This is a genomic window from Spirosoma sp. 209, assembly GCF_002006735.1.
In the GTDB taxonomy this organism is placed as follows: domain Bacteria; phylum Bacteroidota; class Bacteroidia; order Cytophagales; family Spirosomataceae; genus Spirosoma; species Spirosoma sordidisoli.
Genome location: NZ_MVEC01000007.1, coordinates 115344 through 212009 on the forward strand (window position 1 = coordinate 115344; position 96666 = coordinate 212009).

Below are 96666 nucleotides of genomic sequence, written 5' to 3' on the forward strand. Positions count from 1 at the left end.
GGACGCAGGTGATGAAGCGGTGGGGGTTGTGGTCTGGGCTGATGCCGATAAGGCAGCGGCCATCCACATGGCAAGTACTAAAACGTGTTTCATGAAGGCGAAAAAAAAATGAAAGGCTAACCTCCTCAAAAATAGGAGTAAAACGGTCAGGAAGCGGTTTTTTGAAAAAATTTTGCCCCATACTATTGCATTTTAAGATCGCTGCCGTACTTTTGCACCACGATTCGACAACGCAGCGGCTAAAAACTTAAGCGTTGGGTCTTTCACAAAGACGGCCGATTCGTCTAGCGGTTAGGACATCGCCCTTTCACGGCGGTAACACGGGTTCGATTCCCGTATCGGTCACTAACATTTACAATGATTATTGTAAGCAAAAAAGCCTGAGCAATCAGGCTTTTTTTGTTTCCTCAGTCTGTGTTCACTACATGACTTATTAGCATATACTACGTATAGTAGATGAATCGCCCTACTGGTTAAACTGTTTTTACATTTTGTGATCACATCGGCTCATCTGCATATAACAAAAAGCCTCCCTGGTTTACCTCCAGTGCGGCTTTTTGGTACTCCGTATTTTCCCCCATTTAAGTCAGGTAGTTTGTAAAACCCATCGTAGAAAGTGACTTAACGTTTGCCTGGAACGTATTTACCAGTGATTCGTTGCGCCTGGCGGTCTGATTCTGATGGGGGTGAAGCAAATCTATCTGCGTCGGCCGGGCTTGTCGGAGCGGAGCAACCAGCCGCCCGTGATCACCAGCACAAACAGCAACACCGTTTTCAGGACGTATAGCGTGGTCAGTATAGGGAGCCGATGGGAAGAATTGTTTTGCGTCATGACAAAAGGCTGACTCACTCCCTGACCAGAAAAGCTCCGATATAAAAGGCCTGTTTCTCATAGAGCTGAGGGCTGGTGATTTTGTTGTTCCGTTTTGCTAAAATGGACGCTTTGTCCAGTTTAGTTGGCGACACCCGAATGGAAGCGGTGTGTTTGCCGTCGGATAGGCCCGAAATGAGTGTGTAACTCATGCGGTAATAGGTACAATACTCATCAAACCGATTGATGTAGCGGGGCGGGTCGTTGTCAACCCGGACAACAATCTGTCCGGTTCCCGGCCCGATCACATCTACCAGGCCCAGTGTATTACCCCGGAAAGAGATAGTGATATAATCGGCCGTATCGGCTGATGCATACACAGGAGGCATTAATGAGGCATAGGGTTTGCCAGTCACGACCGAATCGACCAGATGCCAGCCTTTGCTTTTTTCAAGCTTGTCGACTGTCAGTAGCGCTACGTTCTGCAAATTATCGCTGATCAGGCTTTTCGGCAACGGATGCTTTTGCACCTTGCTGTTCGGCTCCATCCGCAGCAAATGCCGTTCAACGGTTTCGGCGTAAAGTTTATGCCCTGTTTCAACGTAGGGGTGAACGCCGTCGCCCGAAAACACGATCTTGTCAGGCTGTTCGCTGGCCTTTCCCTGAATTACCATTTTACCGGCCTCAATCAATTGTATAGCTGGCAAGGCCATGCAAATGGATGGAATCTGGTACTGATCGGCAATCGTTTCCATGGCCGAAGCAGAAACCGGAAACGTCTTGTTCTGATAAAAGGGCAATTGAACTTTCTGAAACGTATATACAAAGCAGATATCTGTGTGGCGATCAGCCTTCCAGATTTGTCGCACAATACCTTCCATAGAGGCTTTCACCTGCTGCGCTGTTTTGCCGTGGTCGTTCACGGCAAACTCGACAAAGACAAGATCGGGCTTGTGCTGAAGTACGTGCTGCCGAAGGCGATAGGCCCCAAAGTCGGAACCTGTGCCGCCAATGGCCGCCATGATTTGTTCGAATTTAGCGTGGGGGTACTGGTCTTTTAGCCAGCTAACTGTCTGATCGCGCCAACCCTGGTCGGCACGGGTAATACTGCCCCCCAAATAGGCCACCTTACTGGTTTGCCCGCTCTGAATCTTATGGAAAAAATTAGGCAATCCGGCCCGATAGGTCGCTTCTACCACCGGGGTCAGACTGTCTGTTTGGGCGGTTGCCGACAACGTGAGCAACAAGCTTACGAGTACTGATAACGAGCGTTCAATCATGATTTTTGCGTGACTACTTCGTCCCCTTAATAAAAGCCAGGAAATCAGCCATGTCGGGTAGCGAGATGCCGCTTTCCAGCCCTTCGGGCATGGAGGAAGCAGGCCGTGTTTTTAGGTTTTTCACTTTCTTTTTTACGATAATCTGAATAAAATTCGTGTCATCAAACGATCTTAAGTAACGTAACTACTTATACCAGCTTGAATCAGATGGCTACTCATAAATGGTCTATTCAGTTGCTAAGCCGGTGAATGTCTGCACATTTACCCAGATATCTACATCTTATAGATATACGGGCTGAAACTGACTATGTTTATCGTGTCTCAAGACCAGGTTACCATCTGATCGGCATAGCGATTGGAAAGGTAAATGACTCTGTACTCACTGGCGTAAAATTCACTATATTTAATAGATAGCATTGGTAGCGTTTTCTTTTTATGAACGGCCACAACAGCAGCAACGGCTCGAACGTTTGTGGATTCTGTTTCAGGCAACCGCCTGGTGCATTTACATTACCCTGCCTTTTTTGTTGCTGACGGTGCCGGGGTCGATTCCTATAACTGATATAGTAAAAATATTCGGCCTCAAGATCATCAATGACCTGCTGAGTATTGCTTTCTTTTACACGAATCTGTACATACTTACCCCCGACATTCTCGTTAACCAACGGCTTATGCGGTTTGGTCTGGCATTAGTTGGGCTGATGGGGCTCATGCTTGTTACCGACTGGCTCTACGCGAATAACTACCTGTTGAATGAACTATCGATGCTGTCCAGGCATAATCAATTTGCCCGATCGTTACTGGCTCAAACCGATGCCTGGTTCGCTATCCCGACCCCGATCCTGCTTGTTTCGTTTCTGTCGCTGTTACTGCTAACCAGCGTGAGCAGTGGGTTGGCCATTTATAACGACCGCAATCAGTACAAGGCTACCGGACAGCAGATGGTTATTGAAAAACAGGAAGCCGAACTGACCTCCCTCAAACTCCAGATTAGTCCGCATTTTCTGTTCAATACACTCAACAATTTGCGGTGGCTGGCCCGTCAAAAATCAGATGACACGGAAGACGCCATTCTGCGGCTGTCAGACATGATGCGTTACATGATCTACCAGGTAGATAACGGACCGGTGACGCTGGCCAGGGAGATCGATTATCTACAGCATTATGTAGAGCTTCAGGCCATGCGCCTGACCGCGAATAACCAACTGACATTTGTGGTTGAGACCACCGACCGGAACGTACTTATTGAACCGTTGCTGTTTATTCACCTGGTCGAAAATGCGTTCAAACACGGCGTGCACCCCGAAGAGGAATCGCCCGTGACTATCAGGTTGACCTTTCAGAACGACCTGCTGACATTTGAGACGCGCAACCGAATCCTGACCAACGAACTTTCTTCTACCGATTCTGGCATTGGCATTCAAAATGTTGAAAGGCGACTGGCTCTGCATTATCCCGACCAGCACGAACTGAGGATTTATTCGCAAAACGGCCTGTTTTGTGTGGATCTAACTATCCACTTCCCAGCTTAACTACTCATAAATCCCGCGCCCATGGCACTGCATACGATTGCCATCGATGACGAACCTTTAGGACTGAATATTCTGGCCGACGACCTCCGGAAAATTCCCACCCTGGATCTGGTAGGTACGTTCACCAATCCCATTAAAGCCGTTGATCTGATTCAGCAGGGCCTCGTTGATCTCCTGTTCCTGGACATTCAGATGCCGACGTTGTTAGGCACCCAGTTTTTACGCACACTTTCCAATCCTCCGCTGGTGATCTTCACCACTGCCTATGAGCAGTACGCCCTGGAAGGTTACGAACTCGATGTAGTTGATTACCTGATGAAGCCTATCCGGTTCGAGCGGTTGTTTAAAGCCTGTAATAAGGCTGTTGACACCTTTCAGCAACGCCGTAAAGCCGACACCATACCTGCCGATACGTACTTTTTCATTTATTCAGAATACAAGGAAATTAAGGTTTACCACCATGATATTCTGTATATCGAAGGGTTGAAGGACTACGTTAAGCTTTTTCTCGCTTCTCAGCCCAACCGGCCAATTCTGACCCGGCTCAACATGAAAGCGATTGAGAGTAGACTGGATCCGACGCAATTCTGCCGAGTGCATCAGTCTTATATTGTGCCGTTGACCCGCATCAGTTCATTTCATAAATCCAAACTAGTGCTGAATTCCTCAGCCACTGGTAAACCGTCAGGTACGCTGGAAATTCCGATCGGCAGCCGCTACGCTGATGACTTTCTGGCTCGCTACCGGGGCGAGTAAGAACAGCTATCTGTTGGCCTTGGCTGACCCTTTATGTAAAAAGCGATGTCCGAACTCAGGACGGGGAAGGGCGCAATCCAACGGTTCATGATCCTGGTACCCATCTTCCAGTTCGTTGGTGTCGCTCCATCCACTGACGGACCAGAAGTAACCGGGCTGAACGTCTACACTCCCGGCCTGAATCTCTACACATATCCATATGCTTCGACACACTCATTTCAGGGGATAAAATCGCTGAAAATCAGTCGTTTTATTTGTGCCATTCAAGGTGAAAAACACAAATGAAATGCGGATAATGAGCCACAGAAGTATCTTTATTCTAAGCCTGATGGCTTTGCTCTGCTGTCTGACAGACGGAGCGTTAGGGCAAGTTAAATTTACCCTTAGCGGTACCATCCGCGATGCGCAGAACGGCGAATCGCTGATTGGCGTAACCGTCTATGCCAAAGGCGCAGCCGGTACTGTCGGCGTAACCACCAACGCCTATGGTTTCTATTCGCTTAGCTTACCACCCGGCCCGGTAACGGTCACCATCAGTTATGTGGGGTACAGCCCCCAGATCATGTCCCTGACTGTTTCGGCCAGCCAAAAGCTCGACGTTCAGTTGCGCGACGAGTCGAAAGAGCTCCAGGAAGTGGTAGTTTCCCAGACTCGCGCGCAGGACAACGTGCAACAGGTGGGCATGAGCGTGAACCGGCTCGACATCAAGACCATTAAATCCATTCCGGCGCTGCTCGGTGAGGTAGACGTGGTGCGCAGCCTGATGTCGCTGCCTGGTGTGGCATCAGTGGGCGAAGGGGGTGTGGGTTTCAACGTGCGGGGCGGAGCGGCCGATCAGAACCTGATTATTCAGGACGAAGCCAATGTCTACAACGCTTCGCATCTGTTCGGCTTCTATTCAGTCTTTAACCCCGATGCCGTTAAGGATGTAAAACTGTTCAAAGGGGGGATTCCGGCCCAGTATGGCGGTCGACTATCGTCGGTGCTTGATGTTCGGCTCAAGGAAGGCAACGCCAAAAAATTCTCGGTCAACGGCGGCATCGGGCTGGTATCGAGTCGGCTGACGCTGGAGGGCCCCATTGTTAAGGACAAAAGTTCGTTTATCATTTCCGGCCGGCGAAGTTACGCCGATCTGTTCCTGAAGGCGTCCCCCACGCTAAGAGAAAATAGCCTGTACTTCTACGACTTAACTGCCAAATGGAACTACACCATCAATCAGAATAATACCCTTTACGCGTCGGGTTATTTCGGGAAAGACAACTTCGGTTTTGGCAGCGTGTTCGGCCTGAACTGGGGTAATGCCACAGGTACGTTACGCTGGAACCACGTGTACACGCCGAAGCTATTTGCCAACTACACCTTCGCCTACAGCAAGTACACCTACAACCTGAATTTCAGCAACGGGGGCGAGTTCAACTGGGCCTACGACATCAAGAATTACAACCTCAAGGCTGACCACACGTATTACCTCAACGCCAAAAACACGATCTCGTTTGGGGCGGCAGCCACCAGCTATCAGTTCAGTCCGGGCGAAGTGTCGGGCAGCGGGTCGTCGCCGTTGGGTAGTGGTAACTCGCTCGCTGATCAGAACGCCATCGAGTACGCAGCGTACCTGGATAACGAGCAGACGATCAGCCCAAAACTGACCGCACAGTATGGCTTTAGGCTATCGGCATGGAATTTTCTGGGGCCGTATACCACCTATCAGTACACCGGCACCAACGGGCAGCGCAAACAGCCCATGAACGAGCAGTCGTATGGCGATGACCAGACCATTTCGACCTACGCTAACCTGGAACCCCGTTTATCGCTCCGCTACCAACTCAACGCCAACAGTTCGATCAAGGCTAGCTACAACCGCACGGCCCAGTATGTTCACCTGATCTCGAACACCACCGCCGGCAGCCCGCTCGATATCTGGTGGCCCACCACCAACAACACCAAACCCGAACTGGCCGATCAGGTGGCGCTGGGTTACTTCAAAAACTTCGGCGACAACCGCTACGAAGCTTCCGTTGAAGGGTATTACAAGACGCTCACCAATCAGGTCGACTACATCGACGGGGCCAATACCCGGCTCAACAAACACCTCGAAGGGGATTTGCTCTACGGGCAGGGCCGGGCCTATGGCATGGAGGTATATGTCAAGAAAAACGCCGGGCGCATCAATGGCTGGCTGAGTTACACGCTCTCCCGAACGGAAAGGCAGATCGACGGAATCAACAACAACGAATGGTATCGGGCCAAATACGACCGCACCCATAACCTGTCGATCGTGGGTATCTACGAAGCCTCGAAAAAGTGGACGCTCTCGGCCAACTTTACCTACCAGACGGGCGTGGCCACCACTTTTCCGAGCAGCAAGTACTACGTGCAGGATATTGCGGTTCCGCAGCGCAGCGACAATGCCCGCAACAATTACCGCGTACCGGCCTATCACCGGCTCGACCTCTCGGCCACGCTCCACCCAAACCCACGCGCCGACGGACGGCCCCGACGTGGCGACTGGACGTTCTCGCTCTACAATGCGTATAACCGCCGGAATGCGTTCTCGGTGTATTTCCAGCAAGACGAAGACAACCCCAGCCAAACCAACGCCACGCGGCTATCCATCTTCGGCTCCGTCATCCCATCAGCTACTTACAACTTCCATTTTTAACTGGCGATTGGAACACAGATCATTATGATTTTTATGATGAATCATGATCATCATACGAATCAGCGTTCTGATTGGCACGCAGATCATTACGATTAATCATGATCGATCATAAGAATCATAAAAATCAGCGTTCAATAAGACCTAAAAAGATGAAAAAACTACTGCTATTCAGTGCATTACTCCTCTCTCTAACCGCCTGCACCGACACTATCGACGTGGATGTAGAGGGGGGCGAAACACAACTGGCTGTCGATGGCGAGATCACCGATCAACCCGGCCCGTATACCATAAAGCTCACCGAAACAGTCTACGCCTTCGGTTCCGATGCGCCACCCGCCGTTCGCGGAGCTACGGTGTTGCTGGCCGACAGTCAGGGAAAGGTAGATACCCTCCGCGAGACATCGCCAGGTACGTATCAGACCCGCAACCTTCGGGGCCGGGTAGGCAACAGCTACACGCTGACCATCGGAAATACCCGATTCGGGACCTATAAGGCGACGACTGAAATCAGACGTCCTACACCCATCGATTCGGTGTATGCCGAGTATCGGGACATTGTGCCGGGCACGACCAGCAGCGGCTACCTCATTCGCTATAACTACACCGATCCGAAGGGCGTAGGCGATAATTTCCGGGCCAAACTGTATCAGGGCACCGGTAGCGAAGCAGCCAAACTGCTGAATAAACCCTTCAACCTGAGCTTCGTGCAGGATATCTACAACGACGGCCAAACGGTGAAGGATGTACTGACCACGCCCGAAAAGTTCGAGAAAGGCGACCGGGCGGTGCTGGTGCTGGCTTCGCTGACCAACGATGCCTATCTGTTTCTGAACGAACTGCAACAGCAAACCAACAACGGCGGCCTGTTTGCTAACCCACCCGCCAACGTCCGCACGAACATCGTCAATACCGACGCCAACGGCAAAAAGGCGGTCGGGTACTTCTTTGGGTCGGCCATCACAACCCGCACCACGACGGTAAACTGACCCAGCCAAAACGACCCCGACGTATGATTGCCGAACTGAAAGAAGCCAACAAAATTTACGAGACCCCAGCGGGTGTGTTTACGGCGCTGGACAAAACTACGCTGGTCATCAACGAGGCTGAACTGCTCTTGATTATAGGACCATCAGGTTCGGGAAAGACAACCCTACTCTCGCTGATTGGTTGCCTGATCGATCCAACCGAAGGTGACGTCTGGCTGCAAGGGCAATCGGTCCGCGAGATGTCGGCGAAGCAAATGGCCGACGCCCGCCTGAATCTGGTTGGATTCGTGTTTCAGCAGTTCAACCTGTTGGCTCCGCTGACAGCCGAGGAAAACGTGGCGTTTCCACTTCAGATGCAACGGCTACCGAGCGTTGACATCAAACGCCGAACGGCCGAGGCACTCGCCAAAGTGAACATGACCGACCACCGCCGAAAATCCCCCAAACAGCTTTCGGGTGGGCAGCAGCAGCGCATCGCCATTGCGCGGGCACTGGTTACCAACCCGAAACTGGTGCTGTGCGACGAGCCCACGGCCTCGCTCGACAAAGAGAGCGTCGACATTGTGATGGATGAACTACGGTTACTATCCCGGGCGGGTAAGGCGGTGGCCGTTGTGACGCACGACCCACGCCTGAGCGCCTATGCCGACCGCGTTATCGAAGTTAACAACGGCATTGCCAGGCCCATAACCCTGGAACGCTGATGTATGGGGCCATTCCGATTTATGTTCCGCTAATCGACCACGAAAAAACATGAAGACGTTCCCCTATTTGCTCTTGAGTTTTGCTGTTTTCGCCAGTTGTACCAAAAAGGAGACGCCGAACGTAGCCTCGGTCAAACCCATTAGTCAGGTGGTTGGCATTGCCCGGATCGAACCTGAGCAGGGCCTGATCGAGGTGAGCGCCGGTGCGTCGGGGCGCATAACTAGCCTGCCCGTGGCCGAAAATGCGCTGGCAACGAAAGGAGAGCCGATACTGATCATCGACTCCTCGACAGATCAGGCGCAGGTGACGCAAGCCAGAGCCAAAATCGGTACGCAGCGGGCGGCCATTGCGGCACAGGAAGCCAGTATTGCTGGCCTGAAAATTCTGGCCGACAAAGCACAGGCCGATTATGAGTTGAACCAGAAACTGCTGGCCGTAAAAGGAGTTACCGGGCAGACCCTGCGCGAAAGTGAAGTGAACGCAGCCAAAGCCCAACAGGATTATCAGAAGGGATTGACTGACCTGAAACAGACCACCGCTAAAATCACCGAGCTAAACGCCGACGTTGCTTATTACGCCACCGTGGCTGTCCAGAAAACGGTAAAATCGCCCTACACCGGCAAGCTGCTCGAATGGAAAGTGGCTGTTGGCGACTATGTGACGGCTGCTACCGCTGTGGCCCAACTAGCCCCCGCCGGTAGGTTGATCGCCCGCACCGAGGTAGACGAACTCTTTGCCGAACGGGTCAAAATTGGGCAAAAAGCCGATGTTTTCTCGCAGGCAACGGGGAAGCGCATCGGGTCGGGCGTGGTCTACTTCACCGCCGATTTTCTGAAGAGAAAGTCGCTCTTCGCCGATGAAACCTCGCAGGAAGACCGGCGGGTACGTGAGGTACGTATCCGTCTCAACCCCGATGCGTCGGTGCTCATCAATGGCCGTGTCGATTGTACTATCTATCTAAGTCAATAGAACGCTGATTCTTATGATTAATCATGATCGATCATAAAAATCACAATGATCTGTGTGCCAACTGGAACGCTGATTCTTATGATCGTTATGATCTGTTATGATTAATTATAAAAATCATAATGATCTGTGTTCCATAAAATCATCATCATGCTACAGACAGCTTACAGATTCATCACTTACGATACCAGCAAAATGTTGGGTATTCTGGCGGGAATCATCATGTCGGTTGTGCTGATCGGGATGCAGTTAGGCATCTTCACCAACATGACCGAAAACGTGCAGGGACTTGCCCTCAAATATAGCGACTATGTGTGGGTGATCAGCCAAAAAACGCAGTCGGCGATGCAGCTACAGGCCATCGACGTGCGCGTGGGCCGGCAATTACAGTCCATTCCGGGAGTGCAGCGGGTTTATCCGTTGGTGTTGGCATCGGGTTCGGCCAAATCGCCCAACGGGTCTAAATCAGCCCTTACGTTTCAGCTTATTGGCGTACAGCCACCCAGGTACGTTGGCGCAGCCACCCGATACGCACCCGGCACCAACCTCGACGACCTGATGAATGAAGGCGCCGTCATTCTGGATCGCAGTGCTATTCCTACCATGGACAGCATTCAGGTAGGCGACCATTTCACGATCAACGACCAGCGCGTTTACGTCAGTGGGTTGTCAATTGGCATGACAGGGTTTGGCTCGTCGTATGCCATTACCACCCTCGAACGAGCCCGTAAGCTGAGCGGCCAAAGCACCGATTTTGTCAATGCCTACCTCGTTGCAGTTGATACCACTCAGGCCACACGTCAGGAGGTGGCTACCCGGATTATGACTGAAATGGGCACTATACGGGCGGTATTGGGTCGGGAGCTAGGGGGCGATACACTCCGGTTTATGCTGGCCACCAGCAACGTAGCCGTCAGTTTCGGCATGATGGTCATGTTTGCGCTGGTAGCCGGGTTCATCATTGTGGGGCTTACCCTCTATGCCTCAGTCAACGACCGCATCCGGGATTACGGCACCATAAAGGCGATCGGCGGCAGCAACGGCCTGATCCGACGGCTCATTCTGACACAGGCGGTGCTTTATGCTGTGCTGGGGTTCGGCATCGCCTATGGCCTGCTGATGCTTACTCGGCAGGCAATGGCGGGGGGCGTCATGGAAGTGAATTACCCCGGTTGGCTCATCGGGGCGCTGGTGGGTGTTACGCTATTGATCAGCGTAGTCAGCAGCCTGATCGCGCTCCGGAAAATCACCCGACTCGAACCCGTGCAGATCTTCAGGATGTAGCTAGCTTGATGGAACGCTGATTTTTATGATCGTTATGATCTATCATAATTAATCATAAGAATCATAAAAATCAGCGTTCCATAAAATCACTTCCTGTTGTTGCTAAACACTTTACGCTTATGCTGGGGCGTACGGCCGAAATTGAGCAATAACCCCACTTCGATATTGGTTGCCCGGAGGTAGTTGGTGAGTTGCGCTTCATGTTCAGGCACCAGACCTTCGGCCGCTTTCAATTCAACAATAACGAACCCGTTGATCACTAGATCGGCGTAGTACAGCCCCACTTTCTGCCCATCGTAAAACACGTCGATCGGTTGCTGCCTCACGCACGACATACCCATTTTGGTCAACTCGATATGCATGGCGTTTTCATAGACTTTCTCAAGAAAACCGTAGCCCAGGGTATTGTAGACTTTGTAAAACGATTTAAGAATCTGGTCGGTGAGGTCTGAATGCTGGTAGTTGCTGTTCATGTCAGTTACGGATGAAAATCATACGAATCATAAAATCAGCGTTCCAGTTGGCACACAGATCATTATGATTTTTATGATCGATCATGATTAATCATAAGAATCATAAAAATCAGCGTTCAATATGGCACTGAAAACCAAAAAATGGATCATCATAGCCAGTAGCCTCCTTGCAACTATCAGTCACGCCCAAACCCGGCTACGTTTACAGGATGCCCTCACCATTGGGCTAACCAACCGCTACGATGCGCAAGCGAATCGAACGAACATCAGCCTGGCCGAAAACACGGTGCAACAACGGCGTCTCGACTGGATGCCGGAGCTTAATTTGTCGGGTAATGTGCGCTACAACACCCAGTTGCAAACGACCGTCATACCGGCGGGGGCGTTTCCGGGCGTAACCGAATCGCAGCGGCTGGCTTTCGGCACACGCAACAACACGTTTTTCGCCCTCGACCTGACCCAGCCGATTTATAAACCAGAACTGAAAACCGACGCGAAACTGGCTCTGAATAGTCTGGCGATTAAGAAAGAGCAGCATAACCAGCAACAAACCAGCCTGAGAGTACAGATTGCCGAAACGTACCTGAACGTGTTGCTCAAGGAACTACAGTGCGACCTGGCCCAGGCCGATCAGCAGCGATATACCGCTTATTTGGCCATCGCCGAAGGACGATACAAAGCGGGTACGTTGCTTGAATCGGACTATCTACAGGCTAAACTCGACGCCCAGAACGCCGACATTGACGCCCGGAAGGCAACGCAGAATTACCAGTTGGCACTCGACAATCTGCGTTACCGCCTTAACCTGCCCGGCGACACGGCTCTGGAACTGACCGACCGGCTTGACCCTGATGCTTTAACCGATTACCAGCTTCCGGCACTGAGCAGTTACGGGCAACGCTCTGAAATTCGGCAGTTATATCTTCAGCAGGAACAATACGGGCTAAACAGCCAGAAAATCCGCGATGGGCTAAAGCCGGGGTTGTCATTCTACGCTAACTATTCGACGCAGTTTCAGGATAACAGCCTTAACTATACCCGCGATGCCTGGAGCAATTTTAACTACGTGGGCCTGAAACTGAACGTACCGCTATCGGCGCAATTCAGGAAACGGACCAGCCTGCTTGACTATCAGCTCCGGTTGCAGCAAACGGCCTTGACCCTGCGGCAAACCGAAGCCGACATTACCTACGAAATCCGTAAAAACCAGACCGATCTGACCAACGCTACCCAGAACCTACGCGCCACTAAAGCCAGTTTGGCGTTGTCGAAACAGCTATACCAAATCCAGCAGGATAAGTACCGGCTTGGGGTAACGCTGTACAGCACGATACTGGATACCGAACGATCGTTGCGAGCGGCCGAGCAAAACCACATCGAAGCGGCTTATGCCTATTTGGTAGCGAAACTAAACTATGAAAAAGCAACAGGCCTTTACTGATCTTTTCTTTGTAGCTGACGTTGTTACTAACCGGCACCGGGTTGACTCGTTCAGATTTTGTGTGGACCATTTTGCTACTATCAATGCTGAGCGAGAACCTTGGAGATGAGTCGGTTAAACAGACGTCATGTCCTGGTTTGGCAGTCAACCTTTTTTATACAGTCAGGCCAACTTCAACATCTTTTTCAGGAAGTATTGTACATACATCGGGTTCTGAATGCGGGCCAATTGGTCATCGTCTTCAGATCTGCCGCCGTTCCCTGCTGGGGCTTTCTTCTAATTATGGCTCAGCTTGCTCTCCTGGCTAAACCTTATTCCGGTCCATTTAGCCAGTATTTGCTCTCTTTTCAGGAAGTGCATGAAACAACGGCGTACAACACCCTGCTTACTGCAAACAAAGGGAAACGACTACCCGATTATTCGTGTAAATCACGTCGGTCCGTAGCGTTTGAATCGGATTCGTTAAGGCTGCTTTTATGCTTTGTGAAACTGTTTACAAGGCTACCGCAATTGCCAGTAGACCCGCCAGCCTGGTCTGAAGAGCCCAAACCTGACCGCTTCAGACCAGGCTGGGACAGGTCGGGAGTCAATTGATTACCAGGCGGGCTGGTACGTATTCAGGGCAAAACTCAGCTGAACGACGGATAAAAAACAAGTAGAGGCAAGAGATTCATCGTCATATCTACCTCTATTTTTTGAGTCCCGTTAGATCGGAATCTATTATTATTTGCCCGTTCCCTGCATTCACTTTTGCCGAAAACTTGTCGCTTAATTCAGTGTTTCCAAAAGTCTTGACATGAATTTTCTTTCCGGCAACCCCATTAGTTATCAGTTCAAACTCACCATCGTTATGGAACGAGCATCCGTAGATAGTAATACTCGTTTTGAGGTAGTCGGTCATGGCTTTGTTGCTCACAAATTTGATGGTGTTGTTTCGGATGCTCGAATTACTGATGGTGACCAGATCGACGGGTGTGGCTATCGATAAAAAGGGGATCGGTTTGTTGTGCAGCACCCGCACGTTATCGAAGCTCAGTTGCTCTTGCAGTGGTATGGCTGCGCCCGGATAGTACGAGCGGCTGTATTTATCGTTATCGAAGTGAATAGAAAGCCCGATACGAGGTTTTTCTAAAAAAATGTTCCTGAACATCACATTGCGAACACCTGCGGTGTAGGTGATGTCGTTCTGCACCACCCCCCAATTTATGCCATCGAGCACTTGACTCCCTTTCTCGTGAGTAGGTCGTGTTTTCGAGGTATATATTGTGCCGTCCGGTTTCGCCTGTACGCGGTACAGTTTTCCGTTAGAAACGACCGCATCCGATTGTTGAACGGCCATTCCTTCTTTCCAGTCTGTCCAGGCTCCTGCCAGGATCCGGCAAAAATACCCGGTGGTGTTTTCGGCGTTCAGGTCATGGCAATTTTCAATTACCCCGTTTTCGATCCAGCCCAGTTCGGGGTTTCCCGTGGCATAATCGTGGGCATTGAGGGCAATGGCATCGTCGAAGGTTTGGAAAACCCCATTCCGGACGGTAAACCGTTTCCCCCGACCGAAGTGCACACCATCTTTTTCACCTTTGATAATCACGTCGTCGATAATGACATCTTCGAACGTGCAGATGTGAATGCCATATTGCGCTTTGCCCAGGTCGAGGCACCGAAACCGATTGATGCGGAGGTCTTTTACATAAAAGAAGGCCAACTGCCCGTGCAGGCCGTAGGCTTCGTTGAACTTCCGGACATCCATTCCGTTGACAATGATCTGTAATCCGTCGACGGTGATGTGCTCGTTGTAGGTTTTGGTCGCGGCCCCTTTGTTGATAAAAACGTGCGAAAAATCTTCCTTCTCGTTTACCTTCTTGATAAATACCCCATCGCCAAACACCAGCGAGGTATGGCTGCCCAGATAAACCGTACCACCCAGTTTATACGTACCTGGCTGGCTCACGATAATGGTGCCGCCCAGATCGACGGCTTTTTGCAAGGCCAGGGCGTTTTCCAAACCTGTGGCGGATGGCGAAAAACCGAACGAAGCGGCATCGGTAAAACCAACCCGGTCAGCCGTACTGGTTTTTTTAGATTGCGCCGACAACGAACAAATCGACATCACAAACAAAAGAAGAAAAATGGGGAGAGGGCTGATTTTCATTACGGTTGCTATGTGGGTACGGATTATTTAACCAGCATCAATGATCGAATTATGAAATGTTTCCTAACTAATCTGTTAGTTTCATATAGCCAATTGCTTTAACTCTCTCTCGCTCAGCGCCCGGTCGAACACGGCCAGACCACCAATTTGCCCCTTGAAAAAGTTACCCATTCCGCTTTTTAACAGAACCGCTCCCACCGTGAAATCCGAACCATTATTGCCCATGCCGTCAGGATAGGCGTAAGGATTTTTGGATTGGGTAAGTCCATCGGGGTATCCCGCAAAGCCTTTGGTGTTGTTGATCAATTCGGGGGCTCGCTGCTCAAACACCCCATTCAAATACGAGCGAATCTCGTTTCCGTCGTAGGTGAAGGCCACACAAACCCACTCGTTAGTCGGGACTTCCTGCTTACTGGCCGAGTAGTCGATGGAATAGGGGAAGGGGGGCGTGGGTTTGCCCGTCCGGGAGATATGGCCACACACCTGATTGCGGCCGTTGTAATACGGCAGAGAGACGAATAAGCCGTACTGGCGTTTGCCGCCGTTCTGATATTCGTTCCACATGCCGCCCACAAAACCGGTTTGTTCACCCGTCCACTTGACCCAGGCCAGCACCGTTACGCCCTGCTTCTTGCCGTGGATGTTGAGTTTTCCGGTTTCGGTATGGGGCAGCGAGAGGTAGGCTTTGTTGCCAAACCGGGTCGAGTAGCCCGACAGTGGCCCCTCGGGCAGGCGGGGTAGTGTTCCGTTTTGTTCAGTCAGGGCAAATGCTGGCTGCCCAAGGGCTTTTCTGGGTTGGCCTTCGGGCTCGTTGAAGTCCCAGAGGGCTACCAGGTTTTTGGTGGCGTTGAGTTGGTTCAGCCGCCGGGTTCTTGCATCGTGTGCGTCTAGTTCGGCAACCAGTTGCGCCATCATGCCCATGCCAAACTGGAGGATGGTGCCTTTCGTTTTTCGCTGGAACGTCTCTCCGCCCTCTTTCATGTTGGAGTGGGCCACGGCGGTCAGAAAGCCGTCGGGCGTGAGTCGCCCATAGAGGGCGTTGAGTGCTTTTCGGGCCGCCCGGTCGGCATCGGCTCCCAGCCAGCCCCGGCGTACCCCGATGGCTAGCGCGGCCCCGATACCCGCCGTGCCAGAGGTTTCGGGGGCGGTTTGCGGATCGTCGGCAAAGACCCGCCAAAGTCCCTCTTCGGTTTGGTAAGGCAGTAAAAATCGGGCGGTACGTTGTAATTCGGTAATCAAATCGGCTGGTGGGCTGGGTAAGGCATCCAGGCTTTTGGCGAGCCCTAACACATACCAGGCCACACCCCGCGACCATAGTTTGTAGGTACGTTGCGGGCTGCCGTTTTTGTAATGCCGAAGCCAGATGGCACCCTGTTCATCAACCAGTCGGTCACGGCGCAAACGCAGTTGGGTGATCGATTTTTCGGCCAGGTCCGGGCGGTTGAGTTGGTTGGCGAGTACGGCCAGGGGCCAGCCTACGGTATAATTTCCTTCGGCGGCTGTCTGACTTCCATCAATAATACCGCCTTCGGGGTCTTCTTTTTTCGTCCAGAACGCCAGTGCCTTCTCTATTTCGGGGTGCCGTGGGTTGCTCAGGGCCAATTGAGCAATACAAAGCGTAGCCTCGATACTGCCATCCATCTCGGGTGCTTGTCCTTTCTCGAAAATGAGTTTAAGGTGGTCGTTCAGGGCTTGCCGACAGGCGTTGTTGGGCGGCAAATTCGCGGATAAAGCCGCCAGACCGTCCAGCACGCAGCCTTCCTGCCAGCCATAATTGGTCAGACTGCTGCGGGAGGCCATCTGCCGGATGAATTCGTCTTTGGCGGGTACTTGACCCGGTACGAGCAGGTGTGGGTAAAAAGCCGGTGGAATGTCGGCCGAGGGAATAAAGAAGGTGACGGGATTTCCTTTGCCCCGGCAACGGATTTTCAGGCCACTGTCTAAAACGGTTTTCAGTTTCTCTTTTGGAATCAGGAATTCGATCAGTTGAAAGGACGCCGAAATAGACAAATCCATGGTGCCGATGGGTCGATTGTCGGCGCTCAGCACCTCAAGGTACTGGAACGTCCGCTGCCCCGACACCAGACAGAGTCTGAAACGGGGCGTGTTGTCCAAGGTGTTGGCCCGTACACCTTTCCAGCGCAACAGGATGTAGCTTGCCGTATCGTCGGTTTGGAGCGTAATGCCTTTACCCGACATATGAATGCTGCTCAGGCGATTAAACTCATTGACTACCCCCGTGCCGCTAATGGTCGGGATGAGGTATTGAGCCGGTTGAGTTTGTGAAACAGATTGCCCGGCTACTATCCGCGTAGCAAAAAATAGTAGTAGACCGTAAATGGTTGCCCGTTGCTTGAAAATCCGGCTCATTGTGAAACGCCAATCGAGGTTTAGTTTTTAATGACCAAAGGTCGTCGATTCGGTTTAAACCGTTCGCCGAAGCCTGAATTATTGGGTTCATAGGGCTCTACAAAGGTGGCATTCACGCCATTTTTGGGGATTCGCTTTTCGAGACCCAGTGCCCAATAGATGCCGTTCAGGGCCAGTTTTCGCATAGAGACGTCTTTGAAATCGTACGGATGGCCAAGCGTTGTAAAGAACACCCGCGCGGTTTTCCCCCGTTTCCCCGTGTAACTTTTGGTCCAGGCAACGGGCTGGGTAATCGGGAATTTGTCTAGTTTCCCCTCCATTTCATGTTTCGACTTCAGCGATTTCCCTTCCAGGAAAGGTACGCAGTCGCCGTTCAGTTTCCAGTCGCCACCGTCAACATGATAGAGCCACGAATAGGCCTGAAAGGGTTGAAATCCGTTCAGTATGGGCGTACTGCTGCCGGGTTTTACGTACACCGATGTCAGCGGGTTTTTCCCATCGTCGAAATGCCCGTGATGCACAATCCACTGTTGGCCAAAGACGCTAGCTGGCCAATAGTTATTGAGATAAGCCATCGAGGAGTCGGTTTTGTACATAAACGTGTGGGTTGCCGTCCGAAAGCCAACCATAGGCTTGCCACTTTCGGCGTAGTCCGTTATCCACTTTGCCTGCTCTTTCGGGAGTTCGCGCCAGCGGGCAAAAATCACCATCAAATCAGCCGTTTTCAAGGCTTCCAGCCCCCCAATATTGTTGTTAATATTGGGGTTGATCACACCCTTGTCGTCCAGTGGGTAGCAAAGGCTTATCCGGGCTCCCAGCTCGCGGTGTACTAGTTGCCCCAGCATGGGCATCGACTCTTCGGAGCGATATTCTTCGTCGCCAATGACAAAGACAATATGCGGTTTTTTGGACTGTGCAACGGTAGCGATGACGCCTAACAGCAGCAGGGTCACAGTCAGTAAGGTTACTCGTATCATGGTCATATGGCTCATTTCAGCAGGTTATCCTTCGTTTGGGTGTTGGTTCAGCAACTCCTGGGGAGTGTAAAAGCCCTTCCTGGTTTTGGTTTCTTCGCGTATCGTTTTCACTTTTTCGGGGGTGATTAAGTTAGGGGCAACATTGCCAAACGAATTGCGGACGTAATTCAGTACCGCAGCCAGTTCTTCATCCGTCATCATCCCGCCGTAAGGGGTCATGGGTACGTTGCCGGGGTACTTTTTCCCGTTGACATCTATGGGGCCATACAGTCCGTGCATGACCAGTTTTATCAGCCGGTCGGTGTTGCCGGTCACCCAGCTGCTCCTGGCAAGCGGGGGAAACCCGGACGATTCGAGGCCCGCCCCATCGGGCTGATGACAGGTTACGCAGTAGCCCTCCCGGTTATAAAGGGCTTCGCCTTTCGCGAACAGCGGGCTGGTTTTGTCGACCTTTTTCTGGAGGTTAGAATCCTTGATGTCTTTCGACGGCTTTTTGATGTAGTTGTAGGTGATTCTCAGCCAGTCGTCCATGGGCCGTTTTGCTACATGCTGCTGGATTACAGCGGCTGTGGCTTTATCCAGCCAGGTACTTGCGGCCAGGGCTTCCATGCGTACCCGGCCATTTTTATCGGTAGACGCCTGAACAAACACCTGCGGCTGATTGGGGAGCTGCGACCCCGTAAACCGAGCCACATGCACAGCGGCCGCCCGTACCCGCGCATCGGGCGACTGTAGCAAGGCACGCAGTAAGGTTGCATCCAGTTTATTGATGCCCCAGCTCACCCAAAGGGCTTCCAGCCGATGATGCTCGTAGGCTTTATCGGCCGGGTTAAGCTGCCTTACCCACCGCTGAAGTTTGCTGTAGACCTCGTTTTTATCCAGGCTTCTCAGTGCCCGTTTAGACCGGTAGCGGGTTCGGTATTCGGGCAGTTTCAGGTTATCCAGCAACTCCTCGATGCGGGCTCCCGCTACGTGTGCGGGGGTTACCAACGGTCTGGATGGGTAGGTAATCCGGTAAATTCGGCCATGAACGTGGTCGCGGAGCGGGTCACGGGCGTTATGCTGCATGTGGCCGATCAAGACGTTGTGCCAGTCGGCCAGATACAGCGACCCATCGGGAGCAAATTCCATGTCGACCGGCCGGAAGTTGGGATCGCTGGAACGCAGCAGGTCCATCCGGTGCTTTGCCTTGAAACCGGTGCCATCGTCCACAATTTGGTGCATTTTGGTCCCCAAAAAACCAATCGTATTGTTGAGGAGCAAATCGCCCTGAATCTCGTCGGGAAAGTGGCGACTTGAGACGAACTCCAGGCCGGAGGTTGGCCGAACCCGGTGCTGTTCCTCAATCAGGTTTTTGCCGGGTGGGGACGAGTACCCATAAATGGGCTTCAACGTACCTGGATTCAGCCAGTAGACGTTGGGGTTGGAGGTGGCCTCGACAAACCCCTGCCCCCAGGCATCGAAAGCCGTTCCCCAGGGGTTTGTGACGGGAATCTGGGCGATGCGCTCCAGTTTCTTCTGGTTTGGGTTGTAGCGCATAAATCCGCCATGCGTGGCCCGCACCGTGCCGTAGGGAGTTTCGACATTCGAGTGGAGGAAGATACCTTCCCCCATATAAATTGCCCCCGACGGGTCGGCACAGAAAGCGTGAATGACATGGTGCGAATCGTGATCATCGAATCCGCTCAGCAGTATTTCCACCTTATCCGCCCTGTCGTCGCCGTTGGTGTCGGTATATAGTTTGAGGTTCGTTCCCTGGGCTATATATACGCCTTCGGGAGCCAGTTCAAACCCGGTGGGCAGGTGCAGTTTATCGGCAAAAACGGTTTGCTTATCGGCTTTAAAATCGCCGTCGGTATCTTCCAGAATCAGCAACTTGTCGTTGGGCAGCGGGTCGCCGGGTCGGTAATGCGGGTAGGTCGGCATCACGGCCACCCAAAGTCGCCCCTTGTCATCGAAGGCCAGCTGCGAGGGGTTGGCCAAATCGGGGAACTCTTTTTCGGAGGCAAACAGGTCGATGTTGAAACCGGGTGCTATGGTAAACTTGTCGAGGGCCTCTTGTCCATAGAGGTAGCGCATGGACTCGCCCAGTTTATAATTGGTCTCTATCGGTTTCAAAACCTTTGTCCGGGCATCGGCTTTGGCCAGATCATAGGGTTTGCCGTTAGCAACAGACCAAATGAGCGTATCCCGATTGGCGGTCATTTGCCGCAGCTTTTCCAGTTCGTCGGGGTAATTGTCGGGGCCGAATGGTTTGTAACGGCGCCCGTAAATGTGTACGCCATTCGGGATTTTATAATCGTTGTGCCAGCAGTAATCCTTTTCCAGAACGGCCTGCCGCAACGGCTGTCGGCGGCTTTCATCAACAGGAGCAGCAGGGGCGGCAAACAGGCCATCCACCAGCAGGGGCGTCAGTTTCTGGTATCCTTTTTCCGTCAGCTGACACCCGTCGATGGTGAGTTCTTCGCCGGTAGCGAACCATTGCTTTGTCGGTGTGAAAACATCCAGAAAGAGCACCTTATGTTTGGCGGCAATGTCGGCCATGGCCTGGGTATAGAGGGCCAGGTTGCGGTTTTCATTGATCCCGTTGGGCAGGTCGTATTTTTTGGATAGATCCTGAAATGCAATAGGCGATACCAGGGCCAGTTGGGGGGCACTTTTCCCGTTGTATTGCTGAGCCAGGGTATGCACCACAAAGGCCTCCAGCTCGGCCTTGAACGCCGGAAGACCTTTTACGCCCGCAAACGACTCGCTATACCCAAAGAACGCAATGACAACATCGGTTTTCAGATTCGTCAGCCATTCGTCCGGTTTGGGGAAATTCCCTTCACTGTCGGATGGTTCGGCGTATTCCTTTTGAAATTTCTCGGCCCCGGCAAACGCCCAGGGGTCATTGCGGGCCGAATGAGGCCGGAAACCCGGTGTATCGCCCCCGTCACACAGGTTCCGGATAAAGAGTTGCTGTTTAGGAAAGCGGAGGTGTAGTTCGGTGTCGAACGTCCCATAGTTCATCAGGCGGGACCCAAGATTATTGCCAATCAGGGCAATGTGGGCGTCTTTCGTTAGCTCAATTTTTCGCTCCAGAACCGGTTGAAACGAACTGCTGATGAACGCAACAAATGCCCCAATAATGACCGCCTGGGCCAGTGATCGGTTTAGTATTATTTTCTTCATGGTCTATTTCGTCAGGTGCTGCTTATCCGTCGACGGTAATTTTATCAATGTGTACTGATGCGCCACGGGCACAGCCGCCCGATACGCTTTTTCTCTCAACTCGTCCAGCGCCTTTTTATAGGTTTCTTCCAGCGGCTTCAGTAACAGATACTTGTCGAATTGAGTCTGGTAATACGTGCTGTTGGAGGCTGTTTGGTATTTCTGAGCGTAACGGGCGGTCAGAAAGGCCTTAACGGCCTGTAAATCTTCTCTATTTTTGCATTCCTTCAGATGCCCGATTTCGACCCATTTTATCGTTCTCAAATTGGCTTCGTTTCGCCACAGATCAGCCAGTATCGCTCTGACTGACAACGCCTGTTTGTACTGCGGGCTGTGGCTGTATTCGGCTAGATTGATGCCTTTTTTGAGCTGCTCAGCCGTAAGTGTGTCCACAACGGTTGTATCGATCAAGACCTGATACGCACCTGCCGGGAGATTTGTGACGGCCAATTCTTCCCGGTTCAACTCGCGGGTAAACGGCACCAACGCCAGAGCTTGTTTCTGGTTTTCTACGGTCGCGAAAGGCAGGGCGTTTTCCTTTACCACAAAACGCAGGCTTTTTTCATCTTTTTTCACGCTAAGCACCACACAGTTTTGACCCGTTTGCTGAGCGTTTCCACGGTCTCGATCAATCAGTATCCTGCTCACGTACCCAGGAGACTGCATGGACGTCAAAAACTGATAAGCCATGATCAAATGCCCGGCCGATGCCGGATGAACTCTGTCCGGCCCAATGATCGTGGCCGTTGGGTCTTTTTTCTGCAGGTCCGTGTTGATAGCATTCAGAATAGTCCAGTAATCAACGATGGGTAGCCGGTATTTTCGAGCCAGTTCTTCGGTGTAGTCCGCGCATTGTTTCAGGGCATCGTTTACCCCGAGATTAGTCGCCGTTTTCAACCGCGCTGTTTGGTCATAAATAGTTGGTTTTTGTAAAATGACCTTTATGTTCCTGCCAGAAAATACCCGCACTAGGCTGTCGAGATTGGCTTTGTAAACCCGGATGGCTTCCCGCCGTTGGGTCAGCGTGTCGGTATCCGTAGTGGGTTTTGGCCCGTAAAGCGACCGTTTCACGTCATTCATCCCGATCATCAGGACCACATGGGTGGGCTTATGCACCAGAATGTCGTCGTCCATCCGACTAAGGATGCCGCCCGTTACATCACCCGAAATACCACAGTTGAAAAAGGTCACCGGCTTTTCGGGAAACCGGGTTACGTAATACTGAAAGATGTTATGATGAAATTCGCCGTTGTTGGTAATGCTGTTCCCCACAAAAGCGACCCGATCCCCTTTCTGGAAAATCGTTGGCTGAGCCAGGCCGACAAAATGGAGGAGACAGCAAAAACAGATAATGCTGATTTTCATAGGCAGAAGTTAAAGATGTTCTTTCAGGGTCTGCATCGTTTCCCGTTGCCGGGCTAGTACTACTTTTCGGGCTTCCTGTGCTTTGTTTCTGGCGGTTTTGGGTTGGGTAGCCAGGGCCAACACCGCTGGCACGATGCCTTCGATCTCTTTGTCGACATCCAAATCAAATAGCCAGTCGCTCAGGCCAATATCTTTCCACATAATTCCTTTGCTGGTTTGTTCGGCATAGCGGCACACAATGGCGGGAATGCCGTTGGCAATGCACATGATGGGCGAATGCTGCTCATTGCAGAATAAGCCTGCCGATCGGATGTACACGCTCAGAGCCTCATCGGTAAGCCAGAAGGTGTCGCGCCAAACCACCTTTTGCTTCACATCGTCGGGCAGGGGGTCGTAGAGGATTTCTTTGCCCAACGCGATTTGGGTTACGTCTTCGGGGCAAATCAGTACCTTCATGGGTGTTTCCCGAATAATCCGGGTTATGGCCTCCCTGAAGGCCCGATGATCGTGCTCTTTCATGGCTTCATTCCGGGCGTTGATCTGTTCGTCAAATGCGGCCTTCTGATTCGTTGAAGTCCCAGAGGCTACCAGCCAGGTTTTTGGTGGCTTTGAGTTTGGTGATTCGGTTGCTGCTCAAACTCTTTACACCGTTGATTTTCTCCCTTCGGTTGGTTTTGTTGATTTGTTCTGTCAGAAGCTTTTGTTGACATAATATATGAAAACTACATAACAGGATAAAACAGAATACTGCTGACGTGGTGAATTTCATTTTGGCCACTTTTATCAATGAGTACTAAGCGCTATTTTTCGAGTCTAAACGATTCCATGTAAAGGGGAGAAGTTGCTGTTGTTTTATACACTACGTATATATCATGGGTGCCGGTTACGCCTTTAATAGTGATTGGGATGATGTTTTCTTTCACCATATTTTCGGTATTAACCGGATACATCAACCCCAGTAACTCCCCCTGAGCACTACCTAAGCGAAATTCAAGAACCGATTCGTTTGAAGAAAGGCTTATGCCTTCTTTGTATTTTTCAAAAAATAGGGAGTGGAATTGACCAATCTCTTTGCCATCACCGCCTTTAAATAGAAAATATACATCGTGTACACCATTCAACTCTTTTGGTAAAACATTTTTTACTTCTATGAATGGATACAGACCATCGTGCGTTTGGGCCGAACCGGAATATGTTAGCGGAATGGTATGAACAGTTTTGCCATTGAGGCTATCCAATTTTATATCAATCCATTTATGTTGGGGGTTATCACTCGCGAATAAAAATCGCAATTGCTGATAGCTAGCCCCAAAATCTACTTTTTTTAATTTGATAAAATGACCGTCAATAATTCCTTTTATTCGGCTGTGTTTGTCGGTAATTTTAGTTGACGACCGCTCAATATCCGCTTTATTGTTGCCCACGTTGTAGTAAGTATAACCTTTGGTAGGGTTTACAACCTTATTTCCAAAACTTTTCGATAACCATTTATTGACTTTGGAATCATCCAACGAAAACCGCAAGACTAGTGATTTGACGGAACTATCAAATGGGATTTTTTCCATTTTCCCCGTAGCACTTCCAATTAGTGTTTTGTTTAGTTCTTTATTGTAAACGACTTTATTGTCCCATTCTGGAATGTCAGGTTTATTGACGGTATTATGACCAAATTCAAAAGGTTTGTCCTCGGGGAAATCGCTATTTTTTAATGTTTGAGCCGAGCCCTCATAGTTCTTCAAATAGCGGTTATTAGTTTCCCAAGTTACATTAACGGCGGGGGCGTTGAACAAGTAAGGAATATCAACCGTCCCTGGTTTTGACCAAATTAAGTTATGGTGGTTTACTAAATTTTGTGTGTTATTATCCCAATACACCAGGCCAAGTTTCCATTTGTATTTAATGACCATCATGTCATAACAATCATGCACTACATTATAGGAGAATACCGTTGGTTTACCATACGCTCCAACATTCACCGAAAATGAACTCAATAACCCCCCGTCCCGAGCTTGAATCATACCGTTGTAAAAGTGATTATGGGTAATTAACGAACCCGCCAAGGCAATGGGGTCGCCTGTTTTTGCTTCTCTATCACCCGCAAACCACAAACAGAATCGCCCCGTATTACTTATTGTATTGTAGGAAATAACGTGGTTGCCGGAATACAATTCGTTAGTCCCTCTAATAAAAATACCCGATGAATACGAACCCGCATAACCTGTTTCATTGATGTTATTATTGTGAATCGTGTGTGAATTTCCATAAAGATAAATTCCTGCACCCGCACTGAAACTGATATCTGAGTTTAAGATACTGTTGTGGTCACCGCTTATGTACAAGCCTTTTTCGGGTTTTTCAGCTGCATTTCCTCCTAAGCCGCCACCCCCGTCCGTGATGATTGTATAATGGCTTATATAGCTCATTTTGGAGTCATCAATGGTGCAATAGGACGAATTGTTCATCAGTACAGAGGCTGCTTTGACATCAATACCTCTGACGGTTATGTAGCTCTGGTTAGAAAAATCGAAAGCAACCTGTCTTCTTTTAAATTCTGTTATCTTGTCAGGGATTATACCCGCTGGAGGGATAAATAGTAGTTTTGTACCATCGAGTACCCATTCGTTAGCTACATCTAATGCTGCTTTCACCCCAACCAACATTCCCCTTCCATCCTCATTTTTAACAGTTTGCCTCGGGTAAAACCACCAGGTTTTTGTCTTTTCAGTCAAGGATATGGTTGAGCTATCCGATTGGGTAACGATGGCGGATTGGGCCGACCAACCGGAATTATGGAACCCATAATAAATGGCCCCTTTCCAGGCATCCTTCGGAAATGGTTTAATGGATTCGCTAACTAAATGGTCGGCATCCATTAAGCTAAATGGGTTGAAAGTTGGCTGTAATTTACTCAACCCCCCAACGGGCAATTGGAGCGATTGGGCAGGTACGTTGGGGAATCGGGCTTCAATCATAACCTCTTGATTGCAAAACAATTGGTTTTTACCCAAACCCATGTTCCAATCTACTTTTGTTTGCCACGTTCCATCATCATTCTTTTTCCAGCTTTTGAGTAAATCTAAGCCCGATACAACCACCTTCTGCCCTTGATAGTTGGTTATCAATAGGGGTTGCTCAGGTTTGCCTGATTGGTGAAAAGTAACTGTTTCCCGATAGACACCTTCCATTACATAACACACATCCCCTGCCTGCATTTTGTCAACGGCAAATTGCAGTGTACGAAATGGTTTATTCATTTGTGTACCCGCATTTCTGTCTGAACCCGATACCGAGACATAATAGTCGGTGGCAAAGGATTTTAGGGAGAAAAAAAATAAAATTATAAGTGAATATTTGCTCATTTTTAATTCAATTTAAAGCCCTTTCAGATAATTTAAACTCAAAGGCACCTGTTGTTTTGCATTTGGGTTTTCATCTTCGATATAATAGTATTTTATGGCAGTCTTACGAGCAGCTTTCAGGATTTCGGGCAAATTGAGTTGTCCTGTACCGAGTGTTATGTCATTTTCGGGCGGGGTTGGTCCTGTTAAATCACCTTTTATGCCTTGTTTCAAATCTTTGACGTGCATCAATTTAAACCGTTTGGGGTATTTTTTTAGTAATTTGGCGGGGTCTTGACCCGGATGAAATACCCAAAGAATATCAATTTCAAATGACACAAATTTGGGGTTGGTATTTTTAACGATATAGTCAAAATACGTCCCGTTTTCATAAGGGGCAAACTCATATCCGTGGTTGTGATAGCAAAAAGTAAGATTATTTTCCTTCAATTTCTGCCCATATTTATTGAAATCTATAACTGCTTTCTGAGCTGCCTCAAAGGAAAACGGGGCTTTGTGCGGTATCCAGGCAACTCGGACAAACGTTGCTCCTAAAATTTTGGCATCTTTTATTACCTCATCCGTTTTATTAGCTAAAACATCATAACCAATGCCATAACTGGTACAAACCATCCCTCGGGCATCCAAAAGCGTCCGTATTTCAGTAGCCGTTTTACCAAATAAATTGGAAAACTCAATATTCGTAACACCCAAAGCTTTTATATTGTCTAAAGCTTGGGGCATATCCTTGGCAAATTCGTTGCGGAAAGTGTATGACACGATTCCTGGGGTATTTTTCATCAACTTCCCGAATCTTTCCTGAGCAGTAGTATTTATCCACATACTCAAAAAAGCGAGAAGTATTCCAATTTTATTCTTCATTTTCGATTTTTAGATTTTAACCTCCCAACCTTTGGCATACTCTCTCGACCATAACTTCATGGCCTCTTTATCGTTTAGGATGTGTCCATTCTTTGGGTCACAGGTAAGCACCCGACCCACACGGTAGGCTATATTCCCTAATTGTGGGAGTAGGGTAGATTTATGTCCTTCCAGAATCGGTGCATTGATTTTTTCTTTTCCCCGAATAGCTTCGCAAAAATTTTTCAGATGCAATCCATCTAAAACTTCGGTAGGACTAACCGCATTTTTGGGGTCGAAAGGCGTACTATCTTTCACTTCGGATACTAATTTATTGTCCACGTCAAAAACTTTGTAACTGTTTGCTCCGCTATAAACAACCGTACCTTTGTCGCCATAGAAAACCACACCTCGACCACTACCTTCTGAGTTGTATCCATTACAACTTCTGCCTTCCCACGTGCAGGCAGTATTGTTCGGAAAATTAAACGTAATGGTTTGGGTATCGGGGGTTTCCCAGTCATCCTGGAAGTGAAAACGACCACCCGCTGAAACGACCTGATTTGGAAAGTCAACCCCCAAGCCCCATCGAATCACATCTAACTCGTGTGTACCATTGTTTAAGGCTTCGCCTGTTCCCCAATGCCAGTTCCAGTGCCAATTGTAATGCACCAAATTGTCCTTGTATTCACGACGGGGGGCTGGGCCTTGCCAAAGGTCAAAATTGAGGTGTGCAGGTGTGGCAATAATCTTCCCTTTTCCAATTGACTTGCGGTTGTTCACGTACCACCCCCTGGCGAAATACACTCGTCCAATGACGCCATTATGTAGTTTGGTAATCATATCGTTCACGTTGTCAAACGTGCGACGTTGACTGCCCATTTGTACCAATTTTTTGTATTTATTGGTGGCTTCCACCAGCAACTCGCCCTCACGAGGATTGTGGCTGCACGGCTTTTCGACATAGACATTTTTCCCCGCTTGTAAAGCCATAATTGATGCGAGTGTATGCCAATGGTCAGGTGCAGCTACGGCTAATCCATCGAGGTCTTTTTGTTCCAACAGTTTTCTTATATCGCTGAACCCCTGTGGCTTTTTGCCCGTTTGCTTTTCAATATCCGCAATGGTTTTTGCCAGTACGTTGGCATCGGGGTCGCAGATAAAACCGACTTCTACGTTCGGTAATTTGGCAAATGACTTGGCTAAAAATGCACCACGGCTATTGGTTCCCATCAAACCAATGATGACTTTTTCGTTGGGTGAGCCATTGAAGGCAAAAACAGAAGGCATAAATGCAAACCCAGCTCCTGCCATAGCAGTCTTTTTGATAAATTCTCGTCGATTGTTCATGAGGTTGAAAATAAAGTACAATTCGGGCAAAAACGCAGTATTCAGAAACGCTGCTCAGGTTTCTGAATACTGCCCGAAAAGCTTGAATCCATTAATACCCGGGGTTCTGCGTTACATTTGGATTGGCCGCAAGTTCACTGAAAGGGATAGGCCACAAGAGCAACTTGGCATTGTAGGGAACAATGCTGGTGTTTTCGGTACGGCCACCTGCCCACGTATTGGTAGCCGTCGTAAACGTGGGTAAACCAGCCTTTAGAGTTGGCAAAAATGTACCAAATTGGTATTCATACATAGATTTTCCGTTGGGCCCTTTCATACGTACCAAATCAAACCATCGTTGTCCTTCACCCACAAATTCTAAGGCCCGTTCATCCACAATTTTCTGGCGAAATTCGTCCTTTGTCAGACCTGTTGTTAAATTGGCAGGAGTAGTACGTTGTACGCCATTGGCATTTCTTGCTCTTGCCCGTAATTTATTAAATTCTGCATAGGCAGTTGGGGTCGGGCCGTTCAGTTCATTCTCGGCCTCAGCTTTGATCAAAAACACTTCCGATAGTCTGATAATCGCCATGTCATTTTCCGCATTTCTTGCATCAAGGGCTTTGCCATCTACGTATTTGAAAAGGTAGGGCTGGGTTTCTGTCAGCTCGTTACTGGTGGGCGAGGCTTTAACTTTTGGAAAGCACACCACCGTTCGGCTCGGATTAGACGTATTGTTAGAGGAGGTTAGAATGGATACGTCAAAGCGATAATCATTTAAAAAATCGCCTGTACTGTATTTTTCAGCCCACCACGGTTGAACCCTAAAATTGCCACCACCGGTTTTTAATGTACCGTTACCACCAACGTTGGCCATATTTGAAGGCAGGTTAAAAAGTCCATGTTCCGAACCTACACCCGACGCATTGGCCACTTGGGCATCTCTAGTAAACTGGATGCCAAAAATAACTTCCTGGTACGATGCCGCTTCTTTGTCAACATCCCACAAGTCTTTGTACGACGGAATTAAGCTGTATTGCCCGGATGTAATTACACTATCGGCATAATTTTCTGCCAGTTGATAATACTTGACTGACTCCGAGCCTTTTCCATTCAGATCTAAATAATTACCGTATGTCAAATAGGCTTTTGATAGTAATGCCTGTGCAGCTCCCTTAGTGGCATGACCAAATTCGGCAGCAGGAAGGCTTGTTCTTCTCAGTAATCGCTTATTGGCTTCTTCAAAATCAGCAAAAATTTGGGCATAGACCTGATCAATCGAACTTCTAGGCAGTTTTAAGTCGTCGTCAAGACTTGTTGGCTTTGTTTTTAACGGCACCCCACCCCACATTCTAACCAAATAAAAATAACTGAATGCCCTCAAGAAATACATTTCACCTTTCACCCGATTTTTATAAGCAGCATCGGCCGTGACAGGATCAATGTTATCGATCAGATAGTTTGACGCATTAATTGTTTGATAAAGAGTGCTCCAAAAATTGGAAACTTCAGTTGAGAAGGCGTCTTGTGTTTTACTACTGTAACGACTTGCAGAAGCGGCACCGGGACGGGTATTCAAATCGTCAGCAGCAAACCAATACGTGTAGTAACCTGTCTTAAACCCATTAAAGCCCGAAAAACGTGCATAAGCCCCGTTGACAAAAGTGGTAATGTTGCCTTGGTTTTTTAAGCTATTTTCTGTCGTTAAAGTATCGAAAATTTCCTGCTCAATACTACACGCTGCCATACCAGAAAGGATACAGGCAAAAAGAATTATTTTAAATCTCATTTTCTTGAAATTTTTATGATTTCACCAATTCATACCTACTTAAAACCCAATAGTGACTCCTGTCGAATAGGTACGATATTGGGGAATTGTTCCATTGTCGATGCCGGGTGTCAGGGCACTGTTGGCATTGGCACTCACTTCGGGATCATAGCCCTTGTAATTTGTGAATGTGAGCAAATTAGTTGCTGACACAAATACCTTGGCGTTACGCAGCCATTTCAGTTTGACGGTCTGAAAATTATAGGCTAATGATACATTTTTTAGCCGTACAAACGACCCATCTTCAATCAGAAAACTACTCAGGTTTTGAAAACTTGCTGTTTGAATACCCCTTGGTGCCGGGTAATAGTTACTTGTTCCTTCACCCGTCCAGCGATTTTCATACGCTTCTCTTCTTATATTATTGAACCCCAAATAATTCATGTTATCAATCTGAAAGCGGTTAAGATTAGCTATATTCTGGCCAATATTTCCCATGATAAATACATTCAGATTGAAATTCTTGTAAGAAAAATCGTTGGTCCAGCCAAAGACAAAATCTGGATATGGGTTACCAATAATAGTTCTGTCGGCAGTCGTAATAGCGCCATCGCCGTTTACATCTTTAAACTTGATGTCGCCTGCTCTGGGAGTCCCAAGTGGTCTAGGGCCCTTGGTTATTTCTTCAGCCGTTTGGTAAACCCCATCATGCACGTACCCAAAGAAAGCCCCAATCGGGAAACCCGCCAACGCCGTAGAAATGGGCTGGTTAATCGCATTTACACCCCCGAAATAGTTGGGACCAAATAGCTGAACACCCCCACCAAGGTTTTCGACGTTATTGATGTTTCGGCTATAGTTCCCCGACATATTCCACGTAAGCTCTCTATCCAGAATGGCTGCCGAAAAATCAAGTTCTATCCCTTTGTTGGAAACTTTTCCGAAGTTGGTTGCATAATTGTTGTAACCCGTAGAGGTGGGTAACGCCAGGTTTATAAGCAGATCGTCGGTTGTTTTTATATAGGCTTCCACCCCAAACTTCAGACGATTCTTCAGTAGGGCTACATCTACACCAATGTTCCATTGGGTGGTGGTTTCCCAGCCGAGGTTTTTGTTGCCCAAAGCTCCCGGTACTAAACCCGTTACGATGGTTGTACCGATGGGTACTCGTTGGGTAAATATTCGGTCTAAATCTGAGCCAATACCGATACTTTGGTTGCCCGATACCCCATAACTGGCTCTTAATTTGAGCTCATTAATCAGCTTGTTATTTTTAAGGAATGACTCATTGTGCAGGTTCCATCCCAAAGCTGCCGAAGGGAAAAATGCCCATTTGTTACCGGGAGCTAAACGAGTAGCCCCATCGGCTCTTCCGGTGAGGGTAGCTAAGAAACGATTATCAAAAACATAGTTAGCTCTTCCGATAAAAGACGAAAGTCCCCATTTTTGATAACTGTTTGAGGGTACAACCGAGCTATTGGCAAGGCCAAAATTGTAGAAACTCAGCGTTTGTGTCGAAAAGTTGCTGGCCTGAACACCAAAGCTTTTGGCTGTCCATTCCTGCCAGGCATATCCTCCAACCGCATTCAATCGGTGTTTTTTACCAAATGATTTATTATATGAAAGCGTGTTTTCAATCAGGTAATTGATATTTTTGTTTTCACCGTGATAGGCCACACCGTTTTGCTGATCTCCCTGAAACGTACCTGATGGTAAAAAAGCATCTCTTTCAGACAGCGTGGCATTTGCGCCCCCATTTACAGTAAAGGTCAGGTATTTGTTGATTTTATAATCTCCCCTCAAATTAGCCAGATATACCTGTGAACGAGCGTGATTGAGAGCCAGTTGAATAACCGTCAGCGGATTCCCGGCAGCGGCTGTATTAGGTTCAGATTCATCGGCATCGGCAAAGGGAGCTACGAAGGGGCGAAAGGTTAAGGCTCCGTTTACAACCGCCCCCTGTGGGTTGCCATTGTTGTTATTTTGTTGAGCCGATTTATTGACATTCAAGGAAGCACTGAAATTGGTGCTGAGTTTAAACTTTGATGAGATTTGTCGCTCAACGTTTGCTCTGAATGCCCCTCGGGTAAACGATGAATTTTTAACGATACCGATTTGGTTGGCATAATTGGCAGAAACCAAATATTTGGTCCGTTCATCTCCCCCTGATGCCGACAATTGATGCTCGGTAGAAACAGCTTCCTGATAAATTAACGCCTGCCAATTGTTGTCAAAGGGTAGCGTAGATGCAATGGCCGGTGCGCGAAATGCCGAATCAAGACCACTATTTAAACGAGCTTCGTTGGCATACTTAATGAAATCTTCCGTATTCAACATGGCTATCTGTCGTGGCAACCGACTGACATCTCTTCGAAAGGTATATGTAATCTGGTCTTTCTTTAACTTACCTTTTTTGGTCGTGATAATGACCACGCCGTTTGCCCCGCGAGAACCGTAAATGGCCGTTGACGAGGCATCTTTCAAAATTTCAATGGATTCTATATCGTTCGGGTTGATGGATGCCAAAGGGTTTGCAGGCGGAGCAGAAGAAGACCAACCATCCGAACCGGTTGTTGCTCCCAAGGCATTTTGCCCTGTTTCGACGGGAAAACCGTCTAAAATAATCAGGGGTTGATTTGAGCCTGTAACCGAAGCCGCACCACGAATCATAAAGGTCATGCCGGAACCGGGTGCCCCTGAGTTTTGCGTGATTTGTACCCCTGACACACGCCCCTGAATCAATTGGTCAATTGACGTAATAGGTTTGTCTTCGTTGCCCTCAGTTTTTAATTTAGATACCGCACCCGTCAGATCACTTTTTCGGACAGTACCATATCCAACCACGACTACTTCGTTGAGGGTTTTGTCATCAACCTTCAGATTTACAGTAATGATTACACGGGCCCCAACTGATACTTCCTGTTTTTCATAGCCAACGAAACTGAAAACTAGCACGGCTTTGGTGTCAGGTACACTGATCCGGTATTTCCCCTGATTATCGGTAGTTACCCCTCGGGAGGTTCCTTTCACTACGATACTCACACCCGGCAAAATCTCGCCTTTTTCATCAGTAACCGTACCTGTGATCGTTAGATCCGCAGCGGCTTCCGTCTGCGTCTGTTCGGGCGCGGGGGATGCACTACTGACGGTTTCCGAAGGCTGGATCACGATATTTTCCCCGGAGACCTCATAGCTTAAGCCTAACGGTTTCAGTAGCTTATCCAGAACGGTGGCTACCGGCTGATCGGTGATCTGCAGAGACACCTTTCGGTCAGACTGAATGAGCCGGGAGCTGAACACAAACCGAATCCCGGCCTGCTGCCCAAGCTGCTGAAGAACGTACTTCACTTGTTTTTGCTGCACCTGCATCGACACCTTTCGAGTCAGGGCTTCCTGCGCATGAACGTCAAAGGCAATGGATGTACTGACAACCGACAAGGCTAAAACGATCTGGAGAATACTGATTCGCATGATTAGCTGTAGTTGACGTTTGACTGGAAAGCGTTTCTTCATACTTTTGACCTGTTTTGTTAATCGTGAAACAATTGGCAAAATGAACCCCGTATCCTGTCATAGACGGATAATCAGGTCGGCAAACCTTCGGGGCAAACACGGGTCAATCATGTTCGAGCATGATTGACCTCTTTTTAGGGGGCTACGCTACAGCCCTTACCTTCAATAATGATTCGGCCTTCGATGACAACGTACCTGGCCTGTACGGCTTTACAGATCAGGTCGAGTTTTTCGTAGAGCGGCAGGTCCGTCAGATTGGCCGATACCGGGCAATCGCGGAACAGGGTCGGATCATAAACGAGATCGATTTCGTAGGCTTTTTCGAGGGTTTCGAACACCTGTGCAACGGGCGTTTCATCGAAATTGAACGCCTGCAGTTTATGTTCCTGCTGCCCCGTCATGAGTGGTTGCTCAATAAGCCCTTTTTCCATCTTTTCGGTGGCGCGGGTGTACACGATTCGCTGATTTGGGTCGAGCACAACGCCATCCAGTGCGGGAGCTTTCAACTTGGCGGATAGTTGAGGATCGGCCTGCGAGAAAACGGCCACCCGACCGGTTTTGACCGTCACCTGAACCTGCTCATCCTGTTGCCGGGCACGTACCCAGAAACTAGTGCCCAGTACCTTGGTGACCAGCTCATTGGCGTACACCACAAACGGTTTAGCCGGGTTTTTGGCTATGGAGAAAAAGGCCTCTCCCTGCAAAACGACCTCGCGCTGATTACCCCTAAACGAGACAGGATAGCTGATTCGGGACCCTGGCTGGAGAGTAACCGTACTGCCATCGCTCAGTAAAACCGTACGCGGCTGCTGCGTGTCGTTGGTTTGTTCGACCCGCGTTTGACCAAGCTGGGCAACCAGTTCAGCGTAATCAATTCGATTCGGTCGTTGTATAAACCACCAGCCCGCCCCCGTGATGAGGAGAATGGCAGCGGCCACCCGAAGCCAGGATTGCCAGTGAATCTGACGGACAATGCGCCGGGGTTGACCTGAATCAACTGTGTCCGGTAACCGGGCCATCATCTGCTGAACGGCGGCCGCTTTCTCTGTGGCTGACAGGGGAGTGTTAGCTGGGCGAATGGCTAATACCAGCGATTTAGCACTGGCCATATCAGCGGCCTTTTCGGGATGAAGGGCTACCCAGTCTGCCCAATGTATATTCGCAGGGTCGTCGGGAAACAACACCCATCGCCGGAAAGAGGGGTCCAGAACAAACTGCTTTACGGTATACTGCTGGTATTTTTCCACGTCACTTAGTGCTTTCAAACACCATTAGACATGACCTAATACCGGATACTGTATTTTTTCTAGTTTTTTTTAAATTATCTGACCCCAAATAAGAAAAAGGCCATGGATGTCAAGCGAGGAGTTCAACAGATCAACCCTGGTACCAAAATCGCAGACATAGCATCAAGCCAACTTTCCAGTGAATTTTGAGCCATTTGAAAGCAGTCTGTAGAAGATTGGAGACCGACTGCGGATGAATATCCATTATTTCGGCGATCTCATCACGGCTTAAGTCGTGGAAAAAGCGGAGGTAAACGGCCTCTTTCTGGCGTTTGGGGAGTTCATTGAGCCAATAGGATAACTCAGTCGCCAGGCGTTGGTCTGATTCTAGTTGAATGAACTGCTGTTCGACGCTGAATTCACTCTCAAAATCAAGCTCTATTTTGTCGTAATCGCCAAACGTGCTCATTCGGTTGTACTGAACAACGCGGTGCAAACGGCGACGCAGAGATGCCAGAAAGTAAGGCCTGGGTGGAATGTTGGCGTTTAACAGCTGCCGCTTTTCCCAGACCTCCAGAAACACATCCTGAATACAGTCTTTTACCAGATCACGATCGCGGCAGAACTTACACCCGTACTGAAACAGTAGATCGTAGGTTTGATCAACAAGGTTCTCAAACAGTTGGGCATCACCCGCCAGAGATCCCCGCCAGAGAATGGCTTCCTCCTGATCGTCAAACGGTTTACCTCTGTTTTCCATGGATGATTTTTCGGTTGTTGTAGTGCCCGAAATACATGTTGCTGCCGTAGGATGTCTACAAACGGAAGGCTATTTGTCGCAAAAAAACAATTTTTTTTCTAAGATTTATTATGTCGTCCGGTATTACTGATTTCAACAAATCCGTTTTTGGTACCAATCATAAATAACCTGCTATCGAAAAATCTACCCAAAAGAGAATAAGCGATCTTATAAGTCAGGGTGATCTCATGCAGGGTCAAAGCACTCATCATTGTTGGATACATGTCGCCATATGTATTGTTGGGGGAAACTCGATGCCCCACTGCCTTAGCCGGCAGTTATGTACTGAAGGCTAGGCTGTAGGGTGGTTTGGCGGGTTTGGCGACATAAGTGAGCACAAGAAATAATCTCCTGTTGTCTGAAAACAGGCGTCAGCATACAACGGGAGATAAGGCTGGTAAGGAGGCCAGACCTGGGATAACTGGGCTTAAGTCAGCCAATCAATCCTCGGGTATTCTCAGACAAATTTGTCCATCAAATGAAAAGCAGGCTATCCCAGTTGGGATAGCCTGCAGGGTTAACGTTGACTAATTCGTTGCAGCAGGGCCGCGGTTTCAGCAGGCTGGCTGAGCATAGCGTCGTGGCCCGTGGCCAGCTCATAATAGCTCCAGTTGGGGTTGTGCTTTGTACGCTCGGCGAATACCTTCAGTACTGATAAGGCAGGCTGAGTGCAGGCGATGTAACTCGTTGGCAAACCGTTACCGTAGGGGTTCCGCAATACGATGGGCTGGCTAAAGCAGCGATAGGGCTGGGGCGTTAGTCGGGCATCCGCCCAGCGACTCAGGGCCACATCGTTGACCCCGAAGCTTGCAGAGGGGCGAATCGGCAGGCTGAGCCCACGGCTGGGGGCTGCGGCTGCGGCAAAGGCCGCTTGTATGTCCTTCGGATGTACGTCGAGCAGACTCTGCCCATTTTCGACCAGAACGGCATCCAGAAACACCAGCTGGCGCAATCGCTCAGGTATGCGGTCGGCCACGCCGGTAATGACGGCCCCGGCATAACTATGGCCCACCAGCACCACATCGTGCAAGTCCTCCATCACCAGTAAATTCACGATATCCGTGATATGCGTGTCCAGGTTGATGGCAGGGGTGAGCGTATGTTGATGCTCTCCCATACCGCTGAGAGTAGGTGTGTAGACGGTAGCTCCTGTAGCGCGCAATTGAGCGCTGACCTGCTGCCAGCACCAGCCACCATGCCAGGCCCCGTGGACCAACACATAAACCGGGTGTTTTACGGAAGTCGGCTTCCCCGCCCAGGCTCCCTGCCAATCCAGTACGATGATGAAAACGAACCAGACTGTAATCTTTCCAAAAAATAACTGTTTCATTGGGCAAAGGTCCCCGTTATCCCAGGTGGTCACAATAACTCACCCTAAAATGAGCCAGGTGAATCTCATATGTCCAGTACCATAAAAGAAAGCTCCACGAATGCGCACAACGCCAGATTACTGTCTGAGTGGTGTGGCGTGAACGACATACTGCGTGACATCAGCCCTCGCTGGAAGATGGTGTTGTTGCACCAGATTGCTCATGGGGTTGCCCAGTACAGTCTGCTCAAACAGTCTTTCCCTACTTTATCGGACCATGTACTCAGTCAGCGTCTGGCGGAGTTGGTAACCGAAAAACTTGTTAAAAAAAGCTTCGTACCCGAAACGGTACCCCCGCAAACCCGGTATTCGCCTACACCCAAAGGACTCGCCTTGCTGGCTATTGTGGCGAAATTGAATCAGTGGGGTAATCGGATCTGGGTGGAAGAGCAGGATGCCTGAGACCTTCGGTCATGAGCCCAGGGCAGCCGTGACTAGTTGTGCGGACTCGGGCATGATTGCCGAAGTTGTTACCGACGCTGCGCTGTGAAGGCCCTGACGGGTTGTGGTTGAACCTGAAGATTTGTGCCGACGCTGCGCTGTGAAGGCCCTGACGGGCCAGGGTTGAACCTGATCGATTGCTGCTACCGACGCTACGCTGTGAAGGCCCTGACGGGCCAGGGTTGCTCCTGATCGATTGTTTCTACCGACGCTGCGCTGTGAAGGCCTTGACGGGTTGTGGTTGAACCTGAAGATTTGTGCCGACGCTGCGCTGTGGAGACCCTGACGGATTAAACGCAGGCTTTTCCTGGATTCATTTGAACCAACTCAGCTGACCTGAATCATGGCAGCAGCTGAGCTGTTGATGGTGGGTCTTCGCGGATACTAAGCCATACTAAGCCGGCGCGCCGGGCGTTGACAGGATAACCGGCTGGCCGCTCAGACCGCCACTGGCGTAGGGGGCTTGCAGGAATCGTGACAGGCCTATGACTTTTTCTCTATTAGCAGGCTTAAAGAATAACCTGGCGTATACACAGTTTTTTTATGCCCAGACCCGCCTGCTGTATCCAACCCTGGAGCTGGTCTTTGTCAGCTTCAACAGCACCGACGGCACGCACCAGTGGCTCGACTCCCTGCAGGATGAACACGTTCGGTATTATTACGAAGAGCGGGAACGCACGCTGTCCGACACGTACAACAAATGCATCGAACTGGCCACGTCGGCCTACGTGATCTTCGCCCATAACGACATGGTGCTGGCGCCGGGCTTTGTAGAAGAGCTGGCACTGCTGCAAACCGACCGGCGAGTGATATTTTACACGACGGTTGAGCCGCCTGTCTTTGCGGACGACCCCCGGCCCGGCAAACTGGTTCAGGATTTTGGGGCCGACCTGGTTACGTTTCAACAAACCGTCTTTTTTCAGTTTGTGCAGGATGAGCAGCAACGAAATCGGGAGGCCGGTCAAACGGCCATTCCGACCCATCGGGGTGTTTTCTTTCTGGCTGCGTCGCGGAAGCGGCTGCTGGACATGGGCGGATTGGACCCGCTCTTCGATCCTATGTTCTGCGAAGATGACGACCTGCTGCTGCGACTCGGGCTGAGCGGTGTCGAGATGATCATCGCCCCGAATGCGCTGTGTTACCACTTCGTCAGTAAAACCTCCCGGTTTTCGGAAGAGTATATTCACCGAACCCGGCAGATCGAGCGGCAGTCGAACCGGAATTTTGTTCGGAAGTGGGGGTTTGGAAATACGTCGGCTAACCGGTGCCGGTACGACATTGGTCTGATTCTGACCGGTGGCGACCTGTCGGTGCTTCGGGAGCTGGAGCCCTGGGTACAGACGATCTATACCGACCTTGACCCGGCACCGTACATCCGGGACGAGCAGCCCCTGACCCACATCGACCTGCCGAAGAAACTAAAAAAACTGTCGGCCACTCGGACCAACGGGATTCTGGTTACGCTGGATGCGCGTAAAGCGGACTCAGCCCAGCTGGAGCAGATTGCACACTTATCGGACATGATCCACGCCCGGCTCAACGAGCCGGTATCGCCGTGGAAACGCTTCTGGCGACGGCTGGTTCCGGTCACTACCTGGCACGGGTATCGCATCCGGATTATTGATCCGACAACATCCGAATCCGCCCTGATTTATAAAAAACTTACCTATGCTTGATCGGTTACTGGCCCGGCGGATCCGGCTGTCATACGGTATTACCGTTTGCAACGAAGCGGTGGAGTTGGAACGGCTGATTCTGTTTTTGCTGCTTCATAAAGATGCGCACGATCAAATCGTCGTGTTGCAGGATACTACCGAGCCTGACTCGTGGGTTACGGACGTACTCGACCGATACCAGAATCAGATCAGTGTCCTGACCGCGCGGCTCGGCGGGGACTTCGCGACCTTTAAGAATACCCTGATTTCGATGGCGTCGGGCGATTATCTGTTTCAGATCGATGCAGACGAACTGCCCGGTAAACCCCTGCTTCGTTCGCTGAAAGGCATACTGCGAAAGCATCCGCAGGCCGACTGCCTGGCTGTTCCCCGGATCAACCTGGTCAGGGGACTGACGCCCGAGTGGATAGCGGCCTGGCAGTGGCAGGTGGATGAGCAGGGGCGGATCAACTACCCCGATTACCAGCTGCGGATCTTCCGGCTGAACCAGATAATACGGTGGAAAAATAAAGTACATGAAGAACTCGCCGGGTACCAGCACTGCCATTTCCTGCCTGCCGACACCGATGCGTACTGTCTGCTACACCGGAAAGACATCGATCGGCAGAAAAAGCAGAACGACTTTTACCAGTCGCTCGGATGAGCCGGGGTTAACTCATGAACTCTGGCGGTAGCCGGGGTTATCGCTTAGCTTTGTCATATGAAAAAAATAGCGTTTGTTGTGCAGCGTTACGGCGTGGAGGTCAACGGAGGAGCCGAGTACTACTGCCGGATTATGGCCGAACGACTGGCAAATACCTATGAAGTGGATGTGCTGACAAGCTGTGCGCTGGAGTACGTCACCTGGGCCAACTGGTACCCCGCCGAGACGGTGATGATCAATGGAGTACGGGTACACCGGTTTGCGACCAAACACGAACGGCTGGTTAAACAGGCCGCCCGGGCAGAACACAAACTCAAAAAATGGTCAAGGCCGGAAGAGTGGCAGGGGCTGGCCCGGCTCCGGATGTGGGCCCGGGCGCTGGTGGGTAAGAGCCTCCGCCGATACAGCCGCCTGTGGGCCGAATACCAGGGTCCTTATACGCCCGACCTGATCGATTACCTGAAGCGCAACCATCAGCAGTACGACGCGCTGATCTTCATCACCTACCTGTATTACCCCACCATTGCCGGGCTGAACGTTGCCCCCCGGAAGTCTATTTTTATTCCCACGGCCCACGACGAGGTGCCGATTTACCTGCCGGTGTTCGGGCCGCTCTTCCAGAAACCCCGCGCCATCCTGTTTTTGACGCCCGCCGAGCGGAGCTTCGTGCATCAGCTGTTCCGGAACGAGTCGATCCGGAATGATGTGGTCGGGGTGGGGATCGAACCTGCCCGCGCCCTGTCGGACAAGTCGGTAAGTGAGATACTCAACCTCGGCGAACCGGGCTCTCCAGCGGCCCAGGACGGTGTCGATTACCTGCTTTACATTGGGCGAATCGACACGGCAAAAGGGTGCGATACGATGTTTGAGTTTTTCAGGCAGTATAAAGAGGCACATCCGTCTCCGCTGAAGCTCGTGCTGGTTGGGCAGGCGTTCATGCCTATACCGGATCACCCCGACATACGGCCCGTTGGCTTCGTTGATGAACCGACCAAAGCCACATTGCTCCAGCACGCCAAAGCACTCGTGATGCCGTCGCCCTACGAAAGTCTGTCGATGGTAACCCTGGAAAGTTTTGCCGTCGGTATTCCTGTCATTGCCACGGCCGAATGCGCCGTGCTGCGTGATCATATCGTGGGCAGCCGGGCGGGCCTGTTGTTCCGCAGTTACGAGGAGTTCGGCCAGGCGGTTGACCAGATTCTGACGCAGGATACCGCAGAGATGGCCAACAATGGGCGGGCCTATGTCAACCAGTACTACACCTGGAAAAACGTACTGGCCACGTTTGACGAAGCTGTCAATTACGTGGCCAGCTGAACCCGCTGGTTTCGGAGACGCAACGGGGTACTCCAGTAGCAGCGCTGCTACTGGAGTACCTCCTGCAGGGTGTTCAGACGTTTATAGACACTGTCGGTGCGGCTGATCAGGTCGTAGTGGTTGCCGCGTTCCACGATCTCGCCGTCTTCCATGATCAGAATCTCGTCGGCTTCCCGGATCGTGCTGAGCCGGTGGGCAATGACCAGTGTAGTGCGGCCTTCCATGAGGTTGTCCAGCGCTTCCTGCACCGATTTTTCCGACTCGACATCCAGGGCCGAGGTGGCTTCGTCCAGGATGAGGATCGACGGTTTTTTGAACACCGCCCGGGCAATACTAAGCCGCTGGCGCTGCCCCCCGCTCAGCCGTACCCCCCGGTCTCCGATGTTGGTGTTGTAGCCGTCTTCGGTTTCCATAATAAAGGCGTGGGCGTTAGCCACCTTGGCCGCGGCAATAACATCTTCCAGGCGGGCGTCGGGCTGACCGAGGGCAATGTTATTGAAGATCGTGTCATTGAAGAGGATAATCTCCTGGGTTACGAAACTCATCTGCCGGCGCAGCGAATCCATGGTGTAGTCGCTGACCTCTACGCCATCGATGGTAACGCTGCCCTGGGTAGGTTCGTAGAAGCGGGGAATCAGGTCAGCGATGGTCGACTTGCCAACGCCCGATGGCCCTACTAGCGCGATTTTCCGGCCTTTCTCCATCCGGAAGCTGATGTTTTTCAGCACGGGCTTGTCGCCATACTGAAAGCTGACATTCTCGAAGACAACGTCGCGCCGGAACTGATCCAGGGTCAGGGCGTTCGGTTTGTCTTCAATCTCGATTGGTTTGTCGAGCAGTTCCAGAATGCGCTCGCCAGCCGCCTGTCCCTGCTGAATGTTCGTCAGGGCAACGACGATGGCTTTGGCGGGCCGAATGATCTGCGAGAAAATAGCGATGAACGCAATGAATGAGCTGGCCTGCAGGTTACTCGTGCTGTTGAGTACCAGACTGCCTCCGTATACCAGGATACACGCCACCACGAATACCCCCGACGCTTCGGAAAAAGCCGGCGCCAGCTCCCGACGCTTGAACCCTTCCAGACTGGCTTTCCGGTAAAAATCATTTTCGACACTGAACCGCCGGAGAATGAACGGTGTCGCGTTGAAGGAGCGAATGATGCGCATCCCCATCAGCGTTTCGTCCATCAGCGTGAGCATCCGGCCCATCGACGACTGAACGTCCTGCGCTTCTTTCTTGAGTCGTTTGGTAACGGCGGCAATCCCGACTGCCGACACCGGAATGATAACGAGCGTGAACAGCATCAGCTTGGCCGAAATCATGAACAGCGCCACAAAATAGCCGATCAACATGTACGGCTCCTTGAAAACGACCTCGATTGAACTGCCGGCTACGCTTTCAATGGCGTAGACATCGCCGTTGAGCCGCGACAGCAGATCGCCTTTGTGTTCTTTGGTGAAATAACCCAGGTGCAGGTGGTTGATTTTCTCGAACAACGCTTCGCGCAGGCGTTTGACCAGCAGGGTTCGGGCACCCAGCAGACACTGTTGGGCCAGAAACCGGAAAAAGTTGGTCATGACCACGGCTACCACGATCATTCCCGCCAGGAAATAAAGCGCGTGGACCGGATTTGTGGTCTTGAACTGATAAATCAGGTGGTAAAAAATATCCTTGAAGTAATTGCCGGAGATATGAAAGTCCGGCATCGACGCGTACTTGGCCGCGTCGGCCGTGTTGATCGGGTCGAACAGAAAATTAAGCAGCGGGATAATCAACGCAAACTGAAAGACGTTGAAAAACACACTGATAATGGTGAAGAAGAAGAAGGGGATGATGAATTTTCCATAAGGCCTGGCGTAGGCCATCAGCCGTTTATAAACTTTCATTCGTTGATCGTAACGTGTTAACTGCCTCTATGCTGTGGCAGCCTGGAGAAATCTGGCTGGACCGCAGGTTGTATTTTATCCGAGCAAAGACCGGTAAACGTCCAGATACTTCCGGGCCGCGTCTTCCCAATTGAACGTAGCGCTGTAGGCTTTCATTGCTTCCTGGATGCGGCTGCCGGCCTTTCGGTAGTGCAGCATACCGGACTGAAAATCATCGTGCATGTTGTCGAAATCCTGAAAGTAGAAGGCCAGATCTTTGCCAATTTCCGTCATGGCGGTGTGTTTCGACAGAAAAACGGGCTTGCCTACGGACATCGCTTCGGTGATGGGCAAGCCGAATCCTTCGGCCAGCGACGGCATCACCAGCGCCTGGCAATTATGATAATACCAGGACTTCTCACCTTCCGTCACCTCGTTGATCAGGTGCGTACGGTCGTCGACGTTTAGTTCAGACGCCTGCTGCCGGATGTAATTCGCGTAGGATTTATCCTCGTGCCGACCTGCCAGTACCAGCTCCATGGACGGATTGCTTTGCAGCAGGGGTAAAATCTGATGCTGGTTTTTTTTGCGGGCAATGGCGCCGATATTGAACAGAAACGGAACGGCGGGGCGGTATGACTTTTCTTCCAGAACCGGCTTGGTCAGGCCATTGGTGCCGTTATAGATCACGTGTACTGCCCGGTTGCCGACGTCGCAGTGGGTCAGCACGTCGTTGCGCGTGAATTCGGAAATGCAGACAATGGCGTCGCTCCGGTTGATGTTCTCCTGCAGATGACTGAGGCAGCGGGCTTTTTTACTGGCCGACTTGTCTTCGTAGAGAAAATTCAGGTCGTGGATGGTCAGCAGTACTTTGATCTTCCGGTTCCGGCGCGGCAGGTAGTTCGAGTTCTGATAGGTGCAGTGCCACAACTGATACTGGCTGACCGATGGCATGAAAAACTTCTGCAACGATTGCTGCGGCAGGATGGGTACCGACGGGCCAAAGCTGGCGGCTACCCGGTTAGGAATGAAGACGGCTATTTTTTCACGGTTACTATTTTGCAAAAGGGCCTTCCCCAGATTGAGACAAAAGTAGTACAGTCCGGTGTTGATGTACTTCATTCGCTCGCAGTCGAAGATGATTTGGTTCATAACGGAATCGCTTTTCAACGTTGATAAGCTGGACAGAAAAGTTTGGAACGGGCGTCATGACGAAAAATAAACGTGTACCTGTAGGAGTTCATCAAGCATGACGCATCGTTCAGAAGTGATGAGTCTTAAAGCTGGTAGAAGGGTTGGAAGACAGCCGAAGGAAAAAAGGCCGCACTAGAATAGCGGCCTAACCTCCATAATGTTGCATTTTTTACGAAAATCTGATTGTAAGCACCCTGCACCCCCGCAGATCGACCGTATGTCTCGAATTATATTGGATTGCGACCTGATGAAGTATTCACATTCCGGGTTGTATCAGTACTGCCAGCAACTTGGCGATCACGTTAATCAGTTGCCAGCCGTTGATGGCTCGCCATCCCTGTACATGTATCTGCCGCCCCGCCGGAAACTTGAACTCAGTCCCAAACCGTATCACCTCATTGAGCAACGATGGCACAGGCTGGTTCAGCCGTTTCTGAAAGACTGTCGGGTGTGGCATGCTCCGTTTCAGTCCGGTCGGATTTTACCCGGTAAAGCGCGTTATCCGGCTATCAGGGTGCTGCTGACCATCCATGACCTGAACGTACTCCACGAGGGCAAGCCCCAGGCTGTACAGCAGAAGAGCCTGGCGCATACGCAGTCGCTGATTGACCGCAGCGATGCTATTGTCTGTATTTCTGAATTTACCCGGACCGACGTGCTGACTCACTGTAACGTCGGTGACAAGCCCATTCACGTGATCTATAACGGCGTTGACCCGATAACGGAGCCGGTACAGGCGCCCGTGGCGTACCGACCTGCCCGCCCGTTTCTGCTGGGCATCGGGTACCAGAACCGGAAAAAAAACTACCATGTGCTGCTGCCTTTACTCCAGTCGAACCCGGAGCTGGAGTTGCTGCTGGTTGGTCATCACGACGATCCGGCTTATGTCGGTCAGATGCGGCAGCTGGCCCAAAACCTGGGGGTTAGCGATCGGCTGCACCTGCCGGGAACGGTCTCCGAAGCCGATAAAGCCTGGTATCTGAGGCACTGCCAGGCGTTTCTGCACCCCTCACTGGCCGAAGGATTTGGGCTGCCCGTTATCGAGGCCATGCGGTTCGGGAAGCCGGTGTTTCTCTCAACGGCTACCTCGCTGCCCGAGATCGGTGGGGAAGCGGCCTTCTATTTTCCCAGCTTTGAGGCCACAGTGGTGCAGGCGGTGTTTGAACAGGGCATGCATACCTACACCCATACGCCGATGGCCGACGCTATTGTCCGGCATGCCGAACGATTTACCTGGCAAGAAAGCGCCCGCCAGTACGTAGCCGTATATCAGTCGCTGATGAACTGAAAAGCCGGATGGTGTTAAATTTCGCCCGAGCCGACCTGTACGTAGCGCGTAGTCGCTAACTTGTCATTACAAGACTTCGAAGTGTATGCTGGAAACGGAGCGGTTAAATCTGGGTGAGCTGTCGACAGACGACGCGCCCTTTATCGTTGAACTCCTCAACACGCCTGCCTGGCTGGAATTCATTGGGGATCGGGGTGTCAGAACGGTTGCCGATGCCGAAGCATACATTCAGAACGGTCCGGTGGCCAGTTATCGGCGGCTGGGTTTTGGGCTGTATCTGGTTCGGCTAAAGGAAAGCCGGCAACCCATCGGCCTGTGTGGACTGCTGAAGCGGGAAACCCTGGACGATGTAGACATCGGGTTTGCATATCTGCCGACCTATACCCGACAGGGATACGGCTTCGAAGCGGCATCGGCCGTTATTACCTATGCCCGCACGACGCTAAAGTTTACCCGGATCGTGGCCATTACGGCGCCCCACAACCAGCCCTCGATCAACCTGCTCAGTCGATTGGGATTCCGCTACGAAGCGACCCGCACGCTGCCCGGCCAAACCGGACCCTCGATGCTATTTGGTCTCAGCTAACGAAACCCTTTTCTCCTATGAACGCTCAACGAGTAATCAGCCTCGCCCTGGTCGGACTGACTGTCTGGCTGAACCCGGGTTGTCAGAAAAATCCCGTGCCCCCCGGCGGTATCGGAACTTACCTGGTCGGCCAGTGGCTGCTCACCAAAAAGGTTACCCCAGCGGATACGACCGCCTTTGGAAGTCTGGGTGGACAGGTGCTCGAAGTGGGCAACGATACCCGGCGTAATTTTCTGTCCATCAGTCAGGGCGGCAGTGAGCAGCTACGCCTTTTTGAAACTCGCCGGGTCACAAACGAGAATGCCTATACCGTGGATCTCTATTACGGCAACGGGCAAATGCTGCGGTTCTTTCTGAGACAAACCTATCAGAACGGCGTTCCGCAGGGCGTACACAACATTCAGGTAACGCCGTTCATAAAAGGATATGCGGCCGTTTTCGATACCGTCCGCTACCACTACGAGCGGCTCCGGTAGGTCGGCTGGTTGCCGCGTCGTCGTTATGGTGGTGCTTCACGAGACGGGTAGGGTGGTCGATTGGGCGCAGGCTGCCGGAGGGGGCGCTTCGTTTGTGAGGGGGACCATTGTGGCTGAACGAGGGGACAAACTACCGAAAACAGACGCATACCTCGTATGTTTGGCTCATGAACTCACGCATACGGCCTGAGTCACTTGACTCATCACCCTATAAAGAACTGATTCAGACCCTGGCGTATCGATGGGTCAGTGCCGACCGTCCCGCCGAAGGGCTGGTCTATCAGGATTATACGAATACCCTCCGCACGTTGCTGCTGACCACCCAGAGCCCCGAGCAGACCACCGCCATCGTTACGGCGGTGCTAAACCAGGCCGTGGCGCTCAACAAAACATCGGCCTGGATCGAGCAGGAGCTGAAATTTGAGGGCATGCTCAGCGGGGTCGACCGGGCCGACTTCCTGCGGCTCGACCTGCAACAGGCGGGCGACGTCGACGACAGGCTGCTCGATATGTATAACGAACGAATCAATCGGTTTTCTGCCGACGGGGTGTAGCGCAGCAGCCGCCGTTGTTCAGGAGATGGCGCGGTAGGCTTTCGGGAGCGTAATTCGGAAGGTAGTGCCGACGCCTTCGGTACTGTCCAGATCGATCTGTCCGTTGAGGAGGGTGATGTATTCGTGGCAGATGGCCAGCCCAAGACCCGTTCCCTGAAAGGCAATGGCGTTACTGGCTCTGAAAAATTTCCCGAACAGATTTGGTATGTCTTTTTTGGGAATTCCGATGCCCTTGTCGCTAACTTTCAGCGTGACCATATTGTCTCTAAACCGGATGGTCAGCGTCGGGTTGCCGGTCGAAAATTTGAAGGCATTGGACAACAGATTTACGAGCACATGCGCGATCAGTTTCCTGTCGGTTTCGATCGGTACGACCTCGCCGATAACGATCAATTCAACGAAGCGTTTATCCCCTCTGTCGCTGAAATACAGTTTCAGCGTCTGCGCACAAAGGTCAAATAAATCAACCGGCTCAATGTCAATCATAACCTTGCCCTCGTCGAGTTTGCTGACGGTAAGGGTGTCGGAAATCAAATCGTTGAGCGAAAATATTTTCTTGTGAATATTGTCGAGATGCCGGTTGATGGGGCTGGTATCGAAGGGAGCCGAGCCGCTGTTGACATAATGTTTTACGAGTTCAAGGCTGGAGCTGATGCCCGCCAGCGGTGTTCTGAACTCGTGGGAGGCTGTTGATATAAACCTCGATTTAAGCGCATTCAGCGCCCGCTCCCGCTGGAGAGAATCCTGCAAAATCAATTCTTTTTCGTGGGCTGACGTGATGTCGGATGCAACACCAACCCGGCGCGTAATGACACCGGCCTCGTCTTTTACCGTGAAAATACGGACGCTCAGATAACGAACACTGCCGTCCTGATGATTGGCCCGGAACTCAAACGACGGTTCCTGCTCATTGTGCATGAAAAAGCTCAGCACGTTCGGGCGGTCTTCTTCGATGATAAAGTCTAAAAACGTTAGCGGATTTCGGTACAGGTTCGTAACCGGCTGACCCGTAAATCGTTCGTAGGCGGCATTCATGTAGGTAAACCGGGGCTCTTCCAGATCCCGTATCCAGAAAATTTCGTCTACGTTTTCGGCAATATCCCGGAATCGCTGTTCGCTTTCGATGATCGCTTCTTCCGCTTTTTTTCGGTCGGTGATGTCGGTCAGGGTTCCGGTAAAGCCGGTAATCTCGGCCTGTTCGTTGAGCGTAGCCTGCGCAAACACATCGATCCATCGGTAACCGCCTTCTTTGTGGCGATACCGTACCACCAGTTTGACATGCCCGGCATCGCAGTCCCTGATCTGGGAAAAGAGCGCCAGGGTATGGGCCTGGTCGTCGGGAAGAATGTACTCCAGGAACCGATGGCCCAGGGCTTCCTCGACGGTGAATCCGGTCACTTCTTCCCAGGCAGCATTCAGAAACAGCCAGCAACCCGTTGCGTCGGCCTGGAAAACAACGGCTTTGAGGTGATCGACCAGCGACCGGTACCGGTACTCGCTGTCCCGCATGGCCTGTTCGGCCTGGCGTTTCGTGGTCCGGTCCCGAATGACGCCGATCATGCGGTTGGTGCCGTTGGGATCATCCTGACGCACCAGGCCATCGGCTTTCATGTAGTGAACCGACTGGTGAGTAGGCGAGAAGAGCCGGAACTCGGCATTAAACGGCTTTCTGCTTTGCTGGATGTCGGCTACGTATTGCTTAAAGAAGGGCAGATCATCCGGATGGACCATGCGGGCCACCTCGTCGAGGTGGCGGATGGGCTTATCACGGGGCATGTCGAAGAGGCTGGCGAAGCTGCCGTCCAGAATCAGCTCGTTGGTATCCAGATTCCATTCCCACACGCCCAGTTTGCCGGCGCGGGTAGCCAGTTGACTCCGCTGGTTAGCCTGTACCAGCTCCTGCTCGATGGTTTTGAGGTACGAAATGTCGATAGCCGTGTCGACGTAGCCGATCAGCTCCTGCTCATCGTTGTAGAGGCCGGTTACGGTAGAGATAACCGGAATCAGCTGCCCGTCTTTGGTCAGCAGCGTATTTTCCCGGCGCAGGTAGTCGTGCTTTTGCAGATAGGCCCTGATCAGCGCTTCGCCCGTAATCGACGGGTCGGCTACAGCCGCCCTGAGCTGGTCGATCTGCTGCTGAAAAACCGCGGGTGCGCGCAGCGCTCCGGGCGTAACCTTGCCAATCAGCTCGTCGGCCCGGTAACCGGTCATGGTTTCGAGTGCCGGATTGACCAGCTGAATAATGCCCTCGGGGTCGGTAGCGGCAATAGCCAGCCCTGTGTATTTGAAGATGGCCTGCTGAATGGCGTACAGTTGCTGAATCTGCCCGGTGCGTTCAGCGACGCGCGTTTCCAGCTCCGCATTCGTTTGCTGCAGCTGCGCTTTGGCCGTTGTCAGGCTGGTAATGTCGTTGACCGTCAACAGCACATTGCCCCCCACCCGGGCCAGCAGGTAATCGCCCCAGAACTCGCCCACTGGCAGGTCGTCCCGTATCTGAATCCGTTGGGAAGCGCCCGTCGTGGCCACGCTGACTAAACAATCGAAAAGCCCGTTGGTGCGCACATGCGGGAGCATGGTAAGCAGACGCTGCCCGGGCATGGTTTCCTGCGTCTGGCCTGTGATATGGGCTGCCACCGGATTGACCAGCAGATACGTAAAATCAACGAGCTTGCCAGCGGCCCAGACCGGCTCCAGAAGCGCCAGGCCCGTGGGGCTGGTGTCGACGACCACCTGCAGGAGCTGGTGATTGTTAAACAGGGTAGTGGCCTGACTCGTCAGCTGCTGGTTGATTTCCTCCTGCAACAGCAGCACCGAGAGCTGCCCGGCCACTTCTTTGGCGATAAGGACATGTTCGGCGGTGAAGAACTGCGGGCTAGGGTCTAACAGGACCAGTAACCCAATGTATTGCTCACGGGCCTGCAGGGGAACGCACATAAAAGAGCGATGGCCCCAGGCGTAGGGGTTGAAATCAGCGGGAAAGCCGCTGCTGCCGGGGCGTAGCTGATTCACCAGAATCTCCTGCCCCTGCGCCAGCGGGTTGTTATACAGGTACTGCACGGGTATAGACACCCCCGGCCAGTCTTCGCGCTGCCCGTGTCTGAACCGGCTTTCGGTACGGGCATACTGTCCGTCTTCATCAATCCGGAACACAATTCCGATTTCGCAGGGAATCGTCTCGTACAGGTGGTGCAAGGCCGTAAGGTCAGGCTGTCCGTCGTGGAGACTGCTGGTCAGTAACGCTTTGGTGATGTGACTCAAGCCGGTGAGCCGTTTGTTGACCCGCTGCAGCTGTTGTTCGCGGCTGGCCCGGCTGGTGGCGGTCACGACCAGCGCCGAAAACGTTTTGAGCAGATCGGCATCGTTGGTATCCCACTGCCTGGCGTCCCGAACGGCATCGAATCCGACAAAACCGACCAGACCATGGTCTGCCACCAGGGGCATGACCAGCAACGACTTAATGTTGTGATCCAGCAGGGTCGCTTTCTCGCTGGTCGCGTGGGGGGGGAGTTCATCCAGTGAGGTCAGCCGGATGGTTTGCTGACTGCTCATTTGCTCCTGCCACCAGGGGAACGACCGGGTCGGTAGATCCTGCAGGTTAGACCGGTGGGAGGCAATGCCTTCTGCGCACCACTCGTGGGTGCAGGACATGCGCTGGTTGTCGGGGGTGTATTCGAAGATAGACACCCGGTCGGCCTTGTCATAAGCCCCTATCTTGGCCAGCGATTCGTGGATGAATGCGTTCAAGCCATCGGAAGGCATAGTCAGCAGGCTACCCGATATGTCGGAGATAATCGATTCGAGCTCGAGCCGGCGCTGCAGGTTGGTTCTGTATTTCTCCGGGCTTTTATTCTGGACATAAATCAGGCTGGTCTGCTGGTGGCGGCTGATCGTAAAGTCGAGCCAGCGATCGGTATCCGGGTCGTATCGTTCCAGGGTAACTGGCGTTCCGGTGGCCAGTGCCGTCCGGATGGAGTCGGCGAGGTGGCGCAGGCAGGGATTGGTAGCCAGCGGCAGCGGACGAACCGGCTGAGGCAGGTCACCGACGAGCGAGGAAGCCTGGTTGTTCCAGTAGGTGACGGTCAGCGTAGGGGCAAAAGGGGTCGGACCCGGCTCACAGATCAGTACGCCGATCGGAAGATTTGCCCACTGACCGGGTTGGTTCCCGGTTTCAGAAGGGTTGACTTCCCTGCTGGAAAAGAGCCTTTTTAGCCGATTAAAAAGCACCATGAATAACTGACTCGTACGAAGGGTAAACAACTGATATCAATGTGTTGAGCTTAGGCCCGGCCGGTATGGACAGGAAGCCGGACCACCACCACTGTTAGTCCGGGTGCGGGGCTATCGATAGTGAAGCTGCCCTGGTTCAGATCAAGCATTCGCTGGGTGATCGACAGGCCAATACCAAAGCCCTGTTGCTCGTACTGATACCGGTCAAACTGGGTGTAAGCGCCGATCCGGGCCAGGCCCCCGGCCGGAAACGGCTGCCCCTGATTGGTTATGGTCAGGCTGTACTGATTGGCCTGCACGCTCCCCTGCACCGTAACGCACTGGTCCGGAGCCGAAAACTTACAGGCGTTGTCGAGCAGTTCGGTCAGGCAGGTTGACAGGCTTTCGGCCGACAGGTCAAGCGGGGCGTCTTCGATCTCGAGCCGGTAGTCGATGCGTCGGTCCTGTCGCAGGGCGATGGCTTCCATACAGCTATTGACCATCGACTGGGTAATCTGGCAGGTGCCGCTGGTATAAAACAGGTACGTGGGGTTAGCGGGCTCCATATGCTGGAGCGAATCCATCAGCTGAATGTTGTCCAGCGAGCGTTTGAGCCGGAGTCCGCACACCTTGATCATGTGGGCCATAGTGGCTATTTCATCGCCCGTAAAGTGCTGGTGCTGGTCAACGAGCAGTGACGAAAAACCCAGAATGCCGGTCAGGGCGGTGTTTGACTCGTGTACCGATACCGAGGCCAGGTTATGGCGGTAGTTGTCAAGCTGCGCTTTCAGCTCTGCTTTGCGCAGGGCTTCGCGCTGCAGCCGGCTGTTGATGCTGCTCAGCAGATTATCGAGGGTGAAGGGCTTGGTCAGGTAATCATCGGCTCCCTGGGCCATACCCCGGCGCAGGTCGGCGTTTTCGGTCTTTGCCGTCAGAAAAATAAAGGGTGTCGTGGCGGTAAGCTGATTGTTGCGTATGACATCCAGCACCTGGTAGCCGTCTACTTCCGGCATCATGATATCGCACAGGATCAGCTGGGGGGGGCGTAACATGGCCTGGCTGATGCCCTCGCGCCCATTGATGGCGGTATCGACCTCGTAGCCATGCAGGCTCAGCATTTCGGCCAGGTTTTCCCGAATTTGTGCATCGTCTTCTATAACAAGTACTTGTGTTGACATGGTGGCCGGAGCGGTTAGTTGAGGCTGGTGCCCGAAAAAGGTTGTCTGATGGAGGAGTGGATGGTTTCGGCGCAGGCAATGGGTAAGGTAATGGTACAGGTAGTGCCTTTGTGTTCTTCACTGCTGAGGGTCAGCTGACCATCGTGCAGCTCGACAAACTGCCGCGAGATGACTAGTCCCAGCCCGGTACCGGGGATGCCGGCGGTGTTGCTGGCCCGGAAAAAAGCCTGAAAAACGGTGGCCTGCTCAGCGGCTGGTATCCCAATTCCCTCGTCGATGATCTGTATGACCAGGGTCGTATCGGTGAAGCAGAGGTGCAGCTGCGGATGGCTGGACGAGAACTTAAACGCATTCGAGAGCAGGTTAACCACCACATGACTGATCAGCTTGGCGTCCAGATAGACGGGGCGGGGAGAAGCCGCTACCACCAGCTGAACCCTGCGCTGATCGGGCCGGGCGTTAAAATGCGTGGCTATGATTTCTTCACATAGAGCCACGACATCGACCCAGCGCGGTTTAAAGCTTACTTTTCCCGATTCGATCGCGCCAATGGTCAGCATGTCAGAGAGCAGCGTGTTGAACTGGTCGATCTCTTTTTCGATAACGGACAGGTGGCGCTGAACCGAGGCCCGGGCGTTATCCAGCGGAAGCTCCATATACAGCTTGATCAGGTCGACGCTGGACTGAATCGTAGCCAGGGGCGTACGGAACTCGTGCGATGCCGTAGAGACGAACTGCGATTTTAGCTCGTTCAGGGCCTGTTCCTGTTGCAGCGCCTGCTGCAAAACCCGTTCTCTTTCCTTCTGGCTGGTTACGTCGTTGGCAATGCCGATATGACGAATGGCGGCCCCCGTTGCGTCGCGTATGATAAAGGTCCGGACGTGGATCCAGCGGATGGCGCCGGCCGTTTCCTGAAGCCGGAAATAAAGCTCGCCCTCCTGACCGGCTCTGTACTGTTTCATGAAGGCCAGAACGGCGGGTTTGTCTTCGTTCAGGACCGGATTGAGGAAGGAAAACGGTCGGCGGAGCGAATGGTTCGAGTGGGTACCCCAGACCCGCTCATAGGCCGGGTTGAGATACAGCAGCTGGAATGGACTGGCCGAATGAATCCAGTACACCTCGTCTACGTTTTCGGCAATTTCGCGGAAGCGCTGTTCGCTCTCGAGCAGGGCCTGTTCGGCTTCTTCCTGCTCCGTTACGTCCCAGAGAACGCCGATCTGCCGGACAACGGTGCCCTGATGGTCCCGGATCAGCTTGCCGATAGACCGTACCCAGCGAATGACACCGTCGGGGCGAATTACCCGGGTTATGTTCTGGAAGGTATTCCCGTGCATGTCCCGGTGATAGCGCTCCATAAAGGCCGGCAGGTCTTCGGGGTGAATCAAATTCAGGAAGGTCTGGAAGTTCAAAGATTCGGAGTGGGGCGACAGCCCGTATATTTCCCAGACCCGATCGTCCCAGAACATGCGGTTTTCGACCATATCGATCTCCCAGATGCCTTGTTCAGCGGCCTCAGTAGCCAGCTGAAGCCGCTGGTTCAGGCTGCGCAGCTGACTTTCGTTCTGTTGCCGTTCGGTTATGTCGCGGGCCGATGCACAGATGAGGTGATCGATCTTGACGGCGTTCCATTCCAGCACGCAGAACGTGCCGTCTTTTTTGCGAAACTGGTTGATCTGGTTCCGCAGCGGCTGGCCGTCAACGACGCTCAGAAAGGCCTGCCGAACGGTTTCCTGCTCGCTTGGGTCAACCGATGCCCAGAACGGTACGGCTCCCGGTTCGCTGGCCGAAAAGCCGAGGGTAAGTGCCCAGGACCGGTTAATAGTAAGCAGGTTGCCGACCAGATCGGTTGTACAGTGCAGGTCGATCGATTCGTCGAAGATGGCTTTTACGGCCTGATTGGTTCGTTTCAGTTCGGCCTCAACGGCTTTCTGCACCGATATATCCGTAGAGATACTGACGAAACCGATCAGCGTGCCCGCTTCATCCTGCAGGGTGCTGATCGTTGCCAGGATGGGTACCTGCCTGCCGTTTTTACCCACCACCACACACTCCCCATAGTAATACCCCTGCGAGGCAAAGGCATCGTTGAAGATATCGGATGTTGGGAAGACGGAATCAGGTGGATAATGGGCAATGTGCGGAACGGGATTGTCGGGCGGCCCCGGCACGATACGGGCTACCAGACCGACGAGTTCACCGGGTTCGTAGCCGAGCAGGTGGGTGGTAGCCTGGTTAGCCGTCAGAATAACCCCGTTCACATCGGTTGAGATAATGGCATGACCGGCATGTTTGAGTATGGCTTCGTGCAGGGTCGAGAGCTGCCGGATCTCCTGTGTGCGTTCCTGAACGCGCTGCTCCAGCTGTTCGGTATGGTGCCTGAGCTGGTCGTCCAGCTGTTGCTGGTAGAGGACCAGCGCGACCGGACTGGCCAGCTCCTGCGCAATGGTCCGGTACTCTTCGTTAAAAAAGCCGGGTTTTGTCGACGTCAGCGTAAAGGCACCGATGCACTTGTTCCGGCAGTACAGCGGGATGATGAGCAGCGAGCGGAACCCCCGCTCATACACGTTCAGCGCGGGCGGAAGCTCGTCGGAATCGGGCTGAAGGTCTGGAATATGGATCGTTTGCCGGATGGCGAGGAACTGCTCGTAGAAGGTGCCGGGCGGTATGTCGGTGTCGGGGTTCAGGATCAGATCACCGTCAACGATGCGGCATCGGGCGGTAACCTGGCGGGTGTCGTCGTGAAGCTGAAAGACCGATATGCGTTCGCAGGGCACCATGAAATGCAGGTACTTCATGGCAATCAGCAAGGGCGACTGATCGTTCAGCCGGTAGCCGAGCAGCGCCTGGTCGATGTCGTGCAGCCCTTCCAGCCGCTGGTAGGTACGCCTGAGGGCTGACTCATGCTGCAGGCGCTGCCGCACATTGGCCACCTGGGTAGCAAACGTTTTCAGCAAAGACAGATCGTGCTGCTCCCAGCTGGGTTGGGTGGTGATGGTATAAAAGCCAACGAACCCCCGAACCCGCTGGTCCTGCAGGAACGGAACGGCCAGTATGGATTTCACCGAGAGAAACGAGAAAAATGCTCTTTCGGCAACGGCTTCTTCCGGTAGTTCATCGGCGCGTAGCCGGATGATCTGGCCGTTCTCCAGCTGGGGCCGGGTCCAGTCGAAACAGCTGGCCGGTCTGATGTTGACCCGCTCTTTTCGGGGCGCTATGTGGGGGGCGCACCATTCGTACAGGCAGCTGCCCTGCTGAAAATCGTCTGAGAAGAGAAATACCGAGGCTCGCTCAGCGCCAATGTGCGTACCAATCAGGCCCAGCGCTTCGGTCATGCAGGCGTCGACGGTGTCGGCCTGTACGGTAATAAACCGGCTCGAAATGGTAGACAGGATCGACTCCATAGCCAGCCGATGCTGCAGGGCAGCCGCCGATTGCTGCTGGGCACTGACGTCGGTGAGGCTGATCATAAGCCGATCGTCGAGCCGGGCCAGGCTGATGTCATACCAGACCGACTGACCCTGTAAGGTGTATTCCTGAATCAGTTGCTGCGGCTCGCCCGTTTGCGTTACGGTGACCATGCGGGCGAACAGCTCAGGCAGTACCGGACAGGGCACCTGGTTAACAAACTGCTCGGTAAGCGACTCGGTGGTTTGCCCCAGCAGCCGGGCGAAGGCTGGATTGACCAGCCGGTATCGGAAATCGCATAGTTCTTTTTGTCGGTTTCGGACCGGAATCAGAAAAGCTACCCCCTGTACTGATGTATTGAACCAGGTCTGGAAAAATTGCTCCATTATAAATCAAGTGAAGTGGATAGATGAACGCATGGATACCCGTTGGACTACGGCGTTTCTCCGCTACGGTTAGGTGGACAGCCAGTTTCTGAATGCGCTGTAACGGGCCTTGGGTAAGATTACCTGGTGTTGCTGGCCGTTGATCGTCAGGTAGAGGCAGTATTTGCCTTTTTCCCAGTAGGCGTATTGCTGAATGGTTTTTCGATGCAGGATAACGTGGCGGTTAACCCGAAAAAACTCGTGTGGATCGAGGGCGGCCGTCAGCATGTCCAGCGTTTTATTGAGCTGGAAAAGGCCGGCCTTGTGCCAGACGTAGGTACTCCGGAGCTGCACGTAGAAATACAGGCAGTCGGGCACCGTCAGCATTATGTTGCCTTTGGCATCGTGACCCGAGAGGCTGGTAAGATAGCCCGATTTCGGGGGGCGGCTTACCCGTTGCTGCTGACACCGTTTGAGCCGACTGGCAATCGCCGTCAGCAGGTCGCTGCTCAGGAAGGGTTTGGTCAGGTAATCATCGGCTCCCAGCCCCATGCCCTGGCGAAGGTCTACCATATCGGCTTTGGCCGTCAGGAAAATAAACGGAACATGGGCCAGGTCGGGGTAGTTGCGAATGGTGGTCAACACCTGATGGCCATCCATGTCGGGCATCATAATATCGCACAGAATCAGATCTGGCTTTACTTCCCGGGCTTTATGAAGGCCGTTTATGCCATCGGGGGCTGTCTGCACGTTATAGCCACTGAGCTGAAGGAGTTCGACCAGATTCTCCCGGATCTGGGCTGCGTCTTCAATAACTAATATTTCGGTTGGCATAGGGATGGATAGTTGGGTACACAATGAAAAAACGTTCAGCCTGCCTGGCTATGCAAGGCCTACAGGTATACAGCCAGAGCCCTGATGGGACTGACCTGCTGGTCGGCAAGAAATACGTTGAGTAAGGCACCTGGTCTGCGTACAGACTAAGGCGAACGATTAAGCGGCAAAAGCACCGGGAGCGGGAGAGGCTGTATATATAAGCTCCAACAGTAATCTAGCCGGACAGATGGATTGAGCGCCGAATTTGATGGTGACCTGACAGATATACATAATGTATATATTGAATGGTCTGATGTTAATTAATGTCGACGTTGAGTTAGCCAGGTTTCGGGTCAAATTTATAGGAAGTATATAATAAAAGAAAGTAATAACCGCAAGAATGATTAGTTATACGTTAACATTTGTCAGGATATGGTAGAGTAACTTTAGGTTGATGTATATAATTGATTTAGAGTTGCTTACTCCACATTCATTGAAATTATTAGTCAGGGTGAATGCAGGGTTTAAGCCACTAAATCAAATTGGCCAATTCTGACCTATATGTAATAATATAACTTTTATGTAAGTAAAGTAATTTAAAAAAAACAGATCAAAAAATCCAACGGTTTGTGGTTTTTTATAAACCATCAGTCAATTTTATAAACATTTAATAAATGGTTGATTTTGTCTTGTTTGACACAGAATTAGGCTGCTTTGCCGCTTTGTCGGGCAAAAATTTATGGACTTACCAGAAGCTGAACATGATAAAAGTCACCCGTAAATTCTGTCTCTTTTATACGTTACGGGTGACTTTTTACGTGTATAATCCGCTGTTTTCAGAGTCAGGGCCAACGATTACGGCCGGTAGCTGACCCGGTATAAAACCCCGTTGGTATCGTCCGTGAACAGCAGGGAGCCATCGGGCATAGTCGCAATGCCTACCGGCCGACCAAACTGGGCGCGGTTATTGTCGACCAGAAAGCCCGTTACGAAGTCGTCGATACGGGTCGGTTTGCCATTTTCGAAATGAGCCCGAACCACCTTGTAGCCCGAAGGTTGAGTGCGGTTCCAGGAGCCGCGCATGGTTACGAACGCATCATACTGATAATCGGCCGGGAACGCGCTGGCCGCACCGGTGCCACTGGTGTAAAAGACCATCCCCAGCGGAGCTGCGTGAGCGTCGTACGACAAAGCGGGCAGGGTTGTTTTAGCCAGGATCTGAGCATAGGTCGTATCGCCCATAGGCCGGGGGTGTGGGTTGTAATTCCCATCGCCGTAGATGTAAGGCCAGCCGTAAAAGGCGCCCTCTACGATCTGGTTCAGCTCCTCTTTCTGCTGTTCATCGCCCAGCCAGTCGATGCCGTGGTCGAACCCGAACAGGGCTTTCGTTTGTGGATGCCAGCCAAAGCCGATGGTATTGCGAAGGCCACTGGCGTAGATCCGGCGGTTCGTGCCGTCGGGGTTGGCCCGCAGGATGGTAGCGTGTTCGGCGTTGGGCTCGGCGCAGGCATTACAGGTGCTGCCGACGGTCAGGTACATAAACCCGTCGGGACCGAAGCCAATGGTACGGTTGGGGTGTTGCCCGGCGTCGGGCAGGTTATTGATCAGCACCTGCGCCTGACCCAGGGTACCGTCGCCGTTGATCGGGATGGAGTAAACCTCTTTGATCGCCACGGCATACAGTCTATTGTCGAGGATGGTAAGGCCGTGAATACTTTTCAGAGTAGCCACGACCTGTTTCTGGTCGGCCCGGCCGTCAGCGTTGGTGTCTTTCAGCAGGGTGATCGTCCCCGCCGTACGGTCCGACACATAGACATTTCCCGAGCTGCTCACGGCCAGCATGCGCGGCTTCCCGAGCGAATCGGCGAATTTGGCGATGCTGAACCCGGCCGGTACTTTCAATTGGGCAACCCGTTCGTCGGTGGCGCTGACCAGTGCTGGCTCGAACACGTTCCCGTTTACCTGCGCTGAAGTGGGCTGTTCATTGGTCTCCGGAATCGACGCGTCATACACGTCGTCTTTGTTACAGGCGATCAACCCAGCCATCAGCGTTGCACACACTAATGCTGAAATGTGAAAATTACGTTTCATGTGATGTTGGTAACGTTGAGAAATTAATAGAATATAATCTACAGGATAACTAGTAATAGAACTACAAGTTGTGAACGGATCGGGTATACGATCAAACGGACCCGGTCGGTCAGGCCCTGCTTCCTGGCCGGGCCTTACAGCGTTTGCTGCCGGTTTGTGCCGATCTGGGAAGCCTATTTGGCGGGTGGGGAGGGGATATGTTCGATTACTCTACAATAATTGTAGAAAATAATAAACACAACTTATTCGCGGAAATGTGTAAAACGCACAGTATCAGCAGATGGCACAGTTTTGGTAACCAGAGCAGCAACACAAACTAACTAACCTCAAACTGTTTTACGCTATGGCAACGTTTGGAGAACGCATCGCAAATTTTTTCAGTGGTAATGACACGGAAACCCAGGAGGGCCTGCATGGCTTGTTCGTAACCGAGCTCAGGAATATTTACTATGCTGAGAAACAGGCCGTCGACGCCCTCGGTGAACAGGCCGATGCGGCTACGACCGACGAAGTGCGGAACGCTTTTCTGCAACACCAGCAGGAAAGCCGTAACCAGATCGCCCGGCTGGAGCAGGTATTTCAAAGCCTCAACGTCGACGTAGAAGAAGGATCGTGCGCGGCTATCGACGGACTGGCCGAAGACGCCCGGATGGTGGTGTCAAATACCCATTCAGGCTCGCTCACCCGCGACGCCGGTTTGATCATGGCCGCTCAGAAAGTAGAGCATCACGAAATCGCATCGTACGGCTCCGTTGTAACCCTGGCCCAGATTATGGGGCATTCGCAGGCAGCTCAGCTGTTACAGGAAACCCTCGATGAAGAAAAAAACACGGACAAAAAACTGACCCAGCTGGCCGAATCGTTCATCAACGACCGCGCTAATTCCGAGTCGGGCGACATGGGTTCGCCGGATCGGGATCAATACAGCGGCAGCGTGGTAAATCCGGACGGTACGCGCTACAGCGACAGTTCCAGCCAGACCTACCAGTCGGGCGAGTCGTACAGCGGCACGCAGTCGGGTAGCTCGACCGGGTCGACAGGCACGTACCGGTCTGGCAACGATGCCACTCTGGGCGGTACAATGGGCATATAATCCCGACTATTCCTAACAGCAGCGGGCTTCCTGATCAGGAAGCCCGCTGCTGTTTTGTGACCCTTCGTGGTTCAGCTTCAAACTTGCCTCGCCTATACTGAAGTGTTTGTTTGGGGATGGTACTTGCTGACTTTAGTCGGCTCAAAGGGAGGGCCTTTTTCACCCCCAGCTTCCTGAACGGGGAGTTGGTATCGCCGAATACCCGTTCAGGGAGCGGGAGGGGTGTAAAATACGGTCTATTCAAGAGACTTTACCTTCTTGACCACCCTTTCCTGAATAAGCTCTCAGGGTGAAGGGAAAAGCTAGCTGATGAAAGCTATAAAACGCTTTCCTGATTAATCACTACCGAGTACTTACCGGCTGGGTAGCTCCGGGTCGGGCTCGGTGCCGTCGTTGTTGCCCATCGTATCGCCATTCCCGAAGTTGCTGCTGCGGTCAGGCTCCATGTTAGGGCTGCCCGAGGCCATGCCGGACCCGTCGTTTATCGTGGCGGCATCCTGCTCATCGGTGGGCGTTGTGGGCGCGTGATGGGCATCGCCCGACAGATCGGTCGGGTTGTACTCTTCATTCATCATCTCGCTCTGGTCGGGGGTCTGCATGAGACCGCCGGTGTCGGGCGTGTAGGTCTTGGACTGCTCGTTGAGCATGGCGTCCTGATTTACGTTTTCCATGGGTGTTGAGTTTAGTGGTTAACCGCGCGTAAATACCTCCCACAAACGGTTGTACAGTTTACGCGAATACGTCCGGACGTCGAGGTGCGACGCGTGGATGGTAAACGGCGTAAACCGGTGTGCCGAGTTAGGCAACGGTTCGATCCGAATGGTTCGGCCCGACGTCCAGCGACCAGCTACCCGACGTACCGAACCTGTGAGCTGAATACCGGCATCGACCAGGGTGGTTGCTACCGTATCGGGGTACTCTGCCGCAGCCAGCTCCTGCGAAAAACGCTGTAGCTGGCTGGCATCGAACCACGACAAAGGAGGCATTTTCAGGTGGTTATCCTGCAATCCCCGGCGACACAGAAGTCGAACGAGCAGCGAGGAGCGCCCGGCTACCGGTCGTGTCGTCACCTCCAGGTCGAGCACTTCGAGGGGCGCTGTTTCCGAGAGGGTAGTAAGTTCGATGTTCATGAGTGATGAAAATATGACGTTTTATCTCTTAAAACCGGACAAATGCATCTGATGTTTACCCATGGATTAGATGTAGATCATCTTTTTGGTCATACCACCATCGACCGTAAAGTTTTGTCCGGTAATGAAACTGTTTTCCGGCGCGATCAGGAACAGGATCATGCGGGCAATATCGTCGGCCTGCCCTACACGCCCGGCCGGGTGCTGGGCATGATCTTCGGGCCGCAGATCGTCGGCTTTCGCTTTGGCTTTCTTGCGCAGGTTGGATACGTCGATCCAGCCGGGGCTGATGGCATTGACCCGGATGTCGGGGCCGAGGCTAACCGCCAGCGAATGGGTCAGCGACAGAATACCGCCTTTGCTGGCCGAGTAGGCAAACGTGTCGGGTTCCGACTGGAAAGCCCGGGTCGAGCCGATGTTGATAATACAGCCTTTCTGGGCCGCAATGTAGGGAGCCGTATGTTTGGTACACAGAAAAGCGCCGGTCAGGTTGGTGCCGATCACGCGGTTCCACTCGTCGAGGGTTAGCTTATCGATTGGTTTTTCGATCATCTGCGCGGCATTGTTGATCAGCGCATCGATCTGGCCAAAGTGACTGATGGTCTGGTCGGCCGCTTTCTTGACGTTGATTTCGCTGGAGACGTCGCAGGAGACGAACAGGATCTGGCTGGTAGAGGCTTTGAACGCTTCGCGGAGTTCGGCAAGTGCGTCAGTGTCAGCTTCCCAGATAGCAACGCGGTAGCCGTGTGTGAGGAGGTATTGGGTTGTTACCCGGCCTATGCCCTGGCCCCCGCCGGTGATGATGGCAGTTTTCATGATTGAGAATAAAGCGTATGAACAGGCAAACTACACGTTAACCGAACACAAGCCATCACCCGCGGGTTAACTTGAGCGTATCCTTATCGAACGGGCCAGCTACAGGCCGCCCCCCAATGCTTCAGATTGCGTTCTCTCCGGTGTATCGGCTCCGGTTGCCCGAAGGCCATCGGTTCCCGATGCTCAAGTACGAATTGATTCACGAACAGCTGCTCTACGAAGGCACCTGTACCGAGGCTAATTTCTTCGGCCCGGAGCCCGTTGACAACCGCTGGGTGCTGGGCGTACACACGCCCGACTACGTGCAGGCGCTGCAGTCGCTGACCGTCGATCCGCGCATGGTACGTCGGATCGGATTCCCGCTTACGCCCGAGCTCATCCACCGCGAATGGATCATTACCCAGGGCACCATCGACTGTACCCAGCGGGCCAGACAGGACGGGGTGGCCATGAACGTAGCGGGCGGAACCCATCATGCCTACCCCGACCGGGGCGAAGGCTTCTGTATGCTCAACGATGTGGGGGTGGCGGCCCACTACCTGCTCGAGACCGGTCAGGCCCGGCAGATCCTGGTAATTGATCTGGACGTTCACCAGGGTAACGGCACGGCGGTTATGTTTCGGCAGGAGCCGCGCGTGTTTACCTTCAGCATGCACGGCAAGGACAATTACCCCCTTCGCAAGGAGCAGTCAGATCTGGACATTGAGCTGCCCACCGGTACCGCCGATGAACTGTATCTGAACACGCTCTACGATACCCTGCCCGGCCTACTGAAGCGCGTTCAGCCCGATTTTCTGTTTTTCGTGTCGGGAGTCGACATCCTGGAGTCAGACCGGCTGGGCAAGCTGGGGGTAAGCCGGGAGGGGTGTCGGCAGCGCGACCGGTTCGTATTCGAGCAGGCGATTCAGCACGGTCTGCCCATCGTAGCGTCGATGGGGGGAGGGTATTCGCCCCGCCTGACCGACATTGTCGAGGCTCACTGCAACACCTTCCGCACGGCCAGCGACCTGTTTTTCTAACACTTTACCGGAGCCGGTTCAGGGTATAGCACACCAGCCGGTTGGCCACTTTTTTTGTGCCGTTACCCGCGCGCAGGTCGCCGAGGGTAAACTCATACATGTAACCCGGCACGAGCTTGTCGACCGTCAGCGACACGGTTCGGCGGTCGGGCGAGAGCCGGGCGGCTGTAATGGCCACGGGCTGTTTGTCGGTCTCGGGCGAGCCGTATTCGCGGTGGTATTTGTAGTAATAACGGCGGCAGGCGTAGTTGGTCAGGCTGCGGGCCGTGGCGTCGTCGAGGGGCTGGGTGAAGGTCAGGTCGAAGCCGGTGGCGGTCAGGTGCATGGCTGTTACATCCAGCGGAGTGCCGCCTTTGTAGCGGACGACCTGCAGGCCCCGGTCGCCGACCCAGCCGTGGTCTGTCATGCCGAGCCAGAGCGAACCGTCGGGCGCAAATGCCATGCGGTTGTTGCCGATCTTCAGCCCCGCTTTGTCGAAAAACGGGATGCAGGCTCCCTGTAACTGACCGCCAACGGTATCGAACATAACCCGCAGCAGGCGCGAAAAATCCATCTCGCCGATGAACAGCTGGCCTCCAAAGGGACCAAACTTTCCGCGGGTCAGGTCGGGTACGATCTGGGTGGGCGAATGCGCCATGCGCTGATGCGGAAACGCAACCACCTCTTTCGTCCGCATACTGTCGAGGGTCTGGGCCGGAAGGGTCAGCGGGTCGATGTCGGGAAAGTCTTTTTTCCAGACCAGGCTGGACGGATGGCCGTAGAACTTGCCGGGCTCAACGTGGTAGAGTTTGCTGGTACCCAGCCAGTCGCCCTGGTTGTCGGTGACGAAGAGTCGTCCGGCCCCGTCGAAGCCAATGCCGTTGGGCGACCGGAAACCAAGGGCGTACGGAATAACCTGCCCGGCTGGCGTCTGCTTCAGTACCCAGCCCCGGTAGGGCACACAGGCATACATGCGCCCGGGCCGACCCAGCGGGTCATACGTACCCCGCACCTCGTCGCGGATACCGGCCCCGTTGGAGGCTGCGTTGAGGCTGATGTAGAGGTTGCCCTGCCGGTCGCGCACGGGCCCGAAGGCGTACTCGTGGTAATTGCCCGACATGCCGAACTGATCGATAACGGTTTCGTACACGTCAGCTACACCGTCGTTGTTGGTGTCTTTGATCCGGGTCAGCTCGGGCCGATGTACGATCAGCAGTTCGGTATTGCTGACGGCTATGACCCCCAGCGGATCGTGCAGTCCTTCGGCAAATAATTTCCACTGTTTGGTTTTGGGGTTGTACAGCATCACCTCGCCCCGGTGGAAACAAACCGCCAGCCGACCGTCGGGCATAAACGCCAGTCCGCCCGTTTCGGCCACCAGACCCGGCGGGGTCGGCACCGTTTCGACGCTGTAATAATCGGTAATTGTGTCGGCCGTAGCCAGCCCGCGGGTTTTGATTTTCGCGGTTCGTCTACTCTTAATCACCGTGGTCCGTTCGGTCGGCGCTCCGATCCCGGTCACCGTGGTCCGTGTCCCCACGGACCACGGTGACCGCACGGACCATGGTGACCACACGGACCAGGGTGACCAGAGGAGTAGCCCCATCGTGGTGGCCAGTGCGGAGAGGAGGTATAGGAGAGAAAAGCGCATTACTGAACGGTCATGAAAATGGTGAACTGGCGGGTACCGGCGGGCAGAAGCAGCTGGCCGTTGCGTAGGGCAGCGGTCTTCCCGGCCCGGGTAGCGCGATAAGCCAGGCCCGGTTGCTCGTCGGCCAGGAAGGTGACGGGCTGTTTGGCACTGTCGATGGAGAACTGCCGGACCAGTCCCCGCCCGCCGGGGAGCGGTTTGATCAGCTCGCGTACGGTAACCCCGTCAACGACGTACTGAAACTCCGGGTATCGGTTGATAAGCCGGTAGCCCCGAAACTGAACCACCGGCGAGTGACCGGCCGGTTTGTTCCCGATCCGAAGCGGGAAAACCAATCCGGCCGGGCTGGGCGCGGGTGCCGATCCTGGCTTAGTAGTAGTGCTCACGGTCAGGCCCGCGGTAGAGGCCCGCCCGGGCGAGCTGGCTACGTAATAGATATCCCCGACGAGTTTGGTAAGCTTCTGCCCCTTGCCATCCCACTGATCGGCATTGTCGACGAAACCGCCCGACCAGGCGTAGCGCAGCTGGCAAATGCCGGCGTCGAAGCAGTAAGACTGAACGGGTCCACCGGCCAGGCCGGGCATGCCGACCGCAATAGCCGCCGGGCCACAGTCGGGCATGAACGTGCGATAAACGGCCGGTAGGGTGACCTCGTAGGGGTGGCCCGAGGGTTGGTGATGACCGGCATGGTCGGCAGTGCTACCCCGTTTGGGTAAGTACGGGTCGGCTTCGGGCGGGGGAAGCCGTTTGGGATCGCGGGTGCCGTACAGGATGCCGTACATCACATAGCCGTGGCCGGGATAGGTACACACGTAGGGGAAAGCGCCCTCGTCGACCGTTAGTAACAAGGTATCGGCCCGGCCCGGCTCTACCTCGCGGGTATGGGCCAGCACCTCCGGCATGTCGGGAACGTAATGGCGACTGGCACCCTCGGCCCCCATACGCAGGGCCGCGTCGACCACCCGGACCCGGGCGTTGGGGCGGGTGACAACGAGGTTGTGGGCCATGTCATCGTAGTTTTCCAGCACGAGCCGAAGCCGGGTTTTGGGCTTCAGTACCAGCCGGGGCTGATCGTATTGCAGGCCCGCAATGGACTTGAGCGTAATGGTGGTATCTACCTTCTGCTGAGCCAGTACCGGACTGATGCCGAGAGGTAGCCATGCCAGCAGAGAAGCCCGTAGCCGGGAAAGAATGAGGTGCATAAACTCGTAACGCATACGGGCCTAAAAGCGGTTCACCGCCTTCGGCCTACTTCTGGTTACTTCGTTCACTCCCTGAAATAAATGACACCGGCTGTACTCCACCGGGAGTAGCGCCCTGGCTTACCGGGCGCCCCTGACCTGCATCTGAAGCGTATAGACCGACTCCGACGCGGTGATGAAGAGCATGTCGTTGTTCTTACCGGCGAAGCAGATGTTGCCGACCCAGCCGGCCGGTACCGGAATGGTCATCAGTTTCGATCGGTCAGGACCGTATACTGTCACGCCTTTGCCCGTCAGGTACAGATTCCCTTTGTTATCCAGCGTCATGCCGTCCGAGCCCTGGCTGACGTAGAGCTGTCGGTTTTTGAGCATGCCATCGGCCTGGATGTCGTACCGGTAGGTTTTATTATCACGGATGTCGGCCACGTACAGGACTTTCCCGTCGGGCGTGCCTATGATACCATTGGGCTGTTTGAGGTCACTGTCTACCAGAATAGCCTGCCGGGCCCCTTTGGGCAGGTAATACACTTTTTCACCGTCCAGCTCCGGCTTTTTCCGCTCCCAGTAGTCGCGCTGGTAGTAGGGGTCGGTAAAATAAATGCCGCCTTTCGGGTCGATCCACAGGTCGTTGGGGCCGTTGAAGCGATGGCCGTTGAAGTCGGCCAGCAGGACCGTAACTTTTTTGTCGGGGCCGATCGACCACAACTCGTTTTTTTCGTCGGCGCAGGTGATCAGGTTGCCCTGCCGGTCGAAGTACATCCCGTTCGAGCGCCCCGTCTTATCCATGAAGAGAGAAAACGTTCCGTCTGGGTTGTAGGTCCATATTTTATCATTAGGCTGGTCGGTAAAGTAAACCACCCCTGCCTGGTTTACGGCGGGGCCTTCGGTAAACTTGAACTGGCTCGATAGCTTCTGAAGGGTGGCATTGGGTGCCACAATTGAGCTGGCTTCGGTCTGGGTCATAGGCGTCGACTGGCTAAATAAAGGCCCTGATGTGGTCAGAGACAATGCTAGTATAAATCCGGGCCAGAGGGAATTGTTCATGGAAGAAAGGGAATTGATGTTTGTAAAAACTTACCGGATTGGCGAATCGCGGTTGTCGGCATACGCTTTGCTGAAGTCGATTCGAGTCACCTGACCTGCCACATAACGGATGCCCTGGAAGATGTGTTTGATGAACAGTTCATCGGTCAGGTAATCCGTTTTGGCGTGGCCGAGGGTCGTACACCAGGTGTACCCGCCGTCGAAATGGTAGTACCAGGCCGACGGATAAAGCTGGGTATAGGAGCCGCCGAAGGTCTTTATCTTTTCGGGTTCGTCCGGCTTCAGCGTGGTCATATCGCTCGCCATAATCACCGTGGGGCCGGGCGACATCTCTTTGGTGAAATAAAATTCATCTTCCTTCTGCCACCGTTTGGGCAGGCCCTGCATGGACGGGTGCCGGGTGTCGAGAACCTCGACCGTAAACGGCTGAAACCGCGGATGCCAGGCAAACGTGCCGCCAATCATTCGCTTGAACCAGCTCCAGTTCCGCTCGGTGCCCATCACGGAATGAATACCGACAAAGCCCCCACCGGCTTCGATGTAGCGTCGGAACGTCAGGCGTTGCTGGTCGGTATCGAACACGTCGTTGTTGGTGCTGGCAAAAAGAAGCAGGGTGTATTGTTTCAGATTCGCTTCCGTAAACACGTCGGGCTGGTCGGCGACGTCGACCGCAAACCCGTGTTGCTGGCCGAGTGTCCGGATGCAGGCAACGGCGTTGGGGATGTTGTCGTGTACGTATCCCTTGCCGTTTTTGGTGTAAACCAGGACCCTGACTTTTTTCCAGGTAACGGACTGGCACCAGACCGGCCCCAGGCTGAGTACGCCTAGCAGGAGGAGTATACCGCCTGTTCTGCAGATTCGATTCATCGGTGAGATGGGTTGATGAACCTATAAGGACCGGGGGTAGGGTTATCTACGCGTGTAGGGGAGGGCCTGGCTGACTGGAAGCCGAAAAAAGAAAGCCGCCCCGTCCGTAACGGTCGTGTCGAGGCCGATCTGCCCGTTCATGCTTCGGATAAATTCGCTCGATATCGCCAGCCCGAGACCAGTGCCGCCGGTGGTTTTGCTATCGGTCCCGGCTCGGCTGGTGCCAGCGAGACCCGGCGCCTTGAAGTACCGGTCAAATACCCGGCTCTGGTGCTCGGGCCGGATTCCGGTTCCGTAATCCCGAACCCGAACATCAACGAAGGTGTCCGCTTGGCGGGCTGCGATCTCGATCGAACTCTCCGACGGGCTGTGCCGGATGGCGTTCGACAGAAAGTTGATCAGTACCCACGACGCCTTGTCCGGATCGGCCAGCACGGCCGGGAGCGGGTCGGGCAGCGACACGTTCAGCGAAATCTGCTTGTCGTCGGCGGCTACCCGCAGGGCATTCACCGCATACTGGATAATATCGGCCGGAGCTACCGGTTGCAGATTCAGCTGAATCTGCCCTGATTCGACCTGGGCCATGTTCAGCAGTTCGCCGGTCAGGTTCAGCAGCCGGTCGGCGTCGGCCCGGACGTTGCCGATCAGGTCGCGCTGTTCGTCGTTGAGCGGACCAATACGGGTGTCGTCCAGTAGCTTCAGGCTCATCTTGATGCTGGACAGCGGGGTTTTCAGTTCGTGCGAAACCGTAGCGATGAAGTTGGTTTTGGCCAGATCGAGTTCTTTGTAGGAGGTAATATTTTCGAGCACAATGACGTAGCCGGCCAGTTGCGACTGCTCTTCGCCGGTGCGCGTCACCGAAACGGTATGGGTGCGTTTGTTGAAGTAGCTCTCCTTGCCGTTGTCATAGATCTTCAGCAGCGCTGGCCGGTCCGGGTCGGCTGGTTCGGCGGTCGGTTCGGGTACCGGCGGGTCCATGACATCCCGGATCAGCGTACGCATGAGGTCGTTCGAGGTGGCTACATCGGGGGCGTAGCGGCCTTTCAGCTGCGCTTCGGTCAGGCCCAGCAGGCGACAGGCAACGGGGTTGGTAAAAAGAATACGCCGGTTTTCGTCAAGGCCAATAATGCCTTCGTTCATAATCTGAATAAGCGTGTCGATGCGTCGCTTTTCGAACAGCACCCGCGCCAGGTTCGAGTGTTCGTATTCGTCCAGCTTATGCGCCATCGAGTTGAACGACCGGGCCAGTTCGCCAAACTCATCGCTGGACTTGAAATGGAGCCGTTCTTCAAAGTTACGGCTGGCAATCTGCCGGATACCGTGCGTCAGCTCGCGCAGGGGGTTGGCGATATAGCCGGGGAAGTTGATGATGAACGAAAAAACAATCAGGAAACAGAACGTACCCACGGCTGCCATCCAGAGCAGGGCGTCTTTAGCCGTTTGCTTCGCGATTTCATTCTTGCGCACGATGGCCTGCCGGTTGACCTCATCGACCCGGAACAAGGCCTGCTCCATCCGCCGGATCACGTCGGCGCTGGTGGGGTCGCGCCGGAGCCGGTCGAACTCACGGCGCAACGCACTCGTTGGCGACTGTTCGCCGGCTTCGGTCACGTTGGCTTCCTGCAGGCGTAGGTTCATCTCAAACTCTTTCAGCGCGTTGGCGGGCTGGGCGGTTCGTTCGCTGGCGGGTACGCTGGCCTGCTCCCGAAGATCGGCCAGCGCCCGCTGCATATCGCCTACGTATTCGAGCGAGATGTAGTTGTCCTGCAAAATGGCCTGCGAATCGTCAGACAGCTGGTTGAGGTAATAGGCTCCCAACCCGCCCATGAGCAGGATAATGGCGAAGAGGAACGCCAGCGCAGCCGATATTTTTGCTTTGATGGTCATGCTCGTTTCAGGACAGGATAACCAGATCGGTGTCGGATTCGGACAGCTTGTTCAGTAATTGATTAAACACGAAGGTGCGCAAAATAATCTGCGTCAGGCTGAAATGGGGCTTGCCGATGCAAACGGTGGTAACCTGTCGTTTCTCGACTTCGGTCATGATGCAGTTGACAACGTTGGTGCCTTTGGCCTGGATAACTTCGGCCCCCAGCTCGGTTGCCAGTTTCAGGTTATTGATGAGGTGCCGCTGCAGATCGAGCCGGATGCGGTCGGGGGCTTCGGCGGGCGTCTGCACGTACAATACATACCAGCGCGACTGGTAGTAACTGGCGAGCCGGGCCGTTTTGCGGATCACTCGGCGGGCGGTGTCGGGGTTGCTGCTGATGCTGGCCAACAGCCGTTCGGCCCGGATCGTGCCGTTCAGCGGCTGGCTGAGTTCGATCTTCCGTTCTACGGCCGAGGCCACTTCGCGCAGGGCCAGTTCGCGCAGCTGCAGAATCCGGTCGGGCTGAAAAAAGTTAGCCAGAGCCGTCTGTACCTTGGCGGGGTCGTAAATTTTGCCTTCGCGGAGCCGGGCTATCAGCTCATCGGCGGTCAGGTCGATGTTCACCACCTCATCGGCGAGCTGTACCACCCGGTCCGGCACGCGCTCCGTTACGTCGATGCCGGTAATGGCCCGTACTTCGTCGTATAAACTTTCGATATGCTGGATATTGACCGCGCTGATGACGTTGATGCCGGCGTCGAGAATGTCGAGCACGTCCTGCCAGCGTTTTTCGTTCTTCGACCCGGGAATGTTGGTATGGGCCAGCTCGTCGACGATCACCAGTTCGGGATGGGCGTTCAGAATAGCCTGCACATCCATTTCGTCGAGCGCACGCCCTTTATAGAACAGGCTCCGCCGACCAATAACGGGTAAACCCACAACCAGCGCGGCCGTTTCGGCCCGGTTGTGGGTTTCAATGAACCCGATGCGGGCGTCGACGCCGTTGCGCCGGAGGGCGTGCGCGTCCTGCAGCATCCGGTACGACTTGCCGACGCCCGCGCTCATGCCAATGTAAATCTTGAACTTACCCCGCCTTGATTCGCGGATCAGGTTCAGAAAACGTTCGGCAGTCTGATCGTTCGGGTTCATGATACAGCTTAAAACGAAACGGCTAAACTGGTGGTCAGGGATGCGTTGCTACGGCCTGTACCGCTCTGCGTAGCGAAGATAGACGTCTGGCTGTTGTAAACCTTTCCTTCGATCCGGAACAGGGCCGTGGGCAGGATGGCATAGTCATACCCCAGCGAATAACCCCAGGTCTGGAAGTCGGGCGTGCCGATAATAACGCCGTTCCGGTCGTCGTAATACTCGACCCGTCCGTTCAGGTAACTCGTGGCTGAGGTTTTCAGCCGGGCAATCACTACCGGCGAGTACCAGACGTAAGAGCCGCTGCCGGCCCGCTGGCCGCTGTCGATGACCGGCTTCCGATCGGCCCCGATGTCGAAGCCCAGTATCAGGCCTACTCTGCCAGCGGGGTTGATGATGGCGTACAAGTTGTTGAAGAAACGTCCCTGACGCAGTGAGTCGGGCCGGTCAGACCCCAGGAAGCTGCTCCAGTTCAGCGTCAGCCGGGGCGAGGGCCGGAACTGCACCTGCGTACTGAAGGAAGGCCCCCGGTATCCCTCCACTTTTTTGATCCGCTGCCAGCCATTCAGGGCCGAGCCCAGCAGAGTCCATTTTCCGTTTGGGCTGGCGTAGGTCAGTTTGGCACCCGCGAGGTAGTAAGGCGAGTTTTCGGCCAGGATGCTCCGCGTCAGGGTCCAGCAGTCTTTGGAGATGGCACTTTCGAAGCCGATATGCGACGGAAATATGCCGGCATCGAGCCAGAGATCCCGTTGGCGCGACAGTTTAACCCCGGCGTTGGCCTCAAAGATCGGTTTTACCAGCCCCTGTTCGGCCGCGTAGTTGTACTGTCCGTAGGTACCGACCTGAAGCGCCAGATTACCCCGTACCCGATCGGTGGCGTAGGCCAGCCGGGCATAGGCCAGGTTGATATTCAGCTCCCGGTTTCGCTTGTGGTTGTAGAGAAAGCCGGGCCGTTCCTGGCTGGTTTTGGGCGCGGTGAAATCGTGGGTGTAATACGCTTCAACGTAGCCGGTCAGGGTGAGCGGTGATGATGGCTGAACGGTAGTAACCGACGGGCTGGTCGTTGAGTCGATGGTTTGTGCGGTCAGCGAGGCAGGAAGCGCCGTAGCAGCCAGTAGAAGGGAAAAATAAGCCGATTTATTCATGGGTATGGGTTCTGAACGAACCCTGGTTTGTTGTACTCTTTTTGTTAACAGTTGTCTCTTTTTTTACAGATAACACGCTTCTGGCCAGGTCCTGACTGGTCAGGCCGGTACCGGCGTATCAAAAATGATACTGGGTAAGATATTCGGCTATCGGGCCAAGGGTGGCTGCCGGGAAGATACTAAGCGCCCCGCTGATGATGATGACCGCTGCCAGCAGCAGCCCGAACGTCCATGATTCAGCGGGTAACACCCCGACAGTCGGCGGCACGTACTGCTTTTGGAGCAGCAGCCCTCCAATGGCTAGAGGGCCAATAAGCGGAATGAAGCGCCCCAGCAGCATAACTACGGCCGTAGACAGGTTCCAGAAAGGGGTATTGTCGCCGAGCCCTTCGAACCCCGACCCGTTGCCAGCCGCCGACGAAACAAATTCGTAGAGCATAGTGGTAAAGCCGTGGTAGCCCGGGTTGCTGAGCCAGCCCACGTCAGGGTGCCCGTTATGAATAGCTACAGCCAGCCCGGTAGCGCCCAGATAGAGCAAGGGCAGCGCCACCAGAATAACCGACGCTATCTGCATTTCGGGAATCCCTACTTTTTTGCCCAGCAGCTCTGGGGTGCGGCCAATCATCAGGCTACCGATGAACATGGCGATGATAAGGTACAGAAACATATACAGGAAACCGGACCCCACTCCGCCATAAAACGCATCCAGCTGCATGCCCAGCAACATGAACAGACCCGATAGCGGGGTGAAGCTGTCATGCATGCCGGTGAGCGTACCGGCCGGAATAACGACATTGACACCGCACCAGACCGCCGAGGCCAGCGTACCAAACCGCATCTCCTTGCCTTCCAGACTGCCCGACGCCTGGCTGATACCCAGCGACTGAATGGCCGGATTTCCGCGTAACTCCTGGGTAACGATCGGGATTGTCAGGGCCAGAAAATACCCGGTCATGATCGTGAACAGGATTACCGCCAGCTTTCGCCGGTTCAGAAAATCCCCGACGAAGCAGATAAACGCCATTGGCAGCAGCAGTACGTTGAGCAGGTTGATCAGGTAGCTGAAAGCGTTGGGGTTCTCGAACGGATGCGCCGTGTTGGCGCCGAAGAAACCGCCCCCGTTCGAACCCAGGTGCTTGATGGGCAGCATCGCTGCTACCGGACCTGATGCAATCGTTTGTGAAACGCCCTCGATGGTCTCAATGACCGAGTAGGATGAGAATGTCATGGGTACCCCCGTCAGAACCAGTGCTATAGCCCCGATTAGCGACAGTGGCATAAACACGCGGGTGATCGACAGAACCAGATCCTGGTAGAGATTACCGACGTTGCGGGACGTGTGCGGTTGTAACGACCGGACCACGGCGACGCCTACCGACAGACTGGTAGCCGCTGAAGCGAACTGGAGAAACATGAGCACACCCATCTGGCTGAAATAGGTGACACCACTCTCGCCTGAATAATGCTGCAGGTTGGTGCTGGTCAGAAAACTGATGGCGGTGTTGAGGGCCAGCATCCAGTCCATATCCGGAATCTGCTGCTGGTTCCAGACGGGTATAACCGACTGAACCAGCAACATTCCGAAGGCATAAACGAGCCAGACGCCATTCAGGGTGCCAAGGGCCAGCGCATATTGCTGCCAGGTCATGGGCTCGTTCGGGTCTACACCGATCAGCCGGTAAAGCTGCCGCTCAAGGGGCCCCAGCCAGTCCAGCCAGGTGCTATTCCCTCGAAAAACCCGGCCTATGTACCGGCCCGTCAGGATGGCCAGCCCCATCGACGCTGTAAAAAACAGGGTCAGGCCTATCAGGTCAAAACGCATAGCAAGCCGTAATAGCTATCGCAGCTGATCGAGCGCTACGTTCAGTTTCAGTACGTTAACTGTTTCGGGGCCAAACAGGCCGAGTAGTGGTTTCTCGGTATGCTCGCCGATGAGTTGGGTCAGCCGGTTGGCAGGTAGGTTCCGTACCCGCGCAATCCGGGCCACCTGAATGGTGGCAGCGGCCGGCGACAGGTGTGGGTCGAGGCCCGAACCCGATGCCGTGACCAGCTCGGCCGGTATATCGGCCTTCCGAATGCCGGGATTGTGGACCAGAAACGTATCGATGCGGGCCTGAACCGTTTTCAGATAATCGGGGTTGCTCGGGCCTTTGTTGGACCCCGCCGACCCGGCTGCGTTATAGTCAACGGCCGACGGGCGCGAGTTGAAATACCGGTCTTCGGTAAACGATTGACCAACGTTGGCGTACCCGACAACCTTGCCGTTTATCGATACGGTTTCGCCATCTCCCCCGCCGGGAGCCAGTTTGGCCACGCCCGCAATAACGAGCGGATAAATAACGGATACAAGAACCAGCAGGACCAGCGAAAGTCGGATAGCTGGGGACAGGTGTTTACTCATGAGATTAATGCCGGTTTCACCCGGCTGTTTATGGGGCAGCGTCGGGCCGGATACCCGACGCTGCGTGAATCAGTTAATCAGACGAACAGTCCTACAAGCAGATCGAGCAGTTTGATGCCGACGAAGGGGGCTACCAGACCGCCAAATCCGTAGATGAAGAGGTTCCGGCGCAGCAGCGCACTGGCTCCGATCGGTTTGTAGGCTACGCCCCGCAGAGCCAGCGGAATCAGCACCGGTATGATGATGGCGTTGAAGATCACCGCCGACAGAATAGCCGACTCCGGCGAGTGGAGCTGCATCAGGTTCATGCGTTGCAGCGCCGGTATGCTGGCCACAAACAGCGCCGGTACGATGGCGAAGTACTTGGCTACGTCGTTGGCGATGCTGAAGGTAGTCAGCGTACCCCGCGTAATCAGCAGCTGCTTTCCAATCTCAACTACCTCGATTAGCTTGGTGGGGTCATTGTCGAGGTCGACCATATTGCCCGCTTCTTTGGCAGCCTGCGTTCCTGAGTTCATTGCCACACCCACGTCGGCCTGGGCCAGGGCGGGCGCGTCGTTGGTGCCATCGCCCATCATGGCTACAAGTTTGCCGCCGGTCTGTTCGTGGCGTATGTACTGCATCTTGTCTTCGGGCTTGGCTTCGGCAATGAAATCATCGACGCCCGCTTTCTGGGCGATGAACCGGGCCGTAAGGGGGTTATCGCCGGTTACCATAACGGTCTTGACGCCCATCTTGCGGAGCCGGTCGAACCGTTCGGCAATGCCCGGCTTGATGATATCCTGCAACTCGATGACGCCCATGACCCGTTCATTTTCGGTCACGACAAGGGGGGTGCCGCCATTGGCTGCAATGTCGTTGGCTTTGTCGGTCGTTTCGGTCGGGAAGGGCTGACCGGCTTTTTCAACCAGTGCCCGAATGGAGTCAACGGCCCCTTTTCGGATACGAAGTACGTCAGTTGCATTGCCTTTTCCTGGTTGCGGCAGGTCGATACCCGACGAGCGCGTTTCGGCGGTAAACTTGATCAGGGTAGCACCGGTCGTGCTGAGCGAGCGGGTCACATCGGTACCGGCCAGCTCGACAATCGACTTACCTTCGGGCGTTTCGTCGGCCAGCGAACTCAGCGCCGACGCCCGGATCATGTCGGCCTGGTCGATACCTGGCGCGGCATAAAAGTGAGTGGCTTTCCGGTTGCCGATGGTGATGGTACCGGTTTTGTCGAGCAGCAGCGTGTCGATATCCCCCGCTGTTTCTACGGCCCGACCCGACTTGGCAATGACGTTGGCGCGCAGGGCCCGGTCCATACCCGCAATCCCGATGGCCGACAGCAACCCGCCAATGGTGGTCGGAATCAGACAGACGAAGAGCGAGATCAGGGCCGCAATGGTAATGGGCGTGTTGGCGTAGACGGCAAAGGGCTGCAGCGTTACGCAGACGATGATGAACACCAGCGTAAAGCCCGCCAGCAGGATGGTGAGCGCAATTTCGTTCGGTGTTTTCTGCCGCGAGGCTCCTTCCACCAGCGCAATCATCTTGTCGAGAAACGACTCGCCCGGCTGGGTCGTCACGATGACCTTGATCCGGTCCGACAGAACTTTGGTACCACCCGTCACTGACGATTTGTCGCCACCGGCTTCGCGGATCACCGGCGCCGACTCGCCCGTAATGGCCGATTCGTCGATGGTAGCCAGCCCTTCGATGATGTCGCCGTCGGACGGGATGATATCGCCCGGCTCGCAGAGAAACACATCGCCTTTACGGAGTTGGGCCGACGAGATCGTTTCTACTTCGTCCAGTTGGTAGGCGCCCACCGGCCGGATCACCTTGGCGGGTGTCTCCTGGCGGGTTTTGCGGAGCGACTCAGCCTGGGCTTTTCCCCGTGCTTCGGCAATGGCTTCGGCAAAGTTGGCGAACAGGATGGTGAGTAGCAGCACGGCCGTAATAACGATATTGTAGGCCAGTGAGCCCTGGGTCGTATCGCCCGAGAGCGCAATGTAGATCGTGACGGCCAGCATCACGAAGGTGCCGATTTCGACCGTAAACATAACCGGGTTCTTGATTAGGAGCGCCGGGTTTAGTTTAACGAACGATTCTTTTAGGGCGGTTCCCACCAGGTCGCGCTGGAACAGTGATGGGGAGGCTTGTTTTGCCATTTTTGTTAACTTTGATAAAACGACATGTAACTATGACAGTTGAGCAGACTTCGGTTGAAAGCATCTTCCACGAAATGGGATATGCTTCCAGTACGGATTACGCCATCAAAAAGGCCAGAGAAGAACTATTGCAGGAACTTAAGGTCAGCCTGGGTCGTATTGACGCGTTCGAGAAAAAGTACGAAATGACGTATGCTGAATTTGATAAGCAGTTTCATTTGCTTACCCAGTTCAGCCTGTTCGAGCGCGACGATGACAGCATGGACTGGCGGGCAGAGCTTACGGTGCTGCGGAGCATTGAAAAGCGGTTGGCCACATTGACACTATGATTCATGATTTGCAGCCTTTGCCCGTTTTATCACAGAGGCTTCTTCCCTTAAACCTGTTTACAGGCCAGGTATTATGCAGATTCGAGGGCGCCTTACCCTGATCGATCAGTCCGTTGTTCATATTCGTGAGAATCATGTGTTAGCTACTGGCTGGATCGACTACGCCTACCAGTGGCAGACTGCCAATCATACTCTTATCGTTCGTTGGGACAATGCCCATGATATGCCTGGGATTGATACGTCGCCCTACCACCAGCATGTAAATACGGAAGAAAACGTGCTCCCCTCGGAACCGATGACGCTCGAAAAAGTCCTTGCTTTCATTGCCGTACAAGGGTCAGTGTAGAGAGAAAAACTCGGCTAGCGGACCCAGCGCCAGGGCCGGAAAGAACGACAGGGCCGCAATGATGGCGATGACGGCAAACGTCATCAGTCCGAACGTGCCGGTATCGGTCGGGAGGGTGCCGGCGCTTTCGGGTACGTACTTCTTCTGCGCCAGTAGCCCGGCAATAGCCAGCGGTCCGATGATGGGCAGGAACCGACCCAGAATCAGTACAAAGCCCGTCGATATATTCCAGAACACATTGTTATCGCCCAGACCTTCGAAGCCCGAACCGTTGTTGGCGGCCGATGAGGTGAATTCGTAAAGCATCTCCGAAAAACCATGAAAACCGGGGTTGTTGAGCCAGTTGGCGGGCTTAACGGCCCAGTCGGCGTCGGGGCTATGGATCAGCACGTACGACGACAGAGCCGTACCCGCCAGGATGAGGAACGGGTGCAGGATGGCGATCAGCGAGGCAATCTTCATTTCGCGGGCTTCGACTTTGCGGCCGAAAAACTCGGGAGTCCGCCCAACCATCAGCCCGGAGATAAAGACCGCTACGATCAGGAAGATGTAGTAGTTCAGAAAGCCTACTCCGCAGCCCCCATAGAAAGCGTTGGTCATCATGCCCAGCAGCTGCATAGCGCCCGACAAAGGCATGGCCGAATCGTGCATGCTGTTGACCGAACCCGTCGAGATAATCGTCGTCACAATACTCCAGTAAGCCGAAGCCAGCGGGCCGAAACGAACTTCTTTGCCTTCCATGGCGCCGGTCGGCTGGGCAATGCCCAGCTGCGTCAGGGCCGGATTCCCGTTCAGCTCCGACCAGATGGTGGGTAGTAGTAACAGCAGCATGCCGGTAGTCATGACACCAAAGACGATCCAGGCAAACTTGCGCCGGTTAATGAAAAAGCCCAGAGCAAACACCATGGCCATCGGGATCAGTACCTGCGCAATCATCTCGACCATGTTGGTCAGGTAATTGGGGTTTTCGAATGGGTGGGCCGAGTTGGCACCGAACCAGCCGCCCCCGTTGGTACCCAGGTGTTTGATGGCAATCATACCGGCGGCCGGGCCGCGCGAAACGCCTACGGTATCGCCCTCCATCGTAATCAGGGTGTCTTTACCGGCAAAGCTGGCCGGTGTACCGTTGAAGGCCAGCACCAGTGCCACCACGAGCGAGAGAGGGAGCAGCAGGCGGGTGATCGACCGGACAAAAAAAGTATAAAAGTTACCCGACCGGTCGGTCGTCTGCGGCAGAAAATGCCGGAAAAGCAGCACCAGCGCGGCAATGCCCGTGGCCGCCGATACAAATTGCAGAAAGGTGATTACCCCCAGCTGCGTCAGATACGTCAGCCCCGACTCGCCCGAATAGTGCTGCAGATCGCAGTTGACGAGAAAGCTGATGGCCGTATTGAACGCCAGATCGGGCGACATGGACGGGTTGCCGTCGGGGTTCAGCGGGAGCGAGCCCTGGGTGAGCAGCAGAACGAAAGCGAGCAGAAACCAGACCAGATTGATGGTCAGCAGCGCCACCAGATTCTCTTTCCAGTGCATGTCGCGGGTGTCGTCGATACCGCCGATCCGGTAGATCAGCCGTTCGACGGGCGCCATAAAGTCGAGTGCGCTGGGCTTATTGGCAAACACGCTGGCGAGGTACTTGCCCAGTGGAATCGCCAGCAGGACGGTCAGGCCGTACATGGCCACCACGCCTAATAATTCAGTTGTCATGGGTTAACGTATAAATCGAAGCCTGGGGGCTGGTTTAGAACCGTTCGGGCCGGATGAGCACATACAGCATGTAGGCAAAAGCCAGGAGAGAAATGATAAACAGGATCGTCAGCATGATCGTGTGTGTGAAGCCGCAAGCACCCGGCGAGCCAGCCGCTGCGTCTGTTTTAGCCAGTGAATGGCGGTTGTTGATGATAGCAGGTTTAGATTCGTTCGAACCATTCGATGGTTTTGTAAAACACGGCGAAGCAGAGCAGGGCCGAAACGAGAAGCAGCAGAACAGTAGCCATTGTATTGATCAGGTTGGTTGCTGACTACCCTGTGCCAAAAAGGAGTCCAAACTGGTCGTGAAAAACGGGTTTTGGCTATAGCTATCTGTAAGTGAGGAGTTTGTGTTGGTCGAGTGGATTGGGGAGCGGGGAATAGAAAAAGCCGACCCTACCATTTTGGTAGGGTCGGCTTTTCAATTTGGTAGTGTCGGTGCGGACACGGACCACTTGTTCGGATGGTTTGCTTACCGAAGCTCGAAGATAACGGCCGATTTGCCGGCTATGGACAGCGGCTGGCTTAATGCCTGCGTTTGGCCGGTCAGTACGTTTCGGGCGGTTGTATGACCGGCCAGCACTTCGCCATACCGGGCGGTATCGAGCGTGGTAGTTTCCGGGGTCTTGTTCATCACCACCAGCACCTTCTGCGTGTTGGTGTAGCGGACGTATAGGTAGAGGCCATCGCGGGCCGCGAAGTGCTTGAGTTGTCCGGTCTGCACAGCCTCGTTGGTACGACGCCAGCGCAGGAGTTTTCTCAGAAACGCCCGGGCCGCCGTCTGTTTCTCAGTCAGCCCCTGGCCGGTAAACGCGCTGGCGGTATGATCGGGCCAGCCCCCCGGCATTTCACCCCGGATTTCGTCGTGCCGGTCGCTCTTTGGGTTGGTCATCAGGACTTCGGTGCCGTAAAACAGCTGTGGAATGCCGCGGGTGGTCAACAGGTGGATCATCCCCATCTGCCATAGCGCAAAATCCTCATGAATCTGTGTGTAAAACCGGCTCATGTCATGGTTGTCCGGAAACGTAACCAGGTTCTGGGGGCGCTCATACAGAAAATCCTGCGCGAGGGTCTGGTAGAGCTTGACCAGCCCCCGGTTATACTGCCGGTCGTCTTCGTTGAGGGACTCGACCAGGGCATTCTGCAGCGGGAAATCGAACATGCCGGGCATGTAGGAAACGTACCCATTGCGGTTCTGCTTTCCTTTTTGCCAGAAAGCTACGATTGCCGGATTCAGCGACCATTCTTCGCCGACCATATTCAGGTTGGGATACTCCTGCATGAGCCGTTTCGACCACTGCGTCATGAAATCCTTGTCGGGATACGGGTAGGTATCCATCCGGATGCCGTGCAGGTCGGCGTATTCGACCCACCAGATCGTGTTCTGAATCAGGTAAGTAGCCAGCAGCGGATTGCGCTGGTTCAGATCGGGCATCGTCGGTACAAACCAGCCGTCGGCGTGCAGGCGCCGGTCGTAGTCAGACGCGTAGGGATCCTGAATGCTCTCGCGGGCGTGGTGGGTAATCCGGGGCTTTTTCTGTTCGTTCAGCCAGTCGTCGGTAGGCAGGTCGTTCATCCACCAGTGTGATGAGCCGCAGTGGTTCATGATCAGGTCGATGATAAGTTTGATGCCTCGCTGGCTGGCAGCTTGGGAGAGGGTTAGGTAGTCGGTGTTACTGCCGAACCGGGGGTCGATTCGGTAAAAATCTGTGCTGGCATAGCCGTGATACGACCCGGAAGGCATGTTGTTCTCCACCAGTGGGTTGACCCACAGGGCCGTGATGCCCATATCCTGGAGGTAGTCGAGGTGGTTGATGATGCCCTGAATGTCGCCCCCGTGGCGCGTATCGCGGCCGGTGCGGCTGGCTTTGTCGGCCAGATCGGCCGCGTTGTCGTTGGCCGGGTTTCCGTTGGCGAAGCGATCTGGAGTGATGAGGTACATGACGTCGGCCGCCGTATACCCCTGCCGCTGGGCCGAGTTGGCTTTCCGGGCTTTCAGCTCATAAACAACCGTTTGTGCCGGTCTGCCGTTTCTGAGGAACTGGATCGGGAACGTACCGGGTTTAGCGCCGGGGCCAATAACCAGGTCAATAAAGAGGTAATTGGGGCTTTTGACCCGGCTGACCTTCGTCATCGTTACCCCCGGATACGACAGGCGGGGCTGCGTATCGCCAATATTCGTTTCGTGAATCAGTACCTGCAGGTGAGGATCTTTCAGGCCGACCCACCAGAAAGCAGGTTCAACGCGTTGGGCAAAAAGCAGGGTTACGGGTGTCAGAGCCAGCAGCAAAGCCAGCAGAATAAATCGGGGCATAGGTAAAAAGACGAGATAGGTTGAAGGCAAAAAGAAGGACGTAGGCAGAAAGGCCGGCCAGCCTGACCGGCTCGGCAGGGGGTCAGTATAGCACGGGGTTCAGCGCCGTATCGATCACCTGGCCTACCGTTGCACCCGGACACCAGGTATGCCAGTCGTTTTCCTGATTGCGGTTGGTGGGTTGTTTCAGCCGCATGGTTTTATCCATGTAGATGACCGTCATAACCTTGCGGGTCTGGTCGGTCAGGTTGGCCCCGGCCCGGTGAAACACCCAGCCCGAATGAAAACTGACTTCGCCCAGATCAAACGGTTCGATCACGTGTTTGAAGTCCGTAACCCGCAGTTTTTCGGCAATCAGCGTTTCGCTGTCGTCGCTGATTTTGAGGTCGCGGCCTTCCACAATTCGGTGGCTCCCGGCGCTGAACTCGAGTGGACCCAGCGGCAGTGGCGTTGCCTGCAGGGGAATCCAGGCCGTGATGGTTTTGTCGCTGCTCAGCGGCCAGTAATACTGATCGGCATGCCAGGGCGTGATGCCCCCACCGCCTTCTTTGAACAGGGCCTGGTCATGATAGATCCGGACGCCGGCTACCTGCATCAGATCCGCGGCCAGTTTGGCCAGTCGTTTGCTGAACACCAGCGTTCGGATGGCTTCGTTTTCGCGCCAGAGGTTGAACAGCTGCAAAAACGCCTTGCCGTAGGTGTCGCGTTCGGTCAGCTGGGTAGTGACGGTGTTCATGTGGGCAACCTGCCGGCTAATGACCTCGTTGTAGTGGGCCAGCGTATCGGCATCAAAGACGTGCTTTAGCTTGATGAACTGGTAGGTCTGGTAAAAATCGATCTGGTCGGAGGTGAGTTCGTAAGGGGTATCCAGGCGTGTCATGGCCGTTGCTGATTGGTTGGTCAAGTTGGGCAGCCGATAACGGGTGAGGTGTCGACTGATGCCACAAAGTTCTATCGCGAGTCTGTCATCCTGGATTACCCATTTATCCGAATACTTTTCCGATATTACCATCAGGTTGACTTTTATGCGTATATACAGGTAAAATAGGTAATGAAACCCGAACTGGAAGCTGGTATTTCGACAAAGGGCCTGGCTTCGTTCAGAGCGTTTCAGCTGAACCAGCCCGCGTTCCGGTCCCACTGGCATTACCATCCTGAACTGGAGCTTGTGTTTTTTGCCCGTGGCAAAGGCATGCGGTTCATCGGTGACGATATCGCCCTGTACGACGAAGGCGATCTATTCCTGATTGGCGAGAACCTGCCCCATACGTTCGTGAGCTACGAAGACGAAGCCGTTCCGCTGGTCGAAGCCCTCGTCATTCAGTTTCCGCGGTCTTTGTTCGATGGGTTCGTCGAATGTGCTCCGCTGCAGGGGTTGTTCGACGCGGCCCGGCGCGGCCTCGCCTTTGCCCGGCCCGGTACCGACCTGGTAACAACCATCCGGCAGATCATCCAGCATCCGGGCCTGCCTGCGCTGGCCGGCCTCTTCGCCCTGCTCAACCAGCTACAGGAGCTACCCGCCCGGGAACCGATCCTGCTGCAGACTTATCAGCGACACGCGGCTCTAACCGACGCATCGACCCGCATCCGCACCGCCATCGATTACGTGAACGCCCATTATCAGCGGCCGATTCCGCTGGCCGAACTGGCTCGGGTCTGTCATTTTGCGCCCAATGCCTTTTGCCGGTGGTTCAAACAACACATGGGCGTAACGTTCGTCGATTACCTCAACAAAGTTCGATTGACGCACGTATGCCAATTGCTGGTTGCTACCGATCTGCCGGTGGGCCAGATAGCCACCCAAACGGGTTTCGACAACATCAGCACCCTCAACCGGCTTTTTCAGCGTCGGCTTCATACGGCACCGGGCCTCTACCGGGCGCAGCACCGTATCTGAATATGGGTTGACTTCAGCCGTCCAGCCCATATTCGGCCAGCTTTCGATACAGTGTCGTTAGGCCAATGCCCAGTAGTCGGGCCGACTCGGTTTTGTTGCCGCCGGTATGCCGCAATACCCGCCGGATGTGCTGCTGCTCTAGGGTGGCGAGGTCAACAATAGCGTTGGGGTCAGTGGCGGCCGGGCCGTCCTGCATCTCGTACGGTAGCAGATCCGGGGTCAGCTCGGCGGAGTCGGCCAGGATGACGGCCCGTTCGATGAGGTTCTTGAGCTCGCGGATGTTGCCTTTCCAGGGGTGCTGCTGCAGTTTCTGTACGAAAGCCGGGCTGAGCCGGAGGTCACGGCGGCCAATTTTCAGCGCGTCCTGCCGGGCAAAGAGCTCGGCCAGCGCGGGAATGTCGTCGCGCCGGTCGCGCAGGGGCGGAAGTTCGATGCTGAAGACCGACAGCCGGTAGTACAGATCGAGCCGGAACCGGCCAGCGCTGGCTTCCTGCTCCAGGCTCCGGTTGGTAGCCGCCACTACTCGCACATCGGTCCGGGTCGGTCTGGTGTCGCCCACGCGCAGAAACTCGTGGGTTTCGAGCACCCGCAGCAGTTTGGCCTGCAGGTCGAGCGGCATCTCGCCGATCTCATCGAGAAAGATAGTGCCTTTGTCGGCTTCGGCAAACAGCCCTTTCTGGTCGCGGCTGGCCCCGGTGAAGGCGCCCGCCCGGTGGCCGAAGAGTTCGCTTTCCAGAATGTCTTTGCCCAGCGCGCCACAGTTGATGGCCACAAACGGCCCGTTTCGGCGGGGGCTTCCCTGGTGAATGGCCTGCGCAAAAACTTCTTTGCCCGTACCGGTTTCGCCGGTGAGCAGCACGGTGGTATCGGTAACGGCCACCTTACGGGCCAGTTCTACCGCCTGCCGGAGCGGTCTGGAATGACCCACGATGGTATCGAACCCCTGTCGGCGGCTCATCTGCTCTTCCAGCTGGCGGATGCGGAACTGCAGGTTCGCTTTCTCCACGGCCCGGCTAACGAGCGGAATGATCTTGTCGTTATCGTCGCCCTTGGTGATGTAATCAAAAGCGCCGTTTTTTATGGCCGCAACGCCATCCTGAATGGTGCCGTAGGCGGTCAGTACAATGATTTCGGTGGCCGGGTAAAGCTGCTTGATCTGTTGGGTCAGCTCGATACCGTTCCGGTCGGGCAGTTTGACGTCGCTGATGACGAGCTGAACCGTTTCGCGCTCGAGGGTTTTCAGTCCGGCCCGGGCGGTGTCGGCTTCCAGAACGGTATAGTCTTCCAGCTGTAAGATCCGGGCCAGTAGCTGGCGCAGCCGGGGTTCATCATCGATGAGGAGAATCGTGGCGGGCATAGAGTGCGTACGCTGAGTGACTGATCGGGCTGCAAAGTACGGATGAAAAACGGATGGCGAACGATATCGCCCGGCCGGTCGGGACCGGCTACGCACCCGAAACGTCACGATACCAGGGTGAGATACGAAGTAATGCTAAAAAAATGTTATTTCGCCAACAAGCCATACTCTCCGGAGTTAACCCCCTATGCAACCCCAATCGACCCCATCCCGTAACAAAGTCGACTCCCGGATTACCTCCCCGGTCGAGTCGCCCGACTTTTACCAGCTCGATGATCTGCTGACGGCCGAACACAAGCTGGTTCGGTCGGCCGTTCGCGACTTTGTCCGGCGCGAGATATGCCCCATCGTCGAAGACTATGCGCAGCGGGCCGAGTTTCCGGTTCATCTGGTGCAGAAGTTTGGGCAGATCGGCGCTTTCGGACCCACTATTCCCACCGAGTACGGCGGGGGTGGACTGGATCAGATCAGCTATGGCCTCATGACGCAGGAAATTGAACGGGGCGATTCGGGCTGCCGTTCCTGCGTTTCGGTGCAGAGTTCGCTGGTCATGTACCCGATCTGGGCGTTCGGCTCCGAGGAGCAGCGGCAGAAATTCCTGCCCCGGCTGGCTACGGGCGAACTGCTCGGCTGCTTCGGCCTCACGGAACCGAACCACGGCTCTAACCCTGGCGGCATGGAGTCGAACTTCATCGAACGCAGCGACTATTACCTGCTCAACGGCTCCAAGCTCTGGATCACCAACGCGCCCATTGCCGACATCGCCATTGTCTGGGCCAAGAATGACCAGGGCAAGATCCGGGCGCTGCTGGTCGAGCGCGGCATGGAAGGCTTCTCGACCCCCGAAATCCACAACAAATGGTCGCTGCGGGCCAGTACCACCGGCGAACTGGTTTTTCAGGATGTGAAGGTGCCGAAAGAAAACATGCTGCCCGACGCGTTTGGGCTGAAGAGCGCGCTGAAATGCCTCGATCAGGCCCGCTACGGCATCAGCTGGGGCGCGCTGGGCGCGGCTATGGAGTGTTACGAAGTGGCCCGTCGCTACGCCCTCGAACGGATTCAGTTCAGCAAGCCGATCGCCAGTTTTCAGCTGGTGCAGAAGAAGCTGGCCGAGATGCTCACCGACATCACCCAGGCTCAGCTCCTCTGCTGGCGGCTGGGTATGCTGAAAAACGAAGACCGAGCCACGACCGCCCAGATCTCGCTGGCCAAACGCAATAACGTGGAAATGGCCCTGCGGATAGCCCGCGAAGCCCGGCAGATTCTGGGTGGTATGGGCATAACGGGCGAGTTTCCGATCATGCGCCACCTGATGAACCTGGAGTCGGTCAGCACCTACGAAGGTACCCACGATATTCACCTGCTCATTCTCGGCGCTGACATCACCGGTATCCCGGCTTACAAATAAGCAGAGGACAGAACAGATAAAGCCACAAAAAGACCCGTGCTATGACGGGTCTTTTTGTGTTCAGGCCGGGTCAGGGGCTGCGTAGGTGACCAGATCGACACCGATGCCGTTGGGATCGACGATGGCAAAGTGCCGGTCACCCCAGGGTTCGTTGCGGATATCGATGGCGATGGGGAGGCCCAACGCGACTACACGTTCGTATTCGGCGTCAACGTCCTCGTATTCGATGGTCAGATAAACGCCCTGTCTCCCGAACGCCGGCTGGAACAGTGGCTGTTGCGAGGGATGGTGAGGGCGCAGAAAGCTCAGCTCGGCCTGCTGGTTCGGCGTATGGAGCAGGAGGTAAAAGTCGTTCTCGAACGTTACGCCAAACTGCAGCACGCGGGTGTAAAAGTCGCGGGTTTCGGCCAGCTTCTCGGTGATCACTCCGGCGTTCAGTTTCATAGGCCGGGGCTGTTTTCAACAAGGGTATGCAGGAGTTCGCAGGTCAGCCGGATCGTTGAGAAGCGGCCTTCGGCAGCTACGAACGTACCGCTGCCCTGCAGGCCGGTCAGCTCGTCGGTGCCGCTGCCGGGTACGATGGTGAGCATGCCCCGGGCTACGCCGTCTTCGTAGGTGCCGGTTCCCTGCATCACAAAGCTACCCCGATGACCGTCGAGGCTACCGATGAAACGCTCGAGGCTGACGAAGCTGCAGGAGGTCTGGCTGCGGTACGTCATCAGGTACTGCTCCCAGCTTTCGCCTTCCAGGTCACCCGACACAGTGTTGGTCACGCCGGAGCGGGTCAGGGTAGGGGCGTCGGTCAGTTCATCGTAGGGGGTTTCCGTCCAGCTTCTGACCGTACGTCGGGCTGTCAGGTGAAGAAGCGAACGTGTCAGGGAGGAGACAAACATCGGGTTGGGCTGCATAAACGCATGCTTTAGGATGACATGATGGCCTAAAGATCGGCTGGTCTGGTGACAGCCCTATGTCAGCAGCGTTTCCTCGACCGGCATGTAATGGGCAAAAAGCTCTTCGGTCAGCGCCTGCATGAGGGTTCGCAGCTGGTCGGGGGCTTCGATCGTGACCGAGTCGCCGTAGGAGAGCAGCCACCGGCCCAGCCCTTCGAGGTAGGGCGTACACAGATGCATCCGTACGCGGTCGCCGAGGTCTTCTTCGCGCTGAAAGCCCCACATGTAGCGGTGCTCCTGCACAAACCGGGCGGCTTTTTTGGTGAACGAGACCGATACATTCACGACGGGCATGTCGGGCCGGCGCATCTGGTCGAGGTATTCGCGCAGGCTAAGCCGTTCCTGCCGCGCAAACGGCCGCCCCGTGTCGACCAGCTCCCGAATTCGGTCGACCCTGAAATCGCGGTAGTCCTGCCGCGTTCGGCAGTAGGCAATCAGGTGCCAGACCATGCCGTAATGGTACAGGCCAACGGGCTCTACCTCGCGCCGGGTTTCGGTATCGGTGTAGCCGGCCTGGTAGCAGATGGCGAGAACGTGATGCTGGGCAATGGCGTGCTGGAGCGTGTTGAGCAGGCCCCCGACATAGGGTTCGCGGAGGTTGGGCTTGTGTACCGCCACATGCGGAGCCAGGTCGTCGAGGTGTTCCTGGTCGGGGCGCTTCAGTACCGATTTTATCTTGAACAGCGCCGACTCGAAAGCGGTCTGTACCGACTCGTCGCCCCACTTTTCGACCAGTTTGCCGCCGAACACCAGCGCACTAGCTTCAGCGTTGGTAAACATGACCGGCGGCAGGTGATAATCGGTCAGGAAGTAGCCCACGCCTGCTTCGGCACCGACAGGAACCCCCGCTTCTTCGAGCGACCGGATATCGCGGTAAACCGTTCGCAGGCTGATGGTAAAGCGATCGGCCAGTTCCTGAGCGCGGACGACGCGCTTGGTTTGCAGATGAATCAGAATGGCAGTCAGGCGGTCCAGACGGTTCATAAATAGAGCAGGAATCAGGTTGTTCAGGGTAGTTAAAGATAAAAAATAAGCCTGATTTCACCTAAAAAATCGGGGTTTCGACTGTGATTTTTCGCGAGTGGGACCGGGTCCAGGGGCGATTGGCCGAGCAAGTGACGGATGGTGTATACGAGGGGTGTTTTTGTGCCATGTCGGTGCGCCGGGGCGGGGGCTTTCCTGAACAAACTACCCCACTTTGGTGTACAAGAGAGAAAACCTCCGATCGCATGAACTTAGCAGACACCCCCGTTACCGACAACCGCCATCACCACCGGTTTGAACTGACTGTCGACGGAAAACTCAATATTGTGGCTTACCAGCTGGTAGACGATGAAACGCTGGCCCTGACCCATACCGAAGTAGACCCTAGTCTGGAAGGGCAGGGCGTTGGTTCGCATCTGGTCAAAGGGGTGCTTGACTTTGTGGAGCGTAACAACCTCAAAATTGTGCCGCTTTGCCCCTTCGTATCGACTTACCTCAAGCGGCACCCCGACTGGAACCGGGTTGTTTCCACGGCCTACAGCGTCAACGACTTTTAAATCTCACGAACGGGGCGTGGATGAGGGCGACTCCGAAAATTTATGCTGAACCAGCCTGACCAGCAAATCGGTAGGGAGCGGCTGATCATGCGGAAAATGAAGCGCGTCTTTAGTGCCTTTGCCCCGGTACGGAGCCATCTCTTCGTTGTAGAGCGCCATCCCGTACATCGGATACAGCCCGATATGTTTTTTATAAGCTGCAAACCAGATCGTTACGTCATTCCGTCTGAAGGCGGGCATACCGTAGCTGAACATTTCTTCGGCGTCGGGCTGGGCGTCCTGGATGAGCTGGCGTAACGTCCGCAGCCGTTCCTGAACCGGTGCCGGGAAGGTGTCGATGTACGCATCGGTCGGGCTGGCGCTGGGCGAGGGTACCTGGGTGGTCATGAGTGGAATAGGGGTAGTCGGGTAGTTCGGGTAGTTCGGTCTGGAACGGGGCAATCGCTGGGTAAATCTACGGGACTGAGGGATATAACCCAATCTCATTTGACCGCGTCGGGAATAACGCCTACATTGACGGGGAATGCCAAGCTGCCAGTCTGCTCCCATGTCAGTTGCCCCACGGACCTCCGCCGATCAACTCCCCGAACCGCCCGCCCTGTACTTCGATCCCGACGAGCGCAGCTGGGTAATGGCAGCCGACACCGCCAGCCGCTTCGTGCCGGTGCCGCGCCTGGACGGAAACCTGATCACTGATCCGTCTGCCCTCGCCGATATGGCCGATGACTTTGGCCACCTGATTCATCGGACACCACTGGCCTGGTTACGCCCCGGCTCCACTGCCGACGTCGTAACGATGGTCCGCTTTGCCCGTCGGCACGGTATCCGACTGGTAGGCCGCGGTTGTGGGCATACGGCTTTCGGGCAGGCGCAGGCCGAGGCCGGTTTGGTCGTGGACATGCGCAGCCTTTGCCAGATTCATGACATTACGCCCGATCGGGTGCGGGTCGATGCGGGCGTCATCTGGCGCGATCTTATACTGGCTACGACCGCCGTCGGGCTGACGCCCCCCGTGCTGACCGACTTTACGGCGCTGACCGTGGGCGGTACGTTATCGGTTGGTGGGGTCGGTGGCCGGAGTTTCCGCTATGGCGCGCAGGTCGATCAGGTTGTCGAACTTCAGGTGGTAACGGGACAGGGCGAGCTGCTGACCTGTTCGGCCGAGGCTCATGCCGGGCTTTTTTATAATGTACTGGCCGGATTAGGCCTTTGCGGCATACTGGTGCAGGCTACCCTCCGGCTCATTCCGGCTCGTCAGCAGGCCCGTACCTACCGTTTCTTCTACCCCGACCACACCACCCTGCTGGCCGATCTGCGCTGGTTAACGACCTGTTCGGCTATCGATTACATCCGCGGAAACGCCGTTCCCGTACCGGCCCAGTCGGCAACGCCGGCAGGAGGGCCGGGCTCGCGTCGGCTCCGTTTTCAGTTTTTTCTGGAGGCTACCGTTTTTTACGACGACGTCGAGGAACTGGCCGGGCTGCCCGATCTCGATTTGCCGGTAGCGGGCGAAGCTGATCAGGTCGAGGACCGGACGTACGTTGCGTTTACCGATCAGGTGGTGCAGCTGGTTAACGAACTGGATGCGGCCGGGCTGGGCCAGCTCCCCCATCCCTGGCTGGACCTGTTCGTGCCCGACTCCGCCGTTATGCACGTGTCGACAGACATCCTGACCCAACTCGACAACACTACTTTCGGCCCCGGCTCCCTGCTGCTCTTTTATCCGTTCAACCGGGACACACTGCACTGTCCACTGTTTCGGGTGCCGGACGGGCCGACCTTCGTACTCGTGGATATCCTGCGCACCATTGCGCCCGATCCCGACCTGATGGCCGCTGTCGTCGCCCGGAACCGACATCTTTACGAGCGGGTCGTCAGCACGGGCGGGCAACTGTATCCCATCAGCGCCGTACCGATGGACACCCGCGACTGGGCGCGCCACTTCGGCCCGCTGTGGCAGGAACTAACCCGAATAAAACAGCAGTACGACCCGGATGCCCTGCTGGGCGCTGGCCTTCGGATTTTTGATTAAGATAGATTTGAAGAATAATCGTTTTTAATGCATCATTCGACTTCCACTTAGCTCAGGCAACGAGGTAGACAGTCGTTAATACCCATTTGCTTTGAGGATGGTTTGCGGGTTGCTCAGGGTGATTATATTTCGCAGCGCTTCCTGTTTGTTACGGGCCTTTCTGTAGTAATTCTCGCAAAGCCGGAAACCAACCACGTACCCCAGCATACCCGGTCGCTTCCGTTGCGCATCGCCCATGGCCAGAAACCACCTGGCCTCGATGGGTTTGCCGGCCTGAAGGGCGAACTCCGATTGTATCGCTTTTTCCAGCGTCGGATTCATCTGGTCGAAAACGGCCTGCATGGTTGATTTACCCGTCAGGTAATGGGTAATAAACTCGGCCCCGCCCTCGACCAGCGCCAATTCCAGGTTGTTTTTCGGGTTGAGCTGTTGCTGAAAATGAACGATCTCATGCAGACAGACCGCGTCCAGCTTATCAAACCGCATGACCCCGGCCTTCAGGTAGGGATTGGCAATTTCATCGAGCGGGGAATCATTGGACAGGCAGGTAAGTTCAGTGCCGATGTACAAAATATCATTGGTTCGATTGCCGGCCACCTCAAACTTCCCCACGCAAAAAAACAACTCAGGAAAAACGCTGCCCGGGTAAATCGCCTTCAGCTTTCGCGCGCCGTCCACGATAGGCCGCTGCTTTGTCGAAATGGCGAGTGTATTCGACCGGATCGATCGTAACAGGGCAGGATGCCTGCGGATGACCTCCAGGAAACTCCCCGCGTTCGAGCCCGACATGTCCCGGTACAGCTCAAGGCCCCGGCTTGCTTTAGCCAGATACTGATTGTTGATAACGGCCAGACTGTCGGCCTGGCTCGAAGCCGTGGCCAGCAGATCGTAGGCCGTCCAGAAATTCCGTACGTCCTGCAGGTTAAACGTGATGCTGTCCGGATTCGACGTTTTGACGGATTGGGCCAGGGTTGTCAGTTGGATGTTGAGGAAGAGAAAGGCGACGAAGCGTCTCATAACGTCAGTTTTTAGCGCAGGAACAAGCCCGGCCGGTTCGTTTATCGATACAGTCGGGGCGAGTCGGTCAGGCGGCTTCGGTTTTTTCGCTGGGCTGGGCCGGGCGATTTGCCTGCTGCTTCAGGAGTTGTTTCGTGGTCTGGCGGCTACCGTCGTGGCTCCAGCCGGGCGGGCCGAAGAGGTAACCCAGGGCGTTTCGGAACGAGCCGGCATGGATGACGTCGCGGGCTATGTCGGACCATTCGTGGAAAGCGATCCGGAGTGGGTTGTGCGAGTCGATGTTCTTGGTGAGGCCGTAGGTTGGCCGGTGCGTTTCGGGCTCGAAAGTGCCGAAAAGCCGGTCCCAGATAATCAGCACACCCGCGTGGTTCTTGTCCAGATAGGCCAGGTTCGACCCGTGATGCACGCGGTGGTGCGAGGGCGTATTGAATATAAACTCGATGGGGGCGGGGAGCCGGTCGATGTGCTCGGTATGAATCCAGAACTGGTAGAGCAGGCTGATGGCCTGCATGGTCATGACGGCCACTGGCGAAAAGCCGATCAGCGGTAACCATACCCAGAAGAGCCAGGCCCCCGACAGGGTACCGGTCCAGGTTTGCCGCAGGGCCGTACCGAGGTTGTATTTCCTGGACGAGTGATGCACCACGTGCGAGGCCCAGAAATAGCGGCTGCTGTGGCTGATGCGGTGGAACCAGTAATAGCTAAAATCGTCGGCAAAAAACAGCAGCCCCCAGGCCCACCACTGACTCATGTCGATCGTGAACAGCCGAAACTGGTACACCAGCGAATACGCTCCGAACACAATAGCTTTGCCCACAAACCCGACAATCACGTTGCCGATGCCCATACTCAGGCTGCTGGCCGTGTCTTTAGCCTCATAATAATCCTTTTGCTGGATAGCCGTTACAATCACTTCGGCAACCAGCAGAATGACAAAGCCCGGAATAGCGTACTGAATCAGATCTTTCATGCGTGTTTTAGCGGAGCCAGGGAGGTTGTATGGTCCGTACTGCCCGCGCTGTACTCTTCGCAATTTACAGAAAAATACAGTTTTGTTTACATGTAGGCCCAGGCTATGGCGATAGACCGGTTGCAAACAGGGGCGCCGGTCTTCCGGTTGATGGGATAAGGACCAGGCGGCTTCGAGAGTCTGAACCGGCCTCCTATATTGCAGCCCTGTACGTAAAAGCAGATTGACACATGACCTTCGAGCAGTTTACCGCCAGCCTGTCGGACCCGCAACCCCCGGCCGCTGTCCACCCTATTCTGAAAGCCCTCTGGTACGACGCCAATGAACAGTGGGAAGAAGCCCACGAAGTAGCCCAGAGCCGCGAGGGCGATCAGCCCTACGACCGGCTGCACGCGTACCTGCACCGCAAAGAAGGCGACCGCTTCAACGCGAATTACTGGTATCGGCGCGCCGGAACGTCGTTTTTCGACGGATCGCTGGCCGACGAGTGGCAGGTGCTGGTGACCGAACAGCTGGGCTGAGGGTTCACAAAAATATAATGGAGGTTTGCGGGCAATTTCCTTCGGAAATCCTTTGAATTCTATGTATATTGTGGGGCTATTTTCCCAGCGTACTTCCCCACATGCAAACAGTGTTTCGGATCGTATCCGAGCCCGCTGGTCTGATCAGACTGGATCAGACCCCTGTATATACCTATTCCCAAAAACAAGCCGAGGAAGCCAATCTGGCTTTCGATCTGGCCGTTCGTACGTTCCTGCGCAACTGGATCGACCAGGGCACCATATCGGGCTTTCATGCCGATACGGATGCCGACGCATTCATTGAGCAGGGAGCGCTGCGAAGCTTCTTTCAGCATCATGAAGATGCCCTGGAGCAGCTGCTGCGGAACGACGCCATTGCGCGCCATCTGCTGCGTTCGGTGCATGAGATCTACTTTCAGAACGATGCCTACGAGCCCCTGCTGGCCCAGTTTGAACGCCGGATCTATAACGTAGCCGCCCACCGCGAACACCGCGAGGTGCCGTTCCGCTACAGCCCGCCCAGCCGCCAGAGCGATTATGGCGACACCGTCGATACCAGCCACCTGCCCGCCGATCAGGTTCGGGAGGACATCGGTATGTATTTCGGCACCCGCCGGTCCGACACTACCGCCCTGACCATCCTGGGCGACCAGCTGCGCCGGGAAGCGCTGGCTCCGGCCTCGCTGCCGATTCATGTCGTGACCGAGGGGTACATGGATGAGTCGCTGCGGGCCGTTCGGGCGGCCACTGAACAGGCCAGTCTGGATGACGATGACCGGTTGCATATTTTTATCATCCAGCGACGCCACGCGGCCGACGACCGGCACCTGGGTGCGGCTCTGCTTGTGATGAACCCGCAACAGCCCGACCGGCCCTGCCGGCTTATCTTCTGCGACACGCTGAACCCTTCGGGTACGCCCCCCTGGTGGGATAAATTCAAACATAAAGTAGACGTGGTATTCCCGGCCCCGGCCAACGAGACACCCGTATCGGCCCGGCTCGAAGACGGAAGCGTGAACCTGCAGCGGCTGCACGATGGCGTACCCGTCCGGCATCAGGACATCGACTGTGCGTTTTACACCGCATCGATCGGCCGCGCGCTGATTCAGCTGGCCCAGGCCGAGCCGGAGCTGATCCTGTCCGGTTCTATCGAAGCCGTCCGCGAGGCCATGACAGCCCGCATGCCGGAGTACTTCGACCAGCCCGGCCAGCCGAAGGCACCCGTTGCGGTGCGTGAAGAAAACATAGCCCGCCGGTGGGATACGGGCCGCGAAGCCCTCTGCCGGCTGCTGCCCGCCATGATCACCGTGCCGACCCGCTTTATTGACTTTGCTGCTGCATCAGCCATCAGCGCCGAACTAGCCTGAAAAAAAAAGGCCGCTCTCCGGAGAGAGCGGCCCACGTCTGTCGATGAATGGGTAATACTATCGTGGCTTACGCCAGTTCTTCTTCGCTCAGGATGGTGCTGACGGGCGTGAGCTCCAGGCCAAACGCATCGGCAACGCCCTTGTATACCACCTTGCCATCGACTACGTTCAGACCCAGTTGCAAATCCATGTTGTCGCGGCAGGCCTGCTGCCAGCCTTTGTTGGCCAGTTGCAGGGCGTAGGGCAGAGTTGCGTTGGTCAGCGCCAGGGTGCTGGTATACGGTACCGCACCCGGCATGTTGGCTACGCAGTAATGAACCACCCCGTCGATGATGAACGTCGGGTCTTCGTGGGTCGTTGGCCGGCAGGTTTCGATACAGCCCCCCTGGTCAACGGCTACGTCGACGAGTACGGTGCCGGCCCGCATCTGCTTCAGCATCTCACGGGTAATCAGGTGGGGGGCTTTGGCGCCTGGAATCAGCACCGCGCCCACAATCAGGTCGCAGACTTTGATCATCTCCCGAATGTTGTACTCGTTCGACATCATGGTCTGTACGTTGGGCGGCATAATATCGGACAGGTAGCGCAGGCGGGCCAGGCTAACGTCCATGATCGTAACGTGCGCGCCCAGTCCGGCGGCCATCTTGGCCGCCTGGGTGCCGACAATACCACCGCCCAGAATCAGGACGTTGGCGGGTTTTACGCCCGGCACACCGCCCAGCAGGATACCCCGGCCTTTCAGCGGTTTCTCCAGGTACTTGGCTCCTTCCTGAATAGCCATCCGGCCGGCTACTTCCGACATCGGCACCAGCAGCGGCAGGCTGCGGTCGGGCCGTTCAACGGTTTCGTAGGCCAGGCATACGGCTTTCTTCGCCAGCATAGCCTGGGTCAGTTCTTCCGATGAGGCAAAGTGGAAGTAGGTAAACAGGAGCTGGTCCTGCTTGATAAGGTTATATTCAGACGCAATCGGCTCCTTAACCTTCATGATCATCTCGGCGATACCGTAGACATCTTCGATGGTCGGCAGCATAACGGCACCGGCTTCGATATACTCTTCATCTTCGAAACCACTGCCTTCGCCCGCGTTGACCTGTACATAGACGGTGTGGCCGTGCTTGCGTAGTTCCGTAACGCCCGCGGGGGTCAGTGCCACGCGGTTCTCGTTGTTTTTTATCTCTTTGGGAACGCCGATAACCATAATGAGCTGGATGCGTTTAGGTTAGTTGTTATGGGTAGGACAAAGATAAAGTGGGTGTATATCTTTTCTAATACGTGTCACTTTTTTGGGAAATTCGGTCTGTAATTACAATATTGGCAGTATAATTTCCTGTAATAGGAGGTGTTTTCGCCTGGGTGTCCGTAAAAATTCCGTATGGAACTGCTAGATAAAACCGATCGTCGTATCCTGAGCCTGATACAAACCAACGCCCGCCTGACCATTCAGGAGATCGGGCAGCAGATCAACCTTTCCAAAACGCCGGTTCACGAACGAATCAAACGGCTGGAGCGGGAGGGTGTCATTTCGCAATACGTTACGCTGATCGACAAGAAAAAGGTGGGCAACAGCCTGATGGTTTATTGCCAGGTTACCCTCGACAAACAGACCCGCGATACATTTGCCGGTTTCGATACGGCCGTTCGCGATCTGCCCGAGGTGCTCGAGTGTAACCGCGTGTCGGGTACCTTCGATTACCTGCTGAAGATCATCAGCCGCGATATGGACGCCTACAACCGGTTTTACCAGGAGCGGCTGTCGGTTATTCCGGGCATGCTCCACATCAGCAGCTTTTTTGTCATGGATGAGGTGAAAAACTCCACGGTGATCCCCGTTGCTACCGACGCTGCGCTGTGAGGGCCCTGACGGGCCTGGGCTGATGCTGAACGGTTACCGATTCTACCGACGCTGCGCTGTGAGGGCCCTGACGGGCCTGGGCTGATGCTGAACGGTTTTCGATTCTACCGCGCTGCGCTGTGGAGGCCCTGACGGGCCATGGATGATCTGGATGCCGAACGACTGCTACCGACGCTGCGCTGTGAAGGCCCTGACGGGCCATGGATGATCTGGATGCCCGAACGGCTGC

77 protein-coding genes and 1 tRNA gene (1 of these 78 cut by a window edge) are annotated in these 96666 nt (G+C 54.1%); 28 read left to right on the forward strand and 50 right to left on the reverse strand.

Features of this window, described 5'->3' with window-relative positions:
• Positions 1-93: the beginning of a M14 metallopeptidase family protein gene (locus B1C80_RS14120; RefSeq protein WP_077921908.1), read on the reverse strand. Its footprint begins 2481 nt before the window's first position; 93 of the gene's 2574 nt are visible here — the first part of the coding sequence; its start codon is at positions 91-93; its stop codon lies off the left edge, out of view.
• Positions 94-273: 180 nt separating this feature from the next.
• Here B1C80_RS14120 and B1C80_RS14125 point away from each other — a divergent pair.
• Positions 274-345: transfer RNA gene (locus B1C80_RS14125), tRNA-Glu, on the forward strand.
• Between the two features lie 352 nt (positions 346-697).
• On the opposite strand, the gene B1C80_RS28880 is transcribed toward B1C80_RS14125, so the two are convergent.
• Together B1C80_RS28880 and B1C80_RS14130 are read right to left on the reverse strand one after the other, a co-directional pair.
• On the reverse strand, positions 698-832 hold the full coding sequence (locus B1C80_RS28880; protein ID WP_255376574.1) for a hypothetical protein: 135 nt from the start codon (positions 830-832) through the stop codon (positions 698-700).
• 14 nt (positions 833-846) lie between these two features.
• The gene (locus B1C80_RS14130; RefSeq protein WP_077921827.1) at positions 847-2091 is read right to left on the reverse strand and encodes an SGNH/GDSL hydrolase family protein; all 1245 of its coding nucleotides are present in this window, start codon (positions 2089-2091) and stop codon (positions 847-849) included.
• 470 nt (positions 2092-2561) lie between these two features.
• Here B1C80_RS14130 and B1C80_RS14135 point away from each other — a divergent pair, with 470 nt between their 5' ends.
• The 7 genes from B1C80_RS14135 (at position 2562) to B1C80_RS14170 (ending at position 10979) form a co-directional block, all read left to right on the forward strand.
• Complete coding sequence (locus B1C80_RS14135) at positions 2562-3623, forward strand: sensor histidine kinase (protein WP_077921828.1); 1062 nt, start codon at positions 2562-2564, stop codon at positions 3621-3623.
• 21 nt (positions 3624-3644) lie between these two features.
• On the forward strand, positions 3645-4379 hold the full coding sequence (locus B1C80_RS14140) for a LytTR family DNA-binding domain-containing protein (protein WP_077921829.1): 735 nt from the start codon (positions 3645-3647) through the stop codon (positions 4377-4379).
• Positions 4380-4707: 328 nt separating this feature from the next.
• Entirely contained in the window at positions 4708-7038 is a 2331-nt protein-coding gene (locus tag B1C80_RS14150; protein ID WP_129601330.1) for a TonB-dependent receptor domain-containing protein, read from the forward strand.
• A 149-nt stretch (positions 7039-7187) separates the two neighbouring features.
• A complete protein-coding gene (locus B1C80_RS14155) occupies positions 7188-8024 on the forward strand; it encodes a DUF4249 domain-containing protein (RefSeq protein ID WP_161492765.1) in 837 nt (278 codons plus the stop codon).
• A 23-nt stretch (positions 8025-8047) separates the two neighbouring features.
• Entirely contained in the window at positions 8048-8728 is a 681-nt protein-coding gene (locus tag B1C80_RS14160) for an ABC transporter ATP-binding protein (RefSeq protein ID WP_077921832.1), read from the forward strand.
• Between the two features lie 49 nt (positions 8729-8777).
• A complete protein-coding gene (locus B1C80_RS14165; protein ID WP_077921833.1) occupies positions 8778-9698 on the forward strand; it encodes an HlyD family secretion protein in 921 nt (306 codons plus the stop codon).
• Positions 9699-9845: 147 nt separating this feature from the next.
• Positions 9846-10979, forward strand: a complete 1134-nt coding sequence (locus B1C80_RS14170; RefSeq protein ID WP_129601333.1) for an ABC transporter permease — start codon at positions 9846-9848, stop codon at positions 10977-10979.
• A gap of 86 nt (positions 10980-11065) precedes the next feature.
• Here B1C80_RS14170 and B1C80_RS14175 read toward each other — a convergent pair whose 3' ends face one another.
• Positions 11066-11452 (reverse strand): GxxExxY protein, encoded by a 387-nt coding sequence (locus B1C80_RS14175; RefSeq protein ID WP_077921835.1) that lies wholly within the window; start codon positions 11450-11452, stop codon positions 11066-11068.
• A gap of 121 nt (positions 11453-11573) precedes the next feature.
• Between B1C80_RS14175 and B1C80_RS14180 the strand changes: the two genes are divergently transcribed.
• Entirely contained in the window at positions 11574-12893 is a 1320-nt protein-coding gene (locus tag B1C80_RS14180; RefSeq protein WP_077921836.1) for a TolC family protein, read from the forward strand.
• 688 nt (positions 12894-13581) lie between these two features.
• On the opposite strand, the gene B1C80_RS14185 is transcribed toward B1C80_RS14180, so the two are convergent.
• From B1C80_RS14185 to B1C80_RS14250, 14 genes are all read right to left on the reverse strand, one after another.
• Positions 13582-15042: a hypothetical protein gene (locus B1C80_RS14185; RefSeq protein ID WP_139361657.1), complete on the reverse strand. Its 1461-nt coding sequence runs from the start codon at positions 15040-15042 to the stop codon at positions 13582-13584.
• An 81-nt stretch (positions 15043-15123) separates the two neighbouring features.
• The gene (locus B1C80_RS28425; protein ID WP_161492766.1) at positions 15124-17412 is read right to left on the reverse strand and encodes a glycoside hydrolase family 88 protein; all 2289 of its coding nucleotides are present in this window, start codon (positions 17410-17412) and stop codon (positions 15124-15126) included.
• A 20-nt stretch (positions 17413-17432) separates the two neighbouring features.
• Entirely contained in the window at positions 17433-18395 is a 963-nt protein-coding gene (locus B1C80_RS14195) for a ThuA domain-containing protein (protein ID WP_236648783.1), read from the reverse strand.
• Positions 18396-18413: 18 nt separating this feature from the next.
• A complete protein-coding gene (locus tag B1C80_RS14200; RefSeq protein ID WP_077921839.1) occupies positions 18414-21563 on the reverse strand; it encodes a PVC-type heme-binding CxxCH protein in 3150 nt (1049 codons plus the stop codon).
• Between the two features lie 3 nt (positions 21564-21566).
• A complete protein-coding gene (locus tag B1C80_RS14205; protein WP_077921840.1) occupies positions 21567-22967 on the reverse strand; it encodes an SGNH/GDSL hydrolase family protein in 1401 nt (466 codons plus the stop codon).
• 9 nt (positions 22968-22976) lie between these two features.
• A complete protein-coding gene (locus B1C80_RS14210; RefSeq protein WP_077921841.1) occupies positions 22977-23486 on the reverse strand; it encodes a polysaccharide pyruvyl transferase family protein in 510 nt (169 codons plus the stop codon).
• Positions 23487-23767: 281 nt separating this feature from the next.
• Positions 23768-26326, reverse strand: coding sequence for a carbohydrate-binding protein (locus B1C80_RS14215; protein ID WP_077921842.1), 2559 nt, complete (start codon positions 26324-26326; stop codon positions 23768-23770).
• A gap of 12 nt (positions 26327-26338) precedes the next feature.
• Positions 26339-27187 (reverse strand): sugar phosphate isomerase/epimerase, encoded by an 849-nt coding sequence (locus B1C80_RS14220; protein WP_077921843.1) that lies wholly within the window; start codon positions 27185-27187, stop codon positions 26339-26341.
• A 9-nt stretch (positions 27188-27196) separates the two neighbouring features.
• On the reverse strand, positions 27197-28516 hold the full coding sequence (locus B1C80_RS14225) for a Gfo/Idh/MocA family protein (protein ID WP_077921911.1): 1320 nt from the start codon (positions 28514-28516) through the stop codon (positions 27197-27199).
• 91 nt (positions 28517-28607) lie between these two features.
• Positions 28608-30284 carry a RagB/SusD family nutrient uptake outer membrane protein gene (locus B1C80_RS14230; RefSeq protein ID WP_077921844.1) on the reverse strand — a complete coding sequence of 559 codons (1677 nt, stop codon included), beginning with the start codon at positions 30282-30284 and terminating at the stop codon, positions 28608-28610.
• A 39-nt stretch (positions 30285-30323) separates the two neighbouring features.
• Complete coding sequence (locus B1C80_RS14235) at positions 30324-33776, reverse strand: TonB-dependent receptor (RefSeq protein WP_077921845.1); 3453 nt, start codon at positions 33774-33776, stop codon at positions 30324-30326.
• A gap of 134 nt (positions 33777-33910) precedes the next feature.
• The gene (locus tag B1C80_RS14240; protein ID WP_077921846.1) at positions 33911-35041 is read right to left on the reverse strand and encodes a FecR family protein; all 1131 of its coding nucleotides are present in this window, start codon (positions 35039-35041) and stop codon (positions 33911-33913) included.
• 112 nt (positions 35042-35153) lie between these two features.
• Positions 35154-35762: an RNA polymerase sigma factor gene (locus tag B1C80_RS14245; protein ID WP_077921847.1), complete on the reverse strand. Its 609-nt coding sequence runs from the start codon at positions 35760-35762 to the stop codon at positions 35154-35156.
• 556 nt (positions 35763-36318) lie between these two features.
• Positions 36319-37131, reverse strand: coding sequence for an alpha/beta fold hydrolase (locus B1C80_RS14250; protein WP_077921848.1), 813 nt, complete (start codon positions 37129-37131; stop codon positions 36319-36321).
• A 69-nt stretch (positions 37132-37200) separates the two neighbouring features.
• Here B1C80_RS14250 and B1C80_RS14255 point away from each other — a divergent pair, with 69 nt between their 5' ends.
• From B1C80_RS14255 to B1C80_RS14270, 4 genes are all read left to right on the forward strand, one after another.
• The gene (locus tag B1C80_RS14255) at positions 37201-37572 is read left to right on the forward strand and encodes a helix-turn-helix domain-containing protein (protein ID WP_077921849.1); all 372 of its coding nucleotides are present in this window, start codon (positions 37201-37203) and stop codon (positions 37570-37572) included.
• 524 nt (positions 37573-38096) lie between these two features.
• Complete coding sequence (locus B1C80_RS14260; protein ID WP_077921850.1) at positions 38097-39287, forward strand: glycosyltransferase; 1191 nt, start codon at positions 38097-38099, stop codon at positions 39285-39287.
• Positions 39280-39930: a glycosyltransferase gene (locus tag B1C80_RS14265; protein WP_077921851.1), complete on the forward strand. Its 651-nt coding sequence runs from the start codon at positions 39280-39282 to the stop codon at positions 39928-39930. The genes B1C80_RS14260 and B1C80_RS14265 overlap by 8 nt, the downstream gene beginning before the upstream one ends.
• A 57-nt stretch (positions 39931-39987) precedes the next feature.
• On the forward strand, positions 39988-41247 hold the full coding sequence (locus B1C80_RS14270; protein ID WP_077921852.1) for a glycosyltransferase family 4 protein: 1260 nt from the start codon (positions 39988-39990) through the stop codon (positions 41245-41247).
• A gap of 47 nt (positions 41248-41294) precedes the next feature.
• Here B1C80_RS14270 and B1C80_RS14275 read toward each other — a convergent pair whose 3' ends face one another.
• Positions 41295-43133: an ABC transporter ATP-binding protein gene (locus B1C80_RS14275; protein ID WP_077921853.1), complete on the reverse strand. Its 1839-nt coding sequence runs from the start codon at positions 43131-43133 to the stop codon at positions 41295-41297.
• A 75-nt stretch (positions 43134-43208) separates the two neighbouring features.
• The gene (locus tag B1C80_RS14280; RefSeq protein WP_077921854.1) at positions 43209-44264 is read right to left on the reverse strand and encodes a glycosyltransferase family 1 protein; all 1056 of its coding nucleotides are present in this window, start codon (positions 44262-44264) and stop codon (positions 43209-43211) included.
• 289 nt (positions 44265-44553) lie between these two features.
• On the opposite strand from B1C80_RS14280, the gene B1C80_RS14285 reads away from it, so the two are divergent.
• The 4 genes from B1C80_RS14285 to B1C80_RS14300 all read left to right on the forward strand — a co-directional run bounded on the left by B1C80_RS14285 (position 44554) and on the right by B1C80_RS14300 (position 47210).
• Positions 44554-45594 (forward strand): glycosyltransferase family 1 protein, encoded by a 1041-nt coding sequence (locus tag B1C80_RS14285; RefSeq protein WP_161492767.1) that lies wholly within the window; start codon positions 44554-44556, stop codon positions 45592-45594.
• Between the two features lie 85 nt (positions 45595-45679).
• Entirely contained in the window at positions 45680-46180 is a 501-nt protein-coding gene (locus tag B1C80_RS14290) for a GNAT family N-acetyltransferase (protein ID WP_077921856.1), read from the forward strand.
• A gap of 17 nt (positions 46181-46197) precedes the next feature.
• On the forward strand, positions 46198-46656 hold the full coding sequence (locus B1C80_RS14295; protein ID WP_077921857.1) for a hypothetical protein: 459 nt from the start codon (positions 46198-46200) through the stop codon (positions 46654-46656).
• A 167-nt stretch (positions 46657-46823) separates the two neighbouring features.
• The gene (locus B1C80_RS14300; RefSeq protein WP_077921858.1) at positions 46824-47210 is read left to right on the forward strand and encodes a hypothetical protein; all 387 of its coding nucleotides are present in this window, start codon (positions 46824-46826) and stop codon (positions 47208-47210) included.
• Between the two features lie 18 nt (positions 47211-47228).
• Here the strand turns inward: B1C80_RS14300 and B1C80_RS14305 are convergent, their stop codons facing one another.
• The 5 genes from B1C80_RS14305 to B1C80_RS14330 form a co-directional block, all read right to left on the reverse strand.
• Complete coding sequence (locus B1C80_RS14305; protein WP_077921859.1) at positions 47229-51437, reverse strand: PAS domain S-box protein; 4209 nt, start codon at positions 51435-51437, stop codon at positions 47229-47231.
• 50 nt (positions 51438-51487) lie between these two features.
• The gene (locus tag B1C80_RS14310; protein ID WP_077921860.1) at positions 51488-52594 is read right to left on the reverse strand and encodes a response regulator; all 1107 of its coding nucleotides are present in this window, start codon (positions 52592-52594) and stop codon (positions 51488-51490) included.
• A gap of 14 nt (positions 52595-52608) precedes the next feature.
• A complete protein-coding gene (locus tag B1C80_RS14315) occupies positions 52609-56385 on the reverse strand; it encodes a PAS domain S-box protein (RefSeq protein ID WP_077921861.1) in 3777 nt (1258 codons plus the stop codon).
• Between the two features lie 69 nt (positions 56386-56454).
• The gene (locus B1C80_RS14320) at positions 56455-57198 is read right to left on the reverse strand and encodes a response regulator (RefSeq protein ID WP_077921862.1); all 744 of its coding nucleotides are present in this window, start codon (positions 57196-57198) and stop codon (positions 56455-56457) included.
• Between the two features lie 837 nt (positions 57199-58035).
• Entirely contained in the window at positions 58036-59271 is a 1236-nt protein-coding gene (locus B1C80_RS14330) for a sorbosone dehydrogenase family protein (protein WP_077921864.1), read from the reverse strand.
• Between the two features lie 343 nt (positions 59272-59614).
• On the opposite strand from B1C80_RS14330, the gene B1C80_RS14335 reads away from it, so the two are divergent.
• Complete coding sequence (locus B1C80_RS14335) at positions 59615-60364, forward strand: ferritin-like domain-containing protein (RefSeq protein WP_077921865.1); 750 nt, start codon at positions 59615-59617, stop codon at positions 60362-60364.
• A 353-nt stretch (positions 60365-60717) separates the two neighbouring features.
• Here the strand turns inward: B1C80_RS14335 and B1C80_RS14340 are convergent, their stop codons facing one another.
• The 3 genes from B1C80_RS14340 to B1C80_RS14350 form a co-directional block, all read right to left on the reverse strand.
• Positions 60718-61035 (reverse strand): hypothetical protein, encoded by a 318-nt coding sequence (locus B1C80_RS14340; RefSeq protein WP_077921866.1) that lies wholly within the window; start codon positions 61033-61035, stop codon positions 60718-60720.
• A gap of 18 nt (positions 61036-61053) precedes the next feature.
• Positions 61054-61494, reverse strand: a complete 441-nt coding sequence (locus tag B1C80_RS14345; protein ID WP_077921867.1) for a hypothetical protein — start codon at positions 61492-61494, stop codon at positions 61054-61056.
• 66 nt (positions 61495-61560) lie between these two features.
• Positions 61561-62310: an SDR family oxidoreductase gene (locus B1C80_RS14350; protein ID WP_077921868.1), complete on the reverse strand. Its 750-nt coding sequence runs from the start codon at positions 62308-62310 to the stop codon at positions 61561-61563.
• A 116-nt stretch (positions 62311-62426) separates the two neighbouring features.
• Between B1C80_RS14350 and B1C80_RS14355 the strand changes: the two genes are divergently transcribed.
• The gene (locus B1C80_RS14355) at positions 62427-63329 is read left to right on the forward strand and encodes a histone deacetylase (protein ID WP_077921869.1); all 903 of its coding nucleotides are present in this window, start codon (positions 62427-62429) and stop codon (positions 63327-63329) included.
• A gap of 4 nt (positions 63330-63333) precedes the next feature.
• On the opposite strand, the gene B1C80_RS14360 is transcribed toward B1C80_RS14355, so the two are convergent.
• From B1C80_RS14360 to kdpB, 10 genes are all read right to left on the reverse strand, one after another.
• Positions 63334-64794, reverse strand: coding sequence for a hypothetical protein (locus B1C80_RS14360; protein ID WP_236648784.1), 1461 nt, complete (start codon positions 64792-64794; stop codon positions 63334-63336).
• A gap of 164 nt (positions 64795-64958) precedes the next feature.
• Positions 64959-66176 (reverse strand): plastocyanin/azurin family copper-binding protein, encoded by a 1218-nt coding sequence (locus B1C80_RS14365; RefSeq protein ID WP_236648786.1) that lies wholly within the window; start codon positions 66174-66176, stop codon positions 64959-64961.
• A 105-nt stretch (positions 66177-66281) separates the two neighbouring features.
• Positions 66282-67124 carry an SMP-30/gluconolactonase/LRE family protein gene (locus B1C80_RS14370; RefSeq protein WP_236648788.1) on the reverse strand — a complete coding sequence of 281 codons (843 nt, stop codon included), beginning with the start codon at positions 67122-67124 and terminating at the stop codon, positions 66282-66284.
• A 111-nt stretch (positions 67125-67235) separates the two neighbouring features.
• The gene (locus B1C80_RS14375; protein WP_077921871.1) at positions 67236-68072 is read right to left on the reverse strand and encodes a ThuA domain-containing protein; all 837 of its coding nucleotides are present in this window, start codon (positions 68070-68072) and stop codon (positions 67236-67238) included.
• 42 nt (positions 68073-68114) lie between these two features.
• Positions 68115-69959, reverse strand: coding sequence for an ATP-binding protein (locus tag B1C80_RS14380; RefSeq protein ID WP_077921872.1), 1845 nt, complete (start codon positions 69957-69959; stop codon positions 68115-68117).
• Between the two features lie 7 nt (positions 69960-69966).
• Positions 69967-71091, reverse strand: coding sequence for a histidine kinase (locus tag B1C80_RS14385; RefSeq protein WP_077921873.1), 1125 nt, complete (start codon positions 71089-71091; stop codon positions 69967-69969).
• An 8-nt stretch (positions 71092-71099) separates the two neighbouring features.
• The gene (locus B1C80_RS14390; RefSeq protein ID WP_077921874.1) at positions 71100-72233 is read right to left on the reverse strand and encodes a porin; all 1134 of its coding nucleotides are present in this window, start codon (positions 72231-72233) and stop codon (positions 71100-71102) included.
• Positions 72234-72351: 118 nt separating this feature from the next.
• The gene (kdpA, locus tag B1C80_RS14395) at positions 72352-74055 is read right to left on the reverse strand and encodes a potassium-transporting ATPase subunit KdpA (RefSeq protein ID WP_077921875.1); all 1704 of its coding nucleotides are present in this window, start codon (positions 74053-74055) and stop codon (positions 72352-72354) included.
• 15 nt (positions 74056-74070) lie between these two features.
• Positions 74071-74634 (reverse strand): K(+)-transporting ATPase subunit C, encoded by a 564-nt coding sequence (locus B1C80_RS14400; protein ID WP_077921876.1) that lies wholly within the window; start codon positions 74632-74634, stop codon positions 74071-74073.
• Positions 74635-74711: 77 nt separating this feature from the next.
• A complete protein-coding gene (kdpB, locus tag B1C80_RS14405; RefSeq protein ID WP_077921877.1) occupies positions 74712-76787 on the reverse strand; it encodes a potassium-transporting ATPase subunit KdpB in 2076 nt (691 codons plus the stop codon).
• Positions 76788-76819: 32 nt separating this feature from the next.
• Between kdpB and B1C80_RS14410 the strand changes: the two genes are divergently transcribed.
• Positions 76820-77116, forward strand: a complete 297-nt coding sequence (locus B1C80_RS14410) for a hypothetical protein (RefSeq protein WP_077921878.1) — start codon at positions 76820-76822, stop codon at positions 77114-77116.
• 73 nt (positions 77117-77189) lie between these two features.
• Positions 77190-77462 carry a DUF6516 family protein gene (locus B1C80_RS14415; protein WP_077921879.1) on the forward strand — a complete coding sequence of 91 codons (273 nt, stop codon included), beginning with the start codon at positions 77190-77192 and terminating at the stop codon, positions 77460-77462.
• Here the strand turns inward: B1C80_RS14415 and kdpA (B1C80_RS14420) are convergent.
• The 4 genes from kdpA (B1C80_RS14420) to B1C80_RS14435 all read right to left on the reverse strand — a co-directional run bounded on the left by kdpA (B1C80_RS14420) (position 77454) and on the right by B1C80_RS14435 (position 82405).
• Positions 77454-79169: a potassium-transporting ATPase subunit KdpA gene (kdpA, locus tag B1C80_RS14420; protein ID WP_077921880.1), complete on the reverse strand. Its 1716-nt coding sequence runs from the start codon at positions 79167-79169 to the stop codon at positions 77454-77456. The genes B1C80_RS14415 and kdpA (B1C80_RS14420) overlap by 9 nt on opposite strands.
• A 34-nt stretch (positions 79170-79203) precedes the next feature.
• Positions 79204-79284, reverse strand: coding sequence for a potassium-transporting ATPase subunit F (locus B1C80_RS29005; protein WP_077921881.1), 81 nt, complete (start codon positions 79282-79284; stop codon positions 79204-79206).
• A 399-nt stretch (positions 79285-79683) separates the two neighbouring features.
• Entirely contained in the window at positions 79684-81525 is a 1842-nt protein-coding gene (locus B1C80_RS14430; RefSeq protein ID WP_077921882.1) for a glycoside hydrolase family 13 protein, read from the reverse strand.
• Between the two features lie 82 nt (positions 81526-81607).
• Positions 81608-82405, reverse strand: a complete 798-nt coding sequence (locus B1C80_RS14435) for a phytanoyl-CoA dioxygenase family protein (RefSeq protein WP_077921883.1) — start codon at positions 82403-82405, stop codon at positions 81608-81610.
• A 171-nt stretch (positions 82406-82576) separates the two neighbouring features.
• On the opposite strand from B1C80_RS14435, the gene B1C80_RS14440 reads away from it, so the two are divergent.
• The gene (locus B1C80_RS14440; RefSeq protein WP_077921884.1) at positions 82577-83422 is read left to right on the forward strand and encodes an AraC family transcriptional regulator; all 846 of its coding nucleotides are present in this window, start codon (positions 82577-82579) and stop codon (positions 83420-83422) included.
• Positions 83423-83435: 13 nt separating this feature from the next.
• On the opposite strand, the gene B1C80_RS14445 is transcribed toward B1C80_RS14440, so the two are convergent.
• Complete coding sequence (locus B1C80_RS14445; RefSeq protein ID WP_077921885.1) at positions 83436-84779, reverse strand: sigma-54 dependent transcriptional regulator; 1344 nt, start codon at positions 84777-84779, stop codon at positions 83436-83438.
• 187 nt (positions 84780-84966) lie between these two features.
• Here B1C80_RS14445 and B1C80_RS14450 point away from each other — a divergent pair, with 187 nt between their 5' ends.
• Positions 84967-86187 carry an acyl-CoA dehydrogenase family protein gene (locus tag B1C80_RS14450; RefSeq protein ID WP_077921886.1) on the forward strand — a complete coding sequence of 407 codons (1221 nt, stop codon included), beginning with the start codon at positions 84967-84969 and terminating at the stop codon, positions 86185-86187.
• A gap of 60 nt (positions 86188-86247) precedes the next feature.
• On the opposite strand, the gene B1C80_RS14455 is transcribed toward B1C80_RS14450, so the two are convergent.
• The 3 genes from B1C80_RS14455 to B1C80_RS14465 are packed head-to-tail and all read right to left on the reverse strand — an operon-like array spanning position 86248 to position 88121.
• Complete coding sequence (locus B1C80_RS14455) at positions 86248-86631, reverse strand: VOC family protein (RefSeq protein ID WP_077921887.1); 384 nt, start codon at positions 86629-86631, stop codon at positions 86248-86250.
• Positions 86628-87095, reverse strand: coding sequence for a DUF3224 domain-containing protein (locus B1C80_RS14460; RefSeq protein ID WP_077921888.1), 468 nt, complete (start codon positions 87093-87095; stop codon positions 86628-86630). Before B1C80_RS14460 ends, B1C80_RS14455 begins: the two co-directional genes overlap by 4 nt.
• Before the next feature lie 57 nt (positions 87096-87152).
• The gene (locus B1C80_RS14465) at positions 87153-88121 is read right to left on the reverse strand and encodes a YafY family protein (protein WP_077921889.1); all 969 of its coding nucleotides are present in this window, start codon (positions 88119-88121) and stop codon (positions 87153-87155) included.
• 245 nt (positions 88122-88366) lie between these two features.
• On the opposite strand from B1C80_RS14465, the gene B1C80_RS14470 reads away from it, so the two are divergent.
• Positions 88367-88678, forward strand: coding sequence for a GNAT family N-acetyltransferase (locus tag B1C80_RS14470; protein WP_077921890.1), 312 nt, complete (start codon positions 88367-88369; stop codon positions 88676-88678).
• A 3-nt stretch (positions 88679-88681) separates the two neighbouring features.
• Here the strand turns inward: B1C80_RS14470 and B1C80_RS14475 are convergent, their stop codons facing one another.
• A complete protein-coding gene (locus B1C80_RS14475; protein ID WP_161492768.1) occupies positions 88682-89065 on the reverse strand; it encodes an iron chaperone in 384 nt (127 codons plus the stop codon).
• Between the two features lie 160 nt (positions 89066-89225).
• On the opposite strand from B1C80_RS14475, the gene B1C80_RS14480 reads away from it, so the two are divergent.
• Positions 89226-90710, forward strand: coding sequence for an FAD-binding protein (locus B1C80_RS14480; RefSeq protein ID WP_161492769.1), 1485 nt, complete (start codon positions 89226-89228; stop codon positions 90708-90710).
• A gap of 75 nt (positions 90711-90785) precedes the next feature.
• Here B1C80_RS14480 and B1C80_RS14485 read toward each other — a convergent pair whose 3' ends face one another.
• Together B1C80_RS14485 and B1C80_RS14490 are read right to left on the reverse strand one after the other, a co-directional pair.
• Positions 90786-91727, reverse strand: a complete 942-nt coding sequence (locus B1C80_RS14485; RefSeq protein ID WP_077921893.1) for a DUF2268 domain-containing putative Zn-dependent protease — start codon at positions 91725-91727, stop codon at positions 90786-90788.
• Positions 91728-91794: 67 nt separating this feature from the next.
• Positions 91795-92697: a sterol desaturase family protein gene (locus tag B1C80_RS14490; protein WP_077921894.1), complete on the reverse strand. Its 903-nt coding sequence runs from the start codon at positions 92695-92697 to the stop codon at positions 91795-91797.
• 230 nt (positions 92698-92927) lie between these two features.
• On the opposite strand from B1C80_RS14490, the gene B1C80_RS14495 reads away from it, so the two are divergent.
• Together B1C80_RS14495 and B1C80_RS14500 are read left to right on the forward strand one after the other, a co-directional pair.
• Complete coding sequence (locus B1C80_RS14495) at positions 92928-93218, forward strand: hypothetical protein (protein ID WP_077921895.1); 291 nt, start codon at positions 92928-92930, stop codon at positions 93216-93218.
• Positions 93219-93319: 101 nt separating this feature from the next.
• Positions 93320-94585 (forward strand): hypothetical protein, encoded by a 1266-nt coding sequence (locus B1C80_RS14500; protein ID WP_077921896.1) that lies wholly within the window; start codon positions 93320-93322, stop codon positions 94583-94585.
• Positions 94586-94652: 67 nt separating this feature from the next.
• Here the strand turns inward: B1C80_RS14500 and ald are convergent, their stop codons facing one another.
• Positions 94653-95783 carry an alanine dehydrogenase gene (gene ald, locus B1C80_RS14505; RefSeq protein ID WP_077921897.1) on the reverse strand — a complete coding sequence of 377 codons (1131 nt, stop codon included), beginning with the start codon at positions 95781-95783 and terminating at the stop codon, positions 94653-94655.
• A gap of 174 nt (positions 95784-95957) precedes the next feature.
• Here ald and B1C80_RS14510 point away from each other — a divergent pair, with 174 nt between their 5' ends.
• Positions 95958-96437, forward strand: a complete 480-nt coding sequence (locus B1C80_RS14510) for an Lrp/AsnC family transcriptional regulator (protein ID WP_077921898.1) — start codon at positions 95958-95960, stop codon at positions 96435-96437.
• The last annotated feature ends 229 nt before the right edge of the window (positions 96438-96666 follow it).

Excerpts from the sequence above, each read along its gene's own strand:
- B1C80_RS28880 (WP_255376574.1), bottom strand. The coding sequence starts at position 832 with ATGACGCAAAACAATTCTTCCCATCGGCTCCCTATACTGACCACGCTA.
- B1C80_RS14130 (WP_077921827.1), bottom strand. The coding sequence starts at position 2,091 with ATGATTGAACGCTCGTTATCAGTACTCGTAAGCTTGTTGCTCACGTTG.
- B1C80_RS14140 (WP_077921829.1), top strand. The coding sequence starts at position 3,645 with ATGGCACTGCATACGATTGCCATCGATGACGAACCTTTAGGACTGAAT.
- B1C80_RS14150 (WP_129601330.1), top strand. The coding sequence starts at position 4,708 with ATGGCTTTGCTCTGCTGTCTGACAGACGGAGCGTTAGGGCAAGTTAAA.
- B1C80_RS14155 (WP_161492765.1), top strand. The coding sequence starts at position 7,188 with ATGAAAAAACTACTGCTATTCAGTGCATTACTCCTCTCTCTAACCGCC.
- B1C80_RS14160 (WP_077921832.1), top strand. The coding sequence starts at position 8,048 with ATGATTGCCGAACTGAAAGAAGCCAACAAAATTTACGAGACCCCAGCG.
- B1C80_RS14165 (WP_077921833.1), top strand. The coding sequence starts at position 8,778 with ATGAAGACGTTCCCCTATTTGCTCTTGAGTTTTGCTGTTTTCGCCAGT.
- B1C80_RS14170 (WP_129601333.1), top strand. The coding sequence starts at position 9,846 with ATGCTACAGACAGCTTACAGATTCATCACTTACGATACCAGCAAAATG.
- B1C80_RS14175 (WP_077921835.1), bottom strand. The coding sequence starts at position 11,452 with ATGAACAGCAACTACCAGCATTCAGACCTCACCGACCAGATTCTTAAA.
- B1C80_RS14180 (WP_077921836.1), top strand. The coding sequence starts at position 11,574 with ATGGCACTGAAAACCAAAAAATGGATCATCATAGCCAGTAGCCTCCTT.
- B1C80_RS14185 (WP_139361657.1), bottom strand. The coding sequence starts at position 15,042 with ATGAAAATCAGCCCTCTCCCCATTTTTCTTCTTTTGTTTGTGATGTCG.
- B1C80_RS28425 (WP_161492766.1), bottom strand. The coding sequence starts at position 17,412 with ATGAGCCGGATTTTCAAGCAACGGGCAACCATTTACGGTCTACTACTA.
- B1C80_RS14195 (WP_236648783.1), bottom strand. The coding sequence starts at position 18,395 with ATGACCATGATACGAGTAACCTTACTGACTGTGACCCTGCTGCTGTTA.
- B1C80_RS14200 (WP_077921839.1), bottom strand. The coding sequence starts at position 21,563 with ATGAAGAAAATAATACTAAACCGATCACTGGCCCAGGCGGTCATTATT.
- B1C80_RS14205 (WP_077921840.1), bottom strand. The coding sequence starts at position 22,967 with ATGAAAATCAGCATTATCTGTTTTTGCTGTCTCCTCCATTTTGTCGGC.
- B1C80_RS14210 (WP_077921841.1), bottom strand. The coding sequence starts at position 23,486 with ATGAAAGAGCACGATCATCGGGCCTTCAGGGAGGCCATAACCCGGATT.
- B1C80_RS14215 (WP_077921842.1), bottom strand. The coding sequence starts at position 26,326 with ATGAGCAAATATTCACTTATAATTTTATTTTTTTTCTCCCTAAAATCC.
- B1C80_RS14220 (WP_077921843.1), bottom strand. The coding sequence starts at position 27,187 with ATGAAGAATAAAATTGGAATACTTCTCGCTTTTTTGAGTATGTGGATA.
- B1C80_RS14225 (WP_077921911.1), bottom strand. The coding sequence starts at position 28,516 with ATGAACAATCGACGAGAATTTATCAAAAAGACTGCTATGGCAGGAGCT.
- B1C80_RS14230 (WP_077921844.1), bottom strand. The coding sequence starts at position 30,284 with ATGAGATTTAAAATAATTCTTTTTGCCTGTATCCTTTCTGGTATGGCA.
- B1C80_RS14235 (WP_077921845.1), bottom strand. The coding sequence starts at position 33,776 with ATGAAGAAACGCTTTCCAGTCAAACGTCAACTACAGCTAATCATGCGA.
- B1C80_RS14245 (WP_077921847.1), bottom strand. The coding sequence starts at position 35,762 with ATGGAAAACAGAGGTAAACCGTTTGACGATCAGGAGGAAGCCATTCTC.
- B1C80_RS14250 (WP_077921848.1), bottom strand. The coding sequence starts at position 37,131 with ATGAAACAGTTATTTTTTGGAAAGATTACAGTCTGGTTCGTTTTCATC.
- B1C80_RS14255 (WP_077921849.1), top strand. The coding sequence starts at position 37,201 with ATGTCCAGTACCATAAAAGAAAGCTCCACGAATGCGCACAACGCCAGA.
- B1C80_RS14260 (WP_077921850.1), top strand. The coding sequence starts at position 38,097 with ATGACTTTTTCTCTATTAGCAGGCTTAAAGAATAACCTGGCGTATACA.
- B1C80_RS14265 (WP_077921851.1), top strand. The coding sequence starts at position 39,280 with ATGCTTGATCGGTTACTGGCCCGGCGGATCCGGCTGTCATACGGTATT.
- B1C80_RS14270 (WP_077921852.1), top strand. The coding sequence starts at position 39,988 with ATGAAAAAAATAGCGTTTGTTGTGCAGCGTTACGGCGTGGAGGTCAAC.
- B1C80_RS14275 (WP_077921853.1), bottom strand. The coding sequence starts at position 43,133 with ATGAAAGTTTATAAACGGCTGATGGCCTACGCCAGGCCTTATGGAAAA.
- B1C80_RS14280 (WP_077921854.1), bottom strand. The coding sequence starts at position 44,264 with ATGAACCAAATCATCTTCGACTGCGAGCGAATGAAGTACATCAACACC.
- B1C80_RS14285 (WP_161492767.1), top strand. The coding sequence starts at position 44,554 with ATGAAGTATTCACATTCCGGGTTGTATCAGTACTGCCAGCAACTTGGC.
- B1C80_RS14290 (WP_077921856.1), top strand. The coding sequence starts at position 45,680 with ATGCTGGAAACGGAGCGGTTAAATCTGGGTGAGCTGTCGACAGACGAC.
- B1C80_RS14295 (WP_077921857.1), top strand. The coding sequence starts at position 46,198 with ATGAACGCTCAACGAGTAATCAGCCTCGCCCTGGTCGGACTGACTGTC.
- B1C80_RS14300 (WP_077921858.1), top strand. The coding sequence starts at position 46,824 with ATGAACTCACGCATACGGCCTGAGTCACTTGACTCATCACCCTATAAA.
- B1C80_RS14305 (WP_077921859.1), bottom strand. The coding sequence starts at position 51,437 with ATGGTGCTTTTTAATCGGCTAAAAAGGCTCTTTTCCAGCAGGGAAGTC.
- B1C80_RS14310 (WP_077921860.1), bottom strand. The coding sequence starts at position 52,594 with ATGTCAACACAAGTACTTGTTATAGAAGACGATGCACAAATTCGGGAA.
- B1C80_RS14315 (WP_077921861.1), bottom strand. The coding sequence starts at position 56,385 with ATGGAGCAATTTTTCCAGACCTGGTTCAATACATCAGTACAGGGGGTA.
- B1C80_RS14320 (WP_077921862.1), bottom strand. The coding sequence starts at position 57,198 with ATGCCAACCGAAATATTAGTTATTGAAGACGCAGCCCAGATCCGGGAG.
- B1C80_RS14330 (WP_077921864.1), bottom strand. The coding sequence starts at position 59,271 with ATGAAACGTAATTTTCACATTTCAGCATTAGTGTGTGCAACGCTGATG.
- B1C80_RS14335 (WP_077921865.1), top strand. The coding sequence starts at position 59,615 with ATGGCAACGTTTGGAGAACGCATCGCAAATTTTTTCAGTGGTAATGAC.
- B1C80_RS14340 (WP_077921866.1), bottom strand. The coding sequence starts at position 61,035 with ATGGAAAACGTAAATCAGGACGCCATGCTCAACGAGCAGTCCAAGACC.
- B1C80_RS14345 (WP_077921867.1), bottom strand. The coding sequence starts at position 61,494 with ATGAACATCGAACTTACTACCCTCTCGGAAACAGCGCCCCTCGAAGTG.
- B1C80_RS14350 (WP_077921868.1), bottom strand. The coding sequence starts at position 62,310 with ATGAAAACTGCCATCATCACCGGCGGGGGCCAGGGCATAGGCCGGGTA.
- B1C80_RS14355 (WP_077921869.1), top strand. The coding sequence starts at position 62,427 with ATGCTTCAGATTGCGTTCTCTCCGGTGTATCGGCTCCGGTTGCCCGAA.
- B1C80_RS14365 (WP_236648786.1), bottom strand. The coding sequence starts at position 66,176 with ATGCGTTACGAGTTTATGCACCTCATTCTTTCCCGGCTACGGGCTTCT.
- B1C80_RS14370 (WP_236648788.1), bottom strand. The coding sequence starts at position 67,124 with ATGACCCAGACCGAAGCCAGCTCAATTGTGGCACCCAATGCCACCCTT.
- B1C80_RS14375 (WP_077921871.1), bottom strand. The coding sequence starts at position 68,072 with ATGAATCGAATCTGCAGAACAGGCGGTATACTCCTCCTGCTAGGCGTA.
- B1C80_RS14380 (WP_077921872.1), bottom strand. The coding sequence starts at position 69,959 with ATGACCATCAAAGCAAAAATATCGGCTGCGCTGGCGTTCCTCTTCGCC.
- B1C80_RS14385 (WP_077921873.1), bottom strand. The coding sequence starts at position 71,091 with ATGAACCCGAACGATCAGACTGCCGAACGTTTTCTGAACCTGATCCGC.
- B1C80_RS14390 (WP_077921874.1), bottom strand. The coding sequence starts at position 72,233 with ATGAATAAATCGGCTTATTTTTCCCTTCTACTGGCTGCTACGGCGCTT.
- kdpA (WP_077921875.1), bottom strand. The coding sequence starts at position 74,055 with ATGCGTTTTGACCTGATAGGCCTGACCCTGTTTTTTACAGCGTCGATG.
- B1C80_RS14400 (WP_077921876.1), bottom strand. The coding sequence starts at position 74,634 with ATGAGTAAACACCTGTCCCCAGCTATCCGACTTTCGCTGGTCCTGCTG.
- kdpB (WP_077921877.1), bottom strand. The coding sequence starts at position 76,787 with ATGGCAAAACAAGCCTCCCCATCACTGTTCCAGCGCGACCTGGTGGGA.
- B1C80_RS14410 (WP_077921878.1), top strand. The coding sequence starts at position 76,820 with ATGACAGTTGAGCAGACTTCGGTTGAAAGCATCTTCCACGAAATGGGA.
- B1C80_RS14415 (WP_077921879.1), top strand. The coding sequence starts at position 77,190 with ATGCAGATTCGAGGGCGCCTTACCCTGATCGATCAGTCCGTTGTTCAT.
- kdpA (WP_077921880.1), bottom strand. The coding sequence starts at position 79,169 with ATGACAACTGAATTATTAGGCGTGGTGGCCATGTACGGCCTGACCGTC.
- B1C80_RS29005 (WP_077921881.1), bottom strand. The coding sequence starts at position 79,284 with ATGCTGACGATCCTGTTTATCATTTCTCTCCTGGCTTTTGCCTACATG.
- B1C80_RS14430 (WP_077921882.1), bottom strand. The coding sequence starts at position 81,525 with ATGCCCCGATTTATTCTGCTGGCTTTGCTGCTGGCTCTGACACCCGTA.
- B1C80_RS14435 (WP_077921883.1), bottom strand. The coding sequence starts at position 82,405 with ATGACACGCCTGGATACCCCTTACGAACTCACCTCCGACCAGATCGAT.
- B1C80_RS14440 (WP_077921884.1), top strand. The coding sequence starts at position 82,577 with ATGAAACCCGAACTGGAAGCTGGTATTTCGACAAAGGGCCTGGCTTCG.
- B1C80_RS14445 (WP_077921885.1), bottom strand. The coding sequence starts at position 84,779 with ATGCCCGCCACGATTCTCCTCATCGATGATGAACCCCGGCTGCGCCAG.
- B1C80_RS14450 (WP_077921886.1), top strand. The coding sequence starts at position 84,967 with ATGCAACCCCAATCGACCCCATCCCGTAACAAAGTCGACTCCCGGATT.
- B1C80_RS14455 (WP_077921887.1), bottom strand. The coding sequence starts at position 86,631 with ATGAAACTGAACGCCGGAGTGATCACCGAGAAGCTGGCCGAAACCCGC.
- B1C80_RS14460 (WP_077921888.1), bottom strand. The coding sequence starts at position 87,095 with ATGCAGCCCAACCCGATGTTTGTCTCCTCCCTGACACGTTCGCTTCTT.
- B1C80_RS14465 (WP_077921889.1), bottom strand. The coding sequence starts at position 88,121 with ATGAACCGTCTGGACCGCCTGACTGCCATTCTGATTCATCTGCAAACC.
- B1C80_RS14470 (WP_077921890.1), top strand. The coding sequence starts at position 88,367 with ATGAACTTAGCAGACACCCCCGTTACCGACAACCGCCATCACCACCGG.
- B1C80_RS14475 (WP_161492768.1), bottom strand. The coding sequence starts at position 89,065 with ATGACCACCCAGGTACCCTCGCCCAGCGCCAGCCCGACCGATGCGTAC.
- B1C80_RS14480 (WP_161492769.1), top strand. The coding sequence starts at position 89,226 with ATGTCAGTTGCCCCACGGACCTCCGCCGATCAACTCCCCGAACCGCCC.
- B1C80_RS14485 (WP_077921893.1), bottom strand. The coding sequence starts at position 91,727 with ATGAGACGCTTCGTCGCCTTTCTCTTCCTCAACATCCAACTGACAACC.
- B1C80_RS14490 (WP_077921894.1), bottom strand. The coding sequence starts at position 92,697 with ATGAAAGATCTGATTCAGTACGCTATTCCGGGCTTTGTCATTCTGCTG.
- B1C80_RS14495 (WP_077921895.1), top strand. The coding sequence starts at position 92,928 with ATGACCTTCGAGCAGTTTACCGCCAGCCTGTCGGACCCGCAACCCCCG.
- B1C80_RS14500 (WP_077921896.1), top strand. The coding sequence starts at position 93,320 with ATGCAAACAGTGTTTCGGATCGTATCCGAGCCCGCTGGTCTGATCAGA.
- ald (WP_077921897.1), bottom strand. The coding sequence starts at position 95,783 with ATGGTTATCGGCGTTCCCAAAGAGATAAAAAACAACGAGAACCGCGTG.
- B1C80_RS14510 (WP_077921898.1), top strand. The coding sequence starts at position 95,958 with ATGGAACTGCTAGATAAAACCGATCGTCGTATCCTGAGCCTGATACAA.